This window comes from Streptomyces sp. UC4497 (assembly GCF_054871485.1).
In genome coordinates, this window is record NZ_JBTYHB010000023.1 from 1 (window position 1) to 115,343 (window position 115,343).

Genomic DNA, 115,343 nt, shown 5'->3' on the forward strand with positions numbered 1-115,343 from the left:
GCCCCCCCCCCCCCCCCCCCCCCCCGCCCGCCCCCCCCCCCCCCCCGCCCCCCCCCCCGGCCCCCCCCCCCCCCGCGCCCCACACACACCCGCCGCGGCCTGGGTGTGGGGGTGCGCCCCGCCGCGCGCGGCGGGCGCCCGCCAACCAACCACCCACAGACCCTAGATCCCTGAGAAACCTCTCGGTACGCGGTGAGGGTCCGACCGGCTTCCTGCCGGTCGGACCCTCATTGTTGTCGGCGTGCGGCGGTTCGGTCAGTGATCGGAGTAGCTGAAGTCGCCCATGGTCCACGCGCTGACGTCATCGATCGCCACGCGGTACATCCCGCCCGTTTCCGGGATTCCCACCGTGCCCTGCAGAATCCGCGCCACATGGAAATGCAGATGTGTGGGCGGCTTCCCCTCAGGCGGCGCAGCGGTGAAGACGGCGGAGAAATCGCCCAGGCGGGCCGAGTCCGCCAGGACCTCCGACACCCGCTGCCTCCAGACGGCTTCCGGGGCCAGCCGCCCCGTGATGACGGCTCCACCGGCGACCACGGTGAGAGTCATCTGATTGCTGTTCCCGGACTCCACCAGGGCGGCGACGTCAACGAGCAGTTCGTCAGGCTTCGACATGAGGGAAGATTCTAATCACCGCCGGCCCGGCGCGGCGGAACCGGCTCTGAGCAGGCACCGAGCGGCCGACGCATCAGACCTATCCTGACAAGTGGCACCTGTGCCGCCTCTGCGACCATCCGGGTACAAGCGTCACTGAACCCCCCGAATGCCGCTCAAAATACATCGAAACAGTGCACCTCGGCGTTGACTGTGAGCAGACCCCTGTCCGTTCACAGCCGACCGACCGATGGATACGCCCTTGCCACGCTTCAGTGTGATCGTCCCCGCACATCTGGTTCAGGCGTATCTGCATGCCTGCCTCGACTCCGTGCTCGGCCAGTCCTTCACGGACTACGAGCTGATCGCGGTCGACGACGCCTCGCCGGACGCCTGCGGCGAGATCATCGACGCGTACGCGGCGCGCGACGCGCGCGTGCGGGCCGTGCATCTCCCGGAGAACGCCGGGCTCGGCCCCGCCCGCAACGCCGGCCTGGAACGGGCGAGCGGCGAGTACGTCGTCTTCCTCGACAGCGACGACACCCTCGCACCCGGCTCGCTCGCCGCCATCGACGAGCGGATCAAGGAGACCGGCGACCCGGACATCCTGGTCTACGACTACGCGCGCGCACACTGGGACGGCTCGCTCGCCCGCAACCAGTACGCGCACCTGCTCGAGGAATCCGGCCCGACCCCCTTCACCCTGGCCGAACGCCCGTCGCTGCTCCGCCTGTTGATGGTCGTGTGGAACAAGGCGTACCGCCGCGAGTTCCTCGCCGACACCGGACTGACCTTCCCGCCCGGGTACTACGAGGACACCCCCTGGACGTACCCGGCGCTGATGGCCGCCGAGTCGATGGCCACGCTCGACCGGGTCTGTGTCCACTACCGCCAGCGCCGCCAGGGCAACATCCTCTCCACGGTCAGCCCGAAGCACTTCGACATCTTCGACCAGTACGACCGGGTCTTCGCGTTCCTCGACGCGCATCCCGAACTCCCCGCGCAGTGGCGGCCGTTGATCTTCCGGCGGATGATCGACCACTTCTGCACGATCTTCACCACCCGTGGCCGGCTGCCCCGCGGCAGCCGGGCGGACTTCCTGCGGCGCGCGCGCCGGCACTACGCGCTGTACCGCACGCCGAACGCGCCGGGCACCCGCGTGAAGCCCCCCACCCGGATGCGGCACGGCCTGGTCCGGCTCGGCGCGCACCGCTCCTATCGCACCGTCATGGGGACCCGTAACGTACGCGCCCACACGCTGCGCCACCTCAGACGCGCGGCCCACGCGGCCCGCGGCGCCGCCCTGCAGACCCACTACCGCGTCCAGTGCCTGCTGCCGGTCAAGGACGATCTCGCGGTCTTCTCCGCCTACTGGAACCGCGGCTACTCCTGCAGCCCCGCGGCGATCGAGTCCATGGTGCGCGACCTGGTCCCCTCGATGCGTACGGCCTGGATCGCACGCCCCGACCACCTCCACACCGTGCCGACCGGAACCCGCCGCCTGACCCCCGGCACGTTCTCGTACTGGACGGCTCTCGCCCGCGCGAAGTACCTGGTCAACAACGTGAACTTCGACCGGAGGCTGCGCAAGCGCCCCGGACAGGTTCTGTTGCAGACCCACCACGGCACACCCCTGAAAAAGATGGGCCTCGACCTCCAGGAGCACCCGGCGGCGGGCGGCGGCATGGACTTCGCGACCCTCCTGAAGAACGCCGACAAATGGGACTACAGCCTCTCGGCGAACCGGCATTCCACGCTCACCTGGGAACGCGTCTACCCGGCCGGTTACACCACCCTGGAGTACGGCAACCCGCGCAACGACATCTTCGCGAGGGCGAGCGAGGCCGACCGCGACCGCACCCGCGAGCTCCTCGGCATCCCCCGGGACGCGACCGTCTTCCTGTACGCGCCCACCCACCGCGACTACCAGCGCACCCAGACGCCCCGCCTGGACCTCGCCCGTCTGGCGCGCAATCTGGGACCTTCGCACGTCGTCCTGACCCGCGCCCACTATCTGGCGGTCACGGACGACAGCGCCACGGAATCCCACCCGCGCGTGCTCGATGTGTCGGACCACCACTCGGTCGAAGAGCTCTGCCTGGCCTCCGACGCGCTGGTCACCGACTACTCGTCCCTGATGTTCGACTACGCGGCCCTGGACCGACCGATCGTCCTGCTCACCGACGACCACACGGCCTACGAGGCGGCCCGCGGCACCTACTTCGACATCCGCGCCTTCCCGCCCGGCCCGTTCGCCCGGACCCAGGACGAGCTGATCGACATCCTCGTCACCGGCCACTGGAACGGCTCCCGCTCCACGCAGCTCCGCACCGCCTTCCGCGCGCGCTTCTGCCCGTACGACGACGGGCACGCCACGGAGCGGGTGGTGCGCAGGGTGTTCCTGGGAGAGCCGACGCGGCCGCCGGAGCCGTTGGAACCCCCGGTGCCGCCGGCGCCGGACCCCGTACAGCGCGACCAGCAGCACGACACCCCTGCCGACGTGCGCCCCGACCGCTCCCTGTCCTTGGAGCCCTGATGCCCGCGCACACAGCCACGCCGTCGAGCACTCCTCCACCCGCTCAGTCACCCGCTCAGCGATGCCACCGACGTCCACTCGGGAAGTACACGTGAAGCTCTTCAAAGCCCTCACAAAGCTGCAGGCAGCAAAGCCACAGGCAGCCGTCAAGCCGGCGGAGCCCGCCATCAGCGCCGCCGACACCGAACAGGTCCTGCGTGCGCTCCAGCAGCAGACCAAGACGCTGACCGCCGCGCTCACCGGCATCCGCAAGCAGCTCGAGCACCAGCCCTACGTGGTCGCCGAGTTGATGCGCCGCTACAACCACCTCATCGACGGCGACATGCCGATGCCGGTGCTCGGCGCCAACTGGGCCGCGATCGCCCCGACGATCCTGTTCATCGTCGACGAGGTGATGGGCCGCTCCGCCCGGCGCACCATGCTGGAGTGCGGCTCCGGCGCGTCGACCCTGTGGACGGCGGCGGCGCTGCGCAAGTGCGGCGAGGGGCACGTGACCTCCGTCGAGCACGACCGGGAGTTCGCCGAGGTGACCCGGCAGCGGCTCGTCGACCACGGCCTGGAGTCGTGGGCGACGGTCGTCGACGCTCCCCTGGTCGACACCGAGGTCCCCGGCCTCGGCACCCAGCCGTGGTACGACCTGTCGGGACTCGGTGACCTCGCCGACGTCGACCTGCTCTTCATCGACGGACCGCCGCGCCCGACGGCGCCGCTCGCCCGCTACCCCGCGATGCCGCAGCTGCTGCCGCGCATGGCCAAGGGCGCCCTCGTCGTCCTCGACGACACCAACCGCAAGGTCGAGCGCGACATCACCAAGATGTGGGCGTCCGACGGCGCCTTCGACCGACGCGTCACCTTCGTCAAGGACGTGGCCCGCTCCACCGTCCTCCAACTCGACTGACCGGGGACAGCAATGCGTATCTCGGTGATCGGCTGTGGCCACCTCGGAGCCCCTCACGCCGCCGCCATGGCGGAGCTCGGGCACGACGTGATCGGCGTCGAACTCAACCCGGCCACGCGCCGGATCCTCCAGAGCGGGCGCGGCCCCTTCTTCGAGAAGGGGCTCGACGACCTGCTCGAGAAGTACGTCCCCACCGGCCGCCTCCGGTTCACCGGCGATCTGACCGAGGCCGCCGAATTCGCCGACCTCCACTTCATCGCGGTCGGTACCCCGCTGCGCGAGGACGGCCGAGGCTACGACATGGAGCAGGTGTTCGGCGCGGTGGAAGCGCTGGCCCCGCTGCTCACCCGCCCCTGCACCATCGTCGGCAAGTCCACCGTGACGGTCGGCACCGTGGCGCGGATCCAGGAGATCATCGCGGACCGCGCCGTGGACGGCGTCGACCTGGTGTGGAACCCGGAGTTCCTGCGTGAGGGGCACGCGGTCGAGGACACCCTCTACCCCGACCGCATCGTCGCCGGGGTGTCAAGTCCCGAGGCCCAGAAGGCGATCGAGGCGGTGTACGCGCCGATCCTGGCCCGCGGGGACATGGAGCTGATCGTGACCGAACCGGCGACGGCCGAGATCATCAAGTCGGCGGCCAACTCCTTCCTGGCCACGAAGATCTCCTTCATCAACGCGATGGCCGAGGTGTGCGAGCTCGCCGGAGCGGACGTGAAGACCGTCGCCCACGCCATCGGCATCGACCACCGGATCGGGCCCGCCGGAATGCGGCCCGGAATCGGTTACGGCGGCGGCTGTCTGCCCAAGGACCTGCGGGCCTTCACCCACCGCATCGACGAGATCGGCGCCACGAACGCGGTCGCGCTGCTCCAGGCCGTCGAGGGCGTCAACCGCGGTCGGGTGGACGCCGCGGTCGACCTCGTGGAGGAGGCCGCCGGTGGCGGTCTGGCCGGTGTGCGCATCGCGTTCCTCGGCGCCGCGTTCAAGGCGGGAACCAGCGACGTCCGCAACTCCCCCGCCCTCGAACTGGCCCGCCGCCTGGCCCGGGCCGGCGCCCACCCGGTCATCCACGACCCGGAGGCCCTGGAGACGGCCCGGCGACTGCACCCCGAACACACCTACGCCGACACCCTCGCCGAAGCCCTGGACGGCGCCCAGGTCACCGTCCTGGCAACCGAGTGGCCCCAGTTCGCCGAGGACCCCGAACTCCCGCCCTCGGCCGCCCGCACGGTGGCCACCCGCCGCCTGGTCGACGTCCGCACCTGCGTCGACCCGCTCGACTGGCTCACGGCGGGCTGGACGGTATGGCAGCTCGGGCGTCCGGTGCGGCGGCCCCGGTCGTGAGCCATCACCGCGGGTTCGCAAGGTGATCGGTCCGGTGTCACGACGAACGCTGCGTCGTGACACCGGGCCGGCACCGCCGGGTCACTTCCCGAAGACGATGTCCAGGACGTGCGACATCCGGACGTCGTAGGTGTGCCCCGGCTTGGCCACGCCTTCGGCACGGTCGTACTTCCAGCCGTTGTTCACGCCCTGGTAGTGGCGATGGTGGATCTGGTCGTTGCGCTCGATGCCCGCGCCGACGACGCTGTGCACGCGCCATTGCGTGGTCTGGTGGTCCACCATGTGCGGCAGGACCGTCCACTTGACGGTCGTCGCGCCACGCGCCCGATGCCGGTAGTCGACGAAGCGCCGCTGCCGAAGCGGGTTCATGGGCTCCGGTGTCGCCTTGGCGATCCAGTACCCCTCGTAGGTCACGGCACCGACCTCCGACTCCGCCACGTGGTCGAAGACCGGTCGCGCGTCGTTGGTGAGAACCAGCTCGTCGATGTCGGCATTGATGACACCCGCCGCCCTGGTCAGGTAGCGGAACCTGCCGTGCTCCAGCAGGGAGTACTGGCAGTAGTCCGAATCCCAGACCTTGTTGGGGCCGGCGTTCGGGCCCCAGGGGAATTTCCAGTCCACGACGACCGCGGTCGTGATTCCGTCGACCGACGCGATGACGTCGGCGACGTCGCGGGGCGAGTACTTGGTGGAATTGTTGTCGTAGAAGACGACTCCGGTCACGCCATGCACGATGTGGTAGTACTGCAGGAAATCCCTGATCCAGACGAGATCGTTGTCCTTGGATTTCGTGATGATCGTCCGCTGTCCGGCGAACAGGTCGGACTCGTCGGGCGCGATCACCGTACTGAACTTCGTGCCTCCCACGCCGAGCGTCAGGTGCCGGCCAGGTGGGGCGTCGACGATCCGCGATCGCTGGGTGCGGCCCCAGTCGCTCAGGGAAAGCTTTCCGGCGACGTCACTGCCGTCCACGTGCCAGTCGGCGTTCTCGAGTTCGGCCCGCAGATTGTGCATCGGCGGCCCCGAGAGCCATACGTCGTCCCCCTGCCGGAACGCGTCGTAGAACAAGGTCCGACTGTCGAACTTCTCCAGGTAGTCGGGTTGCCGGTCCTCGGGTTTGCGGGGTGGCTCACGGCGGAGCGGGCCGCCGGCCGGCAACGTCATGCCGGTCGGCTGTACGACCTTGACGGTCTTTCCCTCCGGTCTTCCGGTCGAACGCCGCAGGTCCCATTCCTGGCGGGCCCTGCGGATCGGCTGGAGGAACTCCTCAAGAGTGAACGGCCCCGGCCCTCGGGTCGACCGGCCGCTCTCCGACTCGAGTTGGGCGATCCGGTGCTTCAGCCCCGCGATCTCCGATCGCAAGGTGTCGGCAGGATCTGCCGCGCGAAACACCTCGGCCTGTTCGACGGCCCCATTCACCATTTCTCACTCCCGTTCACGAATCGGATACGCGCTTTGACCGAAGGCCGGACATCAGTCGCCGATCCGGTCAGACCTCCTGCGCCTGTTCCAACATCCGGTCGACGACCCGGGCCGCGGCCCTGCCGTCGTCGAGGTCACAGAACTGGCGCTGGAAGCGGGCGAAGCGGTCCTGGTGCGCGATGTGGACCTTCTCGATGTCACGGATCGCCTCGATCAGTTCCTGCGAGGTCCGCAGCAGGGGCCCCGGGGAGTCGGCCTCGAAGTCGAAGTAGAAGCCGCGCAGGGTGTCCCGGTAGTGATCCAGGTCGTACGTGAAGAACAGCATCGGCCGCTCGAGGTGCGCGTAGTCGAACATCACCGAGGAGTAGTCGGTGACCAGGAGGTCGGCGGCCAGGTAGAGGTCGGCGATGTCCGGGTACTCCGAGACGTCCCACACGAAGCCGTCGCCGGCGCCCGGGACGACGTCGACGATGTTGGAGTGGCGGCGGATCAGCAGGACGTGGTCCTCGCCGAGCTGTTCGCGGGCCTCGGCCAGATCGATATGGAGGTCGAACCTGAACTGGCCGGCGCTGTGCGCCCTGTCGTCGCGCCACGTCGGGGCGTAGAGGACGACCTTCTTGCCCTCGGGCAGGGCGAGTTCGCGGCGTACCCGCGCGGCGGCCTCCTCCCGGTCGGGGGCGTAGAGGCGGTCGTTGCGGGGGTATCCGGCTTCAAGGATCTCGCCCCGGTAGGAGAAGGCGCGGCTCAGGATCGGGGTGGAGAAGCGGTTGGAGGAGATCAGCATGCTCCAGTTTTCGACCTCGCGCGCGAGCCGGTTGTGGTACTCGCGGTCGAACCGTGGGGCCTCGATGTCGTAGCCGATCTTCTTCAGCATGGTGCCGTGCCAGGTCTGGACGATGACCTGTCCTGGCCTGCGTTCGATCCAGTCGGGCAAGTGGCCGTTGGTGACGATGTAGCGGCTGGTCGCCAGGGCCTCGAACCACTCGCGGCCCCACATACGGACCTTCTCCAGACCGTCGGGGACCTCGACCTGACCGTCGCGGACGACCCACAGGTGCCGCATGCCCGAACCGCGCCGGACCAGTTCCTCGCAAATGGCGCGCGGGCTGTCGGAGAACTGCTTGCCGTTGTAACTGAAGTAGAGGACCTGGTCGCGCAGGGGCTCGGTCACGCGCTGCGCCGAGTAGACCTCTTGGCGCAGCTGGTTCTGCCGATAGGGCCCGCGCTCGTCGTCGCCCAGTTCGGAGCGGCAGTTGAGCTGCGGGAAGTCCTCCCACCGGTTCTCCAGCCAGTAGCGGCGGCCCTTCAGTTCGCTGTGCAGGGGGAACTGCGGCAGGGCGAGGCGGTCGATGACGAAGGGCGTGCGCGGCTCGTCGGCCTCGCCCACGAGGAAGAGGTTCCAGCGGCCGGCCTTCAGCGGCAGGCCACCCCTGGCCCCGCCCATGACGGACGGGTCGAAGGAGGCGGTGAAGGTGCCGTCGGGGCGCCAGTCGATGCGGCCCGGACGCTCGTCGGCACGGCTGCGGGCGCGCAGCACCAGCTCCCTGCCGATGTCCCGCCGGCTCGCCCGACCGGAGAAGACGATCTCTCCGTCGAGTTCGGCGACACGGTCGATGATCGCGCGACGGTCCCGGCTGGTGATCTTCAGATAGCCGTTGGCCCCGGCGGTGACGGCGATCTCGGCGCCCTCGCCGGCCGCGCCGAACTCTTCGGACAGGTCGGTGGTCAGGTCCGCGAGGCCTTCGCGGATCACAGTGGAGAAGTGGCGCTCCGCCCCGTGTTCGTTCGTGGCGACCCACTCGGTGCTCCAACGACGCTTGCCGGGGCGGGAGTTACCACCGTCCGGGTCGACGAACAGCGCGACCTCCGCCAGCGGGACGGTGACGGCGAGCGTCCCGCCCCGGCCGCGGCCGGTCACCTCGACCGGATAGTCCACCCGGTCTCCGGTCGCGCGGTTTCGCAGCCGCAGCGACATCCGCTCGTCCGGGCGCAGCTCGGTGCGGAGTTCGCCCTCCACGCGCAGGACGTCGCCGTCGAACCGGCGGTCCGTGATCAGTGCACGGACCCGCTCGACGCGGACCTTCAGGGCGCCCCGCACACTGTGGGGCACGATCCGGTGGTCGGCGTCCACCCAGTGCACGGGCGGATAGTTGGTGGCGGCCGCGCCCCGCGTCCATACCGCGCCGCGCCGCATCAGGCCGGCCGCGTACACATGGATGCCGACGTGCCAGAGGCCCTCCTGCCAGACGCCGCGCTTACGGAACCGCTCGGGGTCGATCTCGACACGCCAGCCGGCCCACTCGTAGTTGTGGGACCTCTGGCCGGAGTCGGTCGTGGCCAAGGGGTGATGGACGTTCCGCGCGGGCAGCAGGCTGCGCAGCCTGCTGCCGTCGCGCTTGAGCTGGATCGCCTTGACGCTGCTGCCGCGGGTGGGCATGTCGATGCGGCTGATCCAGGCGTCGCCCTCCAGGACGAGCTTCCCGCCCCGCCATTCGGCGGCGCGCAGCGGGGAGCGCAGCGACAGCTCCTTGTCGATGCGCAGGGCCGGTCTGGGCAGGGCGAAGGCGTGGTCGGTGAGGGGGGTGAACTCGGCGTACTTGCGCAGGCGTCCGGTGATGGGCACCGGGTCCCAGCGTCGTCGCGAAGCGAGCAGGTCGAGGAGTTCGTCCATGGCGTGCTTGCGCACCAGGATCCACTGGACCCGCAGTTCGGCGGGCAGGGCGAGGACCAGCTTCGGATCGACCTGGTCGAGGAACCGGTTGGCCTCCTGCAGGAAGGCCTGGCGGTACGCGTCGTCGCCGTCCGGCAGGACGCGCAGGAAGATGCGGAGGTCGTCGCGCAGGACCCGGTCGTCGTACTCGCGCTTGAACTGCCCGGCCCGGGGGTCGGGCAGCGTCGCGAGGAAGGAGCTGACGGTGAGGACGCCGGCGACCCGGTCGCGGACGCCTTGCGGTTCGGTGCGGCGCTGGGTGATCGAGAGCGCGGCACCGCTCTCGCGCAGCCGCCAGTAGTAGACGGGATCGCCGACGATGTCGACGGCCTCGGCCCGGTAGTAGGCGGGCAGCACGACCGGGGTGTCCTCGTACAGCACTCCCTCCGGAAAGGAGAAGCCGTGCTTGTCCCAGAAGGTGCGTCTGTAGACCTTGTTGCAGGCGATCCGGTCGCCGATCAGCCGCGGGTCGTCGCTGATGTGGACGCGGCGGCGGATGTCGCCGGACAGCATCTGCATCTGCGCCGACTGCCAGATCTTCTCCCCCCGCAGATGGTGCACGTTCCCGGTGGCGAAGTCGGAGCCGGACTCGTCCAGGCTCCCGACCATCGTCCGGTACGCGTCGGGCGGTACGACGTCGTCGCTGTCGACGAAGGCGACGTACTCGCTCGACGGGGAGACGTTGGCGAGACCGGTGTTGCGGGCCGCCCCCAGCCCCGCGTTCTCCTTGCGCACCAGCCGGAACCGCCCGTCGCGGGCCGCGTATGCGGCGGCGATGGCGGCCGAGCCGTCCGGTGAGCCGTCGTCGACCATGACGACTTCGAGGTCCTTCATGCTCTGCCCGGCGAGCGAGTCCAGGCAGGCGGGCAGGTACTGCTCCACGTCGTAGATGGGGACGATGACACTGAGGCGGGTGCTCATCGGGCTCGTTCTTCCTTCGCTGCCGGAGTGCGTGGGATCTCGGTGCCCACACCTGCGGGCCGGGTGGGAGCGGGGGCGACGGGGCGCAGTTCGAGCGGCGTCACCGGCACGGGGGCGTTGTCGTCGAGGAACACCCGGCGCACGACGCGTTCAGCGGCGCGGCCGTCGTCGAACTGGCAGAAGCGGCGGCGGAATCCGGCCCGCAGGGCGGTGGCCTCGGGGCTGTTCCAGACCCCTTCGGTGAGCAGCGCCTCCAGGTCGTCCTGGGTGCGGGCGACGGCACCCGGCGGCTCGTTCAGCAGGTCGAAGTAGGTGCCGCGGACGGCGGAGTAGATCTCCCAGTCGTCCGCGTAGATCACGATCGGCCGGTCGAGGACCGCGTAGTCGAACATCGCGGAGGAGTAGTCGGTGATGAGTCCGTCGGCGGCCAGGTAGAGGGTCTCGACCCTGGGGTGCCCGCTGACGTCCTTGATCCGGCCGCCGCGCCCCAACTGGCCTTGCTCCGGAGCGGAGTTGTAGAAGTAGTGGCCGCGCACGAGCAGGACGGTGTCGGGGCCGAGGGTCTCGGCGAGCCGGGCGAGGTCGAGGCGGGGCGCGAAGGTGCCCTCGTACTCGCGGTGCGTCGGCATGTAGAGCAACGCGGTCACCCCGTCGGCGAGACCCAACTCCCGCCGAGCCCAGTCCACTTCGGTGGCGCCCGCGCGGGCCAGCACGTCGTTGCGCGGGTAGCCGGTCTCCAACGTGGTGTGGGCCGAGGGGTAGACCCGCTCCCAGACGGCCGTGGAGTGGGTGTTGGAGGAGAGGCCGTAGTCCCAGCGGTCGCAGCGCCTGAGCATCCGGTCGAAGTCCATGTCGGTGGAGGCCGGGTAGCGCCGCTGGTCCGTGCCCATCGTCTTCAGCGGGGTGCCGTGGTGCGTCTGGACGTGGATCTGGCCGGGCCGTTTGACCACGGGGTCGGCGAAGTTGACGTCGTTGACGAAGTACCTGGCACGGGCCATGAGCGACCAGTACGCGCGCGAGCCGACCAGTACGTGGTCGGTGCCGTCCGGGACCCGGTCCACGCAGTCCGGCCGGATGAGCCAGACGGGGCGGATGTGCGGGGCGAGCTCGGCGAGCCGGTCGGCGATCGCGGCCGGATTCCCGGTGACGCCGCGGCTCCAGTACGAGGAGAAGGCGGCAAGGTCGTGCTCGACGGGACGGCGCAGTTCGGCCCAGTAGTGGGCGGCCATCGCGGCCCGCTTGGCGCCGCGGACCGCGTCCGCGGCCCGGCGCCGCGCGGCCCGGGTGCCGCGCACCGTCTCGTGCAGGCCGCGCATGGCGAGGTGGGCGTCCTGTTCGAGGAGCGCGTAGCGCTGGCCGCGTCGGCCGCCGGGCCGCCGGTAGCCCTCGGGCCGGCGCAGCCGGTAGTGGCGGGCCGCCTCGTGGAAGAACTCGGCCCTGTCCTGCTCGGGCAGCCGGCCGGGCTTCGTGTAGATGGTGAGGTAGTGGTCGACCATCTTCTCGAACAGCCGCTCCCGCCAGGGCTCGAGCTCCGGGTGGGCGTCGAGGTGCGCGAAGACCAGGTCGTACTGGCCGAAGGCGTCGAAGTGCTTGCGGCTGGTGACGCTCAGGATGTTGCCGCCCTGACGGCGCTGGCGGTACTCGACGCACACCCGGTCGAGGACGGCGATCCGCTCGGCCGTGATCAGCGCGGTGAACGTCCACGGGACGTCCTCGTAGTACCCGGCGGAGAAGGTGAAGCCGTGCCGGGCGAGGAATGCACGCCGGTAGGCCTTGTTCCAGACGACCTGCAATAACCCGAGCAGGCTGGGGCGGTCCACCAGCGGGAAGACGTCGGGGCCCTTCTCGGCGAGGAGATGGGCGACGCCGTTGGGCCGTCGGCTGTCGTCCCAGTAGGTGCGCGTGTAGTCGAAGACGAGGAGGTCGGGGTCGGCGGTGGCGTCGAGTCGGGCGGCCATCGCGGAAAGGGCGCCGGGCGCGAGGGTGTCGTCGCCGTCGAGAAAGACGACGTAATCGCCGGTGGCCCGTTCGAGACCGGCATTGCGGGCCCGGCCGAGGCCCACGTTCTGTTCGAGGTGTACGGCACGCACGCGCTGGTCGGCCGACGCGAATTCGTCGAGCAGGGCGCCACAGCCGTCGGGTGAGCAGTCGTCGACGGCGATCAGCTCGAAGTCGCCGTACTCCTGCGCCAACACCGAGTCCAGGCACTCACGCAGATATCCCTGCACGCGATGGACCGGGACCACAATGCTGAAACGCGGCATGGGCAACGACTCCTGCCTGTCTGCTGCCGGGCGGCTGAATGGCACCTTCAGTAACAAGCGGACACACAGGTCAATATAAGTTTTTGTCATTCGTTACACATATTGAGGCGCCCATTAGGGGTCATTCCCCTAATGGGCGCCTGCTGGGTCGCGAACCGCCTCAGCGCGTCAGTGGCTCAGCTCCACGTCCGCGTCGTTCCTGCCGCTGCCGTTGATGCTCAGCGGGACGGCCTGCGGGGCGTAGCCACTGGCCACGACCGTGTACTGGCCGGCGTCCAGGTCGTCGAAGGCGTAGGCGCCGTCGATTCCCGTGACGGCCGTGCCGACCGTGTTGCCCGCGGCGTCCAGCAGGGTGACGCGGGCGTCGTTCAGCGGGTCGCCGGTGGCGCCGCGGACCACGCCGTGGACGCGGGCGCCGGGGACCAGACGGACCTCGCAGCGGTTGGGGCCGCCGGAAGCGACCTCGACCGGGAGGGCCGTGGGCCGGTGGCCCTCGGCGCTGACGGCGAGGGTGTAGCTGCCGGGGGCCAGGTCGCCGAAGGCGAAGTTGCCCGTGGCGTCGGCGGCGCCGGAGGCGATCACCTCACCGCGTACGTCGGTGGCGATCACCAGCGCGCCGGGCACCGGGAGTTCGCCCGCCGCCGCGACGACGGTGCCGGTCAGGCCCGCCGCGCCGGCCAGCATCAGGTCGAAGTCGAGGAAGCCCTCGCCGACCGTCAGCGTCGTGGCCTGCGGCTGCCGGGAGCCCGCGGAACCGATCAGGACGTACGTGCCACCGGCCGGAGCCGCGAGCAGGTATGCGCCGTCGGGATCGGTGGTCGTACGGCCCAGTTGACCGCCCCTGAGGTCGATCAGCGTGACGACCGCGCCCACGAGCGGCGAGCCGTCGCGCTCGCGGGCGTGGCCCTTGATGCCCGCGGTCGCGTCGACCGGCTCGGCCTGCGCGGGTACGGGTGCCGTCTGCGCGGCCGCGGCGGCCGGGGCGGGGACCGGAGACTCTGCGGCCTCCGCGGAGGCCTCGCCCTTCTCCGCCGCTTCGCGCGCCTGGAGACCCGACATCTTGCGCAGCGGGACCTCCTTGGTCCACAGGACCATCAGGAACGCGAGGACGATGACGCCCGCCGCGATCAGGAACACCACGTGCATGGCGTCCGCGAAGCCCTGCTTGAACGGCTCCGCGAGACGCGGGTCGAGGTGCTGGATGAACGAGGAGTCGGACAGTACGTCGCCGCCTCCCCCGCCCGAGCCCTTGACCATGTCGATGACCGGCTTGTTGGCGGGGTCCGAGACGACCGACGGGTCGTGCAGCGCGGCCTGGAAGTCATGCGTCTTCGCGGCCGACTTGAAGGCCTCGGAGATCTTGTCGCCGACGTTCGAGAAGAGGACGGAGAGGAAGATCGCCGTACCGGCGGTGGCGCCCATCTGCCGGAAGAACGTGGACGACGCGGTCGCCACACCCATGTCCTGCGGCGGCACCGCGTTCTGCACCGCGAGCACCAGCGTCTGCATGCAGCAGCCCAGGCCGAGCCCGAAGAGGCCCATGTAGAGCATGGTCTCCCACAGCGGCGTGTCCCACTGGACCTTGAAGTGGAAGAGCAGCAGCGCCGCCACCATGAAGAGGGTGCCGAGGGTCGGGAAGATCTTGTAGCGGCCCGTCTTCCCGGTGATCTGGCCGGAGATGATGGACGCGATCATCATGCCGGCCATCAGCGGCAGCATCTCGAGACCGGACTTGGTGGGGCTCGCGCCCTTCACGATCTGGAGGTACTGCGGGATCATCAGCATGCCGCCGAACATGCCCGCGCCGATCAGCACGGACAGGAAGCTGGTCTTGCTGAAGATGGCGTTGCGGAACAGCCGCATCGGGATGAGCGCGTCGTCGCCGACCCGGCGCTCCACGAGGATCCACGAGACGATGCCGACCGCGCCGAGCACGTAGCAGACGATCGAACCGGTCGAGCCCCAGCCCCACTCGCGGCCCTGTTCGGCGACGAGCAGCAGCGGGACGACGCCGAGCGCGATGGTGAACGCGCCCCACCAGTCGATCTTCCGGTCGCGGCGGACGTGCGGGATGTTGAGCACCTTGGCGACGACGAACAGCGCGACGACGGCGATGGGCACGTTGACCAGGAACACCCAGCGCCAGCCGGTGACACCGAGGATGCTGTCCTGCCCTGCGAGGGCGCCGCCGATGAGCGGTCCCGCGACGCTGGACGTGGCGAACGTGGCGAGCATGTAGCCCTGATAGCGGGCCCGTTCGCGCGGCGGCACGATGTCACCGATGATCGCGAGCGCGAGCGACATCAGACCACCGGCGCCGATGCCCTGCACCGCGCGGAACGCGGCGAGTTCGGGCATCGACGTCGAGAAGGTGCACAGCGCCGAACCGACGATGAAGATGCTGATCGCCGCCAGGAAGTACGGCTTGCGGCCGTGCAGGTCGGACAGCTTGCCGTAGAGCGGCGTACAGATCGTCGACGTGATCAGGTACGCCGTCGTCGCCCAGGCCTGCTGGCTCAGGCCGTCGAGGTCGTCCGCGATGGTGCGGATCGAGGTGGAGACGATGGTCTGGTCGAGCGCGGCCAGGAACATCCCCAGCATCAGTCCGCTGAGGATGGTCAGGATCTGACGGTGGCTCATGCCACCTGAGGTGGGGGTCTGTTGGGGGGTGGATATGGCTTGGGTAGCGGTGTCTCCGCGGGACGCGGACACGGCCTCAGTCATTCTTGCGTTGCTCCCTGCTCGCCACCGGGCCCGGGGACTTTCCCGGACTCGGGACGCGCGTATTCAAACTCTTCCAGATCGTCATTGAGGCGGGAGAGCAGCCGGTTCAGCTGGTACCTGTCCTCCGCGGGCCAGGGCTCCAGCAGCTCCGCGAGTCTCGCGTCGCGCTGGCGCCGGTACTCCTCGAACAGGGCCCTCCCGGCGGCGGTGGCGCGCAGCAGCGCACCCCGCCGGTCCTCCGGGTCGGGACGCCGTTCGACGAGTCCCTTGTCGACCATGGCCCGCACCTGGCGACTGACCGTCGACAGGTCGAGAAAGGTCGCGGCGGCCAGGTCGGTGGCGCGGCGTTCGCCGTCGCGCACCAGCTTTGCCAGCAGTACCCGTTCGCCGGACCGGCTCTCGAGCCTGGCCTTCTGCCGGTAGGCAGTCAGCAGTCTCGAGAACCGCACCAGCTGCGTGCCGAGTCCCGCCGCGGCGTCCTCGGCACTCGCGCTTCCCGTCACCGGGTCGCCGTCCGCTGCTTCACGGCCATGGACCGTCCCCTTGTCCATGTCCCGCCTTCCCGCTCACATTCAATTGCTTGTATCGAGCAAGTGAGTGTAGCCCCCATTCGTGGGTCGACGAACCAGGGGTACGCGAGTATTTGCGCAGGTCAAAGGGGGGTCAAGCTCGGGTCAAGAGCCTCGCGGCGGGTCGCTCCGACGGTGCCGCAGGACGCTACGGCGGGGTGCTCCGACGGCGTCACAGGGCTCTACGAGGCGCTACAGATCCGCGCCCAGCTCGCTCCTGACCACATAGCTGCACTGCGTGTACGAGTACCCGGACTCGACCCGGCCGCCCGCCGCGCGCCCGCTCGCCGTCGCGTCGCGGCCGCCCGGCTTGTGCAGGAAGTGGTACGAGCCCGCGGGCAGCCGCAGCGTCCTCTTCGGGTAGCTCTTGCCGCTCACCTTGCACGCCTTGCCGCGGCCCGCCGTCTCGGTCGGATACGTCTTGCAGGACCCGCAGGCGGCGATGGTGATCCGCCCGGTGACCGGTCCCGTGTAGAGGACCTCGACCGGGTCGGGGCCGTCGTTGCTGATCACCATCTCCATGCGGGAGCCGCCCGGCGCGCCCTTCGGCGGCAGCCGGTCGCCCGCGGCGGGGCGCAGCTTCGCGATCTCGGCGGCGATGGCGACCTGTTGGGCACGGGCGCGCCGCTTGTCGTTCTTGTACGTGCCCGCGAAGTCGGTCAGCGACGTGTGCGCCGCGGCGAACTTCTTGTCCTTGAACTGGTCGATGCCGCAGGCGTACGCCCCGTCCTCCACGGCCGTCGCGACGCCGCCGCGCAGGTGCGCGGGCGCGGGCGCGGGCAGGCTCTTCGCGGTGTCGCCGATGCGGCGCAGCGCCCGGGTGGCGGCGCACGGGTCCGCGCCCTTCAGCTCGCCCGCGCGCCGCTCGACGGCCGCGCGCACGGCGGGCTCCACCTGGCCCGCCTGCGCCGACTTGGGGAACGTACGCAGGAGTTGGCCGAGTTCGCCGCCCTTGCCGTCGGACTCCGCGGCGCCGAGCTTTCCCGTGCCGCACTTCAGGAGCGAGGCAGCGAGGGGCTTGTCGGGCCAGCTCGCGAGGGAGCCGAGGACGGCGCGGTCGATCGTGCCCGGCACCGACCGCAGGTGTTCGAGGGGCGCGACGGCCGCGCAGTGCTCGCCGTCGGCGTACGGCGCGGCCACCGCCTTGTAGTAGGCGTCGAGGCTGTCGTGCACGCGGTGCGCCGCCCTGGAGTCCGGGTGGTCCTCCGCGAGATCGCGGTACCGGCCGAGCGCGGTGCGGTAGTCGGCGCGCGCCTCGGCGAAGTCGCGGCCCGAGGCCTGCTCGACGAGGGCGTCGGCGCTGTCGAGCCGGTCGAGCAGGCGCTCCTCGACGGCGTCGTCGCGCAGCCCGCCGTACGCGACGGCGCCCCCGGCGGGCACCGCGAGCAACGCGAGACCGAGCACGATCGCCACAACCGGCTTGATCTGTACGGAAGTTGCGGGCGCCCGCAGCCCGGTCCGCGCGCCGTCGGCCACCGCGGCGAGCAGCAGCACCGCGTACCCGATCAGCGCCCATCCGGGCACCCCGTCCGGGTCGGCGGGCAGCGCGAGGGTGAGCAGGGCGGCCGTGGCGGCGACGCACAGCAAAGCGAGCAGGCGGCGGCGTACGAGGACGTATCCGAGGCCGAGCCCGCTGAGGTTGAGCAGCCCCGCCGCGACGGCGCGCGCCGGGTCGGCGGGCCCGGTGGGCGGCCGGGCAGGGGGACGGTCGGACGGTTGGACAGGGGGTCGCTCGGGCGGCCCGAACGCGACTTCCTGCGCGGGGCCGAAGGCGGACGGGCCGGCGGCGGGCGGATCGAAGGCGGACGGGCCGGCCGAGGGCGGCCCCGGTGGCATCGGCGGAACCGGCGGAACCTGTGGCCCCGCTCGTGGTGGCTCCGCCGGCATCCGCGGAGGCGGGCCGAACCCGCCGCTCCCCTGCCGCTCCGCGTCGCCGGACGACGCGCCCCCCTGCCACCTCATCGCGGTCCCCCAACCGTCAGGTGTCACACCCCGAAGCAAACGATCGGGGGCGGCGCCCCGGCTGTCAATCGGTCACAAGTAGCCAACCCGACGCCTTCGGGCCGCCAACTGCCTTTACGTTCCGAACCCTTGACGCCCCCACTACGCACCTTTTAACTCAAGCCTTGAATTTAGAAACGGCACGACGCACCACCAGCACCCGCAACGGCACCACCGGGAGGGCACCTTGCGTCACACCGACACCACCACCAGATCCGGCCGCAGAAGGCGCGGGAGACGCGCGGCCTTACTCGCCGTCTCGGCGCTCGCGGCGGGCCTGCTACCGCTGACCGGCAGCGCGTCCGCCTCCGCCGCCGACGACCCCGCACCCACCCCCGTGGACCGCTTCGAGGGCGAGGTGCCCTTCGCGGCACAGCCCGCCGAGGGCATCTTCACCTGGGGCGGCGACACCGACGACCATCCGAAGCTCGAACTCAAGGAACGCGCGGACGCGCCCGAGGGCGCCAAGGTCCTCGAAGGCGCCTACGACATCAGCGGCTACGGCGGCTTCAGCCACGACTACGCCGCCGACAAGCCGGCCCACGACTGGTCGGCGCACAAGGGCATCCGCCTGTGGTGGTACGGCGACAACTCGGGCCGAAAGCTGACCTACGAGCTCAAGGACGGCGGCGCGCACGGCGAGGCGTCCGAGCTGTGGACGACGTCGTTCACCGACGACTTCACCGGCTGGAAGCAGGTCGAGCTGCCCTTCACGCAGTTCGAGTACCGCACGGACTACCAGCCCGTCGGCGGCATCGACCACGTCCTCGGGCTCGACAAGATGTGGGGCTACGCGGTCACGCTGCCGACCGGCGCGAAGAGCCAATTCGCCATGGACGACGTGGAGTTGTACGGCAAGGCCGACCAGTCGCTGCGCGCGCAGGTGGCGACGGACGCGGCCGTGTACCCGGTGAAGGAGGGCGGTTCGGCGGCGGTGAAGCTGTCGGTCACCACCACCGGGAACGTACCGATCGAGGACCCCGTCACCATCGAGTACGCCACCGAAGGCGGCACCGCCGACGCGGGCAAGGACTACACCCCGGTCACCGGCAAGGTCACCTTCCCTGCGGGCACCGCGTCCGGCGCGGCGAAGACTGTCACGGTCGCCACCAGCAAGGATTCCGCCAGGTCCGAGACCGCCGAGACGATCCCGCTGAAGCTGACCGTCACGGGCGCCAAGCCGCCCGCCGAGTCGCCGCAGGTCGTCATCGACGCGCACGGACTGACGTACCTCGACGCGAAGGCGCCGATCAAGAAGCGCGTCGCCGATCTCGTCTCCCGGATGTCCCTGGAGGAGAAGGTCGGCCAGATGACGCAGGCCGAGCGCGCCGCCCTCAAATCTCCGGGCGACATCGCGAGCCACAACCTCGGCTCGCTGCTCTCCGGCGGCGGCTCCGTGCCGACGCCGAACACGCCCGAGGCCTGGGCCAAGATGATCGACGGCTATCAACTGCGGGCGCAGGCAACGCGGTTCCAGATCCCGCTCATCTACGGCGTGGACGCGGTGCACGGGCACAACAACGTCGTCGGCGCCACGATCATGCCGCACAACATCGGCATCGGCGCGAGCCGCGATCCCCAACTCGCCGAGAAAACCGGGGCAGTTACCGCTTCCGAGGTGCGCGCGACCGGCGTCCCGTGGGACTTCGCGCCCTGCCTGTGCGTGAGCCGCGACGAACGCTGGGGCCGCTCCTACGAGGCGTTCGGCGAGGACCCGGCCCTCGTCGAGTCCATGGAGACCGTGATCAAGGGCTTCCAGGGCCGCGCGAACGGCACCGACCTGGACAGGAACGACAAGGTGCTGGCCACGGCGAAGCACTACGTCGGCGACGGCGGCACCGAGTACGGCTCCTCGACCACCGGCTCGTACACCATCGACCAGGGCGTCACGAAGGTGACGAAGCAGGAGCTGGAGGCCGTGCACCTCGCACCCTTCGGCGACGCCGTCAAGCGCGGGGTCGGCACGGTCATGCCCTCGTACTCCTCGCTCGACATCATCGGCGACGACCAGGGCCCCGTGAAGATGCACGCCAACGCGGCAATGATCAATGGCGAGTTGAAGAAGAAGCTCGGCTTCGAGGGCTTCGTGATCAGCGACTACGCGGGCATCGACCAGATCCCCGGCGACTACGCCTCGGACGTCCGTACGTCCATCAACGCGGGCCTCGACATGATCATGGTCCCGAACGCCTACGCCGACTTCGAGAAGACCCTGCTCGCCGAGACCACCGCGGGCCGGATCAGCGAGGCGCGCGTGAACGACGCGGTCTCCCGCATCCTCACGCAGAAGTTCAAGCTCGGCCTCTTCGAGAAGCCGTACGCCGACACGAGTAACAGCGACAAGATCGGCGGCGCCGCGCACCGCGCCGTGGCACGGGAGGCGGCAGCGAAGTCGCAGGTGCTCCTGAAGAACGACGGGAACGTGCTGCCGCTGAAGAAGTCCCAGAAGGTCTACGTCGCCGGGTCCAACGCCGATGACATCGGCAACCAGACCGGTGGCTGGACCATCTCCTGGCAGGGCTCGTCCGGGAAGATCACGGACGGCACCACGATCCTCCAGGCGATGAAGAAGGCCGCGCCCGGCACGACGGTCGACTACTCGAAGGACGCCTCGGCGCCCACCGCCGGGCACGACGTCGGTGTGGTGGTCGTCGGCGAGACCCCGTACGCGGAGGGCGTCGGCGACGTCGGCAACGGCCACGACCTGGAACTCTCCGCGGCCGACAAGGCGGCGGTGGACAAGGTCTGCGGCGCCATGAAGTGCGTGGTGCTCACGGTCTCCGGCAGACCGCAGCTGCTCGGCGATCAGCTCGCCGACATCGATGGGCTCGTCGCGTCCTGGCTGCCGGGCACGGAGGGCGACGGCGTGGCCGACGTCCTCTACGGCAAGAAGCCCTTCACCGGCCAACTCCCGGTCACCTGGCCGAAGTCGGAGGCCCAGCTGCCCATCAACGTGGGCGACGCATCGTACGATCCGCAGTTCCCGTACGGGTACGGCCTCACGACGAAGGCGACCGACGGCGGGAGCGGTGAGCGGGGCCTGGTGGACAAGGCGCGGCTCAAGGTCCAGGAGAAAGCGGGCGGCAAGGTGACGGAGGCGTGGGCCAAGCCGTTCGCCGAGGCCGAGCACCTCGCCCTCACCGGCGACTACAAGGGGGCACTGAAGAAGCTGGCCGCCGCGTACAAGGAGGCCTGACCGGCCGGGGCGGGCAACTGTGCGCGCGGGACGCCGAGTTGGGGCTTCGGATTCGGGTCCCGCGCGACACGCCGCCCGATCCCCGGCACGTACACCGCACCCGGACGTGTGCATACCATCGCGACATGAGCGCCCATATCCACATCGTCCGTGACACGTCGCTGCGCGCCTCCGAGGCGTGGCGGCGGCTGACCGACTGGGAGCGGCACGGGGACTCCGTGCCGCTCACCCGTGTCACGGTGACGACCCCGCCGCCGGACGCGGCGGGCACGGTGTTCGTGGCGCGCACCGGGGTCGGCCGGTTCGGCTTCGACGACCCGATGGAGGTCGTCGCGTGGCAGCCGCCGCGGCGCTGCCGGATGGAGAAGCGCGGCCGCGTCGTCACCGGCTGGGCCGAGTTCGAGGTGCGGGCGCTCGGCGACGGGGGCTCGCGCGTCGAGTGGCGCGAGGAGCTGCGGGTACGAGGAGTGCCCCGCGCCGCGGACCGGGTGGTCGCGGCGGCGGGGCGATGGGTGTTCGGACGGGCGGTGGACGCGCTGCTGGACGACACCCTCGACGACACCGGGGAGGGCGCCACGGGAGACGTCAATGGAGACGCCACCGGAGACGCCACTGGAGAAACGTCACCGCACGGGCAGTGACCGGGTGGGCGTCACGTCGCGGGGAGCGATCGGGCGGACGTCACTTCGCGGGGAACAGTGGCGGGTTGGCGTACCGCGCCAGTTCGAGCGCCTGCTGCGGGAACCAGTCCCCCGCCTTCGGGTCGACCATGCCCCGCTCCGGGTCCTCGGGGCCCTCGGTGCCGCGCAGGCACAGGCCGTCCGACTCTCCCGGCGTCTTGATCCACAGGCGGGCATCCTGCAAGGGGTCGCCGGTGCGCAGGGTCGGGCGGGCGCCGAGGCCGCGGTCCGGCGGGTTGCACCAGTCCTGTGCGTCGGTGTACTTGCCGGCGGGCGGGGTCCACGGGCCCTGGCCGTTGCGGCTGGAGTCGGTCACGAAGTGCTCCATCCGGGAGGCCGGGACGTGCACGTGCTCGTCGATCCACGCCTGCGCCTCGGCGCGCGGCGCCCACTGGTTCGGGCAGTCGGCGGCGTCCCCGGAGGACTCCTCGACGTACGCGATGCAGGACGAAATCAGCTTGCCGTACCAGGAGTTGGTGTCGTCGGTCTGGTAGTTCGAGGCGTTGGTGTAGAAGCCGGCGGCCTGCGCGACGCCGCCCTTGATCAGGCGGGGCACGATGGAGTTGACGCTGTGCCAGCCGGGGTGGCCGGTGTCGAGGTAGACGCGGGTGCCGCGCAGGGGCTCCAACTCGTCGACGGCGTAGTTCACTTCGGCGTACCGGGCGGCGGTCTTGGTGCCCTGGGCGTCGTCCTGGCCGCAGTCGGCGGGGAGCAGGGCGAGCGAGTCGGGTTCGAGGACGACCATGGCGTCGCGGGAGCCGATGCCGCGGGCGACGGCGTCGATCCAGGCCTGGTACTCGGCGGTGGTGGCGGCGCCGCCGGCGGAGTAGTTGGAGCAGTCGCGGCCCGGCACGTTGTAGAGCGCGAAGACCGGGACGGCGTCGCGCCGGTCGGCGTCCCTGACGACGTCACGCGTGAGCTTCTCGACCTCGGCCGGGCTCTGGTCGCCGAACCAGACGGCTTGCGGTGTGGCAATCATCGCGGTGATGCGGGCGGCGTCGCGGTACTGACCTGCGCGGGCGAGCCCCGCGATCTGCCGGAGGGCGTCCGGGTTGGGGTCGGGCGTGTAGAGCTTCGGGCCGTGTCCGCCGGTCGCCGTCTGTGCCTGTATCTGGGGCTGGGTCTGTATCTGGTGCTGGGTCTCCGGCTCGGCGCCGGTGGCCGTGGCCTGTGGCGCGGCGATGAGCAGGGTGGAGAGGGCGAGGGTGGTGATCGCGGCGCGTCTGAAGGGTCTTCGCACGGTGACTCCTGGGGGCCGGTCGGGCGGGCTCGGACGGCGGGTCGGCCTTGCGGAAGGCTCCCGGACGTCGTACTCGCGGGAGCGCTCCCACAGCGTCGGCTGCCGCGCACTGGACGTCAAGTGCGCGGCGAATACGGCACGTTGACGCGGCCCGATCCGGCCTACGTCACGGGGCTCGAGGTCTGCGCCGGTTGCCGATCGCCATGGTGCTGCGTGAGCTGGTGGTAGTGCCGACTGCGACGTCCGAGGATCGCGGCGGCCAGCAGCGAGGCCGCGGCGGAGGCGAGCAGGATGGCGCCCTTGGCGTCGGTGAGATGGGCTTCGGTGGTGTAGGAGAGTTCGGCGATCAGGAGCGAGACGGTGAAGCCGATCGCGCCGAGGATCCCGATGCCGGCGATGTCGGCCCAGGCGATCTCGGGATTGAGGTGCGCGCTGGTGAAGCGCGCGGTCAGCCAAGTGGCGCCGAAGATCCCGAGCAGCTTGCCGGCCAGGAGCCCGGCGAGGACACCCCAGGTGATGGTGGACGTCCAGAAGCCGCCCGCTCCGGAGAGGGACACCCCGGCTGCCATCAGGGCGAAGACCGGCAGCGCGATCCCGGCGGAGAACGGCCGCAGCACCTCTTCCGTCCGGTGCGACGCGGAGACGGTCCCGCCCGCGCGGGGGCGCGTGCACATCAGCAGGCCCATCGCGACGCCCGCGATCGTGGCGTGCACTCCGGAGGCGTGCGTCAGGCCCCAGATCACCACCGCGAGGGGACCGAAAAGCAGCCATCCCGGCACCCGGGTCCGCACGTGGGTGACGGCCCGGCCGGAGCCGTTCTGCAGGTAGCCGAACACGGCGAGGCCGACGGCTGCGGCGGCGAGCGCGGCGAGGTCGAGGCCGGTGGTGTAGGCGACGGCGATGACCAGGACGGCGACCATGTCGTCGACCGTGGCCAGGGTGAGCAGGAAGGTGCGCAGCGGGGTGGGCAGGTGCCGGCCGACGACGGCCAGGACGGCGAGGGCGAAGGCGATGTCGGTGGCCATCGGGATGCCCCAGCCGCCGATCGCTTCTCCGCCGGTGGTGGCGTTGACGGCGAGGAAGATCAGGGCGGGGGTCGCGACGCCGCCGAGGGCCGCGGCGATCGGCAGGGCGGCGCGGCGTGGATCGCGCAGCTCACCGTGGACGAGTTCCTGCTTCAGCTCGTTGCCGACGATGAAGAAGAACACCGCGAGCAGGCCGTCGGCGGCCCACGTCCCGACCGACAGGTTCAGGTGGAGGGCGGCGGGGCCGAAGGTGAAGGAGCGCAGGGACTCGTAGGAGTGCGACAGGGGCGAGTTCGCCCAGACCAGGGCCACCAGGGCGGCGCCGATCAGTAGCGAGCCGCTGACCGCGTCCGAGCGCAGGGCAGCAGTGATCCGCGAAACAGCAGACATGAAGGAGACGTCTCCAGCAGTACGAAGGGAGCATGAGAGCACACCGGCTCATGGCCGGTGACGTGCCTCCGCGATGCGGTGGGCTCAACAGCCCTTCGGTGGGCAGACGCTCGTGATCGCGCCCCACGAGCTGACGTAACCGTTCGTACCGATCGGACGCCGCTCCAGCGACTCAGGAATCCGAGTGCGAGCGGCCACCCGCCCCGGAGAAGGCGAGAGAGGGCGAGCGAACATCGCGATCCACTCCTCTCCTTCAATGCCTGCGGTCTTGGCGGCCTGCGGTCTTGGCGCAACCCTAACAACGGTGGATGGATTGCCTCGCACGAGCGCGGGAGTCGCGCAGCAACTGCGGTCCACGTATCGCGGGCCCACAGGCCGTCTCTGGGTCCACCGTGATCGGAAGGCGGCTCGCGGACGAGCGCACGCGCAACGGCTGGTATTACTGGGGCATGCAGGAAGAGACGGCACGCTCCGCGATCGACACGTTCATCTCCGCGTTCAACGCCTCGGACGACACCTATGTGACTGCCCTGCTCTCCCAGGCCCTGACCTCGGACGTGGTCTTCTGGGGGCCGTTGGGTCGCAGCGAAGGAATCGCGGCGGTCGAGCGGTTCGTGCTGGACATCCGGCGCCACCCGGCGGGGACCGGCACGATGGTGCGCTGCTCAGCGGTGGACATGCCTGACGAGTGGGCCCGCTACGAGTGGGTCTTCACCACGCCGGACGGAGGCCCCCGCCTGGCGGGAACGGACGTCGTCCATCTGCGCCGGAGCCTCATCGACCAGGTCATCGTCTTCGCGGGCGAGATCAAGCCGTCCGCCTCCTGAGTCGTCCTTGCGTTGGGCGGCGAGTACGTCGGGGTTTGATTGGCCGCCACCGCCGTGACGCTTGAAATGGCGGCCGTTGGCCCGCCCATCTCCCACCACCCGCCCCCCCTCCGGGGGCGTCGGCCCGACGGGGCACGGGCCGCCACGAGTGAGCAACGCAACGACGGCTCCCCACCCATAACGGTCAACCGCACGCGCCGTGGGCAATCCGTCGCCCGCCCCGGCTCACCACCCGGGGCGGGCGACGCCGCCACCACCTTGGGCAACCTCCGCCAGCCGCGGCCCCCCACGCCCTGCGGTCGGCTGTCGCCGCCTTGGGCAATCTGCCGCAAGCACGGCTCCCCACCCGTTGCGGTCGGCCGTCGCCGACTTGGGCAATCTGCCGCAAGCACGGCTCCCCACCCTCTGCGGTCGGCCGTCGCCGACTTGGGCAATCTGCCGCACGCACGGCTCCCCACCCGTTGCGGTCGGCCGTCGCCGACTTGGGCAATCTGCCGCCTGGGGCGGCAGGGTGGGCAAGGCGGCACCCCGGTGCAGCGCACCCCTCACGACAGGCCCCGACCCCGGCACAGCGACCGGGCCCCGGACGGGCCGAAGCCCCGGAGGGGGCGGGCGGGTGGGAGATGGGCGGGCACCGGCGCAGCCGGACAAGGACCGGTGCCGTGCGCCGAGCGCAAGAGCGCCCACCCCGGCCAAGCCCCAAGACCCGGTGCCGCGCAACCAGGACAGGAGGCGCCGCCCCGGCACGACGGCACCCGGTGCCGCGCAACAGCTACGACAGGCGCCGACCCCGGCGCAGCAACCCGGCCCCGGACGGGCCGAAGCCCCCGGAGGGGGCGGGCGGTGGGAGACGAGCCAGCCGCACAGCCGGAACAGAACGGTGCCGCACAGCGGAGACGGGAGGGCCGACCATGCCAAGGGACCGGTGGGGTGGCGATGGGCCAGCGGCACCGCCTGAACGGGACACGGCCGTACAGCGGGGAAGGGAGGGCCCACTACGGCAAGCGCCCGATGCCGCGCCCGGTCACACCCGGACGACGAGGGCCGAAGCCCCCGGAGGGGGCGGGCGGGTGGGAGATGACCGGGCACCGGCGCAGCCGGGTGGGGGCCTGTGCCGCGCTACCCGCGCCGTAGGCGCCGCCCCACAACCACGGTGCCGCGCAACCCGCGCCGTAGGCGCACCCGCACCCCCGGTGCCGCACACCCCGCCCCGCAAGCGCCACCCACAACCCCGCTGCCGCGCAAGCCGCACCGCAAGCACCACCCCGCACCCCCGGTGCCGCACGCCCAACACGACAGGCCCCGCCCCCGCTCACGCCACCGAATCGATGCGCCGCGCCGCCCCCGCCTCACGGTGGATCGGAGTATGCGCACCGGTCAGCGGCACCCCCGTGCCCCCACGGCGGTCCGCGACGATCTGCGAGGCGATGGACACCGCCACCTCCTCCGGCGTACGCGCGCCGAGGTCGAGCCCGATCGGGGACCGCAACCGCGTCAACTCCAGCTCGGTGACCCCCACTTCACGCAACCGCTCATTGCGGTCCAGGTGCGTGCGCCGCGACCCCATCGCCCCCACGTACGCCACCGGCAACCGCAGCGAGAGCTGGAGCAACGGCACATCGAACTTGGCGTCGTGCGTGAGCACACACAGCACCGTGCGACCGTCGACCTCCGTCCGCCCCAGGTACTCGTGCGGCCACTCGACGACGATCTCGTCCGCCTCGGGGAAGCGCGCCGCCGTCGCGAACACCGGACGCGCGTCGCACACCGTGACCCGGTACCCCAGGAACTTCCCCATCCGCACCAGCGCCGACGCGAAGTCGATCGCGCCGAACACGATCATCCGCGGCGCCGGAACGGACGACTCGATCAGCACCGTGAGCGGGGACCCGCACCGCGAGCCCTGTTCGCCGATCTCGACCGTGCCGGTGCGTCCCGCGTCGAGGAACGCCGACGCCTCCCCCGCCACGGTCCGGTCGAGCTCCGGGTGGCCCCCGAACCCGCCCTCGTACGAGCCCCCGGGGCGCACGAGCAGAGCGCCGCCGAGAAGCTCCCCCGGCCCCGACACGACGCGCGCGAGCGCCGCCGCCTCCCCCGTGGCGGCGGCCCCGAGCGCGCCCGCGAGCACGTCACGTACAGCCGTATCGGACGCACGTACAGGCGTGACGAGGATGTCGATGACACCCCCGCACGTGAGCCCCACGGCGAAGGCGTCGTCGTCGCTGTAGCCGAACTGTTCGAGGACCGGTTCCCCGTCCTCCAGGGCCTGCCGACACAGCTCGTACACCGCGCCCTCCACGCACCCTCCGGAGACCGAGCCGATCGCGGTGCCCTCGCTGTCGACGGCGAGCGCCGCGCCCGGCTGCCGGGGCGCGCTGCCGCCGACGGCCACCACGGTGGCCACGGCGAAGTCGCGCCCCTGCTCGACCCACCGGTGCAGCTCTTCGGCGATGTCCAGCATGTCTTGTCTCCTTACAAGTGCGGGGAGAGAGGGGCTACTTGACGCCCAGCCAGCTCTCGATCGGGTGCAGGCCGAAGTACACGAGGAAGACGAGCGTCAGCACCCACATGAAGGCGCCGATCTCGCGGAACTTCCCCTGCGCCGCCTTGATCGCGGTGTACGCGATCACTCCGGCGCCGACCCCGGCGGTGATGGAGTACGTGAACGGCATCAGGGCGACGGTGAGGAACACCGGCACGGCCACGGACCTGTCGGACCAGTCCACGTGCCGGGCGTTCTGCATCATCATCGCGCCGATGACGACGAGCGCGGCGGCGGCGACCTGGCCGGGCACGATCTGCGCGAGCGGCGTGAAGAACAGGCCGAGGGCGAAGAGGAAGCCGGTGACCACCGAGGACAGTCCGGTGCGGGCGCCTTCCCCGACGCCCGTGGCGGACTCGACGAAGACGGTCTGCCCGGAGGCCCCCGCCACACCGCCGATCGCGCCGCCCGCGCCGTCGATGAACAGCGCCTTGGACAGGCCCGGCATGCGGCCCTTGTCGTCGGCGAGCCCGGCCTCGGTGCCGACGCCGATGATGGTGGCCATCGCGTCGAAGAATCCGGCGAGGACCAGCGTGAAGACGATCATGCCGACCGTCATGCCGCCGATGGAGTCCCAACCGCCGAACTCGACATGGCCGAAGAGCGAGAAGTCGGGCATGGAGACGGCGCTGCCGGTCAGCTCGGGCGGGCTGCCGCCCCAGACCTTCGGGCTGAGGTCGAAGACCGCGTTGACGATGACGGCGAGGACGGTGCCGGCGACGATGCCGATCAGGATCGCGCCGGGGATGTTGCGCGCCTGGAGCATGAAGATGAGCAGCAGGGTGACCGCGAAGAGCAGCACGGGCCAGCCCTTGAGCTGGCCGCCCGTACCCAGGGTGACCGGGTTGCCCTTGCCGACGAACCCGGCGTTGACCAGGCCGATCAGTGCGATGAACATGCCGATGCCGATGGTGATGCCGTGCTTCAGGGCGAGCGGGATCGCGTTCATGATGATCTCGCGCAGGCCGGTGACGACCAGCAGCACGATCACGACGCCGTACATCACGCACATGCCCATGGCCTGCGGCCACGTCATGTTGGGCGCGACCTGGGTGGCGAGGACGCCCGAGACGGACAGGCCCGCGGCGAGCGCCAGCGGGACCTTGCCGAGGAAGCCCATGAGGAGGGTGCAGACGGCGGCGGCGAGCGCGGTGGCCGTGATGAGGCCCGCGTGGCTGAGCCTGTTCCCCGCCGCGTCGGGGCCGCCGAGAAGCAGGGGGTTGAGCAGGAGGATGTAACACATCGCCATGAAGGTGGTGATGCCGCCGCGCACTTCACGCGCGAACGTCGATCCTCTGTCGGATATGTGGAAGTAGCGGTCGAGCCAAGACCTGCCGGCCGGCTGACGCGAGCCCGCGCCCGCGTCGTCGGCGGTGGTCTTCGGCTCCACGGACTGCTGGGTCATGGTGCCTCGTTTCCCAAGGTTCAAAGGGGCTCCCGTGAACTGCCTTGCGGCGCACGGGTTTTGGGATGGCTGCACGACCCGGGGGACGGCCCGAGACGCTTTGGTACGAAGGGGTGCCGGCCGGACAGCCGGCACCCCCGGGGAGGCGGACTAGGCCTGCGGGCCCGTCCCCGTGAGGTGCTCGGGCCGCACCGGAGTGCGGTCGAGCTCCAGACCCGTCGCGTTCCGGATCGCCGCGAGGACGGCCGGGGTCGACGACAGGGTCGGGGCCTCACCGATGCCGCGCAGCCCGTACGGGGCGTGGTCGTCGGCGAGTTCGAGCACGTCGACCGGGATGGTCGGCGTGTCGAGAATCGTGGGGATCAGGTAGTCCGTGAAGGACGGGTTCCTGACCTTGGCGGTCTTCGGGTCGACGATGATCTCCTCCATCACCGCGACGCCGAGGCCCTGTGTGGTGCCGCCCTGGATCTGGCCGATCACGGACAGCGGGTTGAGCGCCTTGCCGACGTCCTGGGCGCAGGCCAGTTCGACGACCTTGACGAGGCCGAGTTCGGTGTCGACCTCGACGACGGCACGGTGCGCGGCGAAGGAGTACTGCACGTGGCCGTTGCCCTGCCCGGTGCGCAGGTCGAAGGCCTCGGTGGGACGGTGTCGCCACTCCTCCTCGACCTCGACGGCCTCGCCCTCCAGTACGTCGACGAGGTCGGCGAGGACCTCGCCGCCGTCGGTGACGACCTTGCCGCCCTCCAGGAAGAGTTCGGCCGTCGCCCACGCCGGGTGGTAGCTGCCCATCTTGCGGCGGCCGAGGTCCAGGACCTTCTCGCGGACCAGCTCGCAGGCGTTCTTGACCGCGCCACCGGTGACGTAGGTCTGGCGCGACGCGGACGTCGAACCGGCGGACCCCACCTGGGTGTCGGCCGGGTGGATGGTCACCTGGGTGACACCCAGCTCGGTGCGGGCGATCTGCGCGTGCACGGTGACGCCGCCCTGGCCGACCTCGGCCATCGCGGTGTGCACGGTGGCCACCGGCTCGCCACCGACAACCTCCATACGTACACGGGCAGTTGAGTAGTCGTCGAAGCCCTCGGAGAAGCCGACGTTCTTGATGCCGACGGCGTAGCCGATACCGCGTACGACGCCTTCACCGTGCGAGGTGTTGGACAGGCCGCCGGGCAGCTGGCGCACGTCGGCGCCCTCGCTGGACTCCCACTGGCGCTCGGGCGGCAGCGGCATCGCCTTGACACGGCGCAGCAGTTCGGCGACCGGTGCGGGCGAGTCGACGGGCTGGCCCGTCGGCATGATCGTGCCCTGCTCCATGGCGTTGAGCTGGCGGAACTCGACCCGATCCATGCCCAACTTGTCGGCCAGCTTGTCCATTTGGGCCTCGTACGCGAAGCACGCCTGGACCGCGCCGAAGCCGCGCATGGCGCCGCAGGGCGGGTTGTTGGAGTAGAGCGCGATGGCCTCGATGTCGACGTCGTCGAGCACATACGGGCCGACGGCGAGGGACGAGGCGTTGCCGACGACGGCCGGGGAGGCGGAGGCGTAGGCGCCGCCGTCCAGCACGATGCGGCACTTCATGTGCGTGAGCTTGCCGTCCTTCGTCGCCCCGTGCTCGTAGTAGAGCTTCGCCGGGTGACGGTGGACGTGCCCGAAGAAGGACTCGAACCGGTTGTAGACGATCTTGACGGGCTTGCCGGTGCGCAGTGCGAGCAGGCACGCGTGGATCTGCATCGACAGGTCCTCGCGGCCGCCGAACGCGCCGCCGACACCGGACAGCGTCATCCGCACCTTGTCCTCGGGCAGGCCGAGGACGGGGGCGATCTGGCCGAGGTCCGAGTGCAGCCACTGCGTGGCGACGTAGAGGTCGACGCCGCCGTCCTCGGCCGGCACGGCGAGGCCGGACTCGGGACCGAGGAAGGCCTGGTCCTGCATGCCGAAGGTGTACTCGCCCTTGACGACGAAGTCGGCCTTCTTGGCGGCCTCTTCGGCGTTGCCGCGGATGATCGGCTGGCGGTGCACGATGTTCGGGTGCGGGACGTGCCCGATGTGGTGGTCGTCGCGGTTCTCGTGGACCAGGATCGCGTCGGGCGCGGTCGCGGAGGCCTCGTCGGTGATGACGGGCAGCTCGCGGTACTCGACCTTGATCTTGGCGGCGGCGCGCCGCGCGGTCTCCGGGTGGTCGGCCGCGATGCAGGCGACCGGCTCGCCGTGGTGGCGGACCTTGCCGTGGGCGAGGACCGGGGTGTCCTTGATCTCCAGGCCGTAGTTCTTCATCGCGGCGGGGAGGTCGTCGTACGTAAGTACCGCGTAGACACCGGGAGTTGCGAGTGCCTCGCCCGTGTCGATCGACACGATCTCGGCGTGCGCGGTGGTGGAGCGCAGAATGTGGCCCCACAGCATGTCCTCGTGCCACATGTCGGACGAGTACGCGAACTCGCCGGTGACCTTGAGGGTGCCGTCCGGACGGAGCGTGGACTCGCCGATGCCGCCCTTGGTCTGCGACCCCTGGGTGACCTTGCCGGGGATTCCTGTCGTACCCATGCTGCTCAGACCCCTTCCGGCTGTGTCTGGCGCGCGGCGGCGAGCCGGACCGCGTCCATGATCTTCTCGTAGCCGGTGCAGCGGCAGAGGTTCCCGGAGAGCGCCTCGCGGATGTCCGCGTCGGACGGGCTCGGGTTCTGCTCCAGCATCTCGTCGGCCGCGACCAGCAGTCCGGGCGTGCAGAAGCCGCACTGGACGGCGCCCGCGTCGATGAACGCCTGCTGGATCGGGGCGAGTTCGTCGCCCTCGCCGGTCTGCGAGTCGGTGCCCTTGGCGGACCAGCTCTGCGCGTCCTGAAGCGTCGTACCGCCCTCGTGGGACGCGCACGCACGGGACTTGGCGTGGTCGGCGAGCCCCTCGACGGTGACGACCTCGCGGCCCTCGACCTGTCCCGCCGCCACCAGACACGAACACACGGGCACCCCGTCGAGCCGGACGGTGCAGGATCCGCACTCCCCCTGCTCGCACGCGTTCTTGGAGCCCGGAAGCCCCATCCGCTCGCGCAGCACGTACAGAAGGGACTCGCCCTCCCAGACGTCGTCGGCTTCCTGCTTACGGCCGTTGACCGTGAAATTGACGCGCATTACGCGGCTCCCTCCGTGCGAACGCCCGAGCCGCGGTACGACTCCCAGGCCCAGGTCAGCGTGCGGCGCGCCATGACGCCGACCGCGTGACGGCGGTACGAGGCGGTGCCCCGCACGTCGTCGATCGGGTTGCAGGCGCCGGAACACAGCTCGGCGAACTGCTTGGCGACCGACGGGGTGATGATCTTGCCGTTCTCCCAGAACCCGCCTTCTTCCAAAGCGGAGCCCAGGAATTCCTCGGCCGACTTGGCGCGGACCGGAGTGGGCGCCGCCGAGCCGATGCCGGTGCGCACGGTCCGGGTCTCCGGGTGCAGGGCGAGGCCGAAGGCGCACACCGCGATCACCATCGCGTTGCGCGTGCCGACCTTGGAGAACTGCTGGGGTCCTTCGGCCTTCTTGATGTGCACGGCGCGGATCAGCTCGTCCTCGGCGAGGGCGTTGCGCTTGACCCCCGTGTAGAACTCGTCGATCGGGATGCGCCGCGAACCGCGCACCGACTCCACCTCGACCTCGGCGCCGGAGGCGAGCAACGCCGGGTGGGCGTCACCGGCCGGCGACGCGGTGCCGAGGTTGCCGCCGACGCCGCCGCGGTTGCGGATCTGCGGGGAGGCGACGGTGTGCGAGGCGAGGGCGAGCCCCGGCAGCTCGCTGCGCAGGTGCTCCATGATCTTGGTGTACGGGACGGAGGCGCCGAGCCGGACGGTGTCGTTCGAAGGCCCCCCGCCCACCTCCCACTCGTTCAGCTCACCGATGCGGTTGAGGTCGAGCAGGTACTCGGGGCGGCGGTGGTCGAAGTTGATCTCGACCATGACATCGGTGCCGCCTGCGATCGGCACGGCTGTGGGGTGCTCGGCCTTCGCGGCGAGCGCCTCCTCCCAGCTGCCGGGGCGAAGGAAGTCCATAACGGCTCTCTTCTCCGTGAGGTTCGTGGATCGGGCAGGGATCGTGCGTGGTTCGTGCGTCGTGGGGGCGATGCGATCGAGCCACGGGACGTGCGGATCACAGGGGCTCGTTCTGTTCAGGTCCATGTGCTGTTCACGCGGAGTGAGGCCAGTACACCGCCTGCGCTCCGGCAGTGTCAGTCACGGAAAACATGAACGCGTTGGCTGGCCCGCGGGGGTGTCTTGTAGATTCGTATGAACGGGTGGCATCAGTAACCTCACCGTTTTCTTCTGGAAACTACGAACACAGCTCCCCGGGACACCCTGGGCAGCGGTCCGTGGGTTCCACTCCGGTACGACTTCAAGACAGATCGGCGGCGACGAACACATGCGGCTGCGCGCATTGCTGGACACGGACGCGCTGGGCCTCAGCCTCCTCGGCGGCGAGGACGAGCTCGACCGCACGGTCCGCGGCGTGATGACCACGGACCTGCGGGACCCCAGCCGCTACCTGTCCGGCGGCGAGCTGGTCCTCACGGGCCTGGCCTGGCACCGGGAACCGGCCGATTCCGAGCCCTTCGCCCGGCTGATGGCCGCGGCGGGCGTCGCGGCCGTCGCGGCGGGCACCGCCGAGTTCGGCTACGTCCCCGAGGACTTCGTCGAGGCCTGCGCCCGGCACCGCGTGCCGCTGTTCTCGGTGGCCCAGTCCGTGGCGTTCGGGACGATCACCGAGCACGTCGTACGCCAGGTCTCGGGCGAGCGCGCCGGGGACCTCGCGGCGGTCGTCGACCGGCACCGGCGCCTGATGACCTCGGGGCCCGCGGGCGGCGGCCCCGACGTCGTCCTCGACCTGCTCGGCAGCGACCTCGACCTGCGGGCCTGGGTGCTCTCCCCGACGGGGCGCGCGATAGCGGGCTCGTCGGCGGCAGGCCCCGCGCTGCCCGCGGAGATCCGCACCCGGCTCGCGGCCGAACACCTGGCGGCCCTGCGCACCGGGCGGCGCAGCCCGCACCGGGTGACGGTCGAGGGGGTCACGTACTCGCTGTTCCCGATCGGCTCGGCGCAGAAGGACGGGCCGGCCGCCGCGCCCTCCCCCGACGCGCGGGCGAGCGTCCTCGCGGACTGGCTGCTCACCGTCGAGGCGGACGCGGGCGACTGGCCGGAGGAGCGGCTCGACCTGCTCCAGGGCGTCACGCAGCTGATCTCGGTGGAACGCGAGCGGCGGGACGCGGCGCGCACGGTGCGGCGCAGGCTCGCGCAGGAGGTCCTCGAGCTGGTGCAGGCGGGCGCGGCCCCCGCGGAGATCGCGGCGCGCCTTCGCGTCGCGGCGCCCGTGCTGCTGCCGGGGCTCGGCGCGGCCCCGCACTGGCAGGTCGTCGTGGCGCGCGTGGAGTGGACGGACCAGCAGGGCGAGAAGACCGAGGGCGGGGCCGTGGCCCAGTCGCTCCTGGAGGAGATCCTCATCGCCCCGGAGGCCGGGGCGCGCCCCGACGCCGCCGAGCCGTCCGACCGGATCGCCGTGGCGCACAGCGGGGACGAGGCGATCGCCCTGGTACCGCTGCCCGCCGTGGCCGCGGAGCACGACGGCTCGGAGCAGGGCCTGCTCGCGGACACCCTGCTGACCGCCGTGCGCGAACCCCTCGCGGCCGGGCTCGCCGACCAGGGGCGCCTGTCGATCGGCGTGAGCGCCGCGGTGCACTCCGCTGAGGGGCTGCGCGGCGCCCTGGAGGAGGCGCGGCACGCACGGCGCGTGGCGGCCGCCCGCACGGGCGTGGTCTGCGCGGCGGGCCACCAGGAGCTGGCGTCCCACGTCCTGCTGCTGCCCTTCGTCCCGGACGACGTACGCCGCGCGTTCACGGCCCGGCTGCTCGACCCGCTTCGTGACTACGACCACAAGCACCGCGCCGAGCTGATCGCGACGCTGGAGGCGTTCCTCGACTGCGACGGCTCGTGGACCCGCTGCGCGTCCCGGCTGCACCTGCACGTGAACACGCTGCGGTACCGCGTGGGCCGCATCGAGCAGCTGACGGGTCGTGATCTGTCGCGCCTGGAGGACAAGTTGGACTTCTTCCTGGCGTTGCGGATGAGCTGACGCCCCATCAAGCCCACGCGCACCTCCCTAGGCCCTGTCGTCAAACTCCCGTCTGCCCGGCGACGCCTGGCACGCACGCTCGCGGCGTTGCCGAAAAGCCCGAGTAGCTCCGCTACTAGGACTTCCCGGCGCCTTGCGATCGCACGCACCAGACGCCGCCGGGCCGCCCTCCGGGCGACGACGGGAGTTTGACGACAGGACCTAGCGATCTTGGGAGCGCTTGGGAACCCCATCCCTTTGTGAAATCTTTCACCCACCCCCTTGGCCGGGCACCTTGATCCGTGCTGAGATGCCCCACGGCAACTCGGCTCGATGGCGTGCTCGGGAGGGCAATGTGGCGCGTACCGCCATGTCTGGTACCGGAACGAACACAGCGGACGATCCACTCCAGACCGCGGTATGGCGGTTGCGCTCGCGTGGCTGCTGGGCCGACGCCGCGGCACTCCTCGACCATCATGCGACGGCGGACGCGGGGGCGGCCCTGCAACGGGCGTCACTGCTGGTGGAGCGGTGCCTGTACACGGAGCAGGGGTGGGCGGACGCGGAGGACGCGTTGCGTGCGGCGGAGGCACTGGCCCATACGGACGAGGAACGGGGCGCGGCGGCGTGCGAGCGGGGTCAACTCGCTTACGAGGCAACGCTGTTGAAGACGCGGGACCGGTCCGACGAGGCGCGCTCGGCGTTCGGCAGGGCGGCGGCGCTCATCGCTCCGGGTGCGCCAGGCCGCGCGTTGCTCGACTTCCGGCGCGGGCTGATGGCGGAGAACCTGGCGGACTCGCCGCAGGCGGCCCGCTCGGCGTACCGCAGGGCCCACGCGGGCGCGACGGCCCACGGCGACGCGCTCCTGCTCTCCTTCACCTGGCGCCACCTCGCCGGACTGGCCCTGCGGGAGGGCGAGTTGGCGGAGGCGCGGCACGGATTCACGGAGTCCCTGCGCATCCGCGAGGAACTCGGCTACCTGGTGGGCACGGCCCCGGCCCTCGCGTCCCTGGCAGAGGCCGAACCGGAACCGGACACGAAGGCGCGGTTGCGCGCGGAGGCGGGTCGGCTGTTCCGGTTGCTGGACGGTGTGCCGACGTGGTTGGCGGGAGTGTTGCCCGCGGCGGCGTAGGGCTGTCACGTCACGGGGCTCCGCCCCGGACCCCGCTGCTCAATCGCCGCAGGGGCTTAAATTACTAACCCGCAACGTGCTCCTGCACCAACAAGGTCACCGCGCCACAGTCCTGCGCCTCCAACGCATCCAGCAGCGCGCCATGCTGCCGCGCATCCACCGCGAGGTCGGCCGCGGCCCACCCCACCTGCCGATGCAGATCGTCGGCCACCCGGACCACCTGGTCGTTGCCCGCGAACGCGAGAACCGCCCGGTGGAAGGCCCGGTCGGCCTCCGCATACCCCGCCCGGTCCCCCACCGCGGCCGCCGCCGCCGTCGCACGGACCAGCGGCCGCAGCTCGGCCCACCGCGCGGGCGCCACCGTGCGCGCGAGCCGCGTCACCACCGGCACCTCGACGAGCGCCCGCACCTCCGCGAGCTCGGCCAGCTCGCGGTCGGAGCGCCGGGTCACCCGGAACCCCCGGTTGGGCACGACCTCGACCGCGCCCTCCCGCGCCAGCTGCTGCATCGCCTCGCGCACCGGCGTCGCCGAGACCCCGAAGCGCTCCCCCAGGGCCGGCCCCGAGTAGACCTCTCCGGGCGCGAGGTCGCCGGAGACCAGCGCGGCCCGCAGCGCGTCGAGCACCTGGCCGCGCACGGACGTCCGCTCGACCGCCCCGCGCGCCGCGAGTCCGGGCGCGGGCGGCTCGCTGTGGGTGTGCTCACCGCGGCTCTGCTCGGGGACGGAGGCCGGTGCGGACACGGGCGCGGAGGGCCGCGGCACCCAGACCGGCGTCGACCGCTGCTCCGGCACTCCCATGGAGGAGTCGCGTGCCGCGCGTGGTCTCGTCCGCTCCACCCCGGTCATCCCCTTCGCCGCCGTTCCTTGCCGTTTGTCCGAAGCTCAACGACGAACGATAGAGGGCCTTGCCGACAGTTCAAACCCCACCCCGGTCGGGTAAGGTAAGGCTTACCTGTAAACGATCAGGAATCGGTGACCCCCTCATGCCTCTCACCACGTCGGCGCTCGGTGCGCCTCCCAGCGCGGTCTCGGCCGCGTACGCCCGCCTCACCGAGGTGTTCCCGGGCCTGGGCGTCACCGAGGTACCTGCTGGTCAGGCGCTGCCCGAGGGTGCGGGCTGGGTGCACACCGAGCGGCTCGCCGAGGGCGGCGCCGCGCTCGACGCCTTCCTCGCGTGGGACAACGCACAGGTGCTCAAGGACTACGGCACCAGCGCCCGGCCCGACGTGATCGCGAGCTTCGGCCTGCACCGCTACGCCTGGCCCGCCTGCCTGCTGATCACCCTCCCCTGGTTCCTGCACCGCCGCGTGCCCCGGTTCCCGGCCTCCGAGGTCGCCTTCCAGCGCACGCTCGGCCGGCTGGCCGTCCACGTGACCGAGTTCGCCTGCCTCCCCGACGACCCGGCGGCGACGCTGCCCGGCGCCCGCGTCGTCCCCGACGAGGAGGCCCTGCGCGCCGAGGTCCGCGCGGCCGTCGCCGAGCACCTTCAGCCCGTGCTCGCCGGCTTCGGACCGCGGATGCGGCGCGGCCCGCGCGCCCTGTGGGGCATGGCGACGGACGAGATCGTCGAGTCCCTCTGGTACCTCGGCCACCTCCTCGGCGAGGAGCGGCGCGCCATGGCCGACCTGGAGGCGCTGCTGCCCGGCGCCACGAAGCCGTACGTCGGGAAGGCCGCGTTCCGCGAACTGACGGGCCCCGACGGGGAGTTGCTGCCGACCCGCGACCGCGCGAGCTGCTGCATGTTCTACACGCTGCGTCCGCAGGACACCTGTGTGACGTGCCCGCGCACCTGTGACGCGGACCGGGTCGACAGGCTCACCGCGGCCGCGGCGGCCTGAACCACCCGTTCGAGTGACGTAATTCGAACTCAACTCCCGTTTTACCGGCGGGAGTTCGAGCGTACGACCGCTTTACGCGCCCCCTTGCACACCAATGGCGTTCTCTTGCCCCGAAACCCCCTGCGGGGCCGGGCGGCTGGGCCAATATGGCGCCGTTCCGCCCTATCGCGATGCAAGGGACCCTTGATGAGACTGACCGACATATCGCTGGACTGGCTGCTTCCGGGCGCCGTACTGCTCCTGGGCATGCTGGCGGCGGTCGCAGTGCTCGCGCGCGGCAGGCGCGCCGGGGGCGCCAAGAAGGACGCGGGGATGTTCTCCGACGATTCGTGGGAACGCACCGAGGAGCGCCGCAGGCGCAAGGAGGCCGTCTACGGCACCGCTTCCTACGTGCTGCTGTTCTGCTGTGCGGCGGTCGCCGCCGCACTCTCCTTCCACGGCCTCGTGGGCTTCGGCCAGCAGAACCTGAACCTGTCCGGGGGCTGGGAGTATCTCGTCCCCTTCGGGCTCGACGGCGCCGCGATGTTCTGCTCGGTGCTCGCCGTGCGCGAGGCCAGCCACGGCGACGCCGCGCTCGGCTCCCGGATACTCGTGTGGACGTTCGCCGGCGCCGCCGCCTGGTTCAACTGGGTGCACGCACCCAGGGGCTTCGGCCATGCGGGCGCCCCGCACTTCTTCGCGGGGATGTCCCTCTCGGCCGCCGTCCTCTTCGACCGCGCCCTGAAGCAGACGCGCCGCGCGGCGCTGCGCGAACAGGGCCTGGTGCCGAGGCCGTTGCCGCAGATCCGGATCGTGCGCTGGTTGCGCGCACCCCTGGAGACGTACAACGCCTGGTCGTTGATGCTCCTGGAGAATGTGCGCACCCTCGACGAGGCCGTGGACGAGGTGCGGGAGGACAAGCGGGAGAAGACCGAGAACCGGATGCGCCAGCGCGAGCACCAGAAGCTGGAGCGTGCCCAACTGAAGGCGCTCAGCCGGGGTTTCGGCATGCGCGAACCACGACAGGTGGAGGCGGGCGCCTCCGGGCAGAGCGGCCCGGATTCCGTCATACCGGCGGCGGCCCCGGCGTCGGAACTCCCGCAGGGGGCACCGGCACCGGAACAGCTTCCGCTACGCACCCGCCCCTCACTCCAGGCCGTCAAAGGGATCCGCAGGTCCCGTGACCAGAAGGCGCCCGTCACCGTCGATCTGACGGCGGAGGACGATACGCAGGCGCTGCCCCGGCTCGACTCTCTGGAGCAGAAGCTCAAGGACCTTGAGCAGCAGCTCGGTTGAGCCCGTCCGTGGTACGGCGGCGTCGTGGAATCACGCGACGCCGCCGTCCAGTTCGAACCAGACCACCTTGCCCGTGGCATCCGGGCCGAGCGCCGCGACGCCCCAGGCGTCCGCGAGGGACTGCACCAGGATGAGTCCGCGCCCGTTGGTGCCGTGCGTACCGTCGTCGGCGTGCGGTACGCGTGGCCTGGGCCTGCGCGAGACGAAGTCGCGGACCTCGACCCGCAGGGAGCGCGAGCCCACGGTCGCCGTGAGTTCCGCCTCACAGTCCGTGTGCACCAGCGCGTTCGTCACGAGTTCGCTGGTCAGCAGCTCCGCCACCTCCGATCTTCCGGGCCTTCCCCAGTGCAGGAGGAGTTCGCGCAGTGCGCGCCGCACCTCCGGGACGGCCCGCAGGTCCGCCTTGCCGAGCTTGCGTTTGAGCTGCCTCGGCGGCCCGTCCCCCCGATCCGCCGTACTCACGGCGGCCCCCTTCTCGTACGTCATGGAGCCCCTGTCACCCACTGGGGCGCCCCCTCCTCGTGTCTGCCGTTCCATGGCCCCCGCCCACACGCGGCTCTCGATGCCTTCCTCGCTCCGGCCTCCTGCCGCTCGGCCTGCTCTCGAACGCGTACACGGGGATGAATGCCCCGCTGCCTGATCGGCACGCTTGTTGATTGGTCCACCACTTGCCGGGGTGTCCGGCGCCGCGCCGGGTAGGGAAGCGTGGGGACGCCGCCGGGGACCGGCACAGTACGAGCACCGAACAGCACCCGCAGGAGCACCGAAGGAGACGCCGTGCACGACGACCGACACCTCGTGGAAGGCCGACTCGACCGCGCGATGCGCCAATTCGTGCGGCCCGCGCAGTACGGGGCGCGGGTACCGCTGAGCATGAGCGTCTGGCACGCGCCGGGGGAACCGGTTCCGGTGGCCGAGGCCCTGGACGGCACGTACGAGCCCTTCGAGACCGGCACCGCGTGGGGAAAGCCGTGGTCGACGAGTTGGTTCCGCCTTCAGGGGCGGGTGCCCGAGGAGTGGGAGGGGCGCCGCGTCGAGGCGGTCGTCGACCCCGGATTCTCCGGGCAGGGGCCCGGCTTCCAGGCGGAGGGGCTGCTGTACGACGCGTCGGGTGTACCCCTCAAGGGCATCCACCCGCGCAACCGGCATCTGACGATCGCGGCGCGCGCGGCCGGCGGGGAGCCGGTGCATCTGCTCCTCGAGGCGGCGGCGAATCCGACGGTGCTGCGGGACTTCGAGCCCACCTTCCTCGGCGACGTACTGACCGCAGGGGATCGCCCCAACTACCGATTCCGCTCTGCCGATCTGGCCGTACTCGACGAGGAGGTCTGGCATCTCGTCCTGGACGTCGAGGTGCTCTCGGAGCTGATGCACGAGCTGGACGCGGACCGGGCCAGGCGGCACGACATCCTGCGCGCTCTGGAGCGGATGCTGGACGCCCTCGATCTGCACGATGTCCCCGGCACCGCGTCGGCGGCCCGCGCCGAGCTGGCCGAGGTCCTGTCCCGGCCCGCGCACGCGAGCGCGCACCGGGTCTCGGCGGCCGGGCACGCGCACATCGACTCGGCGTGGCTGTGGCCGCTGCGCGAGACGGTCCGCAAGGCCTCGCGCACGTTCGCGAACGTCACGGCGCTGGCCCGCGACTACCCGGAGCTGGTCTTCGCCTGCTCACAGGCGCAGCAGTACGCGTGGGTGAAGGAGCACCAGCCGCACATCTGGGAGCGCATCAAGAGGGCGGTCGCGGACGGGAACTGGTCCCCGGTCGGCTCGATGTGGGTGGAGTCGGACGCCAACATGCCCGGCGGCGAGGCCCTCGCCCGCCAACTGGTCCACGGCAAGCGGTTCTTCCAGGACGAGCTGGGCGTGGAGACGGAGGAGATCTGGCTGCCGGACTCCTTCGGATACACGGCCGCCTTCCCGCAGTTGGCGAAGCTCGCGGGCGCCAAGTGGTTCCTGACGCAGAAGCTGAGCTGGAACCAGACGAACAAGATGCCGCACCACACGTTCTGGTGGGAGGGCATCGACGGCACGCGGGTGTTCACCCACTTCCCGCCCGTCGACACCTACAACGCACAGTTCCACGCGAGCGAACTGGCGCGCGCGGAGCGGAACTTCGCGGAGAAGGGCGGCGCGTCCCGCTCCCTCGTCCCGTTCGGCTGGGGCGACGGTGGGGGCGGCCCGACCCGCGAGATGCTGGAGAAGGCGCGTCGGCTGCGCTCACTGGAGGGCTCGCCGCGCGTCGACATCGAGAAGCCCGCCGCGTTCTTCGAGGCCGCGCACGAGGAGTACGGGGAGCGGGCCCCCGTCTGGTCCGGCGAGCTGTATCTGGAGATGCACCGCGCCACGTACACCACGCAGGCGAAGACGAAGCAGGGCAACCGCCGCTCCGAACACGCCCTGCGCGAGGCCGAGTTGTGGTGCACGGCCGCCGCCCTGCACGACGCGGACTACGCCTATCCGTACGACGCCCTCGACCGGATCTGGAAGACGGTGCTGCTGCACCAGTTCCACGACATCCTGCCGGGTTCGTCGATCGCCTGGGTCCACCGGGAGGCCCGGGAGACCTACGCCCAGGTGCTCGCGGAACTGGACGACATCACGACCGGAGCCGTACACCGCCTCGGCGGGTCCGCGCCCTCCGCACTGAACGCCTCGCCGTACCCGCGCAGTGAAGTCGTCGCCCACGACGGACAGTTGACGCATGTGTACGTCGACGGACTCGGCGCCCGCTCCCTCACCGAGACCGCCGGACAGACCCACGGGCCCGGCGCGCACGCGGCGGCGACGCGGGAGACGGACTCGATCGTCCTCGCCAACGAACACCTCACGGTGACGATCGACAGCGACGGACTCCTCACCTCCGTAAGGGACTTGAGGGACGGCGGCCGCGAGACGCTCGCTCCCGGCAGCCGCGGGAACCTGCTGCAACTCCACCCCGACCACCCCACCCAGTACGACGCCTGGGACCTGGACGCCCACTACCGGCACACCCGCACCGACCTCACCCAGGCCGAGTCGGTGGAGCTGGTCGAGGAGGGCCCGCTGCGGGTCTCCGTGCGCGTCACCCGCCACTTCGGCAAGTCCCGGATCACGCAGGAGTACCGGCTCGCCGCGGACAGCCGCCGCCTCGACGTCGTCACGGACATCGACTGGCAGGAGTCGGAGAAGGTCCTGAAGGCGGCGTTCCCGCTGGACGTGCACGCGGAGCGGTCGTCGGCCGAGATCCAGTTCGGCCACGTCAACCGGCCCACGCACGCCAACACCGGCTGGGACGCGGCCCGTTACGAGATCTGCGCGCACCGCTGGCTGCGGGTCGCGGAGGAGGGCTACGGGGTCGCGCTGCTCAACGACTCCACGTACGGCCACGACGTGACGCGCGCCGCGCACGACGAGGGCCTCGGCACCACGGTCCGCCTCACGCTCCTGCGCGCCCCGCACTCCCCCGACCCGGAGACGGACCTGGGCACGCACCGCTTCACGTACGCGCTGCTGCCGGGCGCGAGCACCGGCGACGCGGTGGCGGAGGGGCTCGCCCTGAACCTGCCGCTGCGGATCGCGCCCGCCCCGGCCGTGACGCCGCTGGTCACGGTCGACAACCCGGCGGTCACGGTGGAGTCCGTGAAGCTCGCGGAGGACCGCAGCGGGGATGTCGTGGTGCGGCTCTACGAGTCGCGGGGCGGGCGCGCGAACGCGATGCTCACGGCGGCGTTCCCGGTGGCGGGCGCGGACGAGACGGACCTCCTGGAGCGGCCGCTGCGCGCGGCCGACACCTCGGACGCCGGCCTCGCCCTGTCCCTGCGCCCGTTCCAGATCCTGACGCTTCGGCTGCGGCCGGTGTGACGCGGAAGCCCTACGGGCGTGGCATGTTGCGGAGGTTGGAGCGGGCCATCTGCACCATCCGGCCCACTCCGCCGTCGAGGACGATCTTCGAGGCGGAGAGGGCGAAGCCCGTGACCATCTCGGCGCTGATCTTCGGCGGGATGGACAGCGCGTTGGGATCGGTGACGACATCGACCAGCGCCGGCCCCTTGTGCTTGAACGCGTCCTTGAGCGCGCCCTCGAGCTGCTTCGGCTTCTCGACGCGGACGCCATAGGCACCGGCGGCGCGGGCGATCGCGGCGAAGTCGGGGTTCTTGTTGGTCGTCCCGTACGAGGGGAGCCCGGCCACCAGCATCTCCAACTCGACCATTCCCAAAGAGGAGTTGTTGAAGAGGACGACCTTCACCGGCAGGTCGTACTGGACGAGGGTGAGGAAGTCGCCCATCAGCATCGAGAACCCGCCGTCGCCCGACATCGAGACGACCTGCCGGTTCCGGTCGGTGAACTGGGCGCCGATCGCCATCGGCAGCGCGTTCGCCATCGAGCCGTGCGAGAACGAACCAATGACGCGGCGCCGCCCGTTGGGCGAGATGTAGCGGGCCGCCCAGACGTTGCACATGCCGGTGTCGACCGTGAACACGGCGTCCTCGGCGGCGAGTTCGTCGACGACGGAGGCGACGTACTCGGGATGGATGGGGGTGTGCTTCTCGACCTTGCGGGTGTACGCCTTCACGACGCCTTCGAGCGCGTCGGCGTGCTTCTTCAGCATCCGGTCGAGGAACTTGCGGTTCGACTTGGGCTTCACGCGCGGCGTGAGGCAGCGCAGCGTCTCGCGTACGTCACCCCAGACCGCGAGGTCCAGCTTCGAACGCCTGCCGAGGTGCTCGGGCCGCACGTCGACCTGGACGATCTTGACGTCCTTCTGCGGCAGGAAGGCGTTGTACGGGAAGTCGGTGCCGAGCAGGATCAGGAGGTCGCACTCGTGGGTGGCCTCGTACGCGGCGCCGTACCCGAGCAGGCCACTCATGCCGACGTCGTAGGGATTGTCGTACTGAATCCACTCTTTTCCACGCAAAGCATGTCCGACCGGCGACTTGATCTTCTCGGCGAACTCCATGACCTCGGCGTGCGCGCCCGCGGTGCCGCTGCCGCAGAACAGGGTGACCTTTCCGGCCTCGTCGATCAGCTCGACCAGCTTGTCGATCTCGGCGTCGCCGGGGCGGATGCTCGGCCGGGAGGTGACGATCGCGGTCTCGATGGACTTCTCGGGCGCGGCCTCGTCGGCGACGTCACCGGGGAGGGTCACGACGCTGACGCCGGACTGGCCGACGGCGTTCTGGATGGCGGTCTGCAGGACGCGCGGCATCTGCTTCGGGCTGGAGATCATCTCGCTGTAGTGCGAGCACTCGGAGAACAGCCGGTCGGGGTGGGTCTCCTGGAAGAAGCCGAGGCCGATCTCGCTGGACGGGATGTGCGAGGCGAGGGCGAGGACCGGGGCCATCGAGCGGTGGGCGTCGTAGAGCCCGTTGATGAGGTGCAGATTGCCGGGCCCGCAGGAGCCGGCGCACGCGGTCAGCTTCCCCGTGACCTGCGCTTCCGCGCCCGCGGCGAAGGCGGCGGTCTCCTCGTGCCGTACGTGGACCCAGTCGATCGCGTCGTTGCGCCGGATCGCGTCGACGACCGGGTTGAGGCTGTCGCCCACGACTCCGTACATGCGCTCGACGCCCGCGCGGACGAGGATGTCGACGAACTGCTCGGCGACGTTCTGCTTGGCCATGACTCACGCGCCCTTTCGGAACCCGGTCTCCGCGTTGCTTCTCAGCTCTTCCGGGTTCCATGAATTCATACGGGGCGTGCTCACGCCTCCCAGACGGCCGCGGCCGTTCGGTCGTCGGCGTATCCCTTCACCCGGACCTGGGTGTCCGCGAGGAACGTGGCGAGGCCCGGAGGATCGGCGTCCGCCCACCTGTTCGCCAGGTGGCGGGCGAGATCCGGCTCGCCGCGGAACGGTTCGGCGAGGCCCGGCGAGCAGAGCAGCAGCGTGTCCCCCGGTCGGGCGACGGAGGCGCGGAACCGGAAGGCGTCGCGGGGTGGCGGGGGCGCGGGTTCGTAGGGGCTCGGGGGTGTCGTGATGTTGAGGTCCATCGTGAGCCGGTCGGCGTCCGGGGGCTCGGCGGGCGGCGTCGAACCGAAGCCGACGACGGGTGCGCCGCTCTGCTCGGCGATGCTCGGCTCTATGTCCCGCCACTCGCCGTCCCGCAGCCGGAAGAGTCCGCCCTCGCCGACGCCGAAGAACACGCGGGTGCGGCATGCCGGGTCGGCGGGCAGCAGCAGGCAGCGCAGCGTCGCGGCGTACTGCTCCGGGTCGAGGCCCTGTTCGGTGGCGCCGGCCCGCAGCTTGCCGAGGCTGCGGTCGGTGAGCCGGTGCAGGCCGGACTTCAGGTCGCCCCTGCGGCCCGCCCGCACGTCCTCCGCGAGCCGCGTGTGGCTGAGCCCGACGGCCCGCCCGATCCACTCGCAGACCTCGGCGGCGGCCCGGTGCGCGCCGGGCGTGGCGCGGGCGCCGGTGGCCATCGCGACGAGAATCAGCGCGGTCGCCCCCGTCCCGAACCGCGCGGTGAGCAGACTGTCGCGCCGCAGCTCGCCCCGGTACCGCGCGGAATCCCCCCGCACGGACACGGCCCGCAAGGTCGACACCCCGCACCGCGCCCCGTCGAGCACGGTGTCCGCGACGAGATCGTCCAGATCCTCCGGATCGGCGAGGGGAAGCGCGCTGGGCTCCGCATCGTAGGTGGGCGGACCGTCGCCTACGTAGATGACGGGGGCGGCGTGGGGCGGGGCCGGGTGGATCTCTTCGGCGCGAGGGGCCTCCGGCGGGAGTGGGGGTGCCTCCGGTGGGGCCAGAGGGGCCGGTGGGGCTTCTACGCGGGGTGCTTCCGGTGGAGGGGGAGGCGCTTCGGGCAGGGGCGGGACGGTTGCGGACTGAGGCGTGTCCGGCAGGGGTGGCGCGGCTTCGGGCGGGGGCGGAGCCTCCGGCAGGGGCGGCGCGACTTCCGGAGGTGGCGGTGGTTCCGCCTCGGGTGCGTCGGCGCCGGGTTCGTCCGGGACTGGTGGGGTGGTCCAGACGTGGTGTGTCTCCGGGTACGGGGCGTGGCGGGGCTCCGGTACCGCCGAGGGCGGCGGAGAGTGCGGGGACGCGACCGCTCCGGCCGAGGTGAAGCGGTCGTCCAGGGTGTCCGGGGTCGGGGTCGGCCCGGTGTCCTCGGCGGCGGCCTCGTTGTCGTACAACTTCCCCCACCAGTCGTCCCCTTGGGCCGGGTGACCGGTGGGCCTCTCCCCCTGCTGGCTCATGCCCTCATTGTCCACGGCACGGGCCGTACGAAAACGGGGCATCGGGAAAAGCCCACCGAAATGGGCCCGCCGGGCGGCCCCACCCCCCACGGGAGGACCACCCGGCGGACCGGATCGGGTGAGCGTCCGAACTAACGCACGTCGTACGCTCTATTCACCGTCTGCGTGACCGAGTTCCCCTTCGTGTCGGCCAGTTGGACCTTCAGGGTGACCTGCTTGCCGGAGGCACCCTCGTGGTCGACCGCCGCCGTCCACTTGCCGTCCCGCTTCGAGGTCTTCGCCTCCGTCCAGGTCTCCCCGCCGTCGTACGAGTACGAGAGTGCCGCCTTCGTCAGCGCGCCCGGCTCGTAACCCGCGTGCCCCGTTGCCGACAGGTCAATCTTCTGGCCGTCCCGCGCCGCGAGGGTCTTCATGTCGTCCTCGGGGAACGTCATCCGCGGGAAGAGCAGCGGGATGCCCTGCGAGTACGTGTTCTCCTCCTCGTGCGAGCGGAACGACCATGTCGTCGTGGTCTGCGGGGAACGTAGCCAGACCTTGCCGCCGTTCAGCTTCATCGTGTTGAGGGTCAGTTCGTACGCCGCGTCCTCGGACGGGACCGTGAAGACGCCGTACGGCCAGCCGGTGGAGCCGAGGCTCTCCCCGTTCCGCTTCAGCTCGACGTTGCCGATGTCGCCGAACGAGCCCTGGACCCCCTGGTGTTCGCCGTCGCCCCAGAATCCGGGGGCGACACCGATCAGATTGCCCTGGCGTTCCGCGGCGAGCGTCTGCTTGCCGGAGGCATCGAGCGGCGTAGTGGGAGCCATCGCGCCGCCGTACCACTCCTCGGCGCGCTTCTCGCCCTTCTCGTACGTCCGCACCGGGTCGATCATGAACTCGCCCCACGGGAAGCTGCTGGACACCTGGTGGCCGTAGCCGGTCGCGCCGGGCGAGTACAGCTCGGTGCGGGTGGACGGCGCTGCGACCAGGGCGAAGTCCCCGAAGGAGGTGGTCAGGCCGTTCGGGCGGGACACCGACGGCAGGTCGACGTAGTCCGTGGCCGCGCCCATCGCCTTGTACGTGGCCTTGTTCGTGGCGAGGTTCCGGTCCGACACCCGGTAGCCGCGGTCGTCGCGGATCTGCCCGGTCTCGGGGAACGCGAGCGTGTAGACGTACGGGCTCTTAGCCGTCGCCTTCCAGCGGAGTGTCGTGCTCCCGGCCGCGATCCGCTCCGCGAGCGCCGCACCCTCCGCCTTCTCAAGGCCGAGCATAGGGATCGCCGCGCCGACGAAGCCGACCGCCGGGTACCAGCGGCCCGCGGCCTCTCGATACAGGACGACCCCCTTGACGCCCGCCTTGATCGCGGCCTGCGCGACCGCGCTCGCGGAGCCACCCTCGGGCAGCTTCACCAACGCCAACTTGCCCTTGGCGGCGGCCAGTTCATCGGCCGTTCCGGCACCCGCCGAGACGATCTCGGAGGTCCCCGTACCGTCGAGGTTCGAGGAGTTCGTGGAGCCGGTCACCGGGTGCAGCGCGGGCCCGTCGACCACACCGAACTCGCTGATCTGCGGGGCGGCCGCACGCCAGAAGCTGTCGAACTCGAAGTCGCCGTCGCGGACTTCACCCTGGACGTCGGCGTAGTAGCCGCGCACGGTGCGCGAACCCTGAATGCTCGCCGCGTGCAGCCAGTTGTCCTCACCGAAGGTGCGGGCGAACCCCAGGGTGGCGCCGCGCACCTCGCTCTCCCGGTCCGTCTTCACGCTCAGCCTGTGGGCCTTGCGGGCGTCGAGGACGACGGTGGTGTCCTTGGTGAGGTTCAGCTGCGGACGCCCCAGGAACGTCGCGGACGCGATCAGCGTGCCCTCGGTCTCCGGCGTCGCGACGAACGCGGACAGGGCGTACGCACCGGGTCTGACCTGGTACGTCTGGTCGGCGGCGCCGTCGTTGACGCGCCGCTCACCGGACGCATCGTCGGTGCCGACGAGGTCGAGCGAGGACCCGGCGGTGGCCGGATTCCCCTGACGGTCGACGACCTTGACGCGCAGGGTGATGGTCTCCGGCTGGACGTACAGGGAGAACGGGGTGCTGAGGTGCGCGCCGCCGGGCCCCGTGGCGAGGACGCGGCCCGTGACGTCGCCGTACTGGGCCTTCTTGAGGTGTGCGGTCGGGTCGACGGTCAGCGGGACCTGGGCGGTGCCGCCCGCCGGGACGGTGACCGTCCGGACGCCGAGCCGGGCGACCGCGGACTTCACGGCGGAGCCGTCGTTGCCGGTGACACCGTCGACGTCGAGGCTCAACTTCACTGGTTTGTCAGTGGTGTTGGTGTACGGCACCTGGACGGTGGTGCGGTCGCTGCTGTCCTGCGGCCAGTTGAAGGTGCCGCCCTGCACGGCGCCCGCGCCGAGGACCTTCTGGTCGACGGCGGCCTTCACGTCGAGCCGGCCGCCGCCGGCCTCCCGGACGTCACCGGGGATGTCGGCGTCGGCGGACGCGACGAGCGCCTGCTTGATCTTCTGCGCCGTCCAGTCGGGGTGGCGCTGCTTGACGAGCGCGGCGGCGCCCGCGACGTGCGGTGTCGCCATCGACGTACCGCTCATGGACTGGTACGCGTACACGCCCCGGCCGCCCGCGGCCGCCGCCTTGATGGCGACGCCCGGTGCCGCGATCTCGGGCTTGAGGGTGTGCGTGCGCCGCACGGGGCTGCGGCTGGAGAAGCTCGCGGTCTCGTCGTCGCTGTCGACGGCGCCGACGGTGAGGACCTCGGGCACGCAGCCCGGCGAGGAGACCGTGTTGAGGCTCGGCCCGGAGTTGCCCGCCGCGATGACGAAGAGCGTGTCCTTCGAGGACCGCGCGAGTTCCTGCGTGGCCTGCGACATGGGGTCGGAGCAGTCCAGCTCGTCCGGGTTGCCCAGCGACATGGACACCACGTCGGCCTTCTGGTCGACGGCCCACTGCATGCCGGCGATGATCCATGAAGTGGCGCCGGAGCCACCGTCATTGAGGACCTTGCCGTTGAGCAGGGTGGCGCCCGGGGCGACGCCCTGCTCCTTGCCGCCGCTCGCCGCGCCGGAGCCGCCGACCGTGGACGTGGTGTGGGTGCCGTGGCCCTGGTGGTCGTCGGCGTCGGCGGAGTCGGTGAAGTTCTTCGACTCGGCGACGCGGCCCTTGAGGTCGGGGTGTTCGGTGTCGACGCCGGTGTCGAGGACGGCGACCTTGGTGCCCTTGCCGTCGTAGCCCGCGGCCCACGCCTCGTCGGCGCGCACCTGCTTCGTGGAGTCGGCGAGCAGCGACTCGACCTTGGCGTCGAGCCACAGCTTCTTCAGGTCACCGGCCGCGCGGGAGCGGGGACTTGAGATGTCGTCCCAGAAGTCGGCGGCCTTCTTCTTGTCGGCCTTCAACGCGACGCCGTCGACCGGGTCGAGGACGAGGCCGCGCTGTGCGCCGCGCGGTGCGACGGGAGCGCTGCGGGCCACGTCGACGGACTTGTCGTAGGTGGCGATGAGCGGCAGCGTCGCGCTGTGCCGGTCGTCGTAGCCCTGCCGGATCAGGCCGGTGACGTTGAAGAGTTCCTCGTCGACGCGGCCCGCGGCGAGCGCCTTCGCGGCGCTGTCCGGGTAGACGTACAGGTCCTTGCCCGACTGCCTGGTCTGGAGCAGCGGGGTGCTGCCGTCGGCGGCGGGCAGCGCCGCCGCCGTGGCGCGTCCTTCGGCGTCGGTGGTGACGACGACGCGGTCGCCTGTGACCAGCGTGACCGTGACCGCGGAGCTCTTGGCAGCGGAGTTCTTGGCAGCGGCCGCGGGGCTGCCGACGAGCGGCCGGCCGCCGTCCGGGGTCCTCCCCTCCAGGGCCCCGGACGGGACGGCCACCGTGATGCCCAGGACGACGGCGGTCGCCGTGCCCAGGGCCGCACGCGATATCGGGCGCATCGCTCTCCCCAAGTAGAAGCGCGGGTCAATACGGGCCAAAGGCCGTATTCCCGGCGGGTGTTGGTGCTGCGGTGGCGCCACATTGGCAGAGTGATGGCCGGTACAGGGAAGATGGGTGCGGCGGGAATGTGCCGTGGCCGTTTCCCGCCACGGGGGAGGTGTTGGAACGGTTCACCGGGGAGGGGATCGCCGCATGCTGCACGCGATAGGTCTGGACGAGGGGCACGAGGCGGCCTACCGGGCGCTCGTCGCGGTGGGCGCGGCCGACGTCCCCGACCTGGCACGGCGGCTCACCCGCGCCGAGCACGAGACCGAGCACGCGCTGCGCCGCCTGGAGCAGCACGGGCTCGCCGCCCAGTCCTCGGCGCGCCCCGGCCGCTGGGTCGCGGCGCCGCCGGGGGTCGCGCTCGGCGCGCTGCTCACCCAGCGGCGGCACGAGCTGGACGAGGCGGAGCTGGCGGCGGCCCGGCTCGCCGCGGAGTTCCGGGCGCAGGCCACCGAGCCCGCCGCGCACGACCTGGTCGAGGTGGTGACCGGGGCGGCGGCCGCGGCCCAGCGGTTCCTGCAGATCCAGCTCGGCGCGACCGAGGAGGTGTGCGCGCTGGTCACCGGCAACCCGATCGCGGTGCCTGCCACGGAGAACGACGCGGAGGAGCAGGCCGTCAGCCGGGGCGTCGGCTACCGCGTCGTCCTCGAACGCGAGGTGCTTGCCATGCCGGCCGGGCTGACCGAGCTGTCGGCGGCGATCGGCAGGGACGAGCAGGTGCGGGTCGTGGACCGGGTGCCGACGAAGCTGGTGATCGCCGACGGGACGCTCGCCATGGTGCCGCTGACCCGGCACGCCGCCGAGCCCGCCGCGCTCGTGGTGCACGCGAGCGGACTGCTCGAGACGCTGAGCGGACTCTTCGAGGCGGTATGGCGGCAGGCGCTGCCGCTGCGCCTCGGGGCGGCGGGCGAGGTGACGGAGGCCGGCACGGAGGGCCCCGACGGCCTCGACCTGGAGATCCTCTCGCTGCTGCTCGCCGGCCTGACCGACGCGAGCGTGGCCAAGCAGCTGGACCTGGGGCTCAGGACGGTGCAGCGGCGGGTGAAACGCCTGATGGAGCTGGCGGGCGTGACGACGCGACTGCAACTCGGGTGGCATGCGTACGAACGGGGCTGGGTGGCCCGCTGACCCCTCTGAGCCCGCTGAGCCCTCTGTTTCCTCATTGAGACTCCGTTGACCTGCGCTTTCGCCGCACGTGGGGGACCCTGTGCACATGGGAGCGTGGGAACTCCTCCTGGTCGGCGCCGTGATGGTGCTGGGCCTGTGCGGGGTGCTGGTGCCGGGCGTACCCGGGTCCTGGCTCGTGTGGGCCGCGGTCGCCGTCTGGGCGCTGCGGGACCCGAACGGGCTGGCCTGGGGTGTCCTCGTCGGCGCCACCGCCGTCCTGCTGGCCTCCCAGGTCCTGCGCTGGCAACTGCCACCACGCCGCCTCCGCCAAGCGGGCGCCACCCGCCGCCTGGAGTTCTGGGCAGGCGCGGGCGCGGTGATCGGATTCTGCGTGGTGCCTGTGGTCGGGGCCGTGCCGGGTTTCATGGGCGGGATCTACGTATCGGAACGGCTCCGGCTCGGAGGCCACGGCGACGCCCTCGCGTCGACACGCACGGCGATGCGGGCGGGCGGCTCCAGCGTGCTGGCGGAACTGTTCGCGTGCCTGTTGATCGTGGGGGCGTGGTTGGGCGCGGTCATCTGGGGGTGAGTCCCCTGCCACTTTGCCAAACGATTACCCTCGGGAGTCCGTCCACACTGGAGAGACAGACCTCGCATGCACTCCCTGAACCTGGCCGCCGCGGCGGAGCCCACCGGCGGCCTGGCCGGCTGGGCGGCCGACCTCATCGGCACGCTCGGCGGCCCCGGCGCCGGTCTCCTGATCGCCCTGGAGAACCTCTTCCCGCCGCTGCCGAGCGAGGTCATCCTGCCGCTCACCGGTTTCGCCGCGAGCATGGGCACGATCACGCTCGTCTCGGCCGTCGTATGGACGACGCTCGGCTCGGTCGTCGGCGCGGCGGTCCTCTACTGGATCGGCCGGGTCATCGGCCGCGAGCGGATGTACGCGCTGTGGGGCCGGATTCCGCTGGTGAAGGTCTCCGACCTGGAGAAGACGGAGGCCTGGTTCCAGCGGCACGGCACGAAGGCGGTGCTGCTCGGCAGAATGGTGCCGATCTTCCGCAGCCTGATCTCGATCCCGGCGGGCGTGGAGCGGATGCGCCTGCCGGTGTTCCTCACGCTCACCGCGATCGGCTCACTGATCTGGAACGCGGCCCTGATCCTGGCCGGGTACTGGCTGGGCGATCAGTGGGATCTCGTGGAGCGGTACGTCGGGGTGCTCTCGAAGGTGGTGCTCGGTGCGGCGGTGATCGCGCTCGTGGCGTATGTGATCGTGCGCTGGCGGAGCCGCGCGAAGCGCGACGCGTAAGGATGGGCGAGGGGGCTGGCGTGGACGACGTACGGGAGTTGCCCGCTGCCGGGCCGGTTCGGCTGTGGCTTGTCACGACGGGCCCGGGGAGCGCTCCGCCGGGGGACGGCGCCGGTGTCCTCGACACCGAGGAGGCGCGGAGGGCCGCCGCCTTTCGGTTTGACCGGCATCGGGTGCGGTACGTCGCCGCGCACCTGGCGCTCCGCGGCATCCTGGGCGAACGGCTCGGGCGCGCCCCCGGCGACGTACGGTTCACGCGTCTGGCCTGCCCCGGCTGCGGGGGGCCGCACGGCCGGCCGGCCCTCGCGGACGCCCCGGGACCGCACTTCTCCCTCTCCCACAGCGGTGACCTCGCCCTGGTGGCGCTGGCCCCCGCGCCGGTCGGCGCCGATGTGGAGGAGTTGCCTTCGGCCGAGGTCGCCGAGGAGCTCACGGCGGTGCTGCACCCGCGTGAGCGCGCGGAGCTGGCGGCGCTCGCGGGATCGGAGGAGCGCCGGTTCGCCGTCGCCCGCGCCTGGGTCCGCAAGGAGGCCTACCTGAAGGGGCTCGGCACGGGGCTTTCGCGCGGCACCGACCGCGATTACGTGGGCGCCCTGGCCGACTCCCCCGGCGCCCCGGACGGCTGGTCGCTGCGCGACGTGCCGGTGCCCGAGGGGTACACGGCGGCGGTCGCGCTCGGCCCGGGGGCGTAGGTCTCCGGAGGAGGAGACCGTCCGGGTCGCCGCACCTCCTCCGCTCAGAGGGAGCCCTCCAGTGTGAGCAGTTCGACCTTGCGTTCCAGGCCGCCCGCGTAACCGGTCAGTGTGCCGTCCGCGCCGATCACTCGGTGGCAGGGGCGCACGATCAGCAGCGGGTTGGCGCCGACCGCGCCACCGACGGCCCGGACGGCGGCGCGCGAGGCGCCGATGCGGGCGGCCACTTCGCCGTACGTGGTGGTGGCCCCGTACGGCACGTCGTCGAGCGCGTCCCAGACCCGGCGCCGGAACTCGGTGCCCTCGGGCTTCAACTCCAGCTCGAATTCCTTGAGTTCACCGGCGAAGTACGCGGCGAGCTGCCGCTCGGCATCGGCGAACCGGGCGGGGTCGCGCACCCACCCCACACTGACCACACGGCCGCCCTTTTGCTCGGGCACGGAGAGGGAGGTGAGGGCGCCGGAGGAGTCGGCGGTGAGCAGGAGCTCGCCGAGCGGGCTGGCCAGGGTCGTGTAGTAGGTCGTGCGGAGTTCGGTGCTGGGGCTGGTGTTGTTACTCACAACTGTCCTTCTGCGGTGAGGTGTTGGCGCGCGTACGAGCGCCAGGGGCGCCACGCGTCAGTGGTCATGGAGTCGTCTTCCTCTGGCACACCCACGTCCGGGTCGCCCAGGGCACGCAGGCGGATCAGGGCGGCCGTGCGCGGGGACATGCCGGGCAGCGTGCGCAGCGTCGCTTCGGCGCCGTCGCGGTCGGCGCCCGGGTCGAGGCGGAGCGCGCCGATGTGCAGGGCGCGGGCGAGCGCGCCGAGCGTGCCCGGCTCGTCCGCCAGCTCACCCGGCGCGGGGAACAGCCGGTCGACGCTGCCACTGGGCGCGTCGAGCCGCTTGCCGTACCGCTCGACGAGCCGCGCGGCCTCGACCGGCCCTGCGACCAGGCGCAGCGCCAGTTCGTCGGGGTCTGCGGCGCCCGGCGAGCGCAGCCCCGGCCGGGCGGCGACCAGCGGGGCAAGTCGCGGGTCGAGGGCGAGCCGCTCGTCGATCGCATACGGGTCGGCGTCGAGGTCGAAGAGGCGGCGCAGGCGGCCGACGGCGGTGGTCAGGTCGCGCAGATCGGTCAGCTGGAGACGTGCGTCCAGCCAGCCACCCCGGTTCTCGGCCTGCGCGCCGGGCTGGTCGTGCGTGGTCTCGTCGACGCGTACGACACCGGTGCCGTACGGGAGCCGCAGCGCGCGCCGGAAGGTGCGCGCGCCGGGCCGACCGGTCAACTCCTCGACTCCATCGAGGAGTTCGGAACCCAGCAGGTCGAAGACGGGGCCGGCCTGATACGCGCCGCGATGGGCGAGGCGCAGCGGGATGCCGGCGGCGGGTGCCACGGCGCGCCGCTTGTCCGGCGCCTCGGCGCGCAGCTGCGTGGGGGTGCGGGCGTACACCTCGCGGATCGTGTCGTTGAACTGCCTGACGCTCGCGAACCCGGCCGCGAACGCGATCTCGGTGACCGGGAGCGGGGTCGTCTGCAGCAGCACGCGTGCGGTGTGGGCGCGCTGGGCTCGGGCGAGTGCGACCGGGCCGGCGCCCAGCTCGGCGGTGAGCTGGCGCTGCACCTGGCGGGCGCTGTAGCCGAGCCGGGTGGCGAGCCCACCGACGCCCTCGCGGTCGACGATGCCGTCGCCGATGAGCCGCATCGCGCGGCCCACGACGTCGGCGCGTACGTTCCAGTCGGCCGAGCCCGGCACCGCGTCGGGGCGGCAGCGGCGGCAGGCCCGGAAGCCCGAGCCCTGGGCCGCGGCGGCGGTGGCGTAGTAGCGGACGTTGTGCCGCTTCGGGGTGACCGCGGGGCAGCTCGGCCGGCAGTAGATCCCCGTGGTCTCGACGGCGAAGAAGAACTCCCCGTCGAACCGCGCGTCGCGGCTGCGGACGGCTTCGTAGCGCGTGTCTTCGTCGGTCATCACGCATCCAGTGTCCCGCGAGCCGTGCCACCCGGCTGGCGGGAATCGGACGCGAAGCTACCCATCAAGCCTCCGCGGTCGGCAAGCAAATCAAGCACCCGGCGGCGGGTGCCCAAATCCAGCCCCGCTCTTGGACGAGAGCCGGCGGGGTCCGGGGCAGAGCCCCGAGGCCGGAACCCCGGGGCGGCGGCCACCCGGCCTGCTTGCGCGGCACCGGGGGCCGCCTTGCCCACCCTGCCGCCCAAGGCGGCAGATTGCCCAAGGCGGGTGGCAGCCACCCGATGCGCCCCGGGCAGCGGGTGCGCGAATCAAGCCCCGCTCGGGACGAGAGCGGGCGGGGTCCGGGGCAGAGCCCCGAGACCGCGCCCCCGGTGCAGGCCGGACGGTTAACGGAGGTGGCCCCGTTTCGCCTCAAGCGCCGCACGGCCCTCCGCCCCCCGCTGCTTCCACACCTTCCGCATGTCCGCCCGCAACCTCGCATCCGTCCGCGCCGCGAGCCGCTCGTTCTCACGCAGCAGCTTGCGGTAGCTGTCGAGGCGGCGCTGGTGCAGCGAACCGTCCTCCAACGCCGCCAGCACCGCACACCCCGGCTCGACCGTGTGCGCGCAGTCGTGGAACCGGCAGTCCTCCGCCAGCGCCGCGATCTCCGCGAAGACCTGCCCGACGCCGCTTTCCGCGTCGTACAGGCCGACCCCGCGCAGCCCCGGCGTATCGATGAGCACGCCGCCGCCCGGCAGGGCGAACAGGTTCCGGGTGGTCGTGGTGTGACGGCCCTTGCCGTCCATGTCGCGGACGGCCCGGACGTCCATCACGTCCTCGCCCATCAACGCGTTGGCCAGCGTCGACTTCCCGGCCCCCGACTGGCCGAGCAGCACGGACGTACCGTCGGCGACGACCGCCCGCAGCACCTCCGTACCGTTCCCGTCGTGCGCGCTGACGGGCAGCACCTGCACGCCGGGCGCGGTCGTCTCGACGTCCGAGACGAGGTACGACAGGCCGACCGGGTCCGGCACGAGGTCGGCCTTGGTGAGGACGACCAGGGGCTGCGCGCCCGATTCCCAGGCCAGGGCGAGGAACCGTTCGATCCGCCCGAGGTCGAGCTCGGCCGCGAGGGAGACCGCGATGATCGCGTGGTCGACGTTCGCGGCGAGGATCTGCCCCTCGGACCGCTTCGAGGACGTTGAGCGCACGAAGGCGGTCCGGCGCGGCAGATACGCCTGTACGTAGCGGGGGTCGGCGCCCGCCGGGTCGACGGCGGCCCAGTCGCCCGTGCAGATGACCTTCATGGGGTCGCGGGGCACGACGTACTCGGTGTCGGCGTGCACGACCCCTTCCGGCGTGACGAGGTCGCACCGCCCGCGGTCGACGCGCAGCACCCGGCCGGGCACGAGGCCGCGCTCGGCGTAGGAGGCGAACATGTCCGCCCAGTCGGCGTCCCAGCCGTACGCGTCGAGAGCGGCGGTGGCAGTGCCACCTGAAGCAGGGGAACCAGAAGAAGTGGAGCCAGAAGTACTGGAACCAGAAGAGATGGAAGACAAGGGGTGACCCTTCAGAGGGTGGCCCCGGCGCAGGTAATGCAGAGAAAAAGGGTGAGGTCAGCCGGTGGCCACAGAGGTGGACTTGATGAGCTTCCGGATGCGGGCAGCGCCCTTCGCAACGACAGCCATCGGTCGACACCTCCTCGATCACGCACTCGGCGCGCACTCCACGGTGGCAGCGGCCACCCCAACGCCGACGACGATAACCACGGCCCCCATGCGGCCGCCACCGGTTTTTCACGTGGTCGACCCCGAGGTCGGTGGACGTCACACACATCGAACACGCACCATGACACGGTGTCACTTCCCCACCAGCCCCAGCAGCCCGAAGACCCCGAGCAGTCCCAACAGACGCCCCTGCCCCGGCACATGGTCGTGTGCGGCGACGACGCGTTGGCCGAACGGCTCGGCACCGAACTGCGCGAGCTGTACCGCGCCCAGGTCACCATCGTCGTACCGTCGACGCGCACGGCGGGCGAACCCGCGCAGGGCGGCGGCCGGATGCGGGCCGCCGCGCTGCTGAGCCGGGTGCAGGCCGCGATGGGCCGGCTCGCGCCGTCCGACGACGACTCGCTCGCCGGTCAAGCACCGCGCGTCATGGAGGCCGCGGTGCTCAGCGAGGACGCGCTGACGGAGGCGGGCGTGGCGCGGGCGGACGCGCTGGCCCTGGTGCACGACGACGACGAGACCAATATCCGCGCCGCGCTGGCGGCCCGCCGCCTCAACCCCCGACTGCGCCTCGTCATCCGGCTCTTCGACCGCAAGCTCGGCCAGCACCTGGCCCAACTCCTCGACCAGGCGGCCGTGCTGGCGCAGCCGGACCTCGCCGCGGAGGGCCTCGACACGTCCACCACCATCCTGTCCGACGCGGACACGGCGGCGCCCGCGCTCGCCGCGACCGCCGTGGCGGGCACCGGCAAGGTCGTGCAGGCCGACGGGCTGCTGCTGCGCGCGATCGAGCGCGCCCCGCGCGGCCGGGGCCGGGCCGCCGCCCCCGGCCTGTGCACGCTCGCGATCCTCTCCTCGTCGAACAACGACCCGTCGGACACGGAGGGTTCGGACACCTCGGGCCAGGAGGAGCCACTGCTGCTGCCGGACGACCGGGAGATCGCGGCAGCGGTCGGGCGCGGCAGCGTCGTCCTCGACACCGTCACCCCGACGGAACCCGCGCTGCCGCCGCGGCGCCTCGCCGCGCGGGCGCTGCCGCTCGGCTCGCTGTTCTCGCGCCGGGTGCGCTGGTCCCTGGCCGTGCTCGTGGTGTGCGTGCTCGGTCTCGCGCTCGCCACCTGGGCGACGACCGAGTCGAACCCGTGGCGGGCCGGTTATCTCACCATGCTCGACCTGTTCGCCATCGACGAGCCGGCGATCGGCGAGCCCGCGGCCCGGCAGATCATCCAACTCCTCACCGGATTCGCCGGGTTGCTGCTGCTGCCCGTGCTCATGGCCGCGGTCCTGGAGGCGATGGGCACCTTCCGCACCGCCTCCGCGCTGCGCCGCCCGCCGCGCGGCCTTTCCGGGCACATCGTCCTGCTCGGCCTCGGCAAGATCGGCACCCGCGTCCTGGCCCGGCTGCACGAACTCGGCGTCCCCGTCGTGTGCGTGGAGGAGAACCCGGAGGCCCGCGGCATCCCGCTCGCCCGCAGGCTGCGCGTGCCGACGGTCATCGGCGACGTACGCGACGAGGGCGTCCTGGAGGCCGCCAAGGTGTCCAGGTCGCACGCCTTCCTCGCCCTCACCAGCCTCGACACCACCAACCTCGAGGCCGCGCTCTACGCCCGCTCGGTCAAGCCGAACCTCCAGGTGAGCCTGCGCCTGTACGACGACGCCTTCGCCACCGCCGTCTACCGCACGCTGCGCGCCGCCCACCCGCGCGCCCTCACCCGCAGCCGCAGCGTCACGACCCTCGCGGCGCCCGCCTTCGCGGGGGCGATGATGGGGCGGCAGGTCCTCGGCGCGATTCCGGTCGAGCGCCGTGTGCTGCTGTTCGCCGCGCTGGACGTGGCGGGCCATCCGCACCTGGAAGGGCGTACGGTCGCCGCGTCGTTCCGGGCCGGTGCCTGGCGTGTGCTCGCCGTCGACTCCACCGCGCCCGGCGAACGGCGGACCGACCTCGGGGCGGCCCCGGAGGAGGACGAGTCGAACCCGGGGCCCGGGCCCGTCTGGGAGATGGACCCCGGCTATGTGCTGCGGCCCACCGACCGTGTCGTCCTCGCCGCCACCCGCAGGGGCCTCGCCGAACTCCTGGACTCGCAGTCGTCGCAGCCGGCGTACGCGTCGCATCAGTAAGCCGACCCCGCTCCGGCCCGGCCGCCCCGTCACGGTGACGGGCCGGGCTCGGCCGCGTCCGGATGGCCGGTATTGCGGGTCCCGCCGGGCTCGCTCCCGCTGTACCCTCGCCCTAGTATCCGTTTCATCCGATTTGATCGGTTTACCCGATACGGCAATCTAGGGAAGGTGGTCGCCCGTGGCCAGTGGCCTCAACGCCGACACCGTCGGTCCGGTGGACGTCGCCGTGATCGCCTTCGACGGCAACCACTTCAGCGGCGATGTCGCGCCCGCGCTGCGCGACCTGCAGAAGGACGGGACCGTACGGATCCTCGACCTGTGCTTCATCCGTAAGGCGGCCGACGGGTCCGTCGATGTCGTCGAACTCGGCGACCCCGAGGTCACCGAGCTGTTCCAGCAGGTGGCCGACGTACGGTTCGACCTGCTCAGCGACGAGGACCTGAAGACGGTCTCCGACAACCTTCCGGCCTCGTCCTCCGCGCTCGTCCTGGCCTGGGAGAACACCTGGGCCGCGCGGCTCGGCGCGGCGGTGCGGGACTCGAACGGCCAGGTGCTGATGCTCGAGCGCATCCCGCGCGAATCCGTCGACGAGGCCATCGAAGCGCTCGCCACGGCCTGACGACACACCTACGTACACGTAAAAAGGACGGTCAGCATGCCGCAACGATTCGGACGGCCCGGACTCCTTGGCACGATCGCGCGCACCGCGGTCATCTCCGGCACGGCCTCCGCGGTCTCCGGTCGGGTGAACCGCAGGATGGCCGACCGTGACATGCGCCATGAGATGGACGCGCAGGCGCAGATGGCGCCGCCCCCTCCGATGCAGCAGGCGGCGCCTGTCGCCGGTGGCACGGATCGGGTTTCGCAGCTTCAGGCGCTTGCGGAGTTGAAGGCGCAGGGGTTGCTCACGGAGCAGGAGTTCGCTGCGGAGAAGGCGCGGATTCTCAACGGGTGAGTGTCACCGGCCGGCCCACCGCCCCACACGGTGGACCGGCCGGAGTTTTGTTGCGGCGGTCCGTGCCTACGCCGCGGGGCTCTGCCCCGGACCCCGCGCCTCAATCGCCGGCGGGGCTGAAATTGCCCGGCCGCCGCCTTGGGCCGCCGGAGAGACTTGAAATGCCCAGCCGCCGCAGGGGCTTGAATTAGCCCCGCAGTGCCGACGCGAAGATTCCCGGGAGCTTGGCCGGGGACGGGGCCGTCGTGTACGCCGTGAGGCGCTTCATGGTGGTCAGGCCCGTGCGGTTCGTGACGTAGAACGGCGGGCGCGGGGACAGGGACGGGGAGCCGGTGAAGAGGCCGCGGGGGGATGGGGCGAACGGGGCGCGCACCACCGTCTTCTCGATGTCCTCCAGCATGAACGCGTTGTGCACGAAGCCGATGCCGCTGCCGATGTCCTTGCGAGTGTTGCCGGGGAAGGCGCCCCACGGCGTGTAGCCGAGCAGGAAGCCGAAGGCCGACCAGACGTTGACGCCCAGCGTGCCGTAGCGCAGCGCGGCGATCGCGTCGGCGGCCGCGCCGGAGTGGGCGCGCTCCGTCTTCGGGTGCACGAGCAGCGTGGCGCCAAGGGTGCCGGGGAGCTTGTCGTTGGCGAACTCCGTTGCCGCCGCGAGGAAGTGGGGCGCGTCGGCGCCCGGGAGGCGGATCACGCCGAGGGCACTGGCGAACACCTCGTCCGTGATCATGACGTCGTCCATGCCCTCGATCTCGGGGACGAGGACGCGGCACGAGTCGTCGATGCCGAGCTTCTCGGCCCCCGGGTGGGCATCCGTGACCTTGGCGACGCGGTCGGCCGCGCCCGGGTAGTAGTCGGGCCGCGGCGACAGTTCGGCCAGGACCTTGCGGACCTCGGCGAGCAGCTTCTCCGTGCCGTCCCACTCGCGGGGCACGACGAGGACCTGCGTGGCGATGCAGTTGTGGCCCGAGTTGTTGAGCTTGCTGGTGACGATGTGCTCGGCCTGGAAGCGGAAGTCGGCGTCGCTCCACGGGCCCGGCGTCACGATGCAGGGGCTGACGCCGCCGAGTTCGCTGGTGAACGGCTTGCTGATGAGCGGGGCGTCCTCGGCTCGGCGCTGGTCGGCCTGCTCGTCGGTGCCCCACACGATGGCGTCGTGGGTGCGCTCGCTGCCGGTGACGTGGATGGTGTCGATGTCGTCGTGCCCGGTGAGGTAGGCGCCCTCGGCGGCGCCGCCGTCGACGAAGCGGACCCAGCCGCGGTCCACGTACTCGGCGAAGACCTTCTCGAAGTGCGGGCGCAGATAGGCGTTGACGGGGTTCATCTTGGCGATGACGACCTCGCCCTCCGCGTACAGCTTCTGGAGGATGTCGAGCGGCGTGATCGAGGCGACGTTCCCCGCGCCGAGGACGAGGGAGACGGCCGGCTCGCCGGGGCGTCCCCGGTACTCCCCCGCCGCGCGGGCCAGGACCTGCTCGCGGGTGGTGCCGGGCAGCGTCCACACCTGCGCCGTGAAGCCGTTGAGCAGCAGCCGGTCGGAGGCGAGGGTCGGGAAGACGTCGACGACGGTGCGGCCTTCGTGGCTGCGCACGGACTTGGGGTCGACCGGCTCCTTGCCGGCGGCGAGGCGGCGCAGGACGTGGAGGTAGGCGGTGATCGTCTGGGCGAGGGCCCACGGCGCGGTGATCCAGTCCTCGGCGGCCCACTCCGAGGTCTCGGCGTAGCCCTTGGCGGTGGCCGCGTCGGCGACCATCGCGGCGGCCCCGTCGGCGATCCGCGGGAGCGTCCGCTCCAGGAGCGCGATGCGCTCGTCCAGCGGCGTCGCGGTCCAGGCCGGTGCGTGCTCGCGCAGGTCGCGGACGGCCTGGTCCAGCGGTGAGGTGTCGAGTGCTGCTGCGGCGCTCACGGGCAACTCCTTGGAAACGCGGGGGGTATGGGGGGTCGTTCCGTCGATCATGTCATCCGGGGGTAACCCCCGGTAAGGGCAGGCTGCGTGACGGAGGGTCAGCCGGTCAACCGGGCGCGGTCGCGTTCCGGGTCGATCAGGGCGAAGGCGAGCACGGCGCCGATCGCGACGAGGACTCCGGTCACGAACACGGCGTGCTGGTAGCCGGCGTCGCCCTGCGCGTCGACGAGGGCGCCGACGACGGCGGGCGCGAGCAGCCCGGAGACCGTGACGAGGGCGTTCATCAGGCCGAGGGCGCCGCCGCTGCGGGCGGCCGGGGCGAGTTCGGCGACGGTGGTCGCGGCGATCGTCGCGTACGAGCCGCTGAAGCCGAAGCCGAGGGCGACGAGCACGGTCTGCGCGGGCACCGAGTCGACGAACGGCGTCAGGAGGCAGCAGACGGCGCCGATCGCGAGCATGCATCCGCCGACCCAGCCGCGGGCCTTCCTGCTGACGACGCCGCGCCGCATGAGCCGGCCGGTGAGCGCGGCCTGCCCGAGCAGGACGACGGCGCCGACGGCCCAGGGCAGGACGACCAGCTTGCCCGCGGTGGCCGCCGAGTAGTCCAGCGCGTTGCGCAGATACGACGGCATCCACACCAGCATCAGCGCCACGGACCAGTAGCTCATGAAGTACGCGAGGGTGGTGCCGATCCACGTACGGCTGGCGAAGATCTTCCGGTACGGGACCTGGGGCGCGGCGTCGGCGGCGGCCTTCGCGGTCGCCGTGGCGCGGGCCCGCGGGCTGTCCGCACCGAACAGCGCCCACAGCGCGGCCCACACCACGCCGATCCCGGCGAGCACCCACAGGGCCGAGCGCCAGCCGTGGTGCTGGATCGTCCAGGACAGGCTCGGCGAGGAGATGATCACGCCGAGCGTGATGCCGATGGTGATCAGCGCGCCCGGCAGGTTCCGCTTGTCGTTGGGGAACCAGGACAGCGTGGCCTGCTGGGCGACGGGGAACGCCGGGCCCTCCGCGGCGCCCAGGAACACCCGCGAGCCGATCAGCACGGCCAGTCCCCCGCCGATGGCCGCGGGCACCTGCGCCACGGACCAGAGCACGGCCATCACCAGGAGCAGCAGCTTCGGGGAGACCCGGTCCGCCGCCATCCCCACCACGATCGCGGCGACGGAGAAGAGCAGGAAGAACGCGCTGTTGGCGAGCCCGAACTGGGTGGCGCTCAGGTGCAGATCGGCGCGGATCTCGTCGGCGGCGAGGCCGAGCACGGACTTGTCCGCGAAGTTGACCATCATGAAGACCACGAGGAGCGCGGTCACGGTCCAGGCCCGCCGCGCGCTCGGCACAGCCGTCTCAACTGCCGTGCCCGGCACGGCGGATGCGGTGGTCACGAGAGCGGCACTCCGGCGATCGCGATGCGCTCCATCACGCGCTTGGCGGGGAAGTAGTCGTTGACCGCGTAGTGCTGGACGGCGATGTTGTCCCAGATCGCGATCGAGTCCGGCTCCCAGTGGAAGCGGATCTGGAACTCGGGGATGCGCGCCTGGAGCACGAGGATGTCGAGGAGCTCACGGTTCTCCTCCTCTGACAGGCCCTTGATGTACCGGGTGAACGGCTCGTTCACGTACAAGGTCCTGCGGCCACTGCGCGGGTGGCGCACCACGACGGGGTGCTCGACCTGCGGCCAGCTCTTGCGGAACTCCGCCTTCTGCTCGTCGTTCATGAGCGCGCCCCAGCTGGCCTCCCAGTCGTGGACCGCGACGAGGTCCTCGATCCGCTCCTTGAGGTCGTCGGGGAGGTTGTCGTACGCGGCGCCCATGTCGCACCACATGGTGTCGCCGCCCGCGGCGGGCACCTCGACGGCGCGCAGCACGGCGCCGAGCGAGGGGTTGACCATGAACGAGTGGTCGCTGTGCCAGATGTTCTTGTTGCCGGCCGCCTTGGCGTCCTTGGCGAGCCGGGAGATGCCGACGGTGTCGGTCTTCCCGAAGAACGGGTTGGGCTCCGGCGGTCCCCAGAGGCTCGAAAGGGCCATGTGGTTCTCGGAGTTGAAGCCGGCCTGTCCCCGGAAGAAGATCACCTTCCACTCGAGGAGCGCGGCGCGCAGCTCGTCGGCGAGCTCCTCGGTGATCGGCTTCGTCAGGTCGACGCCGCTGAGCACGGCCCCGAAGTGCGGGGTGAGCGGGTCGACCTCGAACTGCTTGTAGGTCACCTGCTCCGCGCCCGGCGCGAGCCGGTCCAGGACACGGCTCCCGTAACGCATCAGGGGCTTGTCCAGTACGGGCCTGGGGTTCTCGACGGGGGCCGTCGCGACGTCGTGCATGGGGGGTCCTCCCAACAGCGAACGTTATTACGTAACCGGCAGTATCGATATTAGATCGCGGCAGGGCAAGGGGTCCGGGCCGATGGATTTCAGGAATGCCCCGGGGGACGCGCGCGACGCCCCGCGGGCAGCACAAAAGCCGCACCGGGCAACAACTCGCCTGGCACGAAAGGGATGTGATGACGGGTCAGCGAGCGGCTACGCCCTCGCTACCGGACGTCGACCGCCCTGCCGATCAGGTCCACCACGGAATCGACCAGCTCCTTCTCCGGCGTCCGCTGCTCGGCGACGAGCCGGAAGACGAGGGACGAGGCGATGAGGGTCGTCACGTCGGTGATCGGGACGTCGGGCCGTACGTCGCCGCGCGCAATGCCGCGCTCCAGCAGATGCCGCGTCTCGCTGGTCACCCGCGTCACGTACGCCCGGAACGCCTCGCGCCCCGAGCCCGCCTCCGCCGCCGCGCTGATCACACCGGCGAGCAGGCGGTCGACGCCTGGCTGCCGGTAGGCGCGCACACGCTCCATGAGGACCGCGCGCAGTTCGGCCCTGAAGTCCCCCATGTCGGGCACCGTCAGCGTCCCGACGCGGGACTCGGCCGCGGCGATGATCAGGTCCTGCTTGGTGGGCCAGCGCCGGTACATGGCCGGCTTGCTCACCCCCGCGCGCGTCGCGACGGCGTCCATGGTCAGCGCGCCCATGCCCTGCTCCGCCACCAGCTCGACGACGGCCTCGAGCACGGCCTTGGTGACGTGCTCCTGGCGCGGCCGCCCCGGCCCCCTGCGCGCTTGCTGTACCTGCTCATCGGCCATGCCGAGACCCTACAGCCGCGCAGCTCAGGCCAGTTCGGCCCGCAGCACATGCTTGGTGATCTTTCCCGACGGCGTACGCGGAAGGGCGTCGCGCAGGATCAGCTCGCGCGGCACCTTGTAGCGGGCGATCCGCGCCTCCAGCCACTCACGCATCCCCGCCCGATCGAGCCCCGCGCCCTCGCGCGGCACGACGAAGGCCACCACGGTCTCGCCCCACTGCGGGTGCGGCCGGCCGACCACGGCGACGTCGAGCACGTCCGGGTGGCCCCGCAGCGCGCCCTCGACCTCCTGCGACGCGACGTTCTCGCCGCCGGTGATGATCACGTCCTTCATCCGGTCGACGAGCGTGACATAGCCGTCCTCGTCGATCCGGCCCAGGTCACCGCTGCGGTACCAGTCACCGGCGAACACCTCGGCGGTGGCCGCCTCGTCGTCCAGGTAGCCGAGCATGCGGGTGTCGGTGCGCAGCCAGATCTCGCCGCTCCCGCCGGCCTCCGCGTCGCTCCCGTCGGGGCGTACGACGCGCAGGTCCACGCCCGGCATGCCGCCGCGCCCGATCGCGCCCGCCTTGTCCGCGTGCTCGGCCGGGAGGAGCGAGGCGCCCGCGGGCCCGGTCTCGCTCATCCCGTACACCTGCTGGAAGTTCTCGGTGTCGTACGCCTTCATCAGGCGGCGCACGGTGTCCGCGTCGAGGGGGCCCGCGCCGTAGAGCCAGGCGCGGACGGACGACACGTCGTAGTCCGCGTAGTCCGGGACCGTCTGCGTCGGGGCGATGAGCGCGATGGGTGCGCCGAACAGCGCGGTGATCCGCTCGCGCTGGATGACTTCGAGCATGCCGCGGGGTTCGTACTCGCGTTGCAGCACGACGGTGCCGCCCGCGAACAGGGTGCCGAGGGTCATGTTGTTGAGCGGCGCCGCGTGCCAGATCGGCATGCAGATCAGGAAGCGCTCGTCGCTTCGCATCGACATCGTCGCGGCGGAGTACGCGGCGGTCAGGGCGGCGGTGCGGTGCGAGTGGACACAGCCCTTGGGCGTGCCCGAGGTGCCGGAGGTGTAGAGGATCTCCGCCACGTCGCTGTCCGGGCGCTCCTCGCCGGTCCAGGGTTCGGCGGCGGCGACGAGCGCCTCGAAGGCCTCCGCCGGGAGCCGGTCCGCCGGGGTGTCCGGATGGCTGAGCAGCCAGCGCACGTCCGGGTCTGCGGCGGTCGCGCGCTCGCCGATCTCCGCGTCGACGAGGGCGATCCGCGCCCCGCAGTGCTTCAGCTGGCGCGCCACCTCGGCCGTCTGGAGCTTGTGGTTGACGGGCACGAGGGTCGCGCCGAGGGACCAGGCACCGAAGGCGGCGAAGAGGAAGGCCGGGGTGTTGTACGTCATCACGGCGAGCCGGTCGCCGGGGCCGAGGCCCGCGTCGCGCAGCACGGCGGCGGCACGCCGCGCGGCGGCAGCGAACTCCCGGTAGTTCCACCGCTGTTCGCGGTAGACGACGGCTTCCTTCGCACTGCCCGAGCGCACAGCGCTGTCCAGCAGGGCACTGAGGTGCATCACGTTCTCCTGACGGGCCTTGAGGCCTGTGTCGTGTTGCCCCACCGGCGGAACCGACCGACCATGGCGGGAAACTCTGAATGATGGTTCACTGCTTGCATGGCCTACCGCAAGACCCCCGCCGAAATTCGTCGGCTCGAAGCAGCGCGCGAGCACCTCGTCGCGTGCGCCACCTCCGTCGTCGCCGAAGTGGGCTGGGCGCAGGCGTCCGTGACGGCGGTCGCCGACGCCGCCGGGATCGCGGCGGGCTCGGTCTACCAGCACTTTCCGTCGAAGGCGGCGCTCGCGGTCGAGGTGTTCCGGCGGGCCGCGGCGCGGGAGGTGACCGTGGTCGGCGAGGTGCTCCAGGGGGACGGCGATCCGGTGCTGCGGCTGCGGCGCGGGGTGGAGGTGTTCGCCCGGCGCGCCCTGGAGAACCGCGGCCTGGCCCACGCGCTGCTCGTCGCCCCCGCCGATCCCAAGGTCGGCGCCGAGCGGATCGACTACCGGCGCCGCTACCACACGCTGTTCGCCGGAGTCGTGCACGAGGGCATGGCGGCGGGCCTGCTGCCGAAGCAGAACGGCGAGATCACGGCGGCCGCCCTCACCGGCGCGATCGGCGAGGTGCTCGCCGACCCGCTCGCCGCCCACGACGAGGCGGCGGGCGGTGAGTTGATCGCCGAACTCACCGCGATGGCGCTGCGCTGCGCGGGCGCACCGCCCGCACCCTGACCCGCCCTGCACTCCCCCGCCCCGCTCGCATCGAAGGAGCCCCTCATGCAGTCGAACCCCTCGCAGACGCACGAAGTGACCAACCAGGCCCCGCCGTTGACCGGACACGACGCCGCCGACGACGCGGTCCTCCTGGAGGGCGTACGCCGCGAGGGCGCCGAGTGGCACATCGAGGAGCTGCACCGCTTCGGCCGCTACGTGGGCAGCGAGGAGGCCCGCCTCTGGGCCGACCAGGCCAACCGGCACGAGCCCGAGCTGCGCACGCACGACCGCTACGGCAACCGCGTCGACGAGGTCGACTTCCACCCCTCGTACCACTCGCTGATGCGCGCGACGGTGGCCGCGGGCGCGGCGGGTTCCGCGTGGGCGGACGAGCGGCCGGGCGCGCACGTGGCCCGCGCGGGCACCTTCATGCTCGCCACGATGCTGGAGCAGGGCCACATGTGCCCGGTCTCCATGACGTACGCGGTGGTACCCGCGCTGCGCCGCGCGCCCGAACTCGCCAAGGTATACGAGCCGTTGCTCACGAGCACCGTGTACGAGCCCGGGCTGCGGGCCCCCTCCGAGAAGCGCGGCCTGCTCGCCGGGATGGGCATGACGGAGAAGCAGGGCGGCACGGATGTGCGCGCGAACACGACGGCCGCGGTCGAGCAGCCGGACGGCACGTGGCGCCTGCGCGGCCACAAGTGGTTCACGTCGGCACCGATGAACGACGTCTTCCTGGTGTTGGCCCAGGCCCCCGGTGGCCTGTCCTGCTTCCTGGTCCCCCGCGTCCTGCCCGACGGCAGCCGCAACACGTTCCGCATCCAGCGCCTGAAGGACAAGCTCGGCAACCGGTCGAACGCGTCCAGCGAGCCGGAGTTCGACGACACGGTGGCCTGGCTCGTCGGGGACGAGGGCAAGGGCGTGCGCACCATCATCGACATGGTGACGATGACGCGGCTCGACTGCGTCCTCGGCTCCGCGGCGCACGTACGCGAGTCGCTGGCGCAGGCGGCGCACCACAGCCGCCACCGTTCGGTGTTCGGGGCGAAGTTGATCGACCAGCCGTTGATGCGGAACGTCCTCGCGGACCTGGCCCTGGAGTCGGAGGCGGCGACGACGCTCGGGCTGCGGCTCGCGGGCGCGGCGGATCGCGCCCAGCGTGGGGACGCGGGTGAGCGGGCGTTCCTCCGCCTGGCCACGGCGGTGGGCAAGTACTGGGTGTGCAAGCGGCAGCCGGTGGCGGTCGCGGAGGCGCTGGAATGCCTTGGTGGCAACGGTTATGACGAGGCGTCAGGCATGCCGCGCCTGTACCGGGAGGCCCCGCTCAACGGGATCTGGGAGGGCTCCGGCAACGTCAACGCACTCGACATGCTGCGGGCGTTGACCCGCGAGCCGGAGTCCCTGGAGGCGTTCCGGGCGGAGGTCGAGGCGGCGTCCGGCGCGGATGCCCGCCTGGACACGGCGTGGCGTGAACTCCAGGCGGAACTGGCCTCACCGGAGGACGCGCAACTCCGCGCGCGGCGCCTCATCGAGCGGGCGGCACTCGTCCTCCAGGCCTCCCTCCTGGTCCGGCACGCGCCGCCCGCGATCGCCGACACCTTCTGCGCATCCCGCCTGACCGGCGACCACGGCCTGGCCTTCGGCACGCTGCCGCCTGCGGCGGACTTCGGGGGGATCCTGGGACGGTTGCCGGCGTAGGGGGGTACGGGGGGGGCGGTGGCCCGGCGGGGTGCGGTGCCGACGGGTGCCGGGGCCCGGCGGGTGGCGGGTGCCGGCGGATGGCGGGTGCCGGGGCCCGGCCGGGGGGGCGGGTGCCAGCGGATGACGGGGCCCGGTGGGTGCCGGGTGCCTGCGGGCGCCGGGTCTCGGCGGATGACGGGCTCCACCGACACGACACCGCGCCCCGGCACCACGGAGTTCGCCGCCCACCGGGAAGCGGTCCACGTCCGCCAGGGGACGTCCGCCCGCCCAGGCCACTACTTCCGCCCCAGGGCGCCCCTCACTCCCGCCTATCTCCCACCCACCCGCCCCCTCCGGGGGCGTCGGCCCAACGGGGTGCCACCACCCCGCTTCGGGTAATCCGCCACCAGGACAGCCCCGACCCTTTGGGGTCGGCGCCGCCACCACCTCGGGCAACCTCCGCCAACCACGGCTCCCCACCCATGCGGTCGACCGCAACCGCCTCGGGCAACCTCCGCCAACTACGGCTCCCCACCCATGCGGTCGACCGCAACCGCCTTGGGCAATCTGCCGCCTGGGGCGGCAGGGTGGGCAAGGCGGCGCCCGGTGCCGCGCACCATCACGACAGGCCCCGCCCCGGCACAGCTCCCCGGGGCTCGGACGGGCCAAAGCCCCCGGAGGGGGCGGGCGGTGGGAGATAGGCCAGCGGCGCAGCCCGAACCGGACGGGGCCGCGCAACCGGGACGAGAGGGCCGACCACGGCAAGGTCCCAGTGCCGAGCACCCCTCACAGCAGGCCCCGCCGCGACGCAGCAACCCGGCCCCCGGACGGGCCGAAGCCCCCGGAGGGGGCGGGCGGTGGGAGATGACCGGGCACCGGCGCAGCCGGAGGGACACCGGTGCCGCGCTCCAATACGACAGCGCCGGTCACGGCAGGACCCAAAACCCCGGCGCCGCGCGCCAGCACCACAGCCTCAACCACGGCACCGCCCCAGAACCCCCGTGCCGCGCGCCAGCACCACGACCTCAACCACGGCACCGCCCCAGAGCCCCCGTGCCGCGCGTCAGGACCACGACCTCGACCACGGCACCGCCCCCGAACCCCGGCGCCGCGCCCCCCCCGCACCACAACCTCAACCACACCCCCCGCCCCCTCACCCCGTCCCCTTCACCTCGCACGTCACCCCGCCCGCCGCACACCAATGCGTACGGCCGCCCACGAGGTGGAGTTCGAGGTCCGCGTCGGACATGCCGTGGTGGTCGAGCGCGGCGCGCAGGGCCGTGGGGGCCGGCTGCGGTGGGAGGCCGAGGACGCCGACCACCACCACGCCCTGCCGCACCTCCACGGACGAGATGTCCCAGTTCCGGCCCGCCGCCCACTCCTCCGCGACCGGCCGCGCGTCCGCCGCGAGGTTCCGGTCCCGCCACACCGACGCCGTCCCCGTGGTGAGCGGCACCGCGATCAGCACCAGGACCCCGACCACCGCCACCAACGTACGACCGTGGAACTCCCCCACGTACCGCTCGGACTCCAGGGCCGCGCCCCGGATCCCGTACACGAGGAACACCACGGTCCCGGTCGCCACGATCGCGGCGACGTTCGTGGCGAACAGCAGCCCCGACTCGAACGCGTCGTGGAACCGGCCCACCGTGATCAGCAGCCCCGTCACGGCCAGCGGCGGCACCAGCGAGATGGCGATCGCGACGCCCGGCAGCGTGTCGGAGATGTCCGCGCGGACCAGCGCGAACGCGCCGACCGTGCCCGTGGCGAGCGCGGCCAGCAGGTCGATGAGGCGGGGGCTGATCCGCGACGACACCTGCGAGTTCGACGCGAAGTCGTCGGGCGGCGCCGCGATCCATCCCAGCAGCATCCCGATCGCCACCACCGCGAGCGCCCCGCCGAGGACGAGCAGCACGCACCGCACGACCTGGGAACGGTCCGCGAGGACCAGGGCGAGCGCGCTGCCGAGGATCGGCGTCATCAGCGGGGCGACGATCATCGCGCCGATGACCGTGGCCGTCGAGTCGCCCACCACCCCGGCGGAAGCGATCACCGACGCCAGCACGAGCAGGCCCCAGAACCGGGTCGAGCCCGGGCTCTTCCACCCGCGCTCGATGAACAGGGTGTCCGTCATGCGCCGGACCGTGTCCGCGTCGACCTTCCCCATCGCCCTCACCATCCCCGAATCCGAACCCGAACCCGAACCTGTCCCGTCCCCGTCCCCCGTCCCGCCCCCGTCCCGCCCCCGTCCCCGTCCTCCGCCTCAGACTGCGGTCGGCCTGGGCGGGGTGTCCATCGTCATGTCCGGCCCTTCGCCGGTCCCCTCCGCCGCCAGGAACTCGACAACCGCCAGCAGGAACAGCAGGCACAGGGCGATCCCGACGACCACCCACCCGGTCGGGTACGACCACAGCAGATAGACGAGGAGCGCGGCCGCGATCAGGATCCAGACGATCCACTTCCGGTGGTCCCGTACGAACGGACCCACCGGCCCCGTACGGAACCCGGCCCGGTCCGCGGTGAGGCGCGCGCCGTCGATGCCGGAGATCCACAACCCGCGCACCAGGCGCGCCCGTTCGCCCCGCCCGGTGAGCCACGCGGCGAGCGCGACGACGACGCCGAGCGCGACGACCATCCGGACCATGGTGAACAGGAAGTGCGTCATCGTGTCGTAGACCGCGGCCGCCGCGTCCTGCGACACACTCGCCGGCAGCCGGTCGAGGTAGAGCACGCGGAAGACGCGCAGCCCGATGCCGAGCAGACCGCAACTCACCGCGACCGCCAGCGCGGTGGCGACGACCGCCCTGCGGCGACGTACGGAGAGCAGCACACCCGCGGCAACGAGTACGAGGGCGAGGACCGGCAGCCAGTTGCCCATCACCTGGAGCAGCCGCATGTACGTCTTGACCTTGCCGATGTTGTCGTTCGTGACGAGCGTGTAGTCGGTGTGGACCTCGGGGATCTTCCCGGCGACGGTGAGGCCGGAGTCGACGAGCCGCTGCTTGACCTGCTCGACGACCGGGCCGAGGTCGAGGGTGACGGTGTCGCCGCCCTCCAGCTTGACCGCCCCGCCGCCGCTGCCGGTCAGCGCCTTGTCGAGGGCGCTGTGGGCCTTGCGGTTGGTCTGCTTCCAGATGTCCTCGAAGGCGTCGGAGGCGACGACCGCCTGAGCCTTGTCCTGGACGAAGCTGCGGACCGCGCCTTCGAGGGAGTCGCCCAGCTTGCCCAGGGACTTGTCCACGAGCGGCCGGTCGTCGGTGGGTACCTCGGAGAGCAGGGACTGCAGATCGATGCGCTGCATGATCGCGTCCGTGGCGCGGTTCGCGACGGCCTTCTGGATGTCGGGGTCCGAGGCGAGCGGGCCGACGGTGTCGACGTAGCGGTCGGTGTCGCCCACCTGGTCGGCCGCCCAGGACGCGACGATGCCGAGCGGCGCGAGGATGCAGCCGATCACGATGAGCACGACGGCGAGGAACGACCGCCCCCGGTGACGTCGGCCACCACCGAGCACACTCCCTCGCTCGGCCTCCAACTCGGCCACCCGCCCCCGCAGCCGCGCGAGTTCGGCCTGCTCGGCAGGCCCCATGGGCGCCGTCTCCTCCGCCACCGTTGCCTCCTATTCGGCGCGCCCCCGGCACGCTGACCGGCACGCTGATGTGAATGCCAGGGGAACCGCTGCGCCGCCGCCGGGCGAGACGGGCGGGGCCGGACGGGTGACGGGCCGGTGCCGATGAATTCGCGGCGCGGCCACGGACCGTGTCCGGCCGAAATGCGGGCGCCGAAAAGGCGGGTGATACTGCACCGAACATCCGCCGCGCCGGAGAGAGGGAATCGTGGACGCCTATCCCCTGCTCGACGCATTGTGCTGCCGTATATCGGCGTGCTGATCCACGTGATCGCGCGCGGCAACGGAATGGGCCGACAGGACGCCGATCGGGCCAAGCAGGCCGAATCAAGGTTCCAGGACTACATCCGCAGGACGGCGACGGAATCCGGCGGCGGAACCGAGGAATTGGCCCGGCTCGCCGAGCCCCACAAGTCCGGCGCGCTCACCGGCGAGGAATTCGAGAAGGCGAAGGCAAAACTGCTCGCCTGAACCCCACCGTCATCGGAATACCGACCGGAAAGCCTCATCGTGGAACCACAGAAATCGCCCTACGGACAGCCCTACGGACAGTACGAGCAGTATCAGCAGTTCGGGCAGCCCTACGGTCAGCCCGAACCGGCGTACGCACCCGAACCGCAGCCCCGGCTCGACGCGGGAAAGCTGTGGGCGGGCGGAGTGATGACCGCCGTGATCGCCGCCCTCACCGCGGTGGTCGCCCTGCTCCTCGTACGCGGTGTCCTCGACATCCCGGTGTTCGCCCCGGCTGGCGACGGCCTGATGAACATCGCCACCACGGGCACCCTGGCGATGGGCGCGGCCGTGACCGCGCTGCTCGCGACCGCGCTGCTCAATCTGCTGATCGTGGCGACCCCGCGCCCCGGCAGCTTCTTCTCCTGGATCATCGGCCTCGCGACCGCGGTCATGGTGCTGCTGCCGTTCACCACGAGCCTGACCTGGGCGGCGAAGTTCGGCACCGCGGGCGTGTATCTCGTCATCGGCATCGCCATCGGGTCGCTGCTCTCGGCGGTGGGCCGAGGAGCGATCCGCCGCGTCTGACCCGGTTCGACCCCGTCCGGTTTCCGCCATGTCGGAAGGCCGCCACCGGACAGTGCTGTGCCGAGGGGGCAACGCCCGCTAGACCCTCTGCATGAGATCCATATCCAGACGCCGTTCACTGCCGACGGCCACCGCGCTCACCATGGCGCTCATCGGGTGGATGGCGGTGGCCGCTCCGGCATCCGACGCCTCGGACGCGGCCACCGCCGCACCCCGGGGCCGGGCCCACGACATCACGCTGGTCACCGGCGACGTCGTCCACTACACCGATCTGCCGGGCCGTCAGGACGTCGTGACCGTCGACCCGGCCGACCCGAACGGCGGCGGCGTCCAGATCCGCACCCAGGGCGACGACACGTACGCCGTGCCGGTCGAGGCGATGCCGCTGCTGGCCGCGGGCAAGCTGGACCCGCGCCTCTTCGACGTCACGCGGCTGGTCGCCATGGGCTACGACGACGCCCGGACCGGCGGCGTACCGCTGATCGCGACGGCGCCCGCGACGTCCCGCTCCGCCCGTCCACCGGCCGCCCCCAAGGGTGCCGAGGCCGTCCGGTCACTGCGGTCGATCGACGCGACCGCGCTGCGCGCGGACAAGGACGAGGCCCGCGCGTTCTGGAAGGACATCGCCCCGGGGAAGGCGCCGAAGTCCCTCGACGGCGGCATCGGCAAGCTGTGGCTCGACGGCCGGGTGAAGGCCTCGCTCGCCGACGAGACCGAGCAGATCAAGGCGACCGACGCCTGGCGGAAGGGCTTCGACGGCAAAGGTGTGAAGGTCGCGGTGCTCGACACGGGCGCCGATCTCGACCACCCGGACCTGGCGGGCCAGGTCGAGGAGTCCAAGAGCTTCGTCGCCGGCCAGGACGTCGACGACGGCAACGGCCACGGCACGCACACCGCCTCCACCATCGCCGGTACGGGCGCCGCGTCCGACGGCAAGGAGAAGGGCGCGGCCCCCGGCGCCCGTCTCCTCGTCGGCAAGGTGCTGAGCGACGCGGGCACAGGACAGGATTCCGACTCGATCGCCGGCATGGAGTGGGCGAAGGCGCAGGGCGCCGATGTCGTCTCGATGAGCCTCGGCTCCCCCGACGGCTCCGACGGCGAGGATCCGATGTCGCAGGCGGTGAACGCGCTGTCCGCGGACGGCGGCCCGCTGTACGTGATCGCCGCGGGCAACGCCTACGACCCCGGCACCATCGGCACCCCCGGCGCCGCCGCGTCCGCGCTGACCGTCGGCGCGGTCGACGGGGGCGACGAGCGTGCCCCCTTCTCCAGCCAGGGCCCGCTGACCGGCACGCACTCCCTCAAGCCCGACGTCTCCGCGCCCGGCGTGGACGTCACCGCCGCCGCCTCGCAGTCCGTGCCGGGCTGGACCGGCGGCCCGTACCGGACGATGAGCGGTACCTCGATGGCGACGCCGCTGGTCGCGGGCGCCGCCGCGATCCTGAAGCAGCGTCACCCCGACTGGAGCGGCGAGCGCGTCAAGGACGCGCTGATGTCGACGTCGGACAGGACCGACGAGTCTCCGTACGAGGTGGGCTCCGGGCGCGTGGACGCGGCCGCCGCCGTGGACGCCACGATCGGGGCGACCGGCTCCGTCGCCGCCGCCACCTACGACTGGCCGAACGCCGACGCGAAGGCGACGACGCGCACGGTCACCTACCGCAACGACGGCGACGCGGACGTGTCGCTCGCCCTCTCCCTGGACAGCGACGACGACGCGTACGCCCTGTCCGCTTCGAAGGTGACCGTCCCCGCGCACGGCACGGCGGACGTGACGCTGAGCCTCGACCCGTCGAAGGTCCCGGCGGGCACCACGTTCTCCGGTCACGTCCTGGCCACCGCCTCCGACGCGGACACCGTGGTCGCCCGGACCGCCTTCGCCCTCTTCAAGGAGGCGGAGATGTACGACTACACGGTCAGGGTGACGGGCCGCGACGGCAAGCCGCTCGCGGACACCGTCGCGCTGTACTCCACCACCGAGCAGGACCCCACTTACATCAACGTGGACGCCGACGGCGAGGCGACGCTGCGGCTGCCGCCGGGCCGCTACACCGCCTCCTCGTACGTGGACGTGCCCGAGGGCGACGGGGCACTCGGGCAGGCGCTGCTCATCTCGGACGAGCTGACTCTCGGCGCCGGCCGGCCGAAGGCGACGGTCGAACTCGACGCGCGCGAGGCCCGCAGGACGTCCGCGGTGCCGGAGCGGGAGAGCGAGACGATCCAGACGGTCTTCAACGTCCAACGCACGTACGGCAGTTCGTCGGAGCACGGCTGGTCCTCCTCCGTACTGTTGGCCGGCAAGTACGACGCGCTGTACGTGACGCCGACGAAGAAGGTGGCCGACGGGACGCTGAAGGCGTTCGCCCACTGGCGGATGCGGGAGAAGGCCTTCGACGCCGAGACCGGCACCGGCCGCGACATCACGCTGACCGCCCAGCCGAAGACCGCGTTCCGCGACGGCGTGCGCGCGCTGAAGACCGTGTACGCGGGTCGGGGTGCGGCGGCCGACTACGTGGGCCTGGACGCCAAGGGCAAGGCCGTGCTCGTCGACCGCAACGACGCCGTCACGGCGAGCGCGCGGGCCCAGGCGGCCGCGGACGCCGGTGCCGCGATGCTGATCGTCGTGAACGACGTCCCCGGCCGCCTCTACCAGTCCTACTCGGGCGCCGCGGACCTCTCCGTCGCCTCGGTGGAGCAGGGCGACGGCGCACGCCTCGTCGCGGAGGCGAAGTCCGGCCGCGGCACGCTGAACGTGCGGGCGAAGCAATACCCGGACTACAGCTACGACTTGGTGAAGACCTTCGACGGCGGCATCCCGGACACCTCGCCGGCCTACGCGCCGAAGAACAGCGACCTGGCGCGCGTCGACAACAGCGTCTACGCGCAGCCGGGCACGCTCGGCACCAGCGGGCGCTACTTCATCCCGTCCTGGAGCCCGGGGCTCGGCGGCGACACGTACGACGAGTTCGGCCGCACCACCACCGAGTACGTGTCCGGGGGCACGGGTGCCACCGGGTCCTGGTTCGAGCAGCACACCGGACTCGGCGCGGCCGCGGGCTACTTCGAGAGAGGGCAGACGTCGTCCTACACCGCGGGGAAGCGCTACGACACCGGCTGGTTCAAGCCGGTGCAGGCGCCCCGCTTCGGCGGCACGTACACCGCGTACCAGAACAGCAGCGATCTCTTCCAGTGGAACGCCGCGATCTGGTCGGGCTCCGAGGACGGCCACACCGGTGCCGGTGGCGGCGCCAAGCAGACCACGCTCTACCGCGGCGACACCCAAGTGGCCAGGTTCAACGCCCAGTCGGGCCGGGCGGCGAACATGACGGCGGGCTCGTACAAGCTGGTGGCGACCGGGCAGCGGGACACCGCCGCTTGGGCGACGTCCCCGAAGACGGCGACCACGTGGGGCTTCGACTACAAGCCGCTGCCGTCGGGCACGGGCCGCACCGACCTGCCGCTGCTGAACCTCTCCTACGACGTCGACACCGATCTGCGGGGCGGCGCCAGGGCGGGCGAGCGCCTCGGGCTGGGGCTGCGCTCGGCCTCGTACACCGGTGGCGTCAGCGCCTCCTCGGCGACGCTCCAGGTGTCGTACGACGACGGGGCGAGCTGGCGGGACGCGCCGCTGAAGCGGACCGGTGACGGGCACTGGACGACCGTCCTGAGCACGCCGCGCGACGCCGGTTCGGTGTCGCTGCGGGCCACCGCGAAGGCGCCCGGCGGCCTGTCGGTCGAGCAGGAGGTGACGCGGGCGGTCACCCTCGACTAGTCCGCTGTCAGACCCAGTTGTGCTGGTGCGCGTACCAGCCCAGTTGCAGCCGTGTCGTCGCCTCCGCGCGCACCATCAGCGCCTGGAGGCGGCGCTGCAACGTCCTTACGGACATGCCGAGTTGGCCCGCGACCGCGGTGTCCGTGAACCCGGCGAGCAGCAGCCGGAGAATGTGCGCGTCCAGGGGGTCGAGCGCGTCACCGCCGACGTCCGGCTCCTGGTAGGGCCGGCCGCGCTGCCACACCTGCTCGAACAACTCCCGTGCCACATGGGCGAGTCCGCCGCGCAGCACGACCGCCGGGTCCACGGGCGCGCCCCGCCCGTGCAGCGGCAGCATCGCCACGGCGCCGTCGCACAGGATCAGCTTGTACGGGACCTCGGCGACGGTACGCACCTGCACGCCGTCGGCGAGGGACTGCGCGACGTGCTGGGCGGCGCCCGGTTCCTTGAGGAAGCCCTGGTCGATGACGGCCCGCACTCGCACGTTGCGGCCGATGGCGGTCACCTCCTCGCTGTCGGCCGGAGTGACCGCCGCGGGCTCTCCCGCCGAGAGGATGTCGATGGTGTCGCGGGCGGAGAGCTGGAGCTGGAGATAGCGGGTGCGGATCGCGTCGGGGCCCTCCACGATCTCGACGAGGTCGCGCTGCGCCCGGTCCGCGGTCGCCGTGCGGTACGTCTCCGCGAGCCGCGCCACCGTCAGCTCCGCGCGCTGCAACCGTTCGCGGCGGAGGGCGAGTTCGGCGCCGAGGGCGACGGCCGGCGGCGCCGCCGCGTAGCGGGCGCCGTCGCCCGCGCGCGCCACGAGCCCGCGCTCCACCAGCGGGTCCAGGGCCGCGCGCACCCGCTCGCCGGGCAGCCCCGCCGCCGCCACGATCCGCTCGTACGGGGCCGTGGGCAGCGCGATCAGCGCCTGGTACACGGCTTCCTCGTCCGCCGTGAGTCCGAGCTCCTCCAGCCCCACCGCCGCTCTCCCGCCCCTTTGGTCCGCCGACTTCCCCGCGGGAAAGTCTCGCAGGCGGACCCGAACGCCACAGTGGCCGGTCCCACAGAAAATGCCTGGCCACGGCCGGGCGGCCCGCGTTACCTTCGAGAGCATGGACGTCATGGACCGCAGCACCACCACCGCGACCGCGCGAGCGACCAGCTCGCCGGTTGCCGCCGCCTGACGTACCCACCTCTTCCCACCGGCGACCGGAAACGGCCGCCGGTTCTTTTCTGCCCCACCGCGCTCCGTCCGGCCGCTTCCGGTGCCTCCCGTCCGCATCACGCGAAGGAGTCACCCCATGCGCACCGACGACGTCATCCGCACGTTCACCGAGTTCTACGAGGACCGCGGCCACCGCCGGATCATCGGCTCGACGCTGCTGCCGCCGCCCGGCGACCCGGTCCTGTTCACCACCTCCGGGATGCACCCGCTCACCCCGTACCTGGAGGGCCGCCCCCATCCGCTGGGCCGACGGCTCGTCAACGTACAGCGGTGCCTGCGGACCACGGACCTGGAGGAGGTCGGCGACCCCACGCATCTGACGGTCTTCGAGATGCTCGGCACGTGGTCGCTCGGCGACTACGAGGGGCCGCAGAGTCTGGAGTGGGGGTACGAGCTGCTCACCGAGGGCTTCGGCATCGATCCGCGGATGCTGCACGTCACCGTGTTCGGCGGCGACGGACAGACAGGACCCGACACCGGTTCGCGGGAGGTGTGGGAGCGGCGCGGGCTGCCGATCGAGGAGACCGTCGAGGACAACTGGTGGGACAACGGGCCGACCGGCCCCTGCGGTCCCGACTCGGAGATCTTCCTGTGGACCGGGGACACCCCGCCCGAGTCGACGCCCACCAAGGACGAGCGCTGGGTGGAGGTGTGGAACCACGTGACGATGCGTTACCGACGCCTCGACGACGGCTCGTTGGTGCCGCTCCCCCAGCGCAACGTCGACACGGGCCTCGGCCTGGAGCGGCTTTCCACGCTGTTGCAGGGCAGGACGTCCGTCTTCGAGTGCGATGTCTTCGATCCGTGGCGGCGGCTGCTGCCGGGCCTCTGGCCGCTGGACGAGCCGTCGTTCCGGGTGGTCGGCGACCATCTGCGCTCGTCCGTCGTGGTCGTCGGCGACGGGGTGCGGCCGTCGAACACCGGACGCGGATACGTGCTGCGCCGGCTGATCCGCAGGGTGCTGACCGTGCTGCGCCGCGAGGATCCGAACCGCACGCTCGGGGACCTGCCGGTCGAGCTGATCCGGCACACCCTGGACCACTTCCGCCAGGACGTCGACCCGTCGTACGTCCGCCAGGTGCTGCTCGACGAGGAGCTGCGCTTCGACCGGCTCCTGGAGCGCGGCAGGAAGGTGCTGTCGCGGCCGCGGTTCTCGGGCCCGCTGAGCGAGGAGGACCTGCACTATCTGCACGACACCCACGGGCTGCCGCGCGAGCTGGTACTGAACCTGCGGGAGCAGTAGGGCAGAGCCGAGCGGGGCTGCCGGCCAGACCGGCAGCCCCCTCTAGACCGGCAGCCCCTTCGGCTCCTTGATGCGCTTCATGATGATCTGCGAGTTCACCTCGGTGACCCCGTCGAGCGCGGTGAGCTCCTCGATCCACAGGCGTTCGTACGCGGCGAGGTCGGCGACCGCGATGCGCAGCAGGCAGCCGGGGCTGCCGAAGAGGCGGTAGGCCTCGATGACGTCGGGGATGTCCTGGAGCGCGTGCTCGAAGGCCTCGACGGAGGCGCGGTCGCGGCGCACCTCGATGGAGACGAGGACCTCGAAGCCGCGGCCGACGGCTTCCGGGTCGACGATCGCGCGGTAGCCCTGGATGACGCCGTCCTTCTCCAGCTGCCGCACGCGGCGCATGCACGGGGACGGGCTGAGGCCGACGCGGGCGGCCAGATCCTGATTGCTCAGGCGGCCGTCCTCCTGGAGCTCGCGCAAGATATGCAGGTCGATCCGGTCCATGACGCAATCATGCACCACGCTTTCCGCGATCATCAGCCAGGATTCGCAATCCGATTGCGCAGATCACGATTTATCCTTGCTGTAGATCGAACACACGCTCCCCACGCGCGCGAGCGCCGACTATTCGCGAGGCAGGTCACATGGCACGCATCACCCTCATCAGCACCGGCGGCACCATCGCGAGCCGCTGGCAGGGCACCGGCTACGCCGCCGACGCCGGCGGGGACACGGTGCTGGCGTCGGCCGCGCTGCCGGAGGGGGTCGAGGTCGACGTCGTGGACCTGTTCAACGTGAACAGCTCGCGGATGACGACGGAGCTCCAGCTGACGCTGCTGCGCACGGTGCGCGAGGTGCTCGCCGACCCGTCCGTCGACGGCATCGTGGTCACGCACGGCACGGACACCCTGGAGGAGTCCGCGTTCCTGCTCGACCTGCACCACGACGACCCGCGCCCGGTCGTCTTCACCGGCGCCCAGAAGCCGCTCGGCCAGGCCGAGGGCGACGGCCCGGGGAACATGTACGACGCGCTGCAGCTCGCCGCGAACGTGCGTGACCTGGGCGTACTCGTCGCCTTCGACGGCAAGGTGCATGCGGCCCGCGGCACCGTGAAGACGCAGACCCTCGCGGCCGACGCCTTCGCCGACCCGTCCGCGGGCCCGCTCGGCCGGCTCGGCTTCGGCCGCGTCGACCTGCGTCACAAGCCGAGCCGCCCGGCCCCGCTGCCGCAGCCGGAGGCCGAAACGGAGATACCGCGCGTCGACATCGTCATGCACCACAGTGACGCCGACGCCACGCTCTTCGAGGCGGCCGTCGCCGCGGGCGCGCGCGGCATCGTCCTCGTGGCCACGGGCGCAGGGAACGCGACGCCGGAGCTGGTCGACGCGGTGTCCTCAGCCGTACGCAGCGGAGTCCTCGTCGCCGTGTCTACGCGCGTATCCGCGGGTCCGCTGGCCGAGATCTACACAGGTGGCGGAGCCGTCGACCTGGTCGCCGCGGGCGCCGTGCTCAGCGGCACGCTGCGCGCGGGCCAGACCCGGATCGCCGTCCTGGCCACGCTCCTCGCGGACGTCTCCGCCGCCGCCCGGCCGGACCTGCTCCGCCGGCTGATCGACGCGCCGGCCGCACTGCCCGCCGGCGCCGAGGCGTCCGGCGAGCAGGCGGCCGCGTAACAGGATCAGAGAGCGGGACTCTCAGAGAGCGGGACTCAGAACTCCACGGCCTCTTCGTTGGGCGCGAGGCTGTCCATGAACGAGCTGACCGAGAACACGGCCCGGCCCGCGCCCGCCGGACCGTATCCGGGCGGCGACGAGAGCCCGTGCTCGTCCATGGCGTTGCGGTACGCGTCGAGCAGCCGGATGTGGTACTCCAGCGGCGCGCCGTTCGGGTTCTCCTTGCCGAGCGGCGTCGTCGGCTCGGGGCACCACGTGGTGAAGCGCGGCGTGATGCCGTTCGACATGAAGAAGTTCAGGCCCTCGGTGGTGGAGGCGATGGCCTCGTCGACCGTCTTGAAGCCGAACGGCTCGGCCATCTCGACGCCCGCCACGAAGTTCGGGATCACGTTGCGCGCGCCGAAGACCTCGCGCGAGTCGAGGATCCGCTTGTGCCACTCGTCGCGGCCGACGTAGCGCTCCTTGCCGGGGCAGTACATCTTGAACAGGTACTCGTCCCACACCTCGAAGTTGGGGTGGTAGATCTGCACGCCGTAGTCCTTGAAGCGCTGCACATCGTCCTTGGGCAGCGCCTGGGCGACGACCTTGCCGATCCAGCGGCCCGGGAAGTACTCCTCGATGGCCTTGGCGTACCGCCCGTAGAAGTCCGCCTCGTCCAGGCCCTGGACCTTCGACGTGATCGCGCCGCCGGTGAGCGTGTACGCGGTCGACGCCTTCGCGGTGTCGTACTTGTTGATGATCTCGAGGGCCTCGAGGACCTCGTCCACGTCCTTCACGCCCGTGTACGGACGGCCGGCCGCCTTGTGCTGGCGCCAGTTGTGGTTGATGTCGCAGTACTGGCACTCCTCCTTGGCGCCGAAGTACTGGCAGACCCGGAACGCGGTCAGGTAGATCAGGTAGCCCCACTGGATCGTCGGGGCCACCTCCATGACCGACTTCCCGTTGGAGAGCTTGTGCCGGTAGTACTCCGGCATCGGCGGCACACCCACGTCGGAGATGCGCTTGCCGTCGAGGTAGAGGCCGAGCATGCCGTCCTCGTTCGCGGCGACGCGGTACGGGGACTTCGGGTTCACGCGGACCGAGACGACCGTGCGGCGCAGGTCGTAGGGGCCGCCGGTGAGGACGATCTCCTCCGGCGGGCGGCGCAGGGCGGCCTCGCCGAGCTCCGGGAGCGTGCCGTGGTCGAAGGAGAAGATGAAGTACGACTTCGGCTTGACCTCGCCGTCCTCGTTGTCACTCAGCGCCGACGCGTCGAAGGCGACGCCGCCGCGCAGCAGGTCCTCCTTGAAGACCGCTTCCTTCGGAACGTGCGGGAAGCGCTCCATCAGGTCCTCTACCAGCGCCGTTCGGCTCTGCATCCCGTTACTCCTCGACCCTCTGCTGTTCTACGGTTCGACCCTTCACGGTACGCCCCGGCCGCCGCTCAGCCCTGCCGGGTCCCCGCTCGGGCCACCACATGGGCGGGCGCGGTGATGCCGACGGGCAGCAGCGGATCGGCCGTGGGGGCGCCCCAGCGGGCGTTCAGCGGCAGGGTCCCGGCCCAGAGGCCGAGCTCCGCGTCGGCGGATTCGCCGTCGTCGGGCGCGCCGGACCGGATCTTCACGGAGGCCTCTTCGAGGGAGAGCGCGAGGAGCGTCGTGGCGGCGAGCTCCTTGCGGTTCGGCTGCCGAGCGTACGTCCACTGGCCGGGGGTCGCGTGCTCGGTGAGGCGCCGCAGGCCCTCCAGTTTCTCGGCCTCGTCGGTGATCGCGCGCGGCACACCGTGCACCATGGCGCTGCGGTAGTTCACCCCGTGCTCGAAGACGGAGCGGGCGAGGACGAGGCCGTCGACGTGGGTCACCGTCACGCACACCGCCGCGTCCGGGTCGGCCGCGAGGCTGCGGCTGGCCACGGATCCGTGCACGTACAGCCACCGCTCGTCACGCCCGTAGACGGTCGGTACGACGACGGGGGCGCCGTCGACCACGACCCCGAGATGGCAGACGAAGCCCGCGTCGAGGATCGCCTCAAGGTCGGCGCGATCGGTACTGCCCTGCTCCCGCATGCGTCGGTGCGTGGTCCGCTCGGTCTGCGGCAGGGTGCGGGAGTCGTCGGTGTACGTCATGCGCCAGCACGCTACTCCCGTGGGGTCAGCGGGCGTTCAATCGGTACCCGTTGGGTTGCGGACGCGGGGCTCCGCCCCGGACCCCGCCTGCTCAATCGCCGCAGGGGCTTGAGATGCCGTGGTCCAATGCTCGGCAATCCGCACTCGAGAAAGGCATCCCGTGCCTGCAATCACCAACTGGGCCCGCAACATCACCTTCGCCGCCGAGCGGCTGCATCGTCCCGCCACCATCGACGAGTTGCGCGCGGCCGTCGCCAAGAGCGGGCACATACGGGTGCTCGGCAGCGGCCACTCGTTCAACCGGATCGCCGACGTGGACGCGGAGCGCGACGGCGCGCTCGTGTCGCTCGGCGCGCTGCCGAGCCGGATCGACGTCGACACCGCGGAGCGCACCGTCCGGGTCGGCGGCGGTGTGCGCTACGCCGAACTGGCCGCCGCGCTGCACGCGCAGGGGCTCGCGCTGCCCAACATGGCCTCGCTGCCGCACATCTCCGTCGCCGGTTCGGTGGCCACCGGCACGCACGGCTCGGGCAACGGGAACCGGTCGCTGGCCGAGGCCGTGCGGGCCGTGGAGATCCTGACCGGGGACGGGGAGCTGGTCACGCTCGCGCGCGGTGACGCCGGTTTCGAGGGGGCGGTCGTCTCGCTGGGCGCGCTCGGTGTGGTGCTGTCGTTGACGCTGGACGTGGAGCCGTCCTTCGATGTCGCGCAGCACGTGTTCCGTGAACTCCCCTTCCAGGGCCTGGACTTCGACTCCGTGTCGGCCGCCGCGTACAGCGTGAGCCTGTTCACCGACTGGCGCGGCCCGCGCTTCGACCAGGTGTGGGTGAAGCGGCGGATGCCGGACGCGCTGGACTTCCCGTGGGCCGAGGCCGCCACCCTGGCGCAGCACCCGGTGCCGGGGATGTCGGCCGTGCACTGCACCGAGCAGTTCGGGGTGCCGGGGCCCTGGCACGAGCGACTGCCGCACTTCCGGGCGGAGTTCACGCCCAGCAACGGCGACGAGCTCCAGTCGGAGTATCTGCTGCCGCGCGAGCACGCCGTCGCCGCGCTCGCCGCCCTCGACGCGGTGCGCGACCGGATCGCCCCCGTGGTCCAGGTCTGCGAGGTGCGCACGGTCGCCGCCGACACGCAGTGGCTGAGCCCCTCGTACGGCCGGGACACGGTCGCGTTCCACTTCACGTGGGAGTCGAACACGGAGCGGGTCCTCCCGGTCGTCTCGCTGGTGGAGGACCGGCTGCGGGAGTTCGGGCCGCGGCCGCACTGGGGGAAGGTGTTCACGGCCGACCCGGCGCGCGTCGCCGCCCTGTATCCGCACGCGGCGGACTTCGTGGCGCTGGCCGAACGGCTGGACCCGGAGGGGAAGTTCAGCAATGCGTTCGTGCGGACCGTGCTTCAGAGCGTTTGAGGAGGGGCTGGCGAGTGTTTGAGGAGCAGCTTCCGGGAGACTTCTGAAAGCCCTTTCTCCAACCCCTTGTCGAAGTCCGTCGGGCGCTCCTAGCCTGACGGTATGAAGCGCACGTCCCGCGACATACGGACGGCGAACCGGTACGAGGTGCTGCGCCGCTGCCTCGACCGGCCCGCCGTCTCCCGGCAGGAGTTGGCCGCAGAGACGGGCCTCAGCTCGGCGACCGTCGCCACGCTCGTCGGGGAGCTGCTCGACCTGGGGATCCTGGTCACGGGCGGCTTCGTGGACTCGGCGGGCGGGCGGCCGCGCGGCCTCGTCTCCGTCGACGCGGGCCACGGTTCGCTCGTCGGCGTGGACGTCGCGGAGACGTATGTGCACGCCGAGCTGTTCGACCTGAACCTGCGGGTCGTCGCCCGCGCCGACCGCCAACTGCGGCCCGGTGCGCACGAACCCGGGCACGTGGTCGCCGTGATCGCGGACGCGGTCCGTGCGGTGCTCGACGCCAACACCGGCGGGCCCGTGCTCGGCGCGGGCGTCTGCATGCCGGGACTCGTCGACCGGCAGGGCGGCATCAGCGTGTACGCCCCGAACTGGGGGTGGCGCGAGGCGGTGCCGCTGCGGGAACTCCTCGCCCAACACCTCGACTTACCGCTGTACTTGGACAATCCGCTGCGTGCGTCCACCGTCGCCGAGTTGTGGTTCGGGGCGGCGCGCGGGCGGGACGACGCGGTCGTCGTCAATCTCGGCACGGGTGTCGGTGCGGGGCTCGCGCTCGGCGGGGCGCTGCACCGGGGTGTCACCAACAGTGCCGGCGAGTGGGGGCACACCACGCTCGTGCTCGACGGTCGGCCGTGCCACTGCGGTGACCGTGGGTGTGTGGAGGCGTACGCGGGGGCGCCGGGGATCATGCGCAACCTGCGGGAGCTGCACCCGGGTTCGCCGCTGCTGCACGCCGACGACCAGACCGCCACGATCGAGGCGATCGGACGGGCCGCGGCGGAGGGGTCGGCGCAGGCGCTCGATGTGGTGCGGGAGACCGCGCGGTATCTCGGGGCGGCGGTCGCCGATCTCGTCAATCTGCTCAACCCCGAGGTCGTCGTGCTCAGTAGTTGGGTCGCCAGCGCGTTGGGCGGTCCCCTGGTGAGCGAGGTTCGGGGGGTGGTGGAGCGGCATTCGCTGGCGGGGCCGTTCGCCGCGGCGGAGATCGTTCTCTCGCCTGTTCCTACGGATCCGGTGAGCCTTGGCGCGGCGACGTTCGCGTTGGAGGGCGTGTTGAGCGGCACCGCGCCCGTTCCTCACCCACGTACGGCTTGATTGATTGCCGATTTTGATCTCGACGTAAGGAGCTCCATGCCCACGTCCACGTCCACCTCGATCGCCTACGTAACCGACCCCTCCCCCGGCCACGGCGCTCTCCCGCCTCGCACCTGGTACGCCGAATCGTCCGCTAACACACTTTCGCTCAAAGGGACTTGGAGCTTCCGGCTGGCGGCGCGGGCCGACACGCACGACGACTCCTTCGCCTCCCCGGGGTACGACGCCGGCAGTTGGAGCGGCGTCTCCGTGCCCGGGCACTGGGTGATGCAGGGGGACGGGGCGTTCGGGGCGCCGGCCTACACGAACGTCCTCTACCCGTTCCCGGTCGATCCGCCGCGCGTCCCCGACGAGAACCCGACCGGGGATCACCTGCGCGTCTTCGATCTGCCCGGCGACTGGCCCGGTGACGGCTCGGCCGTGGTCCGCTTCGACGGGGTCGAGTCCTGCGCGAAGGTGTGGCTGAACGGCACGGAGCTCGGCGAGTTCAAGGGGAGCCGGCTGCCGCACGAGTTCGAGGTCGGCCACCTCCTCGCCCCCACCGGCAACGTGCTCGCGGTCCGCGTGCACCAGTGGTCCGCGGGCTCCTACCTGGAGGACCAGGACCAGTGGTGGCTGCCCGGCATCTTCCGCGACGTGACACTCCTGCACCGCCCCGTCGACGGTGTCCGGGACTTCTTCACGCACGCCTCGTACGAGCACACCACCGGCCTCGGCACGCTCCGCGTCGACAGTGACGTGGAGGGGCGGATCACCGTGCCCGAGCTGGGAGTTGACGTGGCCACCGGGGAGTCGGCGACCGTTGCCGTCGAGCCGTGGACGGCCGAGACGCCGCGCCTGTACGACGGCGAGCTCGCGACGGCCGGTGAGCGGGTGCCGCTGCGGATCGGCTTCCGTACGGTGGAGCTGTCGGGCGGCCTGATCAAGGTCAACGGCACGCCGATCCTCTTCAAGGGCGTCAACCGGCACGAGTGGCACCCGGAGCACGGCCGCGCCCTGGACCTCGAAACCATGCGCCGCGACGTCGAGTTGATGAAGTCCCACAACATCAACGCCGTCCGCACCTCCCATTACCCGCCGCACCCGGCCTTCCTCTCCCTCTGCGACGAGTACGGGCTGTGGGTCATCGACGAGTGCGACCTGGAGACCCACGGCTTCTGCGAGCAGGGCTGGCGCGACAACCCGGTCGACGACGAGCGCTGGACCCCCGCACTGCTCGACCGTGCGGCCCGCATGGTCGAGCGCGACAAGAACCATCCGTCCATCGTTCTGTGGTCCCTCGGCAACGAGGCGGGCACCGGGCGCGGGCTCACCGCCATGGCCGAGTGGATCCGCGCGCGCGACCCCGAGCGCCTCGTGCACTACGAGGGCGACATCAACTGCCGTGACACCGACGTCTATTCGCGCATGTACGCCGATCACGCCGAGGTCGAGCGGATCGGCCAGGGTATCGACGGCGGCCCGGAGCGGCGGCGCTCCCTCCCCTTCATCCAGTGCGAGTACGCGCACGCCATGGGCAACGGTCCCGGTGGACTCGCGGACTACCAGCGGCTGTTCGAGAAGTACGACCGGCTTCAGGGCGCGTTCGTCTGGGAGTGGATCGACCACGGGGTCGCCGACGAGCGCCACGGGTACGCGTACGGCGGCGACTTCGGCGAGGAGCTGCACGACGGCAACTTCGTCTGCGACGGGCTGCTGTTCCCGGACCGGACGCCGTCGCCGGGGCTCATCGAGTTCAAGAAGGTGATCGAGCCCGTACGGATCACCGTCGACGGGGACGCCGGAGCGGTGCGCGTCACCAACCGCTACGACTTCCGCGACCTGTCGCACCTCACCTTCGACTGGACGTACGAAGTTGAGGGCGAGGCCGTGGAACGCGGCACGCTCACCGTGCCCCCGCTCACCCCCGGCGAGTCCACGGATCTGAAGCTGTCGGCGCCCGCGTCGAGTGAGGGGTACTGGACGATCCGGGCCACGGACGCCAACGGGGAGGAAGTGGCGTGGGGACAGAGCACCGCGACGGCACCAACACCAGCCCCTAGCAAGGCAGTTGGTGAACGGCCGAATACCACCGGGGACGTACTCACACTCGGCCCGGCCACCTTCGACGCCCGCACCGGAGACCTTCGCACCATCGGCGACGTGACACTCGCCTCCGCTCCCCTCCTCGACGTGTGGCGCGCGCCCACGGACAACGACGACGGCGCGAGCTGGCAGAACGACGAGCGGCTCGGCCTGCTGTGGCGACAGTTCGGCCTGCACCGCATGCAGCACCGCGTGGACGGCGTGGAGTTGGGCGGGGACGCACTCACGGTGCACACGCGGGTCGGCCCGGCCAGCCGTGACATCGGGCTGCGCGCGAGCTACCGGTGGACGGCCGACGAGCGGCGGCTGCGGCTGACCGTGTCCGTCACCCCGGAGGGCGACTGGCGGCTTCCGCTGCCCCGGCTCGGCGTCCGACTCGGGCTCCCCGTCGGGGACTTGGGCGTGCGCTGGTTCGGCGGCGGGCCCGGCGAGGCGTACCCGGACACGCGCGAGGCGGCACGGCTCGGGCTCTGGGGGTCGGACGTGGGCGCCCTGCACACCCCGTACGTGCGGCCGCAGGAGAACGGGGCGCGGATCGACGTCCGTTGGGCCGAGCTCGGCGGCCTGCGCATCGAGGGCGAGCCCGCCTACGCCCTCACGGCCCGCCGCTGGACGACGCAGCAGCTCGACGCGGCCACGCACCGCACGGACCTGACGCCCGGCGACACACTGTGGGTGCACCTCGACCACGCGCAGCAGGGCATCGGCACGCAGTCGTGCGGACCGGGCGTGCTCCCGCAGTACCGGCTGACGCCCAGGCCGGCTGAATTCGGCTTCGTCTTCAGCACGTTGACGTAGCCCCTCTCACGCCCGTGTCGGCCGGGGCGGCGGTCCCATCGCGGCCCCGGCCGACCTGACGACCGCCTGGGGGCAGGGGCGTAGCGGTCGTCGTGCACGGGAGTCGCCACCGGGGGCGGGAAGGTTGCCGCCACCTTCCCGCGCTCTGCTCAGAGTCTCACCGCGAAGGATCAGAGTCTCACCGCATCAGAGTCAGAGTCTCACCGCGAAGGAGTACAGCCGCGTCGTCTGCGCCTTGTTGCGGTTGTCGTCCGAGACGAGGAGCAGGTGTCTGCGGCCCTTGTACCGTCCGCTCTTGATGGATTCGCCGAGAGTCATGCCCTCCACGTTGTCCAGGAGCTTGTTCGACTGGGGGTTTCCGTCGTCGTTCACCTCGCCGGGGCTTCCTTCGGGGCAGCGGGCCAGGTCGAAGAGGGCGCGGCCCGCGATGAAGACGTCGGCGGGCGCCCTGTAGAGCTGCTTCTTGTCGGTCACATTCTGGGCCTCGGCCAGCGAGAGGTCCTTGACGTGCACCGAGTTCCCGAGCCCGGCCACGTACTGCCGTTCCAGGGCGAGCAGCCGCGTGTCGGAGACCGCCACGAGGTCGGCGAGGCCGAGGCCCTCGTCGCCTCGGTAGGCGAACTGGGCGTCGGGGTCGAAGGTGCCGTCGGCGCGCCGCTCGTAGCGCTGGATGCGCATGAGGTTGCGGCCGCGTTCGTCGCCGTCCCCGGCGAGCGGGGCCTCGACCGCAACGAACAGGTACTTGTCGCTCGGCGACAGGGCCATGGCCTCGATGGTGCGGCCCGCCGTCGCGGCGCCCTTCGGGTAGATCTCGAAGGCGTCGGGGATCGGCAGCGGTTCCCCCTTCTGGCGGCCCGTGCGCAGGTCGAAGCGGCGGATGGTGGGTTCGGTCTCGCCCGCCACGAGCGCCGTGCCGCCGTCCTTCTCCACGGCGACGGCCTCGGCGTCGAACCAGCCGCTCAGCGGTCCGCCCCCGGCCGCGCGCAGGGTGCGCGCCCGCTGGGCCTGCGGTGCCAGTGCGTCGGGCGAGCCGAACCTGATCGGGAAGATCCGCACGGCGTCGTTGTCGGCCACCGCGTACGCCAGCCCCGACTCGTCGGGCGCGTACGCGAGTCCGGACAGGCCCGCCACCGGTTCGTTGTCGACCTCCGTCTTGTCGAGCGCGTCGGAGTGGTCGAGCAGGGCCGCACGCGCGGAGCAGGGGCCGCGCGCCTCTTTGTGCGGCTTCGGGGGCGGTTCGTCCAACCGGTCCTGGACGTAGGGGATGCCGAATCCTGCGGTGAGACCGAGCACCAGGCCGATCGCGATGCCGATGGCGAGGCGGCCCCGCTTCGGCGGCGGTACCGGCGCCGGGGGCGGGGCCTGGACGGGGCGGCGGGCGGCGTTGCGGACGAAGGCGTACTCCCCCAGCCCGTTCTCGTCCGTGCACAGCGGGGCCGCCGCGTCGCTGCGGTCCTGCTCGGCCACCCACTCCTCGACGCGCGCCCGCACCCGCTGGTAGATGTCCTTCAGCGCGACCGTCTCGCCCGCTCCGGGGTCCGGGTCGCCCTGTTCGAGCACGTCGACGAGGGCGCCGGTGAAGACCGAGCAGCGGTCCGGGTCGGGGGCGTGCGAGGCGCGGTTGTGCGGCGAAGAGGCCATCAGGTAGAGGCCCTTGAGGTCGCGCACGGAGCGCGCCGCGAGGTCGGCGCCGCTCTCTCCCCCGGACATCCGGCTGTCCCTGGCCCACTGGGCGCTGTAGCAGCAGTCCAGGATGAGCACGGTCCGGGGAGCGGGCGACCGGTTGATGGCCTTGCGTACGTACATGGTGTCGACGCACGTCTCCGGCTGGCCCCGCTCCGTGCCGGGCAGCGTCAGGAACAGCCGGTTGTCCTCGCCCTCGCGCACGCCGTGGCCCGCGTAGTAGACGATGAGCGTGTCGTCGGCGGCGAGCCTGCCCGCGACCTCGATCGCCGCGGTCACCTCGCGGGCCGCGACGGGATTGGGCAGGACCTGGACGCGCTCGTCGGGGAAGCCGCCGATGTCGGGGTCGGTCAGCACGTCCCGCAGCCGCCGCAGGTTGTGCTCGACGCTGTCGAGGCGCTCCATCGTGTCGTGCCGGTAGTCGTTGACCCCGATCAGCAGGCAGGCCGACTTCTCCGGGTCGATGCGCCGCGCACCGCCGCGCTGCGGATCCCCGCGTTGCGTGCCGATGTGCTGCGGGTCTGCGCTGCCCGGGTCCGTGCGGCGCGACCCGTTTCTCGCGGGGCCCTCGGCCTGCGTCATCGGGAGGCTCCGCCGTCACGGTCGCTGTCGCCGCTAGCGTCGCCGTCGCCGTCTCTCAGGCCGGCGTCGTGCAGCAGCCCGCGGACCCGGTCGACGTCCTCGCCCCGCACGACGAACGTGATCTCCCCGTCGTGGCCGCGGCTGCGCCACCAGCCGCGCACGCTGTGCGTCACGTCGATCGCCAGGGACGCCGCACCGCAGGCGACGCCGACCCATTCGAGCACGTCGCCCATCGCGCCGGGCCGGTCCGCGTACGCGCTCTCGACGCGCGCTCCCGCGGAGCGCAGCTCGTCGTCGTCCTCCAGCCAGTCCCGGAGCGACGCGAGTTCCTTGACGCTCTCTCCCCCCGCGTCCCCTGTGTCCCCCACGCCCTGCGGTACCGAGAACCTGATCTCCACGCTTCCCCCTGTTCGCGTGCCCTCCGGCCGCGCCACGAAGACGCTTCCACAATTCCCCTACTGCGTAGGCGAATCGCGGGGAAGTCTCCCCGCACGAGGACCCTGCCGAACCACTACGGTCACGCCGCGCTCAGGGAACCGTCGCTTCCCGGCCGACTCCCGACAGAACAGTTCACGAGGCGTCCGAAATCCCGAACCCGGGCGTCCACGCTTCCGAACCCGGACGCCCGCGCTCCCGAACTCGGACGCCCGCCGCCCCCGGGCCCCGCCGTCCGGGCCCCGCCGCGCACGGCCCCGGCCCGGTTGACATCATGGACGGGTGAACTTCCGGTCGATCTACAGTCACGGTTTCGCGCGGGTCGCCGCGTGCACCGGCCACGCCGCCATCGCCGACCCGCGCACCAACGCGGAGGCCGTCCTTCGACAGGGCCGCCGCTGCGCGGAGGACGGAGTCGCCGTCGCCCTCTTCCCCGAGATGGGCCTGTGCGGCTACTCTATCGAGGACCTGGTGCTCCAGGACCCGGTGCTCGACGAGGTGGAGGAGGCGCTCGCCGACATCGTCACCGGCTCCGCGGACCTCCTGCCCGTCCTCGTGGTCGGCGCTCCCCTGCGTCACCGCAACCGCATCTACAACTGCGCGGTCGTCGTGCACCGCGGCCGGATCCTCGGCGTGGCCCCCAAGTCGTACCTCCCCACCTACCGGGAGTTCTACGAGAAGCGCCAGATCGCGGCGGGCGACGACGAGCGCGGCGGCACGATCCGGATCGGGGGCACCGAGGTCCCCTTCGGCACCGACCTCCTCTTCGCGGCCGAGGACGTCCCCGGCCTGGTCCTGCACGCGGAGATCTGCGAGGACATGTGGGTCCCGGTCCCGCCCAGCGCGGAGGCCGCCCTCGCCGGCGCGACCGTCCTGCTCAACCTCTCCGGCAGCCCCATCACGGTCGGCCGCGCCGAGGACCGCAAGCTGCTGTGCCGCTCCGCGTCGGCCCGCTGCCTCGCCGCCTACGTGTACGCGGCGGCCGGAGCGGGAGAGTCCACCACGGACCTCTCGTGGGACGGCCAGACCATGATCTACGAGAACGGGGTGCTGCTCGCCGAGACGGACCGCTTCCCGCTCGGTGACCAGCACGCGGTCGCCGACATCGACCTCGACCTGCTGCGCCAGGAGCGCCAGCGCATGGGCACGTTCGACGACAACCGTCGCACGCACGCCGCGCGCACCGGCGACTTCCGCCGGGTGGACTTCCACCTGGACCCGCCGACCAGCTCCGACCTGGGCCTCAAGCGCCGCGTCGAGCGCTACCCGTTCGTCCCGGCGGACGCCGAGCGCCTCGCCCAGGACTGCTACGAGGCGTACAACATCCAGGTCTCCGGCCTGGTCCAGCGCATGGGCGCGATCGGCGGCCCCAAGATCGTCATCGGCGTCTCCGGCGGCCTCGACTCCACGCACGCCCTGATCGTCGCGGCCCGCGCGATGGACCGGGCGGGCCGCCCACGCACCGACATCCTGGCGTTTACGATGCCGGGCTTCGCGACGGGCGAGCACACCAAGTCCAACGCGCACGCGCTCATGAAGGCCCTCGGCGTCACGGCCGCCGAACTGGACATCACCGACACGGCGCGCCTGATGCTCAAGGAGATGGACCACCCGTTCTCGCAGGGCGAGCCGGCGTACGACGTCACCTTCGAGAACGTCCAGGCGGGCCTGCGCACCGACTACCTGTTCCGCCTCGCCAACCAGCGCGGCGGCATCGTTCTCGGCACCGGCGACCTGTCCGAGCTGGCGCTCGGCTGGTGCACGTACGGCGTCGGCGACCAGATGAGCCACTACAACGTCAACGGCGGCGTGCCCAAGACGCTCATCCAGCACCTCATCCGCTGGGTCGTGAGCAGCGACCAGTTCGGCGACGAGGCCGGGCGGATCCTCACCGCGATCCTCGACACGGAGATCAGCCCGGAGCTGGTCCCCGGCGAGGAGTTGCAGTCCACCGAGTCGAAGATCGGCCCGTACGCGCTGCACGACTTCACGCTCTACTACGTGCTGCGGTACGGCTTCCGCCCCTCCAAGATCGCGTTCCTGGCGTGGCACGCGTGGCGGGACGTGGAGGCGGGCGAGTGGCCGCCCGGCTTCCCGGAGGACAAGCGCGGTGCGTACGACCTCGCGGAGATCAAGCACTGGCTGGAGTACTTCTGCCGCCGCTTCTTCCAGTTCGCGCAGTTCAAGCGGTCCGCGATGCCGAACGGCCCGAAGGTCTCGGCCGGCGGCTCGCTCTCGCCGCGCGGCGACTGGCGCGCCCCGTCGGACAGCAACGCGCGGGTGTGGCTGAGGGATCTGGAGCGGTGGGAGTGGCCGGAGGGGGTGTGATCCGGTGATCGCCCGGGACTGTGACGGCTGTCCACGATATTTCCGTAGGTAGACGTCACAGTCCCCTGGCGCTCACCACCGGACCCGCCCGGAACGTGCGCCGGTACGCCTGCGGGGTGACCCCGATGGTGGCGTGCAGGTGCTGGCGCAGGGACGTACCGGTGGCGAAGCCGACCTCCGCCGCGATGCGGTCCACCGGGAGGTCCGTGGATTCCAGGAGATGGCGGGCGCGGTGCACGCGTTGCAGGATCAGCCAGCGGCCGGGGCTCGTGCCGGTCTCCTCCTGGAAGCGGCGGGCGAACGTGCGCGGGCTCATCCGGGCGTGCGCGGCCAGTTCCCGCAGGGCGAGCGGCCGGTCGAGCCGCTCCAGGGCCCAGGCGCGGGCGGGCGCGGTGCCGGTCTCGCCCTCGTCGGGGACGGGCTGCTCGATGTACTGGGCCTGGCCGCCCTCGCGCCACGGCGGGACGACGCAGCATTTGGCCACGAAGTTGGCGAGGGCACTGCCGTGGTCGGAGCGCACCAGGTGCAGGCAGACGTCGAGTCCTGAGGCCGCGCCCGCGGACGTCAGTACGTCGCCGTCCTCGATGAACAGCACGTCCGGGTCCAGGTCGACGTGCGGGAACATCCGGCGGAAGCGGTCCGCGAGCGCCCAGTGCGTGGTGGCGCGCCGGCCGTCGAGCATCCCGGTCTCGGCCAGCGCGAACGCGCCCGTGCAGATGGAGACGGTGCGGGCGCCGGGCCGGATCCGGGCGAGCGCGGCCCGTTCGGCGGCGGGCAGCGGCTCGGCGATGCGGGACATGTCGTACGGCGGGACGATCACGGTGTCCGCGGTCTCAAGGGCCTCCGGGCCGTGTTCCACGGTGATCGTGAAGTCGGCGTCCGTGCGTACGGTGCGGGTCGGTGTCGCGGCGCAGGTCACGACCTCGTAGGCGTCACCCGCCGAGCCGAAGACCCGCTTCGGGATGCCGAGCTCGAAGGGGTAGACCCCGTCGAGGGCGAGCACGACCACGCGGTGCGGTGGGCCGTCGTGCCGGGCGAGGGGGAAGTCGGGGCCGAGTCCGGTCATGGCACGATTCTATCGCTGGATGACCATCTTGCCATTGTCCCGTTCCGCTTCGGTGGCGCAGGCTGGATTCATGAGCGACAAGAACACCACCACCATGAAGGCCATCAGCCAGGACACCCTCGGAGCACCCGAGGTGCTCCAGGAGGTCGAGGTTCCGCGACCGAAGCCGGGGATCGGGCAGATCGTGGTCGCCGTGCACGCGGCGGGCCTCAATCCGACGGACTACAAGCACCGCAGCTCCGGACTGTTTCTCGGCGAGCCACCGTTCGTGCTCGGCTGGGACGTGTCCGGGGTCGTCGAGGCCGTGGGTCTCGGCGTCGCCCTGTTCAAGCCGGGCGACGAGGTGCTCGGCATGCTGCCGTATCCGTACGGGGCCGGCTCGCACGCCGAGTACGTGGCCGGGCCCGCCCGCGCCTTCGTGCCGAAGCCCGCGGGGCTGAGCCATGTCGAGGCGGGCGCGCTGCCGCTCGTCGGGCTCACCGCCTGGCAGGCCCTGGTCGACATCGCCCAAGTGGATTCAGGACAGCGGGTGTTGGTGCAGGCCGCGGCCGGCGGCGTCGGACATGTGGCGGTGCAGATCGCCAAGGCGCGCGGCGCGTACGTCATCGGGACGGCGTCGGCCGCCAAGCACGAGTTCGTACGCGGCCTTGGCGCCGACGAGGTCGTCGACTACCGCACCACGGACGTCGCGGCCGAGGTCCGTGACATCGACGTCGTGCTCGACACCCTGGGCGGCGAGGACCGGCTGCGCTCCCTGGACGTGCTGAAGCCGGGCGGCATTCTCGTCTCGCTGCTGCCGGGCCAGTTCGAGGACGTCGCGGCGCGCGCCGCCGAGTTGGGGGTGCGGGCGACGGACATGCTCGTCGAGCACGATCAGGCGGGGATGCGGGCCGTCACCGAACTCGTCGAGTCGGGCAGGCTCACGGTGCACGTGTCGGACACGTACCCGCTGGCCGAGGCCGCCAAGGCGCACGCCGAGGGCGACACGGGGCGGGTGACGGGCAAGCTCGTGCTCACGGTGCGGCCGTAGCCCCGGCCCCCTCCGGGGGCGCGCTCAGCGTGGTCAGCGTGGCCCGGATCGTCGCCAGGAGAGTGCGGCGGTCCTGGGCCCGACTCAGTACGCGCAGGCCGTAGTACGCGCTCTGCACCTGGCGGGCCAGGGTGCGCGTGTCGATGTCCGTACGGAACTCGCCCGCGCCCTGGCCCGCAGCGACGACCGCCCGGATGGCGCCCTCGACCCGGTCGAAGGTGCGGCGCACCACCTGCTTGACGTCGGGGTCGTGCGCCGCCGCCTCGATCGCGGCGTTGATCGCGAAGCAGCCGTGCGGGTCCGCCTCCGCGGCGGCGAGGTCGGTGTCGACGGCGTGCACCATCAGGGCGCGCAGCCGCCGGGCCGCCGAACCGGACCCGGCGAGGATCTCCATCTGCTCGGCGGTGGCGGTGTCGTGGTAGCGCTCCAGGGCGCGCAGGTACAACTGCCGCTTGCCGCCGAAGGTGTTGTAGAGGCTGGAGGGGCCGAGCCCGGTGCTGTCGCACAGGTCGCGCGTGGACGTCCCCTCGTACCCGTGCCGCCAGAACGTGTCCATCGCCGCGCCGATGACCCGCTCCTCGTCGAACTGCCGTGGCCTCGCCATACCGCAAGACTACGAGTTTTGGAGCACCGGTACAAAACTCCCGGCGCGACGCTCCAGGCGGACCGCCCACAGCACACCCATCAGACCCACCGCCGCGAGCGCCGCCCCCACCCACGCCACGGACGCGTACCCGAGGCCCGCGTCGATCGCGAGGCCGCCGAGGAGCGGGGCGAGGGTGTTGCCCACGTTGAAGGCGGCCGTGTTGGTGGCGCCGACGAGGGTGGGCGCGGCGGGCGCGAGCGTGAACACGCGGGACTGGAGAGCAGGGTTGGTGACATATCCGGCCACGCCGAGCGCGAAGACGAGGACGACGACCACGACCGCCGCATGTGCGGCCACCGCGAGCAGCGCCGAGATCACGGCGAGGGCCCCGAGCCCCCAGCCGAGCGTGGCCAGCGGGGCGGCGTGCGCGGTGCGGCCGCCGATGACGAGGCCGAGCAGTCCGCCCGCGCCGAAGAGCGCGAGCAGCACGGGCACCCACGCGTCGCGAATCCCGGTGACGTCGGTGAGCAGGGACGCGAGGTAGCTGAAGGTCACGATGACCGCGCCGAAGGTGAAGGCGGTGATGGCGTAGGAGAGCCAGAGGGCGGGGCGGGCCATCCCACGCAGCTCCGCCCGGACCGAGCGGGGCGCCTCCGTCCCACCCTTCGTGGCCCGGTCGGCCGGTAGCGCGAGGAGCGTACTGACCGCGCTGACCACGGTCGCCGCGGCCACCGCCCAGAACGCGGCGCGCCAACTGGCGTGCTGGCTCAGGACAGTTCCGGCGGGAACGCCCACGATCGTGGCGAGGGTGAGGCCGCCCGCGACCACGGCGACCGCGCGGCTCTTGGCACTCGCGGGCACCAACGCGACGGCGGTGGCCACGGCGACGGCCCAGAACCCGGCGTACGCGAGGGCGCCGATCACCCGCGTCGCGAACAGCAGCCCGTAGCCGGGGGCGAGCGCGCCGACGACGTGCGCCGCCACGAACACCACCTGGAGCCCGACGAGCGTGGCGCGGCGCGGCAGGCGCAGCGTCGCCACGGCGAGCAGCGGCGCGCCGACGACCATCCCGATCGCGAACGCCGAGATGAGCAGCCCCGCGTCGGGGATGGAAACACCCAGGTCGGCGGCCATGCCCGGGAGCAGCCCGGAGAGCATGAACTCCGATGTGCCTTGCGTGAAGATGCCGAGCCCCAGGACGTAGACGGCGAGTGGCATGGGTTCTCTTCCTTTCCCTGTCGTTCCCGAGCGCGCGCCCGTCCACTTCCCCCCGCTCTGATGGTTTTGGAGCGCACGCTTCATAACTAGAGCGACGGTGGCCCGCCGCGCCCTCACCGCAGGAAGCTAACACGTTATGTAGCGCACGCTCCAAAACGAGGGGCGGCGGCCGTTAGGGAATACCCACGGCGGGCCCCCGGTTCGATCACCCCGTACGCATACAGGCGGTCAACTTGCGCAGGGGGACGACAGGATGAGCGGCATCGAGGTGCACGGCAGAGTCGCGGACGGCTTCGAGGAGGTCCGCGAGGAGTTCGCGGCGGCGGTCGCCGAGGAGACGGCCGAGCCGGGCGCGCAACTGGCGGCGTACGTCCAGGGGCGGCCCGTCGTCGACCTGTGGGCCGGTGACGGCATCGACGGGTCGACGCTGCTGCCCGTCTACTCCAACAGCAAGGGCGCCGCACACTTGGTGGTGGCACTGCTCGTGCAGGAGGGTGTGCTCGACCTGGATCGCCAAGTGGCTTCGTACTGGCCCGAGTTCACGGGTGGCGGGAAAGAACGGCTGACGCTGCGCGAGCTGATCGCGCACCGCTCGGGCCTGGTCGGTGTCGACGGCGGGTTCACCCTGGAGGAGCTGGCGGACGACCGTGTCGTCGCCGCCCGTCTCGCCGGACAGCGGCCGTTCTGGGAGCCGGGGACGGCGTACGGCTATCACGCGCTGACCATCGGGGCCCTGACGGGTGAGGTGGTGCGCAGGGCGACGGGCCGCACGCTCCAGGAGGTCTACGAGGAGCGGATCCGGGCGCCGCACGGGCTCGACCTGTGGCTGGGGCTCCCGGAGGCCGAGGAGGCACGGTTCCAGCCGGTGCGGCCGATGGCACCGACGCCCGAGCAGCAGGCACTCCTGGACGCGAACCAGCCCCCGGCCGAGAGCCTCCTCCCCATCGCGTTCAACCGGGCCGCCGACCCGTCCTTCGACATCGTCGACTACGCCAACTCCCGTACGGTGCGCGCCCTCGGGCCCGCATCCGGTGGCGGCGTGGGCACCGCACGCGGGCTCGCCCGGCTGTACGCGGCGGCGCTCAGCGGGGTCGACGGGGCGCCGGCACTGCTGAAGCCCGAGACGGTCGCGGAGTTCACGGAGCGCCGCTGGACGGGCACCGACGCGGTGACGGGCGAGCCGGACCACTTCACGCTCGGCTTCGAGACGGAGGGGGTGCGCTACCCGACCCTGGGGGCCACCGCGTTCGGCCACTCCGGGGCCGCGGGCTCCGAGGCGTTCGCGGACCCGCGCACAGGCCTGGCCTACGGCTACACCCGCCGCCGTTTCGCCTTCCCGGGCGGCGCGGCACCAGAGAACCAGCGGCTCGTCGCGGCGGTGGCGCGGGCGGCCGAGCAGACCGCCCGCTGACCTCTCAACGCACGAACTCCGCTCGCAGGAGCCCCTGTTCACGCAGCGCGTCCCGGACGAACTGCGCGAACTCCGTGGCCCCGCGCACCGACGTGTGCGTGTTGTCGCGCTTCTCGTTGTAGAGGTAGAGCGTCTTGGAGGCTTCCGGCCCCAGTTCCTCCACGCGTGCCTTCGTCAGTGCCGTCAGGTCGATCAGGGGGACGCTCTCCGCCTCCGCCAACTCACGTACGACGGCCGGGTGGTTGACGCCGAGGCCGTTCACGAGGAGGGCCGTGTCGTTGTTCAGGGTGCCGTCCGCGTTGAACCAGCGGCGCACGATCGGCGTCACGAGGACCGGCCGTCCACCCCGCGCCCTGACACGGTCGACGAGGGTCTTGAGGTTGGCCCGGTACGTCGCCCCGTCGGTGGTCTTGTCGTTGTGGGCGAGCTGGATCAGGGCCAGGTCGCCGCGGCGGAGCTGCGGCTCGACGGCCGGGAAGAGGGCGGGGTTCTGGAGGTATGTCACCGAACTCTCGCCGGAGTCTGCGTAGTTGGACACGGCCACACCCCGCTTGAGGTACTGCGGCAGCTCCTGACCCCAGCCCGTGTACGGGTCCACCGCCTGGTCGCACACCGTCGAGTCGCCGAGGAGGAAGACGCGTGGGGTGGTGGTGCGTGCTTTCTTGATCTGAATCGATGCAAGGCGGGGAGCCGGTCCGGCGAAGGTGAGGTCGAGGCCTTCCGTGCCGGTGGGGCCCGTGGGCTCGCCTTCCGGGGTGCGGACGTCGACCGTGAAGGAGCGGTGGACCGTCCGGCCTGCGGCCGTCGGCGTCTCGGCGAGCAGGGCCCGGCGGGCCTCGCCGGAGATCGAGGTGCTGCCCGCTTCGGCGCCGCCCAGCGCGACGCGTACGTCGTACTGTCCGGGAGCCACGTCGAAGTGGCAGGTCACGGGCGCGGTCCCCGTGCAGTGGTCGAGGCCGGAAGCCGGGGAGGACCCGGAGGCGGCGTGGGCGGGTGCGAGGCCGCCGGCGGACACGGCCGCCGCGAGGCAGGCGACGACGAGGGCAGGTCTACGGAAGCGGCTCCGGGCACGTCTCACGGGTGGACTCCTTCGGCAGGGCGTACGGCGGACGGACCATAGCCCAGCGGGCAAGCGCTTTCTAGACCCCCTGCAACGATTCAAAGTTTTCGGCGAGAAACCGGCCGGCCTCTTCAAGTCCCGTTCGCCGAAAGGGCTTTCGCGAACGCCGTTCGACTGTCACGCTGCCGAGTCATCCGCACCATCCGCACCTCCCACCTCACCCAGGAGGGCACCCCCATGCCCGAAACCCCCATCGGACGCCGCACCCTGCTGACGGCCGCCGCCGCGACCGCCGCCACCGCTGCCGTCGCAGGCCCCCTCTCCCCCACCGCGTCGGCCGCCGCATTCGGCTACCGCGACGACGGCTCGAACTACGTCGTCGACACCGGCGCCGACCTCGTCTTCAAGGTCAGCAAGGCGAACGGCGACCTGACGTCCCTGGCCTACAAGGGAGTTGAGTACCAGGGCTACGGCGGCAAGAACTCGCACATCGAGTCGGGGCTCGGCGCGTCCTCGGTCGGCGTCAAGCAGTCCGGTTCGACGATCCTGATCTCCGTGGCGTACGGCACGCTCAAGCACTACTACGCGGCCCGGAGCGGTGAGAACAACGTCTACGTGTGGACGAACAAGGCGGACACCTCCGTCAGCGCCACCCGTTTCATCCTGCGCGTCAAGGCCGGCCTCTTCCTCAACGACCAGCCGGACTCCTACACGTACGCGCCGACGACGATCGAGGCGTCCGACGTGTTCGCGAAGGCGGACGGTCAGACCAGGTCGAAGCACTACTCGAAGCTGCGCGTCATCGACTACGACCACGTCGGCTGGAGCGCGGGCGGTGTCGGGTTGTGGGTGGTCCGCTCGAACCACGAGAAGGCGTCCGGCGGGCCGTTCTACCGCTCGCTGCTCCGGCACCAGAGCGCGGACGGCGGCGGGCTCTACGAGATCCTGTACTACGGCCAGAACCAGACGGAGGGCGAGCGGTTCGGCCTCCAGGGCCCGTACGTCATCGCGCTCACGGACGGCGGCGCGCCCTCGTCGTCGCTGCACAGCGGGAACATCGACACGTCGTGGGCGGACCCGCTCGGCATGTCCGGGTACGTCGCCGCGAGCGGGCGCGGGCGGGTGGCGGGCGTCGGCATCAGCGGCCGGGACACGTCCCACGCCTACACCGTCGGGCTCGCCAACTCCACGGCGCAGTACTGGGGTTCGGCGCGCGCGTCGGACGGCTACTTCTCGATCGCGAAGGTGCTGCCGGGCACCTACACGCTCACCGTCTTCAAGGGCGAACTCGCCGTCCACACAGGGTCGGTGACGGTCACGGCGGGCGCGACGACGACGGTGAACACGATCGCGATCCCCGCCACGAACGACCCCTCCAACGCCACCGCGATCTGGCGCATCAACGACTGGAACGGTACGCCGAGCGGGTTCAAGAACGCCGACCTGATGACGTACGCGCACCCGTCCGACGTACGCGCCGCCTCTTGGACCGGCAACGTCGTGATCGGCAGCGGCACCGAGACGTCCGCCTTCCCCTGCTACCTCTGGAAGGACGTCAACAGCGGCGTCGTCGTCTACTTCAAGCTGACCGCCGCGCAGGCCGCCGCCGCGCACACCCTCCGCATCGGCGTGACGGCGGCGTACGCCAACGGCCGTCCGCAGGTCGTCGTCAACGACACGTGGACGTCCGCGATCCCGACGCCGCCGACCCAGCCGGCCACCCGCTCCCTCACGAACGGCTCGTACCGCGGCAACAACCACACGTTCACGTACTCCGTCCCCGCCTCCGCCTGGCGGACGGACACCAGCGCGTACAACTCGCTGAAGATCCAGGTGGTGAGCGGCTCCGGGACGACCTCGTACCTGAGCGCCGGGACGGCGATCGACGCGATCGATCTGCTGGCGTAGGGCCTGCGTACCCTTTGGACCCTTAGGGCCCGACCCGGTCCGTCGGTTAGCGTCGACGTCATGACCAGCAACTCCTTCACCCGCGCCCTCGCCGGAGGCGCGCTCGTTCTCGACGGCGGCCTGTCCAATCAGCTGGAGGCCGCCGGGCACGATCTGAGCGACGAGCTGTGGTCGGCCCGGCTGCTCGCCGAGGAGCCGGAGGCGATCGTCGCGGCGCACCGCGCGTACTACGAGGCGGGCGCGAATGTCGCCATCACGGCCAGCTATCAGGCCACCTTCGAGGGGTTCGCACGGCGCGGCATCGGTCGGGAGAAGGCCGCCGAACTCATGGTGTCCAGCGTGGAGTTGGCGCGTGCGGCGGCCACCGCCACCGACACCGACCGACCCCTGTGGGTGGCCGCGTCCGCGGGGCCGTACGGGGCGATGCTCGCCGACGGGTCGGAGTACCGGGGGCGGTACGGGCTGAGCGAGGAGGAGCTGTACGCCTTCCATCGGCCCCGCCTCGAGGTGCTCGCGGGGGCCGCGCCGGACGTGTTCGCCCTGGAGACCGTGCCCGACGCGGCCGAGGCGCGGGCCCTGGTGCGGGCCGTGCGCGGGCTCGGCGTGCCGGCCTGGCTGTCGTACAGCGTCGACGGCGCGCACACCCGCGCCGGGCAGCCGCTGGAGGAGGCGTTCGCGGTGGCCGCCGACAGCGAGGAGGTCGTCGCGGTCGGCGTCAACTGCTGCGCCCCGCGCGACGTCGAGCCCGCCGTGCGCCTAGCCTCCCGCGTTACCGGCAAGCCGGTCGTCGTCTACCCCAACAGCGGCGAGGAGTGGGACGCCGAGGCGCGCGCCTGGACGGGCAGCGCCACGTCCGCCCCGGAACAGGTGACCGCGTGGCGGGACGCCGGGGCTCGGTTGATCGGGGGCTGCTGCCGGGTCGGGCCGGGAGCCGTGGCGGGGATCGCGGCGGCACTCGACCGCTGAGCCACGGGCGTGCTGGGCCGCTGAGCCACGAGGGGCGCGCTAGGCCCGGCGCGCCGCCCAGCCGATCGCCCCCGCCAGATGCGCCCGGAAGGCCGGGTCGTCGTACGCCTCCGTGGCGGGCATGCCCGGATGTCAGTGGGGCTCGCGATCACCCTGGTCGAGGCGGAACGGCGGGTAGGTGTCCGTCATCAGGCCCGCGTACGCCGCCACCCGCGCCGCCCAGCGGTGCAGGCCGATGTTGAAGTCGTACATGCCGCGCGGGTAGACGCCGGTGAAGAGCAGGGCGACGGCGGCGAAGAACGTGAGCAGTCCCGCGACGCCGCCCGCCGTGCTGGAGCCGCCGACGAGCAGCGACACCATCAGCAGTTGGGGCAGCACGAGCAGCCACCACTTGACCAGGACCAGGCCGCGCGACAGGTGCTCGGGATAGACGACATCAAGGCGGGCCGGATAGTCGGGGACGGGCCCGAGCGTGAACGGCGGGTAGCGGTCGGTGCCGAGGGTTCCGTACGTGTAGTAGCCGACGCGCCAGGTCCAGCGCATCACACCGACGTTGAAGTCGAAGAGGAGGCGTGGGTAGCGGGTCGTGAACAGGATCGCGAACAGGGCGACGAGCGTGGTGAGGGCGGAGCCGATGAAGAGGAGGACGAGGACGAGGTAGTGCGGCAGGGCGAGCAGCCACTTCACCAGCCACAGCCATCGGGACACGGCCGGATCGTAATCGGCTTCCAGGGTGACCGGACTCGCGGGGACCGCGGTGGTGACGAGGAATTCGTTTTCTGCCATATGCCTCGTGTACGGCGGTTTCGGCCCGCGCGCAAGGAGGGACGGAAGGTGTCCGTTTCGTACAAGACCGGGCGGGGGTCCGCTGCCTACGGTGGGCCGCATGAACGAGATCCGTATCCGTATGGACGCCATCGGCGTCGCCACCACCGACCTGGCCGCTTCGCTGGCCTTCTACCGCCGCCTCGGCCTCACGTTCCCCGAGGGCGCGGAGGAACTCCCGCACGTGGAGGCCGAGTTGCCGGGCGGCATCCGGCTGATGTTCGACCCCGACCCCGGGGCCGGTGAGCGCGGCCGGGGCCGCGTCGGGCTCGCGTTCCACTGCGGGGACGCCGCGGGGGTCGACGCCGCGTACGAGGGTCTGACCGGGGCGGGGCACCGCGGTGAGGCCAAGCCGTGGGACGCGCCGTGGGGTCAGCGGTACGCCGTCGTCCTCGACCCGGACGGGAACCAGGTGGACCTGTTCGCGCCTCTCACCTGAGCAACAGCTTTCCGAGCGTCGTCCCCGTCAAGTCCCTTACGTCGCGCGCCAGATGGGCCTGGTCCGTATAGCCCGCGCGGGCCGCCGCCTCGGCGAAGGGGACGCCGGCGCGGGCGAGCGCCAGGGCCCGTTGCAGGCGCAGGACGCGGGCCAGGGTCTTGGGTCCGTAGCCGAACGCGGCGAGCGAGCGGCGGTGCAGGGTGCGGGCGCCGAGGCCCGTCTCGTGGGCGACGGCCGTGACGGTGCGGCCCGCGTCGAGCGCCCGCGCCACGTGGGTGAGCAGCGGGTCGGGCGGGCCCGCGACGTGGGCGAGGCGGGCCGCGAGGGCCTCCAGTTCGGCCGCGGGGTCGGCGGCCGCGTCGAGCCGCTCGGTCAGCCGCCGGGCCTCGCTCCCCTGCCACAGGTCCGCCAACTCGGCGCGGGTGTCCCGCAGTTCGTGTGCCGGTACGCCGAGATAGCCGGGCGCCGTGCCGGGTGCGAAGCGGATGCCCGCGTAGCGGCGGCCTTCGCCGGGGTCCGTGGAGTGGGCGCGGGTGTCGGGTCCCGCGACGAAGAGCCGGCCCTCGCTCCAGATCAGGTCCATGCAGCCGTCGGGCAGCACCGGGGCCGCGGCGCTCTCGTCGTCCGCGACGGTCCGGGTCCACACCACCGCGCCCGGCACCCGCGCGGCCCGCTCCGCGTAGCCGCCGCTCATGTCCGGTACTCCTGCGGGCTCACCCCGTACTCCCGCTTGAACGCGGTGGACAGGGCGAACGCGCTGCCGTACCCGACGCGCCGGGCGATCGCCGCGACCGTCGCCCCGCCCTCGCGCAGCAGGTCCGCGGCGAGCGCGAGGCGCCAGCCGGTCAGGTACGTCATCGGGGGCTCGCCCACCAGGTCCGTGAAGCGGCGGGCGAGCGCGGCACGCGAGACCCCGGACCGCTCGGCGAGTTCGACGACCGTCCAGGGATGGGCGGGGTCGTCCTGGATGAGCCGCAGCGCGCGGCCCACGACCGGGTCGCCCATCGCCCGGTACCAGGCGGGCGCGTCGGCCTCGGGCCGGGAGAACCAGGCGCGCAGCGAGGCGATCAGCAGGAGGTCGAGGAGGCGGTCGAGGACGACGTCCTGGCCGGGCTCGTCCTTCACGATCTCCTCGGCGACCAGCGGGGTGAGCGGGCAGCGCCACACCTCGGTGGGCAGCACGAGCAGCGCGGGCAGCGCGTCGAGCAGCCGCGCGGTCAGCTCCCCGCGCAGCTGGTAGGTGCCGATGAGCATCTTGGCCGGGGCGTCCGGGGACTCGCCCCACTCCCGTACGCCGAACCCCTTGTAGCGGCCGACGTGCGCGGGGCCCAGCGGGCGGCACTCCTGCCCGGGTCCGATCTCGGCGCGCGGCTCGGTGGCCGGGTCGTCGCAGCAGACGTACGGGTCAGGGCCGCGGGCGATGGCGATGTCGCCGGGGCGGATGTGCCGGGGCTTGTCCTCGTCGCCCTCCGGCAGGATCCACGCCTCGCCCTCCACCATGATCATCACGGAGAGCGGTGCCTCGTCGGCGATCCGCACGGCCCACGGCGGCTCGAAGCAGGCCCGCATCATGAAGGCCCCGCGCGCCCTCGGCCCTTCCAGGAGCCCTGCGAGTACGTCCATGGGGGAAGCGTAGACGGACGCGTATGGCGGTGAGCGGCTCGGCGATGTCGGTGGGTGGCGCGCGGCGGTTGAGTGGAGGCATGACACAGACGGAGCGGAACACACGGACGGTGCTGGTGACCGGGGCGACCGGTCGTACGGGGCGCAGGGTCGCCGACGCGGCGCGCGCCGCCGGGCTGAGCGTGCGGGCGGCCTCCCGGTCGGGCGCGGTGCGGTTCGACTGGGAGGAGCCCGGGACCTGGGACGAGGCGCTGCGCGGCGCCGACGGGGCGTATCTGGCCTTCCCCACGGACATCGGGGCGCCGGACGCCGCCGGCCTGGTGGGCGCCCTTGCGCGGCGGGCGGTGGAGCTGGGGGTGACGCGGCTCGTGCTGCTGTCGGCGCGCGGCGAGGACCAGGCGCTGCCGGCGGAGGAGGCGCTGCGGGCGTCGGGGGCGCAGTGGACCGTGCTGCGGTGCGCCTGGTTCCAGCAGAACTTCAGCGAGGGCCACCTCGCGGACCAGGTGCGCGGCGGGGAACTGGCGTTCGCGGCGCCGGAGGCGCTGCGCGAGCCGTTCATCGACGCGACGGACATCGCGGAGGTCGCGGTCGCCGTGCTGCGCGAACCGTCGGGGCGGTACGCCGGTGAGGTCCTGGATCTCACCGGGCCCGAGCTGCTGACGTGGGGCGAGGCGCTCGCGGCCGTCGCGGCGGCCACCGGGACCGAGAAGCGCTATGTCCCGGTTCCGGTGCGGGAGTACGGGGCGGCGCTGGCCGGGTTCGGGGTGCCGGAGGAGGAAGTGGCGTTCCTGGTGGAGCTGTTCGGGGCGCTGCTCGACGGGCGGAACGCCGCGGTCACCGGTGACGTGGAACGGGTGCTCGGGCGCGGGCCGCGCACGTTCGGGGAGTTCGCGGAGCGGGAGGCGGCGGCCGGCGCCTGGAAGTAGCCGGCCGGTGCCGCCCGGCGGCGTCAGTCCTCCTCGTCCTCCGACCCGTCACCGTTCTTCCGGGCGTGCGTACGCAGGCGGGACGTGACGTCCTCCGGGGGCAGGAACTTCGACCAGCGCTCCGGGAACTCGGACGGCATGCCCGGGTCGTCGCCGTCGTCCAGGTCCTCGTCGTCGTCCGGGAAGCCCAGCGCGGCCGCCCGCGCCAACTGCTCGGTGGCGGCCGCCCTGCGCACCCGCTCGTTCGCGGCGCGCGCCGCCGCCGTCGCGACCGACGGCCACACCCGGTCGATCGCGGCGTTCACCGCGGCGCCGACGAGCACCGCGAACGCCGAGACGCCGATCCACAGCAGCACGGCGACCGGTGCCGCGAGGGAGCCGTAGATGGTCGGGCCCTCGATGGTGTTGGTGAGGTACAGGCGCAGCAGGAAGCTGCCGGGGATCCACATCGCGAGCGCCACGAGGGCCCCCGGCACGTCCTCGATCCACGGCGAGCGCACCGGCACGGACACGTGGTACAGCGTCGTCAGGAACGCGATGGACAGGACCAGGACCACGGGCCAGTAGAAGATCTGGACGAGGGACTGGGACCAGGGCACGAGCCCGATCACCGCGTCCGGGCCCGCGATCATCAGCGGCAGCGCTATCGCGCCGACGACGAGCCCCACCAGGAAGAGCAGAAAGGCGAGCAGCCGCGTCTTCACGATGCCGCGGACGCCGTCGAGGCCGTACATCACGGTCACCGTGTCCACGAACGTCGACACCGCGCGCGAGCCCGACCACAGCGAGAGCAGGAAGCCGATGGAGATGACGTCGGGCCTGCCGCCCTTGATGACGTCGTCCAAAATCGGTTCTGCGATCTCCTTCACGCCCTGGTCGGTGAGGACCGTGCGCGAGGCCTCCAGGATGTTGTCGCGGACGCCCGCGATGGTGTCGGCGCCGGTCCAGGTGTCTACGTAGGCGAGCAGACCCACCAGGGACAGCAGCAGCGGCGGCACCGACAGGAGCGTGAAGAACGCCGCCTCGGCCGCGAGGCCCAGGATGCGGTACTCCATGCACGAGTTGACGGTGTCCTTCAGGAGCAGCCAGGTCGTCTTCCGTTTCGAGACGTTGTGATAGAGGACGCGCACCCGGTGCAGACGTCCGGACGGCGGTTCGGGGGATTCACTTGCTGGCTGCACACCTCAACGGTATCCGTCGGGAGGGACGGCGTCCGACGTCAGGCCCGGCCTGTGGTGGGGTTTGCGGTGGCGCGGGTAGGTTCGACAGACATGGCAGGCAGCACGCATACCGTCACCAACCAGGCCCCTCCGCTCGTCGGATACGACGTCTTCTCCGCCGACGCGGCCCTCACGCAGGGTCTGAAGCGGCATCTGGACCCGGGACTTCTGGACGAGACCCTCGCGGACCTCACACTTCTCGGCCGCACCGCCGGGTCCACCCAGGCCCAGGAGTGGGGCCGGCTCGCGAACGAGAACCCGCCACGCCTTCGCACCCACGACCGCTACGGCCACCGGATCGACGAGGTGGAGTTCCATCCCGCGTGGCACCGGCTCCTGGGCAAGGGTGTGTCGGCGGGGCTCACGTCGGCGTGGACGCGGCCGGGAGGTCATCTGCGGCGCGCCGCCGCGTTCCTGGTGTGGTCGCAGGTGGAGGCGGGACACCTGTGCCCGCTGTCGATGACACACGCGGCCGTGCCCGCGCTGCGCGCCGAGCCGGAGCTCGCCGCCGTGTGGGAGCCCCTGCTGACGTCCATGGTCTACGATTCCGGGCTGCGCCCCGCGGGGCAGAAGGCCGGTGCGCTCTTCGGCATGGCGATGACGGAGAAGCAGGGCGGCAGCGACGTACGGGCCAATACGACGCGGGCCGTACCCCTGTCCGAGGACGGGACGTACACGCTCACCGGCCACAAGTGGTTCTGCAGCGCGCCGATGTCGGACGGATTCCTGGTACTCGCGCAGACCGGCGCAGGACTCACGTGTTTCCTCGTGCCGCGCGTCCTGGAGGACGGCACCCGCAACCCGTTCGCCCTCCAGCGCCTGAAGGACAAGCTGGGCAACCGGTCCAACGCGTCGGCCGAGGTCGAGTTCGACGGGACATGGGCGCGCCGCGTCGGTGAGGAGGGGCGCGGGGTGCGCACCATCATCGAGATGGTGTCGGCGACCCGGCTCGACTGCGTGCTCGGTTCCGCGGCCCTGATGCGGCAGGCGGTGGCGCAGGCGACCCACCACTGCGCGTACCGCGAGGCGTTCGGGGCGAAGCTGGTGGACCAGCCGCTGATGAGCAACGTACTGGCGGATCTGGCCCTGGAGTCGGAGGCCGCGACGACGCTCGCGCTGCGGCTCGCGGCGGCGTACGAGGACGGCGGCGAGCAGGAGCGGGCGTTCCTGCGGATCGCGGTGCCCGCGGCCAAGTACTGGGTGACGAAGCGCTGTACGCCGCTGGTGGCGGAGGCCCTCGAATGCCTCGGCGGCAACGGGTACGTGGAGGAGTCCGGCATGCCGAGGCTGCTGCGCGAGTCACCGCTGAACTCGATCTGGGAGGGCGCGGGGAACGTACAGGCCCTGGACGTCCTGCGGGCGTTGCAGCGGGAGCCGCAGGCGCTCAACGCGTTCCTGGTCGAGATCGGCAAGGCGCGCGGCGCCGATCACCGGCTCGACGCGGCGGTGAAGGATCTGCTGACCGAACTCGGCGACCTGGACGGCATCGAGGCACGCGCGCGCCGGCTCGCGGAGCGGATCGCGCTGGTGCTCCAGGGTTCGCTGCTCGCGCGGTACGGCCCCGACGACGTGTCGGACGCGTTCTGCGCGGCGCGGTTCGGGGGCGACAGAGGCTCGGGCTTCGGAACACTGCCGCACACACTGGACCTGACGGCACTGGCGGAACGGGCCCGCCCACAGATCTGACCACCTGGAGACTTACACGGGTCCCGCGGTCCGGAAACTGACGCGGGGATGGTGCTGCGCCGACACGGCACCATCCCCACTCATCAGGGCCCCTAGAGGAGCTCGGACGCCGCATCAGCGGCGTCGTCCCCATCTTTAAACCCCGCACGGTTGTTCACCAGGGTTGCAGGGGGTTGCAACGTTCCTCGGGAAGGCCCACGCCTGCGCGGCTTCTCAAGGCAGGATGGACGCAACTCTCCACAACCGAGGTTCCCCGCATGAACAAGGATTCGACGATCGACCTCGCACGGTTGTCCTCCATGGACGTGGCGCACTCGTCCCGCCTGCTCAAGGGGGTGCGCGACGCCACGCTCTCGGGGCAGCGGCCGCGGGTACGCCCGCGACCGGTGATCGGCGACTCCTGGCAGCGGATGCTGCGGGACGGCGTCGACCCGGACCGCGACGTCCGGGCGGGGCTGCTCACCGCGGAGGAGCTGGAGGAGAAGCGGCAGGCCTCACCGCTCCTCCCTCTCCTCCCGATGCTGCGCGAGGCACTGGTGACGGTGGCCGACGCGGCGCAGCACATCATGGTGATCAGCGACGCCGACGGCCGGATCATGTGGCGCGAGGGACATCCCGGCGTCCTGCGCATGGCCGACAAACTCGGCTTCGAGCTGGGGGCGCACTGGGCGGAGGACGTCGTCGGCACGAACGGGATAGGCACGCCGCTGGTGGCCCGCCGTCCCGTACAGGTCTTCTCCGCCGAGCACTTCGTGCAGTCGCAGCACCCATGGATATGTACGGGCGCCCCGATCACGGACCCGCGCGACGGGCGGGTGCTCGGGGTCGTGGACATCAGCGGGCCGATGGACACGATGCATCCGGCGACGCTGTCGTGGGTGCACTCGGTGGCGCAGCTCGCCGAGGCCCGGCTGCGCGAACAGTTGCAGGGGAGCCTCGAGCGGCTGCGTTCGGTCGCGGCGCCGGTCCTCGCCAGGATGAGCGGGCGGGCGCTCGCGGTCGACCCGCTCGGCTGGACGGCGGCGGTCACCGGGATGCCGGCGGTGGACCGGGTGGCGCTGCCCAAGTCCCTCGCGGAGGGCTGCTGCTGGGTCCCGTCGCTCGGTGCCTGCAGCGTGACGCCGCTGCCCGGGGGCTGGCTCCTGATGGTGGACGAGACGCCGCTGCCGCTCGGCACGACCCGTATCGCCCTCGACGTGAGCCGCCCGCGCCGCTGGTCCCTCGAGGTGTCCGGGGCGGCGGCCACCTGGACCCATGAACTGAGCCCGCGGCACGCCGAGTTGCTGTACGTCCTGGCGCTGCACCCGGCGGGCCGCAGCGCCTCCGCGCTGGCCGACGACCTGTTCGGCGACCGGACCCGTACGGTGACGGTGCGCGCCGAGATGTCCCGCGTCCGCCGCTACCTCGGCGCCCTCCTCGCGCACCGCCCGTACCGCTTCGCGGACGACGCGGAAGTGGACGTGGTGCTGCCGGAGGACCTGCGGGACCTGCTTCCGTACTCGGTCGCGCCGGCGGTGGTGGCGGCGCGGGAACCGGGCGGGTGCTGAGGGTGCCGCGAGGGCGACTGTGACGCCGAACCACGACTCCTTCGTAGTCAGGCGTCACAGTCCCAGCGTGAGCAGCTTCAAAAACGTATCCACATCCCAAGCCGCCCGCCCCACGAACAGCCCCTGCACACCCGGCAGCTCCAGCAGCCACGGCGCGTTCCCCAGGTCGACCGATCCCCCGTACAGCACGGCGCGCGCCGGGAGTTCGGCGAGGGCCGCGAGGGCGGGGGCGATCTCCTCGGGGCGGGGCGGCCGGCCGTGTTCGCCGATCGCCCAGACCGGTTCGTAGGCGAGCAGCACCGCTCCCGGGTCCGACTGGCCTTCGAGCGCCGCCTCGGCCTGTGCGCGTACGACGTCGGCGCCGCGCCCCGCGTCCCTGGCCGCCGCGTCCTCGCCGACGCAGACCAGCGGGGTGAGGCCGTGGCGCAGGGCCGCGGCCGTCTTGAGGCGGACCGTCTCGTCGGTCTCGGCGAAGTGGGCGCGCCGCTCCGAGTGCCCGATCTCGACGAGCCGGGCGCCCGCGTCGGCGGCCTGCGGCACGGAGATCTCGCCGGTCCAGGCGCCTTCGTCGTCCCAGTGGGCGTTCTGCACGCCGGTCAGGACGGGCGAGCGGGGGCCGAGGGTGTCGGCGACGACGGGGACGGCGGTCGCCGAGGGGATCAGGAAGGGTTGCACGCCGTCGATGCCGTCGCCGACCGCGGCCCGCACGCGCGCCGCGTAACTCGCGGCCTCGGAACGGGTCTTGGTCATCTTGAAGCTGGTTCCGATCCAGCGGCTCACGCGGGGTCCTCCTTCTCGTACGGGTTCCGTACCCTTGATCACTCCCCGAGGCGGGCCCGCAGCACACGTCGCAGGTAGTCGCGGTTGGCGGCCGAGACGCCCAGGCCGTCGCCGCCGTAGTGCTCGACGCAGATCGGGCCGTCGAAGCCGCACTCCAGGGCCATGGCGAGGGCGTGCCGATAGTTGATCAGGCCGCCTTCGCAGGGCGCGGGATGGGTGAAGTAGGCGCCGGTGGCGAGGTCGTGGTCGCGGTAGTAGTTCTTGATGTGCCAGTAGTTGGTGTGCGGGAGGGTCTTGCGCAGCATGGACTCCCAGTCCTCGACCGGGCGGTGCAGGCGGACGAGGTTGCCGATGTCGGGGTTGAGGCCGACGTTCGGGAGATCTATGTCGGTGACGAGGGAGACCGCGCTGTCCGCCGTGCCGAGGTAGGTGTCCTCGTACATCTCCAGGGACACGCGTATCCCGTGCCGGGCGGCGCGCTCGCCGAGTTCACGCAGGCGGGTGACCGCGAGTTCCCAGGTGCGGAAGTCGCCGATCGGGTCGGTGGCGCCCTGTTCGTGCCAGAACCAGAGTGCTTCCTGTTGGGTCTGCGTCAACTCCCGGTGCAGGCCCACCGATACGACGCCGGTGCCGAGCTCTGCCGCCGCGTCGATCGTGCGCAGGAGGTACGCGAGGTGGGCGCGGGCCGCGTCCTCGTCGGGGTCGATGACGCTGCGGCGGATCGCGGAGATCGCGGTGACGCCGAGACCCGACTCCTTGAGTACGCGGCCGAGTTCGGCCCTGCGGTCGGCGTCGAGGTCGCCGGGGCGCACCCAGCTGTCGGTGAGGTCGACGTGGTCGAAGCCCTCGCCGGCCACTTCTCCGAGTACCGAACTCCACTGCTGAACAGGCGCGTTGTGGGCGTCCGGGAACTGAAGGAGGGCGGCGCCGATGGGCCAGTCGCGGGAAGTGCGGGGCGGAGTGCGATGGACGGTGGGCGGCATGGGCGACTCCCTCGTCGGCCTGAACGGTCCTCACTGAATCGTAGAGCCTATAGGATCTATTCGGTCTGCGACAGACTGTCCGCACTCCCCCTCGGATAACCTGGACGGCGAGATGAGCCCGAAGAGCACGCACCCGCAGAGCACCAACTCCCCGCTCGTGGCACGCCGTGCGCTGCGCGACGGGGTCTACGACGCGATCCTGGAGAAGCTGCTCGACGGCTCGACGCCGCCCGGCTCCTCGCTCGGCATCGACTCGCTCGCCCGAGAGCTGGGGGTTTCTCCAACTCCCGTGCGTGAGGCGCTTGTTCAGATGGAGCACACGGGCCTGGTCAACCGGGTCGCGCTCAAGGGGTACAAGGTGGCGCCGCCGCTCTCCCCCGAGCAGGTCACCGAACTCTTCGACGCCCGCATCATGTTGGAGCTCGGCGCGGTGGAGCGGGCCCTCGCGCACATCGAGGAGCTGGTGCCGGAGCTGCGGGCCGCGCACGCCCGCCATGTGCTCGCCGCGCACCGCGTGCGCAAGCTGCGCGGCGGCGACCAGGAGCACGGCACCACCACGGACAACTCCGATCTGCGCGAGTACTTCGCCGCCGACTGGGCGTTCCACCTGCTGATCATCCAGGCGGCGCAGAACCGGTTCATGGCGGCGATGGCCGAGTCGCTGAGCGCGCACGTGCACCGGATGCGGCAGACCGTCGGCCACGGCACGTTCGACATCGACCAGGCCATCGCCGAGCACACCGCGATCCTCGCCGCGTTCGAGTCCGGCGATCCCGAGGCGCCGGCCCGCGCGATGCGCACGCACCTGGAGGGCGTCGAGCGGCGCTCGCTCGACGACGCGTAGCGGCGGGACGAACCACAAGGTCAACTTCCGCTGGCGCGGCGGCAATTCGCGCACGCCTCTTGTCATGGCTCCTTCGGCGCACCTACGGTCACGGCCATATCCCATAGGATCTCGGATCCTCAGGAAGGTCGACGATGACGTCACCACTGCGTGCGGCACGCCGTCTCGCCGGAGCCACGGCACTGGTCACCGCACTCACCTCGTGCACCTTGCTCAACGCCACCCCCGAGGTGCCGAAGGACTGGCATCCGCGCGGTTCGGTCTCCGCTCTCGTCGCGTTCGCGCCGGGTGGTGGCAGCGACCGCTCGGCGCGCGTGATGGCCCAGGGACTCAACGAGCTCGACGGCGGCTACCACGTCAACGTCGAGAACAAGGAGGGCGGTTCGGGCGCCGTCGGCTGGGCCGGGTTCCTCGCGGAGGAGGGCAAC

The 115,343-nt window shown here is 71.6% G+C and carries 84 protein-coding genes (1 of these 84 running past the window's edge); 39 read left to right on the forward strand and 45 right to left on the reverse strand.

The window, feature by feature from the left end; translation table 11 throughout:
• Window positions 1-255: 255 nt before the first annotated feature.
• A complete protein-coding gene (locus ACYSUO_RS27525; RefSeq protein WP_461778928.1) occupies window positions 256-615 on the reverse strand; it encodes a hypothetical protein in 360 nt (119 codons plus the stop codon).
• A 241-nt stretch (window positions 616-856) separates the two neighbouring features.
• On the opposite strand from ACYSUO_RS27525, the gene ACYSUO_RS27530 reads away from it, so the two are divergent.
• The 3 genes from ACYSUO_RS27530 to ACYSUO_RS27540 all read left to right on the forward strand — a co-directional run bounded on the left by ACYSUO_RS27530 (window position 857) and on the right by ACYSUO_RS27540 (window position 5,375).
• Window positions 857-3,130 (forward strand): bifunctional glycosyltransferase/CDP-glycerol:glycerophosphate glycerophosphotransferase, encoded by a 2,274-nt coding sequence (locus ACYSUO_RS27530; RefSeq protein WP_461778929.1) that lies wholly within the window; start codon window positions 857-859, stop codon window positions 3,128-3,130.
• A 91-nt stretch (window positions 3,131-3,221) separates the two neighbouring features.
• Window positions 3,222-4,028 carry a class I SAM-dependent methyltransferase gene (locus ACYSUO_RS27535; RefSeq protein WP_461778930.1) on the forward strand — a complete coding sequence of 269 codons (807 nt, stop codon included), beginning with the start codon at window positions 3,222-3,224 and terminating at the stop codon, window positions 4,026-4,028.
• A gap of 12 nt (window positions 4,029-4,040) precedes the next feature.
• Window positions 4,041-5,375 carry a UDP-glucose dehydrogenase family protein gene (locus ACYSUO_RS27540; protein WP_461778931.1) on the forward strand — a complete coding sequence of 445 codons (1,335 nt, stop codon included), beginning with the start codon at window positions 4,041-4,043 and terminating at the stop codon, window positions 5,373-5,375.
• Window positions 5,376-5,456: 81 nt separating this feature from the next.
• Here ACYSUO_RS27540 and ACYSUO_RS27545 read toward each other — a convergent pair whose 3' ends face one another.
• The 6 genes from ACYSUO_RS27545 to ACYSUO_RS27570 form a co-directional block, all read right to left on the reverse strand.
• Window positions 5,457-6,737: a capsule biosynthesis protein CapZ gene (locus tag ACYSUO_RS27545; protein WP_461778932.1), complete on the reverse strand. Its 1,281-nt coding sequence runs from the start codon at window positions 6,735-6,737 to the stop codon at window positions 5,457-5,459.
• A 127-nt stretch (window positions 6,738-6,864) separates the two neighbouring features.
• Entirely contained in the window at window positions 6,865-10,428 is a 3,564-nt protein-coding gene (locus ACYSUO_RS27550) for a bifunctional glycosyltransferase/CDP-glycerol:glycerophosphate glycerophosphotransferase (RefSeq protein ID WP_461778933.1), read from the reverse strand.
• On the reverse strand, window positions 10,425-12,692 hold the full coding sequence (locus tag ACYSUO_RS27555) for a bifunctional glycosyltransferase/CDP-glycerol:glycerophosphate glycerophosphotransferase (RefSeq protein WP_461778934.1): 2,268 nt from the start codon (window positions 12,690-12,692) through the stop codon (window positions 10,425-10,427). The genes ACYSUO_RS27550 and ACYSUO_RS27555 overlap by 4 nt, the downstream gene beginning before the upstream one ends.
• A gap of 168 nt (window positions 12,693-12,860) precedes the next feature.
• Window positions 12,861-15,332 carry an MFS transporter gene (locus ACYSUO_RS27560; RefSeq protein WP_461778935.1) on the reverse strand — a complete coding sequence of 824 codons (2,472 nt, stop codon included), beginning with the start codon at window positions 15,330-15,332 and terminating at the stop codon, window positions 12,861-12,863.
• Window positions 15,333-15,412: 80 nt separating this feature from the next.
• Window positions 15,413-15,967, reverse strand: coding sequence for a MarR family winged helix-turn-helix transcriptional regulator (locus ACYSUO_RS27565; protein ID WP_461778936.1), 555 nt, complete (start codon window positions 15,965-15,967; stop codon window positions 15,413-15,415).
• Between the two features lie 210 nt (window positions 15,968-16,177).
• Window positions 16,178-17,821, reverse strand: coding sequence for a hypothetical protein (locus ACYSUO_RS27570; protein WP_461778937.1), 1,644 nt, complete (start codon window positions 17,819-17,821; stop codon window positions 16,178-16,180).
• A 352-nt stretch (window positions 17,822-18,173) separates the two neighbouring features.
• On the opposite strand from ACYSUO_RS27570, the gene ACYSUO_RS27575 reads away from it, so the two are divergent.
• Window positions 18,174-21,182 (forward strand): glycoside hydrolase family 3 protein, encoded by a 3,009-nt coding sequence (locus ACYSUO_RS27575; protein ID WP_461778938.1) that lies wholly within the window; start codon window positions 18,174-18,176, stop codon window positions 21,180-21,182.
• 125 nt (window positions 21,183-21,307) lie between these two features.
• A complete protein-coding gene (locus ACYSUO_RS27580; protein ID WP_461778939.1) occupies window positions 21,308-21,823 on the forward strand; it encodes an SRPBCC family protein in 516 nt (171 codons plus the stop codon).
• A gap of 40 nt (window positions 21,824-21,863) precedes the next feature.
• On the opposite strand, the gene ACYSUO_RS27585 is transcribed toward ACYSUO_RS27580, so the two are convergent.
• Window positions 21,864-23,102, reverse strand: a complete 1,239-nt coding sequence (locus ACYSUO_RS27585) for a glycoside hydrolase family 6 protein (RefSeq protein ID WP_461778940.1) — start codon at window positions 23,100-23,102, stop codon at window positions 21,864-21,866.
• A 161-nt stretch (window positions 23,103-23,263) separates the two neighbouring features.
• A complete protein-coding gene (gene nhaA / locus ACYSUO_RS27590; RefSeq protein ID WP_461778941.1) occupies window positions 23,264-24,517 on the reverse strand; it encodes a Na+/H+ antiporter NhaA in 1,254 nt (417 codons plus the stop codon).
• A gap of 449 nt (window positions 24,518-24,966) precedes the next feature.
• Between nhaA and ACYSUO_RS27595 the strand changes: the two genes are divergently transcribed.
• The gene (locus ACYSUO_RS27595; RefSeq protein ID WP_461779020.1) at window positions 24,967-25,344 is read left to right on the forward strand and encodes a nuclear transport factor 2 family protein; all 378 of its coding nucleotides are present in this window, start codon (window positions 24,967-24,969) and stop codon (window positions 25,342-25,344) included.
• 1,312 nt (window positions 25,345-26,656) lie between these two features.
• Here the strand turns inward: ACYSUO_RS27595 and ACYSUO_RS27600 are convergent.
• From ACYSUO_RS27600 to ACYSUO_RS27620, 5 genes are all read right to left on the reverse strand, one after another.
• Window positions 26,657-27,805: an XdhC family protein gene (locus ACYSUO_RS27600; protein ID WP_461778942.1), complete on the reverse strand. Its 1,149-nt coding sequence runs from the start codon at window positions 27,803-27,805 to the stop codon at window positions 26,657-26,659.
• A 34-nt stretch (window positions 27,806-27,839) separates the two neighbouring features.
• Complete coding sequence (locus tag ACYSUO_RS27605; RefSeq protein WP_461778943.1) at window positions 27,840-29,291, reverse strand: NCS2 family permease; 1,452 nt, start codon at window positions 29,289-29,291, stop codon at window positions 27,840-27,842.
• Between the two features lie 150 nt (window positions 29,292-29,441).
• Entirely contained in the window at window positions 29,442-31,835 is a 2,394-nt protein-coding gene (locus ACYSUO_RS27610; protein ID WP_461778944.1) for a xanthine dehydrogenase family protein molybdopterin-binding subunit, read from the reverse strand.
• Window positions 31,836-31,840: 5 nt separating this feature from the next.
• Window positions 31,841-32,419 carry a (2Fe-2S)-binding protein gene (locus ACYSUO_RS27615; RefSeq protein WP_461778945.1) on the reverse strand — a complete coding sequence of 193 codons (579 nt, stop codon included), beginning with the start codon at window positions 32,417-32,419 and terminating at the stop codon, window positions 31,841-31,843.
• Window positions 32,419-33,321, reverse strand: coding sequence for an FAD binding domain-containing protein (locus ACYSUO_RS27620; RefSeq protein WP_461778946.1), 903 nt, complete (start codon window positions 33,319-33,321; stop codon window positions 32,419-32,421). Before ACYSUO_RS27620 ends, ACYSUO_RS27615 begins: the two co-directional genes overlap by 1 nt.
• 367 nt (window positions 33,322-33,688) lie before the next feature.
• Between ACYSUO_RS27620 and ACYSUO_RS27625 the strand changes: the two genes are divergently transcribed.
• Both ACYSUO_RS27625 and ACYSUO_RS27630 read left to right on the forward strand, forming a co-directional pair.
• On the forward strand, window positions 33,689-35,392 hold the full coding sequence (locus ACYSUO_RS27625; RefSeq protein WP_461778947.1) for a PucR family transcriptional regulator: 1,704 nt from the start codon (window positions 33,689-33,691) through the stop codon (window positions 35,390-35,392).
• A gap of 334 nt (window positions 35,393-35,726) precedes the next feature.
• Window positions 35,727-36,503 carry a hypothetical protein gene (locus tag ACYSUO_RS27630; protein ID WP_461778948.1) on the forward strand — a complete coding sequence of 259 codons (777 nt, stop codon included), beginning with the start codon at window positions 35,727-35,729 and terminating at the stop codon, window positions 36,501-36,503.
• Window positions 36,504-36,567: 64 nt separating this feature from the next.
• Here ACYSUO_RS27630 and ACYSUO_RS27635 read toward each other — a convergent pair whose 3' ends face one another.
• Window positions 36,568-37,302: a GntR family transcriptional regulator gene (locus ACYSUO_RS27635; protein ID WP_461779021.1), complete on the reverse strand. Its 735-nt coding sequence runs from the start codon at window positions 37,300-37,302 to the stop codon at window positions 36,568-36,570.
• A 185-nt stretch (window positions 37,303-37,487) separates the two neighbouring features.
• On the opposite strand from ACYSUO_RS27635, the gene ACYSUO_RS27640 reads away from it, so the two are divergent.
• The gene (locus ACYSUO_RS27640) at window positions 37,488-38,342 is read left to right on the forward strand and encodes a (2Fe-2S)-binding protein (protein WP_461778949.1); all 855 of its coding nucleotides are present in this window, start codon (window positions 37,488-37,490) and stop codon (window positions 38,340-38,342) included.
• A gap of 186 nt (window positions 38,343-38,528) precedes the next feature.
• Window positions 38,529-39,617, forward strand: coding sequence for a DUF2637 domain-containing protein (locus tag ACYSUO_RS27645; RefSeq protein ID WP_461778950.1), 1,089 nt, complete (start codon window positions 38,529-38,531; stop codon window positions 39,615-39,617).
• A 30-nt stretch (window positions 39,618-39,647) separates the two neighbouring features.
• On the opposite strand, the gene ACYSUO_RS27650 is transcribed toward ACYSUO_RS27645, so the two are convergent.
• Entirely contained in the window at window positions 39,648-40,103 is a 456-nt protein-coding gene (locus ACYSUO_RS27650) for an ATP-binding protein (protein ID WP_461778951.1), read from the reverse strand.
• Between the two features lie 291 nt (window positions 40,104-40,394).
• On the opposite strand from ACYSUO_RS27650, the gene ACYSUO_RS27655 reads away from it, so the two are divergent.
• Window positions 40,395-43,457, forward strand: a complete 3,063-nt coding sequence (locus ACYSUO_RS27655; RefSeq protein WP_461778952.1) for an alpha-mannosidase — start codon at window positions 40,395-40,397, stop codon at window positions 43,455-43,457.
• A gap of 10 nt (window positions 43,458-43,467) precedes the next feature.
• Here the strand turns inward: ACYSUO_RS27655 and ACYSUO_RS27660 are convergent, their stop codons facing one another.
• From ACYSUO_RS27660 to ACYSUO_RS27670, 3 genes are all read right to left on the reverse strand, one after another.
• Window positions 43,468-45,213, reverse strand: a complete 1,746-nt coding sequence (locus tag ACYSUO_RS27660; protein WP_461778953.1) for a pyruvate dehydrogenase — start codon at window positions 45,211-45,213, stop codon at window positions 43,468-43,470.
• 80 nt (window positions 45,214-45,293) lie between these two features.
• Entirely contained in the window at window positions 45,294-46,787 is a 1,494-nt protein-coding gene (locus ACYSUO_RS27665; RefSeq protein ID WP_461778954.1) for a protein phosphatase 2C domain-containing protein, read from the reverse strand.
• Window positions 46,788-46,918: 131 nt separating this feature from the next.
• On the reverse strand, window positions 46,919-50,689 hold the full coding sequence (locus ACYSUO_RS27670) for a S8 family peptidase (RefSeq protein WP_461778955.1): 3,771 nt from the start codon (window positions 50,687-50,689) through the stop codon (window positions 46,919-46,921).
• A 193-nt stretch (window positions 50,690-50,882) separates the two neighbouring features.
• Here ACYSUO_RS27670 and ACYSUO_RS27675 point away from each other — a divergent pair, with 193 nt between their 5' ends.
• From ACYSUO_RS27675 to ACYSUO_RS27690, 4 genes are all read left to right on the forward strand, one after another.
• A complete protein-coding gene (locus tag ACYSUO_RS27675) occupies window positions 50,883-51,863 on the forward strand; it encodes a helix-turn-helix transcriptional regulator (protein WP_461778956.1) in 981 nt (326 codons plus the stop codon).
• An 85-nt stretch (window positions 51,864-51,948) separates the two neighbouring features.
• Window positions 51,949-52,431: a DUF456 domain-containing protein gene (locus tag ACYSUO_RS27680; protein ID WP_426899559.1), complete on the forward strand. Its 483-nt coding sequence runs from the start codon at window positions 51,949-51,951 to the stop codon at window positions 52,429-52,431.
• 66 nt (window positions 52,432-52,497) lie between these two features.
• On the forward strand, window positions 52,498-53,148 hold the full coding sequence (locus ACYSUO_RS27685) for a DedA family protein (protein WP_461778957.1): 651 nt from the start codon (window positions 52,498-52,500) through the stop codon (window positions 53,146-53,148).
• A 20-nt stretch (window positions 53,149-53,168) separates the two neighbouring features.
• On the forward strand, window positions 53,169-53,840 hold the full coding sequence (locus ACYSUO_RS27690) for a 4'-phosphopantetheinyl transferase family protein (protein WP_461778958.1): 672 nt from the start codon (window positions 53,169-53,171) through the stop codon (window positions 53,838-53,840).
• A 44-nt stretch (window positions 53,841-53,884) separates the two neighbouring features.
• Here ACYSUO_RS27690 and ACYSUO_RS27695 read toward each other — a convergent pair whose 3' ends face one another.
• The 3 genes from ACYSUO_RS27695 to rsgA form a co-directional block, all read right to left on the reverse strand.
• Window positions 53,885-54,400 (reverse strand): methylated-DNA--[protein]-cysteine S-methyltransferase, encoded by a 516-nt coding sequence (locus ACYSUO_RS27695; protein WP_461778959.1) that lies wholly within the window; start codon window positions 54,398-54,400, stop codon window positions 53,885-53,887.
• Complete coding sequence (locus ACYSUO_RS27700; protein ID WP_461779022.1) at window positions 54,397-55,785, reverse strand: bifunctional transcriptional activator/DNA repair enzyme AdaA; 1,389 nt, start codon at window positions 55,783-55,785, stop codon at window positions 54,397-54,399. The genes ACYSUO_RS27695 and ACYSUO_RS27700 overlap by 4 nt, the downstream gene beginning before the upstream one ends.
• 386 nt (window positions 55,786-56,171) lie before the next feature.
• Window positions 56,172-57,314 carry a ribosome small subunit-dependent GTPase A gene (gene rsgA / locus ACYSUO_RS27705; protein WP_461779023.1) on the reverse strand — a complete coding sequence of 381 codons (1,143 nt, stop codon included), beginning with the start codon at window positions 57,312-57,314 and terminating at the stop codon, window positions 56,172-56,174.
• A gap of 378 nt (window positions 57,315-57,692) precedes the next feature.
• Between rsgA and ACYSUO_RS27710 the strand changes: the two genes are divergently transcribed.
• From ACYSUO_RS27710 to ACYSUO_RS27720, 3 genes are all read left to right on the forward strand, one after another.
• Window positions 57,693-59,609 (forward strand): potassium channel family protein, encoded by a 1,917-nt coding sequence (locus ACYSUO_RS27710; protein WP_461779024.1) that lies wholly within the window; start codon window positions 57,693-57,695, stop codon window positions 59,607-59,609.
• Between the two features lie 178 nt (window positions 59,610-59,787).
• On the forward strand, window positions 59,788-60,228 hold the full coding sequence (locus ACYSUO_RS27715) for a DUF6325 family protein (RefSeq protein WP_327660946.1): 441 nt from the start codon (window positions 59,788-59,790) through the stop codon (window positions 60,226-60,228).
• 36 nt (window positions 60,229-60,264) lie between these two features.
• Window positions 60,265-60,564 carry an SHOCT domain-containing protein gene (locus ACYSUO_RS27720; protein ID WP_461778960.1) on the forward strand — a complete coding sequence of 100 codons (300 nt, stop codon included), beginning with the start codon at window positions 60,265-60,267 and terminating at the stop codon, window positions 60,562-60,564.
• Between the two features lie 187 nt (window positions 60,565-60,751).
• On the opposite strand, the gene ACYSUO_RS27725 is transcribed toward ACYSUO_RS27720, so the two are convergent.
• The 5 genes from ACYSUO_RS27725 to ACYSUO_RS27745 all read right to left on the reverse strand — a co-directional run bounded on the left by ACYSUO_RS27725 (window position 60,752) and on the right by ACYSUO_RS27745 (window position 67,138).
• Entirely contained in the window at window positions 60,752-62,467 is a 1,716-nt protein-coding gene (locus tag ACYSUO_RS27725; RefSeq protein ID WP_461778961.1) for an aldehyde dehydrogenase family protein, read from the reverse strand.
• Window positions 62,468-62,565: 98 nt separating this feature from the next.
• A complete protein-coding gene (locus ACYSUO_RS27730; RefSeq protein WP_461778962.1) occupies window positions 62,566-63,855 on the reverse strand; it encodes an MFS transporter in 1,290 nt (429 codons plus the stop codon).
• Window positions 63,852-64,787: a TauD/TfdA dioxygenase family protein gene (locus tag ACYSUO_RS27735; RefSeq protein ID WP_461778963.1), complete on the reverse strand. Its 936-nt coding sequence runs from the start codon at window positions 64,785-64,787 to the stop codon at window positions 63,852-63,854. The genes ACYSUO_RS27730 and ACYSUO_RS27735 overlap by 4 nt, the downstream gene beginning before the upstream one ends.
• A 209-nt stretch (window positions 64,788-64,996) precedes the next feature.
• Window positions 64,997-65,596, reverse strand: a complete 600-nt coding sequence (locus ACYSUO_RS27740; protein ID WP_461778964.1) for a TetR/AcrR family transcriptional regulator — start codon at window positions 65,594-65,596, stop codon at window positions 64,997-64,999.
• 24 nt (window positions 65,597-65,620) lie between these two features.
• Window positions 65,621-67,138 carry a class I adenylate-forming enzyme family protein gene (locus ACYSUO_RS27745; RefSeq protein WP_461778965.1) on the reverse strand — a complete coding sequence of 506 codons (1,518 nt, stop codon included), beginning with the start codon at window positions 67,136-67,138 and terminating at the stop codon, window positions 65,621-65,623.
• Between the two features lie 99 nt (window positions 67,139-67,237).
• On the opposite strand from ACYSUO_RS27745, the gene ACYSUO_RS27750 reads away from it, so the two are divergent.
• Window positions 67,238-67,849, forward strand: coding sequence for a TetR/AcrR family transcriptional regulator (locus tag ACYSUO_RS27750; protein WP_461778966.1), 612 nt, complete (start codon window positions 67,238-67,240; stop codon window positions 67,847-67,849).
• A gap of 45 nt (window positions 67,850-67,894) precedes the next feature.
• A complete protein-coding gene (locus ACYSUO_RS27755) occupies window positions 67,895-69,532 on the forward strand; it encodes an acyl-CoA dehydrogenase family protein (protein ID WP_461778967.1) in 1,638 nt (545 codons plus the stop codon).
• A 1,135-nt stretch (window positions 69,533-70,667) separates the two neighbouring features.
• Here ACYSUO_RS27755 and ACYSUO_RS27760 read toward each other — a convergent pair.
• A complete protein-coding gene (locus tag ACYSUO_RS27760) occupies window positions 70,668-71,681 on the reverse strand; it encodes a TIGR00341 family protein (protein WP_461778968.1) in 1,014 nt (337 codons plus the stop codon).
• Window positions 71,682-71,777: 96 nt separating this feature from the next.
• Window positions 71,778-73,100 carry a hypothetical protein gene (locus tag ACYSUO_RS27765; RefSeq protein ID WP_461779025.1) on the reverse strand — a complete coding sequence of 441 codons (1,323 nt, stop codon included), beginning with the start codon at window positions 73,098-73,100 and terminating at the stop codon, window positions 71,778-71,780.
• 294 nt (window positions 73,101-73,394) lie between these two features.
• On the opposite strand from ACYSUO_RS27765, the gene ACYSUO_RS27770 reads away from it, so the two are divergent.
• The 3 genes from ACYSUO_RS27770 to ACYSUO_RS27780 all read left to right on the forward strand — a co-directional run bounded on the left by ACYSUO_RS27770 (window position 73,395) and on the right by ACYSUO_RS27780 (window position 77,949).
• Window positions 73,395-73,610 (forward strand): SHOCT domain-containing protein, encoded by a 216-nt coding sequence (locus tag ACYSUO_RS27770; protein ID WP_461778969.1) that lies wholly within the window; start codon window positions 73,395-73,397, stop codon window positions 73,608-73,610.
• Window positions 73,611-73,649: 39 nt separating this feature from the next.
• Entirely contained in the window at window positions 73,650-74,177 is a 528-nt protein-coding gene (locus tag ACYSUO_RS27775) for a DUF6069 family protein (RefSeq protein ID WP_461778970.1), read from the forward strand.
• Between the two features lie 91 nt (window positions 74,178-74,268).
• Entirely contained in the window at window positions 74,269-77,949 is a 3,681-nt protein-coding gene (locus tag ACYSUO_RS27780; protein ID WP_461778971.1) for a S8 family serine peptidase, read from the forward strand.
• Window positions 77,950-77,956: 7 nt separating this feature from the next.
• Here ACYSUO_RS27780 and ACYSUO_RS27785 read toward each other — a convergent pair whose 3' ends face one another.
• Entirely contained in the window at window positions 77,957-78,910 is a 954-nt protein-coding gene (locus ACYSUO_RS27785; RefSeq protein WP_461778972.1) for a helix-turn-helix domain-containing protein, read from the reverse strand.
• 322 nt (window positions 78,911-79,232) lie between these two features.
• On the opposite strand from ACYSUO_RS27785, the gene ACYSUO_RS27790 reads away from it, so the two are divergent.
• Window positions 79,233-80,399 (forward strand): alanine--tRNA ligase-related protein, encoded by a 1,167-nt coding sequence (locus tag ACYSUO_RS27790; RefSeq protein WP_461778973.1) that lies wholly within the window; start codon window positions 79,233-79,235, stop codon window positions 80,397-80,399.
• Window positions 80,400-80,441: 42 nt separating this feature from the next.
• Here ACYSUO_RS27790 and ACYSUO_RS27795 read toward each other — a convergent pair whose 3' ends face one another.
• Entirely contained in the window at window positions 80,442-80,891 is a 450-nt protein-coding gene (locus ACYSUO_RS27795) for an Lrp/AsnC family transcriptional regulator (protein WP_426899601.1), read from the reverse strand.
• A 140-nt stretch (window positions 80,892-81,031) separates the two neighbouring features.
• On the opposite strand from ACYSUO_RS27795, the gene ACYSUO_RS27800 reads away from it, so the two are divergent.
• Window positions 81,032-82,060 carry an asparaginase gene (locus tag ACYSUO_RS27800; RefSeq protein ID WP_461778974.1) on the forward strand — a complete coding sequence of 343 codons (1,029 nt, stop codon included), beginning with the start codon at window positions 81,032-81,034 and terminating at the stop codon, window positions 82,058-82,060.
• A 35-nt stretch (window positions 82,061-82,095) separates the two neighbouring features.
• Here the strand turns inward: ACYSUO_RS27800 and ACYSUO_RS27805 are convergent, their stop codons facing one another.
• Both ACYSUO_RS27805 and ACYSUO_RS27810 read right to left on the reverse strand, forming a co-directional pair.
• Window positions 82,096-83,418 (reverse strand): radical SAM protein, encoded by a 1,323-nt coding sequence (locus ACYSUO_RS27805; RefSeq protein WP_461778975.1) that lies wholly within the window; start codon window positions 83,416-83,418, stop codon window positions 82,096-82,098.
• 65 nt (window positions 83,419-83,483) lie between these two features.
• Window positions 83,484-84,164: a pyridoxamine 5'-phosphate oxidase family protein gene (locus ACYSUO_RS27810; RefSeq protein ID WP_461778976.1), complete on the reverse strand. Its 681-nt coding sequence runs from the start codon at window positions 84,162-84,164 to the stop codon at window positions 83,484-83,486.
• Window positions 84,165-84,324: 160 nt separating this feature from the next.
• Between ACYSUO_RS27810 and ACYSUO_RS27815 the strand changes: the two genes are divergently transcribed.
• The 3 genes from ACYSUO_RS27815 to ACYSUO_RS27825 all read left to right on the forward strand — a co-directional run bounded on the left by ACYSUO_RS27815 (window position 84,325) and on the right by ACYSUO_RS27825 (window position 89,769).
• The gene (locus ACYSUO_RS27815) at window positions 84,325-85,572 is read left to right on the forward strand and encodes an FAD-binding protein (protein WP_461778977.1); all 1,248 of its coding nucleotides are present in this window, start codon (window positions 84,325-84,327) and stop codon (window positions 85,570-85,572) included.
• Window positions 85,573-85,674: 102 nt separating this feature from the next.
• The gene (locus tag ACYSUO_RS27820; protein ID WP_461778978.1) at window positions 85,675-86,886 is read left to right on the forward strand and encodes an ROK family protein; all 1,212 of its coding nucleotides are present in this window, start codon (window positions 85,675-85,677) and stop codon (window positions 86,884-86,886) included.
• A gap of 36 nt (window positions 86,887-86,922) precedes the next feature.
• Window positions 86,923-89,769 (forward strand): glycoside hydrolase family 2 TIM barrel-domain containing protein, encoded by a 2,847-nt coding sequence (locus ACYSUO_RS27825; protein WP_461778979.1) that lies wholly within the window; start codon window positions 86,923-86,925, stop codon window positions 89,767-89,769.
• Window positions 89,770-89,961: 192 nt separating this feature from the next.
• Here the strand turns inward: ACYSUO_RS27825 and ACYSUO_RS27830 are convergent, their stop codons facing one another.
• On the reverse strand, window positions 89,962-92,034 hold the full coding sequence (locus ACYSUO_RS27830) for a caspase, EACC1-associated type (RefSeq protein ID WP_461778980.1): 2,073 nt from the start codon (window positions 92,032-92,034) through the stop codon (window positions 89,962-89,964).
• Window positions 92,031-92,432, reverse strand: a complete 402-nt coding sequence (locus ACYSUO_RS27835; RefSeq protein ID WP_461778981.1) for an effector-associated constant component EACC1 — start codon at window positions 92,430-92,432, stop codon at window positions 92,031-92,033. The genes ACYSUO_RS27830 and ACYSUO_RS27835 overlap by 4 nt, the downstream gene beginning before the upstream one ends.
• A 319-nt stretch (window positions 92,433-92,751) precedes the next feature.
• Here ACYSUO_RS27835 and ACYSUO_RS27840 point away from each other — a divergent pair, with 319 nt between their 5' ends.
• Entirely contained in the window at window positions 92,752-94,797 is a 2,046-nt protein-coding gene (locus tag ACYSUO_RS27840; protein ID WP_461778982.1) for an NAD(+) synthase, read from the forward strand.
• 55 nt (window positions 94,798-94,852) lie between these two features.
• Here the strand turns inward: ACYSUO_RS27840 and ACYSUO_RS27845 are convergent, their stop codons facing one another.
• Window positions 94,853-95,863 (reverse strand): GlxA family transcriptional regulator, encoded by a 1,011-nt coding sequence (locus ACYSUO_RS27845; RefSeq protein WP_461778983.1) that lies wholly within the window; start codon window positions 95,861-95,863, stop codon window positions 94,853-94,855.
• A 70-nt stretch (window positions 95,864-95,933) separates the two neighbouring features.
• Between ACYSUO_RS27845 and ACYSUO_RS27850 the strand changes: the two genes are divergently transcribed.
• On the forward strand, window positions 95,934-96,893 hold the full coding sequence (locus ACYSUO_RS27850) for an NADP-dependent oxidoreductase (protein ID WP_461778984.1): 960 nt from the start codon (window positions 95,934-95,936) through the stop codon (window positions 96,891-96,893).
• Here ACYSUO_RS27850 and ACYSUO_RS27855 read toward each other — a convergent pair.
• On the reverse strand, window positions 96,877-97,497 hold the full coding sequence (locus ACYSUO_RS27855) for a TetR/AcrR family transcriptional regulator (protein ID WP_461778985.1): 621 nt from the start codon (window positions 97,495-97,497) through the stop codon (window positions 96,877-96,879). The two genes, ACYSUO_RS27850 and ACYSUO_RS27855, sit on opposite strands and share 17 nt — an antisense overlap.
• 9 nt (window positions 97,498-97,506) lie before the next feature.
• Window positions 97,507-98,697 carry a Cmx/CmrA family chloramphenicol efflux MFS transporter gene (locus ACYSUO_RS27860; protein ID WP_461778986.1) on the reverse strand — a complete coding sequence of 397 codons (1,191 nt, stop codon included), beginning with the start codon at window positions 98,695-98,697 and terminating at the stop codon, window positions 97,507-97,509.
• 253 nt (window positions 98,698-98,950) lie between these two features.
• Between ACYSUO_RS27860 and ACYSUO_RS27865 the strand changes: the two genes are divergently transcribed.
• Window positions 98,951-100,108, forward strand: coding sequence for a serine hydrolase domain-containing protein (locus ACYSUO_RS27865; RefSeq protein WP_461778987.1), 1,158 nt, complete (start codon window positions 98,951-98,953; stop codon window positions 100,106-100,108).
• Between the two features lie 4 nt (window positions 100,109-100,112).
• Here the strand turns inward: ACYSUO_RS27865 and ACYSUO_RS27870 are convergent, their stop codons facing one another.
• Window positions 100,113-101,123 carry a rhamnogalacturonan acetylesterase gene (locus ACYSUO_RS27870; protein WP_461778988.1) on the reverse strand — a complete coding sequence of 337 codons (1,011 nt, stop codon included), beginning with the start codon at window positions 101,121-101,123 and terminating at the stop codon, window positions 100,113-100,115.
• Between the two features lie 282 nt (window positions 101,124-101,405).
• Here ACYSUO_RS27870 and ACYSUO_RS27875 point away from each other — a divergent pair, with 282 nt between their 5' ends.
• Window positions 101,406-103,076, forward strand: a complete 1,671-nt coding sequence (locus ACYSUO_RS27875; RefSeq protein WP_461778989.1) for a rhamnogalacturonan lyase B N-terminal domain-containing protein — start codon at window positions 101,406-101,408, stop codon at window positions 103,074-103,076.
• A gap of 60 nt (window positions 103,077-103,136) precedes the next feature.
• Window positions 103,137-104,042, forward strand: coding sequence for a homocysteine S-methyltransferase (gene mmuM, locus ACYSUO_RS27880; protein WP_461778990.1), 906 nt, complete (start codon window positions 103,137-103,139; stop codon window positions 104,040-104,042).
• A 132-nt stretch (window positions 104,043-104,174) separates the two neighbouring features.
• On the opposite strand, the gene ACYSUO_RS27885 is transcribed toward mmuM, so the two are convergent.
• Window positions 104,175-104,828: a DUF4389 domain-containing protein gene (locus tag ACYSUO_RS27885; RefSeq protein ID WP_461778991.1), complete on the reverse strand. Its 654-nt coding sequence runs from the start codon at window positions 104,826-104,828 to the stop codon at window positions 104,175-104,177.
• Between the two features lie 100 nt (window positions 104,829-104,928).
• Here ACYSUO_RS27885 and ACYSUO_RS27890 point away from each other — a divergent pair, with 100 nt between their 5' ends.
• Window positions 104,929-105,306: a VOC family protein gene (locus ACYSUO_RS27890; protein WP_461778992.1), complete on the forward strand. Its 378-nt coding sequence runs from the start codon at window positions 104,929-104,931 to the stop codon at window positions 105,304-105,306.
• On the opposite strand, the gene ACYSUO_RS27895 is transcribed toward ACYSUO_RS27890, so the two are convergent.
• Window positions 105,299-106,000 (reverse strand): helix-turn-helix domain-containing protein, encoded by a 702-nt coding sequence (locus ACYSUO_RS27895; protein ID WP_461778993.1) that lies wholly within the window; start codon window positions 105,998-106,000, stop codon window positions 105,299-105,301. The two genes, ACYSUO_RS27890 and ACYSUO_RS27895, sit on opposite strands and share 8 nt — an antisense overlap.
• Window positions 105,997-106,929 carry an AraC family transcriptional regulator gene (locus ACYSUO_RS27900; RefSeq protein WP_461778994.1) on the reverse strand — a complete coding sequence of 311 codons (933 nt, stop codon included), beginning with the start codon at window positions 106,927-106,929 and terminating at the stop codon, window positions 105,997-105,999. The genes ACYSUO_RS27895 and ACYSUO_RS27900 overlap by 4 nt, the downstream gene beginning before the upstream one ends.
• A gap of 80 nt (window positions 106,930-107,009) precedes the next feature.
• On the opposite strand from ACYSUO_RS27900, the gene ACYSUO_RS27905 reads away from it, so the two are divergent.
• Window positions 107,010-107,855 (forward strand): NmrA family NAD(P)-binding protein, encoded by an 846-nt coding sequence (locus ACYSUO_RS27905; protein ID WP_461778995.1) that lies wholly within the window; start codon window positions 107,010-107,012, stop codon window positions 107,853-107,855.
• A gap of 23 nt (window positions 107,856-107,878) precedes the next feature.
• Here the strand turns inward: ACYSUO_RS27905 and ACYSUO_RS27910 are convergent, their stop codons facing one another.
• Window positions 107,879-109,036 (reverse strand): YihY/virulence factor BrkB family protein, encoded by a 1,158-nt coding sequence (locus tag ACYSUO_RS27910; RefSeq protein ID WP_461778996.1) that lies wholly within the window; start codon window positions 109,034-109,036, stop codon window positions 107,879-107,881.
• 90 nt (window positions 109,037-109,126) lie between these two features.
• Between ACYSUO_RS27910 and ACYSUO_RS27915 the strand changes: the two genes are divergently transcribed.
• Window positions 109,127-110,761, forward strand: coding sequence for an acyl-CoA dehydrogenase family protein (locus ACYSUO_RS27915; RefSeq protein ID WP_461778997.1), 1,635 nt, complete (start codon window positions 109,127-109,129; stop codon window positions 110,759-110,761).
• A gap of 257 nt (window positions 110,762-111,018) precedes the next feature.
• The gene (locus ACYSUO_RS27920; protein ID WP_461778998.1) at window positions 111,019-112,308 is read left to right on the forward strand and encodes a helix-turn-helix domain-containing protein; all 1,290 of its coding nucleotides are present in this window, start codon (window positions 111,019-111,021) and stop codon (window positions 112,306-112,308) included.
• A 54-nt stretch (window positions 112,309-112,362) separates the two neighbouring features.
• Here the strand turns inward: ACYSUO_RS27920 and ACYSUO_RS27925 are convergent, their stop codons facing one another.
• Both ACYSUO_RS27925 and ACYSUO_RS27930 read right to left on the reverse strand, forming a co-directional pair.
• Window positions 112,363-113,088: a triose-phosphate isomerase gene (locus tag ACYSUO_RS27925; protein WP_461778999.1), complete on the reverse strand. Its 726-nt coding sequence runs from the start codon at window positions 113,086-113,088 to the stop codon at window positions 112,363-112,365.
• Window positions 113,089-113,126: 38 nt separating this feature from the next.
• Complete coding sequence (locus tag ACYSUO_RS27930; RefSeq protein ID WP_461779000.1) at window positions 113,127-114,071, reverse strand: sugar phosphate isomerase/epimerase family protein; 945 nt, start codon at window positions 114,069-114,071, stop codon at window positions 113,127-113,129.
• 112 nt (window positions 114,072-114,183) lie between these two features.
• Between ACYSUO_RS27930 and ACYSUO_RS27935 the strand changes: the two genes are divergently transcribed.
• Window positions 114,184-114,915, forward strand: a complete 732-nt coding sequence (locus tag ACYSUO_RS27935) for a GntR family transcriptional regulator (protein WP_461779001.1) — start codon at window positions 114,184-114,186, stop codon at window positions 114,913-114,915.
• A gap of 134 nt (window positions 114,916-115,049) precedes the next feature.
• Window positions 115,050-115,343, forward strand: partial view of a tripartite tricarboxylate transporter substrate binding protein gene (locus ACYSUO_RS27940; RefSeq protein WP_461779002.1) — the start only. Its footprint extends 681 nt past the window's final position; only the first 294 of its 975 coding nucleotides appear in the window; it begins with the start codon at window positions 115,050-115,052; its stop codon lies off the right edge, out of view.

Bases quoted from the DNA above. Each gene is read 5' to 3' on its own strand.
- ACYSUO_RS27525 (WP_461778928.1), bottom strand. From the start codon at position 615: ATGTCGAAGCCTGACGAACTGCTCGTTGACGTCGCCGCCCTGGTGGAG.
- ACYSUO_RS27540 (WP_461778931.1), top strand. From the start codon at position 4,041: ATGCGTATCTCGGTGATCGGCTGTGGCCACCTCGGAGCCCCTCACGCC.
- ACYSUO_RS27550 (WP_461778933.1), bottom strand. From the start codon at position 10,428: ATGAGCACCCGCCTCAGTGTCATCGTCCCCATCTACGACGTGGAGCAG.
- ACYSUO_RS27555 (WP_461778934.1), bottom strand. From the start codon at position 12,692: ATGCCGCGTTTCAGCATTGTGGTCCCGGTCCATCGCGTGCAGGGATAT.
- ACYSUO_RS27560 (WP_461778935.1), bottom strand. From the start codon at position 15,332: ATGAGCCACCGTCAGATCCTGACCATCCTCAGCGGACTGATGCTGGGG.
- ACYSUO_RS27565 (WP_461778936.1), bottom strand. From the start codon at position 15,967: ATGGACAAGGGGACGGTCCATGGCCGTGAAGCAGCGGACGGCGACCCG.
- ACYSUO_RS27570 (WP_461778937.1), bottom strand. From the start codon at position 17,821: ATGCCACCGGGGCCGCCCTCGGCCGGCCCGTCCGCCTTCGATCCGCCC.
- ACYSUO_RS27580 (WP_461778939.1), top strand. From the start codon at position 21,308: ATGAGCGCCCATATCCACATCGTCCGTGACACGTCGCTGCGCGCCTCC.
- nhaA (WP_461778941.1), bottom strand. From the start codon at position 24,517: ATGTCTGCTGTTTCGCGGATCACTGCTGCCCTGCGCTCGGACGCGGTC.
- ACYSUO_RS27595 (WP_461779020.1), top strand. From the start codon at position 24,967: ATGCAGGAAGAGACGGCACGCTCCGCGATCGACACGTTCATCTCCGCG.
- ACYSUO_RS27600 (WP_461778942.1), bottom strand. From the start codon at position 27,805: ATGCTGGACATCGCCGAAGAGCTGCACCGGTGGGTCGAGCAGGGGCGC.
- ACYSUO_RS27605 (WP_461778943.1), bottom strand. From the start codon at position 29,291: ATGACCCAGCAGTCCGTGGAGCCGAAGACCACCGCCGACGACGCGGGC.
- ACYSUO_RS27610 (WP_461778944.1), bottom strand. From the start codon at position 31,835: ATGGGTACGACAGGAATCCCCGGCAAGGTCACCCAGGGGTCGCAGACC.
- ACYSUO_RS27615 (WP_461778945.1), bottom strand. From the start codon at position 32,419: ATGCGCGTCAATTTCACGGTCAACGGCCGTAAGCAGGAAGCCGACGAC.
- ACYSUO_RS27620 (WP_461778946.1), bottom strand. From the start codon at position 33,321: ATGGACTTCCTTCGCCCCGGCAGCTGGGAGGAGGCGCTCGCCGCGAAG.
- ACYSUO_RS27625 (WP_461778947.1), top strand. From the start codon at position 33,689: ATGCGGCTGCGCGCATTGCTGGACACGGACGCGCTGGGCCTCAGCCTC.
- ACYSUO_RS27635 (WP_461779021.1), bottom strand. From the start codon at position 37,302: ATGGGAGTGCCGGAGCAGCGGTCGACGCCGGTCTGGGTGCCGCGGCCC.
- ACYSUO_RS27640 (WP_461778949.1), top strand. From the start codon at position 37,488: ATGCCTCTCACCACGTCGGCGCTCGGTGCGCCTCCCAGCGCGGTCTCG.
- ACYSUO_RS27645 (WP_461778950.1), top strand. From the start codon at position 38,529: ATGAGACTGACCGACATATCGCTGGACTGGCTGCTTCCGGGCGCCGTA.
- ACYSUO_RS27650 (WP_461778951.1), bottom strand. From the start codon at position 40,103: ATGACGTACGAGAAGGGGGCCGCCGTGAGTACGGCGGATCGGGGGGAC.
- ACYSUO_RS27660 (WP_461778953.1), bottom strand. From the start codon at position 45,213: ATGGCCAAGCAGAACGTCGCCGAGCAGTTCGTCGACATCCTCGTCCGC.
- ACYSUO_RS27665 (WP_461778954.1), bottom strand. From the start codon at position 46,787: ATGAGCCAGCAGGGGGAGAGGCCCACCGGTCACCCGGCCCAAGGGGAC.
- ACYSUO_RS27670 (WP_461778955.1), bottom strand. From the start codon at position 50,689: ATGCGCCCGATATCGCGTGCGGCCCTGGGCACGGCGACCGCCGTCGTC.
- ACYSUO_RS27675 (WP_461778956.1), top strand. From the start codon at position 50,883: ATGCTGCACGCGATAGGTCTGGACGAGGGGCACGAGGCGGCCTACCGG.
- ACYSUO_RS27680 (WP_426899559.1), top strand. From the start codon at position 51,949: ATGGGAGCGTGGGAACTCCTCCTGGTCGGCGCCGTGATGGTGCTGGGC.
- ACYSUO_RS27685 (WP_461778957.1), top strand. From the start codon at position 52,498: ATGCACTCCCTGAACCTGGCCGCCGCGGCGGAGCCCACCGGCGGCCTG.
- ACYSUO_RS27700 (WP_461779022.1), bottom strand. From the start codon at position 55,785: ATGACCGACGAAGACACGCGCTACGAAGCCGTCCGCAGCCGCGACGCG.
- ACYSUO_RS27710 (WP_461779024.1), top strand. From the start codon at position 57,693: ATGGTCGTGTGCGGCGACGACGCGTTGGCCGAACGGCTCGGCACCGAA.
- ACYSUO_RS27720 (WP_461778960.1), top strand. From the start codon at position 60,265: ATGCCGCAACGATTCGGACGGCCCGGACTCCTTGGCACGATCGCGCGC.
- ACYSUO_RS27735 (WP_461778963.1), bottom strand. From the start codon at position 64,787: ATGCACGACGTCGCGACGGCCCCCGTCGAGAACCCCAGGCCCGTACTG.
- ACYSUO_RS27740 (WP_461778964.1), bottom strand. From the start codon at position 65,596: ATGGCCGATGAGCAGGTACAGCAAGCGCGCAGGGGGCCGGGGCGGCCG.
- ACYSUO_RS27745 (WP_461778965.1), bottom strand. From the start codon at position 67,138: ATGCACCTCAGTGCCCTGCTGGACAGCGCTGTGCGCTCGGGCAGTGCG.
- ACYSUO_RS27750 (WP_461778966.1), top strand. From the start codon at position 67,238: ATGGCCTACCGCAAGACCCCCGCCGAAATTCGTCGGCTCGAAGCAGCG.
- ACYSUO_RS27755 (WP_461778967.1), top strand. From the start codon at position 67,895: ATGCAGTCGAACCCCTCGCAGACGCACGAAGTGACCAACCAGGCCCCG.
- ACYSUO_RS27760 (WP_461778968.1), bottom strand. From the start codon at position 71,681: ATGGGGAAGGTCGACGCGGACACGGTCCGGCGCATGACGGACACCCTG.
- ACYSUO_RS27765 (WP_461779025.1), bottom strand. From the start codon at position 73,100: ATGGGGCCTGCCGAGCAGGCCGAACTCGCGCGGCTGCGGGGGCGGGTG.
- ACYSUO_RS27780 (WP_461778971.1), top strand. From the start codon at position 74,269: ATGAGATCCATATCCAGACGCCGTTCACTGCCGACGGCCACCGCGCTC.
- ACYSUO_RS27790 (WP_461778973.1), top strand. From the start codon at position 79,233: ATGCGCACCGACGACGTCATCCGCACGTTCACCGAGTTCTACGAGGAC.
- ACYSUO_RS27795 (WP_426899601.1), bottom strand. From the start codon at position 80,891: ATGGACCGGATCGACCTGCATATCTTGCGCGAGCTCCAGGAGGACGGC.
- ACYSUO_RS27800 (WP_461778974.1), top strand. From the start codon at position 81,032: ATGGCACGCATCACCCTCATCAGCACCGGCGGCACCATCGCGAGCCGC.
- ACYSUO_RS27805 (WP_461778975.1), bottom strand. From the start codon at position 83,418: ATGCAGAGCCGAACGGCGCTGGTAGAGGACCTGATGGAGCGCTTCCCG.
- ACYSUO_RS27810 (WP_461778976.1), bottom strand. From the start codon at position 84,164: ATGACGTACACCGACGACTCCCGCACCCTGCCGCAGACCGAGCGGACC.
- ACYSUO_RS27820 (WP_461778978.1), top strand. From the start codon at position 85,675: ATGAAGCGCACGTCCCGCGACATACGGACGGCGAACCGGTACGAGGTG.
- ACYSUO_RS27825 (WP_461778979.1), top strand. From the start codon at position 86,923: ATGCCCACGTCCACGTCCACCTCGATCGCCTACGTAACCGACCCCTCC.
- ACYSUO_RS27830 (WP_461778980.1), bottom strand. From the start codon at position 92,034: ATGACGCAGGCCGAGGGCCCCGCGAGAAACGGGTCGCGCCGCACGGAC.
- ACYSUO_RS27845 (WP_461778983.1), bottom strand. From the start codon at position 95,863: ATGACCGGACTCGGCCCCGACTTCCCCCTCGCCCGGCACGACGGCCCA.
- ACYSUO_RS27850 (WP_461778984.1), top strand. From the start codon at position 95,934: ATGAGCGACAAGAACACCACCACCATGAAGGCCATCAGCCAGGACACC.
- ACYSUO_RS27855 (WP_461778985.1), bottom strand. From the start codon at position 97,497: ATGGCGAGGCCACGGCAGTTCGACGAGGAGCGGGTCATCGGCGCGGCG.
- ACYSUO_RS27860 (WP_461778986.1), bottom strand. From the start codon at position 98,697: ATGCCACTCGCCGTCTACGTCCTGGGGCTCGGCATCTTCACGCAAGGC.
- ACYSUO_RS27865 (WP_461778987.1), top strand. From the start codon at position 98,951: ATGAGCGGCATCGAGGTGCACGGCAGAGTCGCGGACGGCTTCGAGGAG.
- ACYSUO_RS27875 (WP_461778989.1), top strand. From the start codon at position 101,406: ATGCCCGAAACCCCCATCGGACGCCGCACCCTGCTGACGGCCGCCGCC.
- mmuM (WP_461778990.1), top strand. From the start codon at position 103,137: ATGACCAGCAACTCCTTCACCCGCGCCCTCGCCGGAGGCGCGCTCGTT.
- ACYSUO_RS27885 (WP_461778991.1), bottom strand. From the start codon at position 104,828: ATGGCAGAAAACGAATTCCTCGTCACCACCGCGGTCCCCGCGAGTCCG.
- ACYSUO_RS27890 (WP_461778992.1), top strand. From the start codon at position 104,929: ATGAACGAGATCCGTATCCGTATGGACGCCATCGGCGTCGCCACCACC.
- ACYSUO_RS27895 (WP_461778993.1), bottom strand. From the start codon at position 106,000: ATGAGCGGCGGCTACGCGGAGCGGGCCGCGCGGGTGCCGGGCGCGGTG.
- ACYSUO_RS27900 (WP_461778994.1), bottom strand. From the start codon at position 106,929: ATGGACGTACTCGCAGGGCTCCTGGAAGGGCCGAGGGCGCGCGGGGCC.
- ACYSUO_RS27905 (WP_461778995.1), top strand. From the start codon at position 107,010: ATGACACAGACGGAGCGGAACACACGGACGGTGCTGGTGACCGGGGCG.
- ACYSUO_RS27915 (WP_461778997.1), top strand. From the start codon at position 109,127: ATGGCAGGCAGCACGCATACCGTCACCAACCAGGCCCCTCCGCTCGTC.
- ACYSUO_RS27920 (WP_461778998.1), top strand. From the start codon at position 111,019: ATGAACAAGGATTCGACGATCGACCTCGCACGGTTGTCCTCCATGGAC.
- ACYSUO_RS27930 (WP_461779000.1), bottom strand. From the start codon at position 114,071: ATGCCGCCCACCGTCCATCGCACTCCGCCCCGCACTTCCCGCGACTGG.
- ACYSUO_RS27935 (WP_461779001.1), top strand. From the start codon at position 114,184: ATGAGCCCGAAGAGCACGCACCCGCAGAGCACCAACTCCCCGCTCGTG.